Origin of the sequence: Streptomyces sp. NPDC089915 (genome assembly GCF_040684675.1) — a bacterium.
In the GTDB taxonomy this organism is placed as follows: domain Bacteria; phylum Actinomycetota; class Actinomycetes; order Streptomycetales; family Streptomycetaceae; genus Streptomyces.
Genome location: NZ_JBFBGN010000015.1, coordinates 1 through 85,305, shown reverse-complemented (window position 1 = coordinate 85,305; position 85,305 = coordinate 1). Strand labels below are relative to the sequence as shown.

At 73.3% G+C, this 85,305-nt stretch carries 72 protein-coding genes, 3 tRNA genes and 2 pseudogenes; 39 read left to right on the top strand and 38 right to left on the bottom strand.

What is annotated here, in order from left to right; translation table 11 throughout:
- Positions 1-138: 138 nt before the first annotated feature.
- The 3 genes from AB0O29_RS07600 to rbsK all read right to left on the bottom strand — a co-directional run bounded on the left by AB0O29_RS07600 (position 139) and on the right by rbsK (position 3,199).
- Positions 139-948, bottom strand: coding sequence for a CoA ester lyase (locus AB0O29_RS07600; RefSeq protein WP_365147596.1), 810 nt, complete (start codon positions 946-948; stop codon positions 139-141).
- Positions 945-2,111, bottom strand: coding sequence for a CoA transferase (locus AB0O29_RS07595; protein WP_365147620.1), 1,167 nt, complete (start codon positions 2,109-2,111; stop codon positions 945-947). Before AB0O29_RS07595 ends, AB0O29_RS07600 begins: the two co-directional genes overlap by 4 nt.
- A 119-nt stretch (positions 2,112-2,230) precedes the next feature.
- Positions 2,231-3,199, bottom strand: a complete 969-nt coding sequence (gene rbsK / locus AB0O29_RS07590; RefSeq protein ID WP_365147593.1) for a ribokinase — start codon at positions 3,197-3,199, stop codon at positions 2,231-2,233.
- 152 nt (positions 3,200-3,351) lie between these two features.
- Between rbsK and AB0O29_RS07585 the strand changes: the two genes are divergently transcribed.
- Complete coding sequence (locus tag AB0O29_RS07585; protein ID WP_365147590.1) at positions 3,352-4,551, top strand: RNA-guided endonuclease TnpB family protein; 1,200 nt, start codon at positions 3,352-3,354, stop codon at positions 4,549-4,551.
- A 30-nt stretch (positions 4,552-4,581) separates the two neighbouring features.
- Here the strand turns inward: AB0O29_RS07585 and AB0O29_RS07580 are convergent, their stop codons facing one another.
- The 4 genes from AB0O29_RS07580 to AB0O29_RS07565 all read right to left on the bottom strand — a co-directional run bounded on the left by AB0O29_RS07580 (position 4,582) and on the right by AB0O29_RS07565 (position 10,022).
- Positions 4,582-5,982, bottom strand: coding sequence for an ADP-ribosylglycohydrolase family protein (locus AB0O29_RS07580; RefSeq protein ID WP_365147587.1), 1,401 nt, complete (start codon positions 5,980-5,982; stop codon positions 4,582-4,584).
- Positions 5,979-7,124 (bottom strand): ADP-ribosylglycohydrolase family protein, encoded by a 1,146-nt coding sequence (locus AB0O29_RS07575; protein ID WP_365147584.1) that lies wholly within the window; start codon positions 7,122-7,124, stop codon positions 5,979-5,981. Before AB0O29_RS07575 ends, AB0O29_RS07580 begins: the two co-directional genes overlap by 4 nt.
- A 7-nt stretch (positions 7,125-7,131) precedes the next feature.
- Positions 7,132-8,415 (bottom strand): ADP-ribosylglycohydrolase family protein, encoded by a 1,284-nt coding sequence (locus AB0O29_RS07570; RefSeq protein WP_365147617.1) that lies wholly within the window; start codon positions 8,413-8,415, stop codon positions 7,132-7,134.
- Positions 8,416-9,041: 626 nt separating this feature from the next.
- Positions 9,042-10,022, bottom strand: a complete 981-nt coding sequence (locus tag AB0O29_RS07565; RefSeq protein WP_365147581.1) for an ADP-ribosylglycohydrolase family protein — start codon at positions 10,020-10,022, stop codon at positions 9,042-9,044.
- 269 nt (positions 10,023-10,291) lie between these two features.
- Here AB0O29_RS07565 and AB0O29_RS07560 point away from each other — a divergent pair, with 269 nt between their 5' ends.
- The 5 genes from AB0O29_RS07560 (at position 10,292) to AB0O29_RS07540 (ending at position 18,657) form a co-directional block, all read left to right on the top strand.
- A complete protein-coding gene (locus AB0O29_RS07560; RefSeq protein ID WP_365147578.1) occupies positions 10,292-11,023 on the top strand; it encodes a VIT1/CCC1 transporter family protein in 732 nt (243 codons plus the stop codon).
- A 399-nt stretch (positions 11,024-11,422) separates the two neighbouring features.
- Complete coding sequence (gene gltB / locus AB0O29_RS07555; RefSeq protein WP_365147614.1) at positions 11,423-15,970, top strand: glutamate synthase large subunit; 4,548 nt, start codon at positions 11,423-11,425, stop codon at positions 15,968-15,970.
- Positions 15,963-17,423 carry a glutamate synthase subunit beta gene (locus AB0O29_RS07550; RefSeq protein WP_365147575.1) on the top strand — a complete coding sequence of 487 codons (1,461 nt, stop codon included), beginning with the start codon at positions 15,963-15,965 and terminating at the stop codon, positions 17,421-17,423. The genes gltB and AB0O29_RS07550 overlap by 8 nt, the downstream gene beginning before the upstream one ends.
- A 209-nt stretch (positions 17,424-17,632) precedes the next feature.
- Positions 17,633-18,469: a helix-turn-helix transcriptional regulator gene (locus AB0O29_RS07545; RefSeq protein WP_365147572.1), complete on the top strand. Its 837-nt coding sequence runs from the start codon at positions 17,633-17,635 to the stop codon at positions 18,467-18,469.
- A complete protein-coding gene (locus AB0O29_RS07540) occupies positions 18,454-18,657 on the top strand; it encodes a DUF397 domain-containing protein (protein WP_365147569.1) in 204 nt (67 codons plus the stop codon). The genes AB0O29_RS07545 and AB0O29_RS07540 overlap by 16 nt, the downstream gene beginning before the upstream one ends.
- Before the next feature lie 30 nt (positions 18,658-18,687).
- Here the strand turns inward: AB0O29_RS07540 and AB0O29_RS07535 are convergent, their stop codons facing one another.
- Both AB0O29_RS07535 and AB0O29_RS07530 read right to left on the bottom strand, forming a co-directional pair.
- On the bottom strand, positions 18,688-19,098 hold the full coding sequence (locus AB0O29_RS07535) for a hypothetical protein (RefSeq protein WP_365147566.1): 411 nt from the start codon (positions 19,096-19,098) through the stop codon (positions 18,688-18,690).
- Positions 19,099-19,168: 70 nt separating this feature from the next.
- Positions 19,169-22,267, bottom strand: a complete 3,099-nt coding sequence (locus AB0O29_RS07530) for an AAA family ATPase (protein ID WP_365147563.1) — start codon at positions 22,265-22,267, stop codon at positions 19,169-19,171.
- Positions 22,268-22,406: 139 nt separating this feature from the next.
- On the opposite strand from AB0O29_RS07530, the gene AB0O29_RS07525 reads away from it, so the two are divergent.
- Together AB0O29_RS07525 and AB0O29_RS07520 are read left to right on the top strand one after the other, a co-directional pair.
- Positions 22,407-23,126, top strand: a complete 720-nt coding sequence (locus AB0O29_RS07525) for a hypothetical protein (RefSeq protein ID WP_365147560.1) — start codon at positions 22,407-22,409, stop codon at positions 23,124-23,126.
- Between the two features lie 278 nt (positions 23,127-23,404).
- On the top strand, positions 23,405-24,955 hold the full coding sequence (locus tag AB0O29_RS07520; protein ID WP_365147557.1) for a DUF1906 domain-containing protein: 1,551 nt from the start codon (positions 23,405-23,407) through the stop codon (positions 24,953-24,955).
- Here the strand turns inward: AB0O29_RS07520 and AB0O29_RS07515 are convergent.
- From AB0O29_RS07515 to AB0O29_RS07505, 3 genes are read right to left on the bottom strand one after another with little or no spacing between them, the layout of a single operon-like run.
- Positions 24,948-25,457 (bottom strand): pyridoxamine 5'-phosphate oxidase family protein, encoded by a 510-nt coding sequence (locus tag AB0O29_RS07515; protein ID WP_365147554.1) that lies wholly within the window; start codon positions 25,455-25,457, stop codon positions 24,948-24,950. The two genes, AB0O29_RS07520 and AB0O29_RS07515, sit on opposite strands and share 8 nt — an antisense overlap.
- A 36-nt stretch (positions 25,458-25,493) precedes the next feature.
- Entirely contained in the window at positions 25,494-26,249 is a 756-nt protein-coding gene (locus AB0O29_RS07510; protein ID WP_365147551.1) for a VWA domain-containing protein, read from the bottom strand.
- Positions 26,246-26,866, bottom strand: coding sequence for a PadR family transcriptional regulator (locus tag AB0O29_RS07505; protein ID WP_365147548.1), 621 nt, complete (start codon positions 26,864-26,866; stop codon positions 26,246-26,248). The genes AB0O29_RS07510 and AB0O29_RS07505 overlap by 4 nt, the downstream gene beginning before the upstream one ends.
- Before the next feature lie 128 nt (positions 26,867-26,994).
- Between AB0O29_RS07505 and AB0O29_RS07500 the strand changes: the two genes are divergently transcribed.
- Together AB0O29_RS07500 and AB0O29_RS07495 are read left to right on the top strand one after the other, a co-directional pair.
- Positions 26,995-27,723, top strand: a complete 729-nt coding sequence (locus AB0O29_RS07500; RefSeq protein WP_365147545.1) for a glucose 1-dehydrogenase — start codon at positions 26,995-26,997, stop codon at positions 27,721-27,723.
- Positions 27,720-28,772, top strand: coding sequence for an alpha/beta hydrolase (locus AB0O29_RS07495; protein ID WP_365147611.1), 1,053 nt, complete (start codon positions 27,720-27,722; stop codon positions 28,770-28,772). Before AB0O29_RS07500 ends, AB0O29_RS07495 begins: the two co-directional genes overlap by 4 nt.
- Here AB0O29_RS07495 and AB0O29_RS07490 read toward each other — a convergent pair.
- Both AB0O29_RS07490 and AB0O29_RS07485 read right to left on the bottom strand, forming a co-directional pair.
- Positions 28,735-28,808: transfer RNA gene (locus AB0O29_RS07490), tRNA-Ser, on the bottom strand. The two genes, AB0O29_RS07495 and AB0O29_RS07490, sit on opposite strands and share 38 nt — an antisense overlap.
- A 30-nt stretch (positions 28,809-28,838) precedes the next feature.
- Positions 28,839-28,913 (bottom strand) — tRNA-Ala (locus AB0O29_RS07485).
- Positions 28,914-28,980: 67 nt separating this feature from the next.
- On the opposite strand from AB0O29_RS07485, the gene AB0O29_RS07480 reads away from it, so the two are divergent.
- Both AB0O29_RS07480 and AB0O29_RS07475 read left to right on the top strand, forming a co-directional pair.
- Positions 28,981-29,310 (top strand): hypothetical protein, encoded by a 330-nt coding sequence (locus tag AB0O29_RS07480; RefSeq protein WP_365147542.1) that lies wholly within the window; start codon positions 28,981-28,983, stop codon positions 29,308-29,310.
- Positions 29,311-29,558: 248 nt separating this feature from the next.
- Positions 29,559-30,284, top strand: coding sequence for a class I SAM-dependent methyltransferase (locus tag AB0O29_RS07475; protein WP_365147539.1), 726 nt, complete (start codon positions 29,559-29,561; stop codon positions 30,282-30,284).
- Here the strand turns inward: AB0O29_RS07475 and AB0O29_RS07470 are convergent.
- Both AB0O29_RS07470 and AB0O29_RS07465 read right to left on the bottom strand, forming a co-directional pair.
- A complete protein-coding gene (locus tag AB0O29_RS07470) occupies positions 30,251-31,369 on the bottom strand; it encodes an acyl-CoA dehydrogenase family protein (protein WP_365147536.1) in 1,119 nt (372 codons plus the stop codon). The two genes, AB0O29_RS07475 and AB0O29_RS07470, sit on opposite strands and share 34 nt — an antisense overlap.
- Positions 31,369-32,514: an acyl-CoA dehydrogenase family protein gene (locus AB0O29_RS07465; protein ID WP_365147533.1), complete on the bottom strand. Its 1,146-nt coding sequence runs from the start codon at positions 32,512-32,514 to the stop codon at positions 31,369-31,371. The genes AB0O29_RS07470 and AB0O29_RS07465 overlap by 1 nt, the downstream gene beginning before the upstream one ends.
- A 61-nt stretch (positions 32,515-32,575) precedes the next feature.
- Here AB0O29_RS07465 and AB0O29_RS07460 point away from each other — a divergent pair, with 61 nt between their 5' ends.
- From AB0O29_RS07460 to AB0O29_RS07440, 5 genes are all read left to right on the top strand, one after another.
- Positions 32,576-33,382, top strand: a complete 807-nt coding sequence (locus AB0O29_RS07460; protein ID WP_365147530.1) for an SDR family oxidoreductase — start codon at positions 32,576-32,578, stop codon at positions 33,380-33,382.
- A 78-nt stretch (positions 33,383-33,460) separates the two neighbouring features.
- Entirely contained in the window at positions 33,461-34,048 is a 588-nt protein-coding gene (locus AB0O29_RS07455) for a TetR/AcrR family transcriptional regulator (RefSeq protein WP_358896994.1), read from the top strand.
- 29 nt (positions 34,049-34,077) lie between these two features.
- On the top strand, positions 34,078-35,235 hold the full coding sequence (locus tag AB0O29_RS07450) for an acetyl-CoA C-acetyltransferase (protein WP_365147527.1): 1,158 nt from the start codon (positions 34,078-34,080) through the stop codon (positions 35,233-35,235).
- 270 nt (positions 35,236-35,505) lie between these two features.
- Positions 35,506-35,709 carry a cold-shock protein gene (locus tag AB0O29_RS07445; protein ID WP_365147524.1) on the top strand — a complete coding sequence of 68 codons (204 nt, stop codon included), beginning with the start codon at positions 35,506-35,508 and terminating at the stop codon, positions 35,707-35,709.
- A gap of 119 nt (positions 35,710-35,828) precedes the next feature.
- Positions 35,829-37,505, top strand: a complete 1,677-nt coding sequence (locus AB0O29_RS07440) for a DEAD/DEAH box helicase (protein WP_365147521.1) — start codon at positions 35,829-35,831, stop codon at positions 37,503-37,505.
- Between the two features lie 75 nt (positions 37,506-37,580).
- Here AB0O29_RS07440 and AB0O29_RS07435 read toward each other — a convergent pair whose 3' ends face one another.
- The 5 genes from AB0O29_RS07435 to AB0O29_RS07415 are packed head-to-tail and all read right to left on the bottom strand — an operon-like array spanning position 37,581 to position 41,972.
- Positions 37,581-38,516, bottom strand: coding sequence for a tyrosine-protein phosphatase (locus AB0O29_RS07435; protein WP_365147518.1), 936 nt, complete (start codon positions 38,514-38,516; stop codon positions 37,581-37,583).
- A gap of 28 nt (positions 38,517-38,544) precedes the next feature.
- Positions 38,545-39,627: a nitronate monooxygenase gene (locus AB0O29_RS07430; protein WP_365147608.1), complete on the bottom strand. Its 1,083-nt coding sequence runs from the start codon at positions 39,625-39,627 to the stop codon at positions 38,545-38,547.
- A gap of 16 nt (positions 39,628-39,643) precedes the next feature.
- Positions 39,644-40,372, bottom strand: coding sequence for a CoA-transferase (locus tag AB0O29_RS07425; RefSeq protein ID WP_365147515.1), 729 nt, complete (start codon positions 40,370-40,372; stop codon positions 39,644-39,646).
- The gene (locus AB0O29_RS07420; protein WP_365147512.1) at positions 40,369-41,220 is read right to left on the bottom strand and encodes a CoA-transferase; all 852 of its coding nucleotides are present in this window, start codon (positions 41,218-41,220) and stop codon (positions 40,369-40,371) included. Before AB0O29_RS07420 ends, AB0O29_RS07425 begins: the two co-directional genes overlap by 4 nt.
- Positions 41,217-41,972: an enoyl-CoA hydratase family protein gene (locus AB0O29_RS07415; RefSeq protein WP_365147509.1), complete on the bottom strand. Its 756-nt coding sequence runs from the start codon at positions 41,970-41,972 to the stop codon at positions 41,217-41,219. Before AB0O29_RS07415 ends, AB0O29_RS07420 begins: the two co-directional genes overlap by 4 nt.
- 56 nt (positions 41,973-42,028) lie before the next feature.
- Between AB0O29_RS07415 and AB0O29_RS07410 the strand changes: the two genes are divergently transcribed.
- From AB0O29_RS07410 to AB0O29_RS07395, 4 genes are all read left to right on the top strand, one after another.
- Positions 42,029-42,829 carry an SDR family oxidoreductase gene (locus AB0O29_RS07410; RefSeq protein ID WP_365147506.1) on the top strand — a complete coding sequence of 267 codons (801 nt, stop codon included), beginning with the start codon at positions 42,029-42,031 and terminating at the stop codon, positions 42,827-42,829.
- Positions 42,830-42,840: 11 nt separating this feature from the next.
- Positions 42,841-43,749, top strand: a complete 909-nt coding sequence (locus AB0O29_RS07405; RefSeq protein ID WP_365147503.1) for an SDR family oxidoreductase — start codon at positions 42,841-42,843, stop codon at positions 43,747-43,749.
- Positions 43,750-44,219: 470 nt separating this feature from the next.
- Positions 44,220-44,885, top strand: coding sequence for a DUF4360 domain-containing protein (locus AB0O29_RS07400; RefSeq protein WP_365147500.1), 666 nt, complete (start codon positions 44,220-44,222; stop codon positions 44,883-44,885).
- Positions 44,886-44,972: 87 nt separating this feature from the next.
- Positions 44,973-45,650 carry a DUF4360 domain-containing protein gene (locus AB0O29_RS07395; RefSeq protein ID WP_365147605.1) on the top strand — a complete coding sequence of 226 codons (678 nt, stop codon included), beginning with the start codon at positions 44,973-44,975 and terminating at the stop codon, positions 45,648-45,650.
- A 162-nt stretch (positions 45,651-45,812) separates the two neighbouring features.
- On the opposite strand, the gene AB0O29_RS07390 is transcribed toward AB0O29_RS07395, so the two are convergent.
- On the bottom strand, positions 45,813-46,490 hold the full coding sequence (locus AB0O29_RS07390; RefSeq protein ID WP_365147497.1) for an HAD family acid phosphatase: 678 nt from the start codon (positions 46,488-46,490) through the stop codon (positions 45,813-45,815).
- 221 nt (positions 46,491-46,711) lie between these two features.
- On the opposite strand from AB0O29_RS07390, the gene AB0O29_RS07385 reads away from it, so the two are divergent.
- The 5 genes from AB0O29_RS07385 to pepN all read left to right on the top strand — a co-directional run bounded on the left by AB0O29_RS07385 (position 46,712) and on the right by pepN (position 52,558).
- Entirely contained in the window at positions 46,712-47,530 is an 819-nt protein-coding gene (locus AB0O29_RS07385; protein ID WP_365147495.1) for a serine protease, read from the top strand.
- 186 nt (positions 47,531-47,716) lie between these two features.
- Complete coding sequence (locus tag AB0O29_RS07380; protein ID WP_365147492.1) at positions 47,717-48,373, top strand: response regulator transcription factor; 657 nt, start codon at positions 47,717-47,719, stop codon at positions 48,371-48,373.
- 6 nt (positions 48,374-48,379) lie between these two features.
- Entirely contained in the window at positions 48,380-49,528 is a 1,149-nt protein-coding gene (locus tag AB0O29_RS07375) for a histidine kinase (RefSeq protein ID WP_365147489.1), read from the top strand.
- A 77-nt stretch (positions 49,529-49,605) separates the two neighbouring features.
- The gene (locus AB0O29_RS07370; protein WP_365147486.1) at positions 49,606-49,944 is read left to right on the top strand and encodes a chorismate mutase; all 339 of its coding nucleotides are present in this window, start codon (positions 49,606-49,608) and stop codon (positions 49,942-49,944) included.
- A gap of 112 nt (positions 49,945-50,056) precedes the next feature.
- Positions 50,057-52,558: an aminopeptidase N gene (pepN, locus tag AB0O29_RS07365; RefSeq protein ID WP_365147483.1), complete on the top strand. Its 2,502-nt coding sequence runs from the start codon at positions 50,057-50,059 to the stop codon at positions 52,556-52,558.
- Here pepN and AB0O29_RS07360 read toward each other — a convergent pair.
- A complete protein-coding gene (locus tag AB0O29_RS07360; RefSeq protein ID WP_365147480.1) occupies positions 52,555-54,384 on the bottom strand; it encodes a hypothetical protein in 1,830 nt (609 codons plus the stop codon). The genes pepN and AB0O29_RS07360 overlap by 4 nt on opposite strands.
- 318 nt (positions 54,385-54,702) lie before the next feature.
- Here AB0O29_RS07360 and AB0O29_RS07355 point away from each other — a divergent pair, with 318 nt between their 5' ends.
- Positions 54,703-56,076: an aminotransferase class V-fold PLP-dependent enzyme gene (locus AB0O29_RS07355; RefSeq protein WP_365147602.1), complete on the top strand. Its 1,374-nt coding sequence runs from the start codon at positions 54,703-54,705 to the stop codon at positions 56,074-56,076.
- Positions 56,073-57,482, top strand: coding sequence for a SidA/IucD/PvdA family monooxygenase (locus tag AB0O29_RS07350; RefSeq protein WP_365147477.1), 1,410 nt, complete (start codon positions 56,073-56,075; stop codon positions 57,480-57,482). The genes AB0O29_RS07355 and AB0O29_RS07350 overlap by 4 nt, the downstream gene beginning before the upstream one ends.
- Positions 57,483-57,540: 58 nt before the next feature.
- Here AB0O29_RS07350 and AB0O29_RS07345 read toward each other — a convergent pair whose 3' ends face one another.
- On the bottom strand, positions 57,541-59,346 hold the full coding sequence (locus AB0O29_RS07345; protein WP_365147474.1) for a 5'-nucleotidase C-terminal domain-containing protein: 1,806 nt from the start codon (positions 59,344-59,346) through the stop codon (positions 57,541-57,543).
- Positions 59,347-59,499: 153 nt separating this feature from the next.
- On the opposite strand from AB0O29_RS07345, the gene AB0O29_RS07340 reads away from it, so the two are divergent.
- Together AB0O29_RS07340 and pyk are read left to right on the top strand one after the other, a co-directional pair.
- Positions 59,500-60,219, top strand: coding sequence for an SIMPL domain-containing protein (locus AB0O29_RS07340; protein WP_365147471.1), 720 nt, complete (start codon positions 59,500-59,502; stop codon positions 60,217-60,219).
- A gap of 156 nt (positions 60,220-60,375) precedes the next feature.
- Positions 60,376-61,803, top strand: a complete 1,428-nt coding sequence (gene pyk, locus AB0O29_RS07335; protein WP_365147469.1) for a pyruvate kinase — start codon at positions 60,376-60,378, stop codon at positions 61,801-61,803.
- 64 nt (positions 61,804-61,867) lie between these two features.
- Here the strand turns inward: pyk and AB0O29_RS07330 are convergent, their stop codons facing one another.
- The 3 genes from AB0O29_RS07330 to AB0O29_RS07320 all read right to left on the bottom strand — a co-directional run bounded on the left by AB0O29_RS07330 (position 61,868) and on the right by AB0O29_RS07320 (position 64,134).
- Complete coding sequence (locus AB0O29_RS07330) at positions 61,868-62,965, bottom strand: serine hydrolase domain-containing protein (protein WP_365147466.1); 1,098 nt, start codon at positions 62,963-62,965, stop codon at positions 61,868-61,870.
- Positions 62,966-63,118: 153 nt separating this feature from the next.
- Positions 63,119-63,370: an EF-hand domain-containing protein gene (locus AB0O29_RS07325; protein ID WP_365147463.1), complete on the bottom strand. Its 252-nt coding sequence runs from the start codon at positions 63,368-63,370 to the stop codon at positions 63,119-63,121.
- Between the two features lie 98 nt (positions 63,371-63,468).
- Complete coding sequence (locus AB0O29_RS07320; RefSeq protein ID WP_365147460.1) at positions 63,469-64,134, bottom strand: MerR family transcriptional regulator; 666 nt, start codon at positions 64,132-64,134, stop codon at positions 63,469-63,471.
- 106 nt (positions 64,135-64,240) lie between these two features.
- Here AB0O29_RS07320 and AB0O29_RS07315 point away from each other — a divergent pair, with 106 nt between their 5' ends.
- The 3 genes from AB0O29_RS07315 to AB0O29_RS07305 all read left to right on the top strand — a co-directional run bounded on the left by AB0O29_RS07315 (position 64,241) and on the right by AB0O29_RS07305 (position 66,441).
- Positions 64,241-64,678, top strand: coding sequence for an Rrf2 family transcriptional regulator (locus AB0O29_RS07315; protein ID WP_365147457.1), 438 nt, complete (start codon positions 64,241-64,243; stop codon positions 64,676-64,678).
- Positions 64,679-64,765: 87 nt separating this feature from the next.
- The gene (locus AB0O29_RS07310) at positions 64,766-65,932 is read left to right on the top strand and encodes an MFS transporter (protein ID WP_365147454.1); all 1,167 of its coding nucleotides are present in this window, start codon (positions 64,766-64,768) and stop codon (positions 65,930-65,932) included.
- Positions 65,929-66,441 carry a GNAT family N-acetyltransferase gene (locus AB0O29_RS07305; RefSeq protein WP_365147452.1) on the top strand — a complete coding sequence of 171 codons (513 nt, stop codon included), beginning with the start codon at positions 65,929-65,931 and terminating at the stop codon, positions 66,439-66,441. Before AB0O29_RS07310 ends, AB0O29_RS07305 begins: the two co-directional genes overlap by 4 nt.
- Here the strand turns inward: AB0O29_RS07305 and AB0O29_RS07300 are convergent.
- Entirely contained in the window at positions 66,410-67,174 is a 765-nt protein-coding gene (locus tag AB0O29_RS07300) for a helix-turn-helix domain-containing protein (protein ID WP_365147449.1), read from the bottom strand. The two genes, AB0O29_RS07305 and AB0O29_RS07300, sit on opposite strands and share 32 nt — an antisense overlap.
- A gap of 109 nt (positions 67,175-67,283) precedes the next feature.
- Positions 67,284-67,356 (bottom strand) — tRNA-Leu (locus AB0O29_RS07295).
- A 99-nt stretch (positions 67,357-67,455) separates the two neighbouring features.
- On the opposite strand from AB0O29_RS07295, the gene AB0O29_RS07290 reads away from it, so the two are divergent.
- The gene (locus AB0O29_RS07290) at positions 67,456-68,112 is read left to right on the top strand and encodes a response regulator (protein WP_079425828.1); all 657 of its coding nucleotides are present in this window, start codon (positions 67,456-67,458) and stop codon (positions 68,110-68,112) included.
- Positions 68,113-68,181: 69 nt separating this feature from the next.
- Here the strand turns inward: AB0O29_RS07290 and AB0O29_RS07285 are convergent, their stop codons facing one another.
- The 7 genes from AB0O29_RS07285 to AB0O29_RS07255 form a co-directional block, all read right to left on the bottom strand.
- Entirely contained in the window at positions 68,182-68,898 is a 717-nt protein-coding gene (locus tag AB0O29_RS07285) for an ABC transporter ATP-binding protein (protein WP_365147446.1), read from the bottom strand.
- Entirely contained in the window at positions 68,895-69,839 is a 945-nt protein-coding gene (locus AB0O29_RS07280) for an ABC transporter ATP-binding protein (protein WP_365147443.1), read from the bottom strand. Before AB0O29_RS07280 ends, AB0O29_RS07285 begins: the two co-directional genes overlap by 4 nt.
- Positions 69,840-69,842: 3 nt before the next feature.
- Positions 69,843-71,666: a branched-chain amino acid ABC transporter permease gene (locus AB0O29_RS07275; RefSeq protein WP_365147440.1), complete on the bottom strand. Its 1,824-nt coding sequence runs from the start codon at positions 71,664-71,666 to the stop codon at positions 69,843-69,845.
- A 5-nt stretch (positions 71,667-71,671) separates the two neighbouring features.
- The gene (locus AB0O29_RS07270; protein ID WP_365147437.1) at positions 71,672-72,601 is read right to left on the bottom strand and encodes a branched-chain amino acid ABC transporter permease; all 930 of its coding nucleotides are present in this window, start codon (positions 72,599-72,601) and stop codon (positions 71,672-71,674) included.
- A 101-nt stretch (positions 72,602-72,702) separates the two neighbouring features.
- Positions 72,703-73,929, bottom strand: a complete 1,227-nt coding sequence (locus AB0O29_RS07265; protein ID WP_365147434.1) for a branched-chain amino acid ABC transporter substrate-binding protein — start codon at positions 73,927-73,929, stop codon at positions 72,703-72,705.
- 1,136 nt (positions 73,930-75,065) lie between these two features.
- Positions 75,066-75,530, bottom strand: a complete 465-nt coding sequence (locus AB0O29_RS07260; RefSeq protein WP_365147431.1) for a hotdog fold thioesterase — start codon at positions 75,528-75,530, stop codon at positions 75,066-75,068.
- 48 nt (positions 75,531-75,578) lie between these two features.
- Positions 75,579-77,849: an FdhF/YdeP family oxidoreductase gene (locus tag AB0O29_RS07255; RefSeq protein ID WP_365147599.1), complete on the bottom strand. Its 2,271-nt coding sequence runs from the start codon at positions 77,847-77,849 to the stop codon at positions 75,579-75,581.
- A gap of 253 nt (positions 77,850-78,102) precedes the next feature.
- On the opposite strand from AB0O29_RS07255, the gene polA reads away from it, so the two are divergent.
- A complete protein-coding gene (polA, locus tag AB0O29_RS07250; RefSeq protein ID WP_365147428.1) occupies positions 78,103-80,823 on the top strand; it encodes a DNA polymerase I in 2,721 nt (906 codons plus the stop codon).
- Positions 80,824-80,855: 32 nt separating this feature from the next.
- Here the strand turns inward: polA and AB0O29_RS07245 are convergent, their stop codons facing one another.
- Positions 80,856-81,713 (bottom strand): DUF4184 family protein, encoded by an 858-nt coding sequence (locus AB0O29_RS07245; RefSeq protein ID WP_365147425.1) that lies wholly within the window; start codon positions 81,711-81,713, stop codon positions 80,856-80,858.
- Positions 81,714-81,869: 156 nt separating this feature from the next.
- Here AB0O29_RS07245 and AB0O29_RS07240 point away from each other — a divergent pair, with 156 nt between their 5' ends.
- The 3 genes from AB0O29_RS07240 to AB0O29_RS07230 all read left to right on the top strand — a co-directional run bounded on the left by AB0O29_RS07240 (position 81,870) and on the right by AB0O29_RS07230 (position 84,296).
- A complete protein-coding gene (locus AB0O29_RS07240; RefSeq protein WP_365147422.1) occupies positions 81,870-83,072 on the top strand; it encodes a lytic murein transglycosylase in 1,203 nt (400 codons plus the stop codon).
- 90 nt (positions 83,073-83,162) lie between these two features.
- On the top strand, positions 83,163-83,306 hold the full coding sequence (locus tag AB0O29_RS07235) for an SPW_0924 family protein (RefSeq protein WP_358893189.1): 144 nt from the start codon (positions 83,163-83,165) through the stop codon (positions 83,304-83,306).
- Between the two features lie 12 nt (positions 83,307-83,318).
- Entirely contained in the window at positions 83,319-84,296 is a 978-nt protein-coding gene (locus AB0O29_RS07230) for a DUF3068 domain-containing protein (protein WP_365147419.1), read from the top strand.
- Here AB0O29_RS07230 and AB0O29_RS07225 read toward each other — a convergent pair.
- Positions 84,283-85,209 (bottom strand): annotated as a pseudogene (locus AB0O29_RS07225) (ATP-dependent helicase C-terminal domain-containing protein); the annotation flags it as partial. The gene AB0O29_RS07230 and the pseudogene AB0O29_RS07225 sit on opposite strands and share 14 nt — an antisense overlap.
- Before the next feature lie 2 nt (positions 85,210-85,211).
- Between AB0O29_RS07225 and AB0O29_RS07220 the strand changes: the two are divergent.
- Positions 85,212-85,305 (top strand): annotated as a pseudogene (locus tag AB0O29_RS07220) (succinate dehydrogenase iron-sulfur subunit); the annotation flags it as partial.

The window sequence follows — 85,305 nt, the reverse complement described above, 5'->3', positions numbered from 1 at the left end:
AATCCAGCCCGCGCGGCGTTTGAGCGCACCGGGCGCGGAGCGCCCGGAACGGGTCCGGGCAGCGCCCGGGGAACGGTGGAAGGGCGGGTAGGGGAGTAGCCCCGCAGGGCCGGGTCAGGGGGCCGGGCAGGCTGGGGGTCAGCGGGGCCGCCGCGCGAGCGTGAGGGTGCGGTGGGCGGCGGCCACCACGGCGGGGTCGATGAACCGCCCGTCCGGCAGCGCCAGCGCCCCCGGCGCCGCGCGGGCCGCCGCGACGACCTCCTCCGCCGCGAGCACCTCCTCCGGCCCCGGGAGGAAGGCCCGTTCGATCACCGGCAGCTGCCGGGGATGGATCGCCGCCCGCCCCAGGAACCCCAGCGCCCGCCCCCGCGCGCAGGAGGCGGCCAGCGCCTCCAGGTTCCGGATGTCCGGGAACACCGACTGCGCGGGCGGCGCCAGCCCGGCGGCCCGGGCGGCCACCACCACCCTGGACCGCGGCCAGTCCAGCCCGCCCTCCGCGCACACCCCGAGGTCGGCGCAGAGGTCCGCCTCGCCCAGGGTCAGCCCCTGCAGGGAAGGGTGCGCGCGGGCGATCTCGTACGCCCGTTCCACCCCCAGCGCGGACTCCAGCAGCGCGTACAGCGCCACCCCGCCCGTCCGGTCCGCGACCCGGACGATCTGCTCCGGGGCGTCCACCTTCGGCAGCCGCAGGCCCGCCAGCCCGTGCAGCCGGGACAGGGCCGTGAGGTCGGCGCCCGCCCAGGGGGAGCCGAGCGCGTTCACCCGTACGTGTACGGGCACCGGAGGCCGTTCGCCGAGAAGTTCGGCGGTGGCGGCGCGGGCGTACTCCTTCCGGGAGGCCGACACCGAGTCCTCCAGGTCCACGATGACGGCGTCGGCCCCGCAGCGCAGGGCCTTCTCCACCACCGCCGGACGGTCCCCGGGTGCGTAAAGCCAGGTCAGGATCACAACGCACCCTCCGTGCGCAGAGCGGTGAGCTCGGCCCGGGTCAGGCCGAGTTCGGTGAGGACGGCTTCGGTGTCCGCGCCGTGCGGGCGGCCCGCCCAGCGGATCCCGCCGGGGGTTCCGGACAGCCGGAAGAGGACGTTCTGCATCCGCAGCGGGCCGAGTTCGGGGTCCTCGACCTCGGTGACGGTGTCGAGGGCGGCGAACTGCGGGTCGGCCATCACGTCCCGTACGTCGTAGACCAGGGCGACGGCCGCCTCGGCCTCCTCGAAGGCCGTGACCACCTCCTCCGCCTTGTGGCGGGCGATCCAGCCGCCGACCGCCTCGTCGATGACCTGCGTGTGCGCGGCCCGGCCGGTCCCCGTCCCGAACCAGGGCTCGTCGGCCAGCTCGGGGCGCCCGACGAGGCGGACCACCCGTTCCGCGATGGACCGCGCCGACGCGGACACCGCCAGCCAGCGGCCGTCCGCGCTGCGGTAGGTGTTGCGGGGGGCGTTGTTCGCGGAGCGGTTGCCGGTGCGGGGCTGGACGTAGCCGAGCTGGTCGTACCAGAGCGGGTGCGGGCCCAGCACGGTGAGGATCGGCTCGATGATCGCCAGGTCCACCACCTGCCCCTGTCCGGTCCGGTCCCGTCCGGCGAGCGCGGTCATCACGGCGTACGCGCAGGTCAGCGCGGCGATGGAGTCCGCCAGGCCGAAGGGCGGGAGGGTCGGGGGGCCGTCCGGCTCACCGGTGATCGCGGCGAAGCCGCTCATGGCCTCGGCGAGGGTGCCGAAGCCGGGGCGGCGGGCGTACGGGCCCTGCTGGCCGAAGGCCGTGACGCGGGCCAGCACCAGCCGGGGGTTGGCGGCCGACAGCTCGGGCCAGCCCAGGCCCCAGCGCTCCAGGGTGCCGGGGCGGAAGTTCTCGACGACCACGTCGGCGGTGGCGGCCAGCCGCAGCAGGGTGTCCCGGCCGCCGGGCGTGGACAGGTCGAGGGTGATCGTCCGCTTGTTCCGCCCGAGCAGCTTCCACCACAGCCCGACCCCGTCCTTGGCGGGCCCGTGCCCGCGCGAGGGGTCGGGCCGCGCGGGGTGCTCGACCTTGACCACCTCGGCCCCGAAGTCCCCGAGCAGGGTGGCGGCGAGGGGCCCGGCGAACAGCGTGGCCAGATCCAGCACCCGCAGCCCGGCGAGGGGTCCGCTCCCCTGTCCGGGGCAGGTACGGGCGCCGGTCCCGGGCGGGGCCGGGGGGTCGGGCACGGTCCCGGGCGTGGCCCCGGCCCCCGGCGTGGGTTCGGCCGGGGTCACGAGTCGGTCCGTGCGCGGGCGGTGCCGTCGGACTTCGCGCGGGCGGTGTCAGCGGTCTCCGGCCCGGAGTGCCCGGCCCGGGCGGCGGTGTCCGTTTCCGTGCGGGTCGGCATCGAGGACTGGGCCCCGGGCCGCTGCACCGAGAGGGCCGCCGCCACCGAGGCCCAGCGCAGCGCCTCCGGTACCGGCCGGCCCTCCCCGAGGGCCACCGCGAGCGCCCCCACGAAGGTGTCCCCGGCGGCGGTGGTGTCCACGGCCCGGACCCGGGGCGCGGGCACGGTCAGGGGGGCCCGCCCCCGGGCCGCGTACAGGGAGCCTTCCGCGCCCAGGGTGATCACCACCTCCGGCACCTCCCGCAGCAGCGCCTCGGCGGCCCGGTGCGGGTCGGTGAGACCGGTCAGGGCGGCGGCCTCGTGCTCGTTCGGGACCAGCAGGTCGGTGGCGGCGAGGAGTTCGGCCGGCAGGGGCTGGGCGGGCGCCGGGGTGAGGACCGTCCGCACCCCGTGGGCGCGGGCCGCGCGGGCGCCCGCGAGGACGGCCTCCAGGGGGAGTTCGAGCTGGAGGAGCAGGCAGTCGGCGGCGCCGATGCGGGAGTCGTCGCCCGGCTCCAGTCCGGTGACGCGGCCGTTGGCGCCGGGGATGACGATGATGCTGTTCGCGCCCTCGTCGTCGACGGTGATGTGGGCGGTGCCGCTGGCCCCCTCGACGGTGCGCAGGGCGGCGGTCTCCACCCCCGACGCGGCGAGGGCCGCCCGCAGCCGTACGCCGAACTCGTCCGCGCCGACCGCGCCGATCATCACCACCTCCCCGCCGAGCCGGGCGGCGGCCACCGCCTGGTTGGCGCCCTTGCCGCCGGGGACGGTGCGGAACTCCCGTCCGGTGACGGTCTCCCCGGGGTGCGGGGCCTTGGGGACGTAGGCGACGAGGTCCATGTTCGTACTGCCGAGCACGGCGATGGCCGTCATCGGGTACCTCCCGGGAGTCCCCGGCGTTCAGGCCGGGGAGGAATCGGACTCCTGCGGAGCAGGGCGGCGAGCCGGGATTCGCCCTCGGGGCGGATCCCGTCGTTCTGAGCAGCAGTGTTGGTCTTGAACAGCAGCCACGCTAGTTTGTGAGCGTGTCCGGGAAGCCTGTGAAGCGGGCGTTCAAGTACCGCTTCTATCCGACTGATGCGCAGGCGGCGGAGCTGTCGCGCACCTTCGGATGTGTGCGCAAGGTCTACAACCTCGCGCTTGCTGCCCGAGCACAGGCGTGGGCGAGACAGGAGCGGGTCAACTACAACCAGACATCGGCGTTGCTGACGGCGTGGAAGAAGACCGAGGAACTCGCGTTCCTCGGTGAGGTCTCCTCCGTGCCGTTGCAGCAGAGCCTGCGGCACCTGCAAGTCGCGTTCGCCAACTTCTTCGGCAAGCGGGCGAAGTACCCGCGTTTCAAGTCGCGGAAGAGGTCGCGGAAGTCCGCCGAGTACACCACCAGCGGATTCCGACTCCGTGACGGTCGGCTCACTCTGGCGAAGATGTCCGAACCGCTGGACATCGTGTGGTCGCGCCCGCTCCCGGAGGGAGCGCGGCCGTCCACGGTGACCGTGTCGCACGACGCCGCCGGGCGCTGGTTCGTGTCGGTGCTGTGCCAGGATCCGGCCGTGGAGCGCCTGCCGGCCGCGGATGCGGCGGTCGGTATCGACGTGGGTCTGAACCACCTGCTGACCCTGTCCACCGGGGAGAAGATCGCCAATCCCCGGCACGAGCGTCGCGACCGCGCCCGTCTCGCCCTCGCGCAGCGGCGTCTGGCGAAGAAGGTCAGGGGTGACGGAGCCAATCGGGCCAAGGCCCGCAGGAAGGTCGCCAAGATCTATGCCCGGATCGCCGACCGGCGTCGGGACCACCTGCACAAACTGACCACCCGACTCGTGCGTGAGAACCAAACGCTCGTGATCGAGGATCTGACCGTGCGCAACATGGTCAGGAACCGGAGCCTGGCCCGCGCCATCAGCGACGCGGCGTGGGCGGAGTTCCGGTCCATGCTGGAGTACAAGGCCGTCTGGTACGGGCGGGAAGTGATCGCGGTCGACCGCTTCTTTCCCTCCTCGAGACTGTGCTCCCACTGTGGCACCCTCGCCGGGAGGATGCCGCTGAGCGTCCGCCAATGGACGTGTGAGAGCTGCGGGACGACCCATGACCGGGACGTCAACGCGGCGGAGAACCTGCTGGCCGCCGGACTGGCGGTGACAGTCTGTGGAGCTGGTGTAAGACCTCAACGGAGAACTCCGGGCGGGCAGTCGGCGACGAAGCAGAAGGCCCTACGGCGCGAGCCGTAGGAGTCCCCCTCGTTCACGAGGGGGAGGATGTCAAGGTAGGGCTGCCTCCTGGGCGGTGAGACGGGCGAGGGTGTCGAAGCCGACGCCGTCGAAACCGGCGACGGTGGTGGAGAGGCGGTTGCCCAGCGGGGCGGTCCACCGCTCCGGGATCCGGTCGGGGGAACCGGCGAGCAGCCCGGCGACCGAGCCGGCGGTGGCCCCGTTGGAATCGGTGTCCCAGCCGCCGGACACCGCGCCGCACACGGAGCGGGTGAAGTCCCCGTCGGCGTGGGTGAGGGCGGCCGCGATCAGGGCGGTGTTGGGCAGCGCGTGCACCCAGTGGTAGCCGCCGTAGCGGGCGTGCAGCCGGTCCACGACCCGCTCGAAGTCCCGTTCCGCGCGGGCGGCGCGGATCCCGAAGCGGACGGCCTCGGCGAGGCGGGAGCGGGGCGGTACGACGGCCAGCCCGGCCCGGAGCGCGCCGTGCACGTCGGCCCGGCCGGAGGCGGCCTCGGCGATGGCGGCGGCGGCGAAGAGGGCGGCGTAGACGCCGTTGGCGGTGTGGCTGAGGGTGGCGTCCCGCCAGGCCTGCGCGGCGGCGGCGGCCGGGTCGCCGGGGTTGGTCCAGCCGTGGACGTCGGCGCGGATCAGGGCGCCGATCCACTCGCGGAAGGGGTTGCGGTGGGTGGCGGTGAGCGGGGGCTCCAGGCCCAGGAGCAGGTTGCGGTAGGCGATCCGCTCGGCGGTGAAGGCCCGGCCGGCCGGGAGCTCGTCGAGCCAGAGGCGGGCGAGGTCGGCGGTGGTGAAGTCCCTGCCGTGCCGCTGGAGGAGGAGCAGGCCGAGGAGGGGGTGGTTGAGGTCGTCGTCCTCGGGGGTGCCGTCGATGTTCTCGGCGAGGGAGGTGGCGGCGGAGCGGCGGTTCCAGGGGTGCGCGGCGAGCAGCTCCGGGGGGACGCCGCGGGCGGTGAACCAGTCGTCGAGCGGCCAGTTCCCGGCGGCCCGGGCCAGCGCCCGGATCCCCCGCAGCGGCAGCTTCTCGACGGGCTTCCCGAGCACGCACCCCACGGCCCGCCCCACCCAGGCTGCCTCCAGCCGGGCGCAGAGGCCGGGGTCGACCGGGGCGAGGCGACGTCCGGACCCCACCGGGGCGGGCGCGGGCCGGGTCGCGCGGACGGCGGGCCACGCCGTGGGCTCGTCGGCGGCCGACGGGAGGGGGAGGGCGGCGAGTTCGTCCAGGAGGCGGGTCGCGAGCGCGCGCAGTTCCGGCCCCGCCGGGGCGGGGGAGGCGCCGGCCCGGGCGGGGGCGGGCCGGCCGCCCGCCGCCAGCCAGGCCCGCAGCAGCGGCCCGGCGTCCCGCCCGTCCTCGGCGGCCTGCCGCAACTCGTGCCCGACGAGGTCCTCGGGCTGCGCCCAGGTCAGCCGCACGAGCTCCGCGCCGGGGGGTGCCGTCATCGGGGGAAGGCCAGGGCCGTGAAGGCCGTCTCGTGGGTCCGGCGGCGGTCGCGGTCGCGGGTGAAGACCTCGCGGGCCACCGTCGCCAGGGCGGCCGCCGGGGCGTGCAGGTCCAGCCGGCTGGCCTCGGCGACCCGTTTGGCCCAGCCCGCCGGCACCGCGCCCGCGCCGCCCAGCGCGCCCGCGAGGGCCCCCGCCATCCCGGCCGTGGAGTCGCAGTCCCGTCCGTAGTTGACGGACCCGAGCACCGCCGTCTCGTACCCGCCGTCCGCGACCAGCAGCATCCCGAGCGCGATCGGCAGCTCCTCGATGGAGTGCAGCCGCGACGGCCGCCGGGCGCCGAGCGAGGGCGCCCGGTAGTCCGGGCCGACCGAGTCGTACGGGGCCACCGCCTCCCGCAGCGGCCCGAGCGCCGACTCGAAGTCCCGGTGGCGCAGGGCCGCTTCCCGTACCGCCGCGATGGCCGCCCGGGTGCCGTCCTTGGCCAGGTCCAGCGCGGTGTCCACCACCGAGGCGGCCGTCGCCCCCGGCAGGCACGCCGCCGCCACCGCCGCCGCGAACACCCCGGCCGCCTCCCGCCCGTACGAGGACTGGTGCGCGCCCGCGACGTCCAGCGCCTCGGCGTAGGCGCCGCGCGGATTGCCCGCGTTGACCAGTCCGACCGGCGCCATGTACATCGCCGCACCGCAGTTGACGATGTTGCCGTCGCCGGCCTCGCGCGGGTCCGCGTGCGCGTAGTGCAGGCGCGCCACGATCCACTTCTCGGCGAGGAACACCCGCTGGAGCGGCAGGGCCTCGGCCTCCAGCTCGGGGATCCAGCGGGGGACGGACATCAGGTCGGGGACGAGGTGGTCGGCGACCGCGTACGCGTCCAGGTGGTCCCGTACGGTCTCGTACACCCGCACCAGGGCGTGCGTCATGAGGGTGTCGTCGGTGACGTGCCCGTCGCCCTTGTGGTACGGCGCGATGGGGCGGGCGGTGCGCCAGTCCTCGTACCAGGGGCCCACGATGCCGTGCACGCGGCCGCCGTGCCGTTCGGCGATCTGCTCGGGGGACCAGCCCTCCACCGGGCCGCCGAGGGCGTCGCCGACGGCGGCGCCGACGAGGGAGCCGGTGATCCGGTCCTCCAGGGTGAAGGTCATGTCCGAATCATCCCTTGGGTGAGGTGAGTTCCGTGCGGGTGAGCAGCGCGGCGAGTTCGACCAGGTCGGTTCCGGCCAGGCGGGGCAGCGCGCAGCCGGACAGCACGCGGCAGGCCTCGCGCCAGGAGGCGGGCAGGGAGCCGCCTCCGCCGAGGGCGCCGGTGAGGGCGCCCGCGAGGGCGGGGGCGGAGTCGGCGACGCGCGAGAGGCAGGCGGCGGCCGGGACGGCCTCGGCGGCCCGGCCGCGGGCGGCGGTGGCCAGGGCGAGGGCGACGGGGACGGTCTCGGCGGCGGCGATGCCGTAGCTGTAGACGTGGTCCACGATCTGGTGCTCCAGCAGCGGGACCAGGGCGAAGGCGCCCTCCGCCTCGGCGCGGGCGAGGGCGACGGCGTGCCGGGCGTTGCGGCCGATCTCGGTGGCGGCGGGCAGCTGTTCGAGGGCGGCCTCGACGGCGGCGTCGGTGCCGGCCCCGGCCAGGGCGGCGGCGACGGCGGCGGCCATGGCGCGGGCGCCGTGGACCCCGTCGCCGTCCTGGGTGTAGCGGGCGTCGAACTCGGCGAGCTCGGCGGCCGCGCGGGGGTCGCCGGGGTGGACGACGGCGAGCACGCAGGCGCGGACGCAGGCGGCGTCGTCGAAGTAGTGCGGGTTGTCGTGGCCGGTGGCGGGCGGGCGCAGGCCCGCGGCGAGGTTGCCGAGGCCGGCCCGTACGGAGATCCGCGCGCGCATCGGCAGTACGGCGGACTCGACCTCGGGGGCGCGTTCCGCCGCGGCGGCGACCTCGCTGGCCAGGGCGTTCCAGGCGAGGTCGATGGCGGCGCGCATGCGGCGGGACCGGGACAGGTCGCTGAGCAGGGCTCCGGCGGCGGTGAGGACGGACTCGGCGGCGAAGGCGGCCCATTCGGCGTCGTCGGAGGGGCCGAGGCGCAGGGGTTCGGGGGGCTGGTTGAGGGCGATGGGGACGGGGAGGGTGGTGGTGGCGTTCTGCTCGGCGAAGGTGTCGAGCTCGCGGGTCAGGCGGCGGGTCCACTGCGGCATCCGGCTGGCCCGGTGCCGGGCGGCGGGCCACCCGGCGGCATCGCCTGCGGCGAGCCCGAGCAGCAGCCCCTCGATCCGCCGCCCGGGCGCGGCCGCCTCCGCCGTCCCGGCCCGGTCGGCCTCCGGCTGTCCGGCGCGGGTGCGGGCGGCGCCGATGGCCCCGGGGGATCCGGGCCGCGTCTGGCTGGTGAGGGCCCGCACGGGCGATCCGGCCCCGGCCCGGTCCGTGCCGGCGGCTCGCGGGGATCCGGGCAGGGCCTCCGGCTGTCCGGCCCGGGCTCGGTCCGTGTCGGCGGCCCGCGGGGCTTCGGCCGGGGCCTGCGGCTGTCCGGCCCCGGCCCGGTCCGTGTCGGCCGCCCCAGGGGCTTCGGCCGGGGCGAGGACTTCCCCCGCCCCGCCCCTTCCCGAAACCGGGGGCAGGCCCCCGGCCCCCCGCTCCGGCGCGCCGCCCGCCGCAGCGGGGTCGGCTACGGCGCGGCCGGGTGCCGAGGGTGCGGGGGGCATGGGGCCCGGCCCCGGCGCGTCGCCCGGCAGGGCGGGGTCGCGCGGCTCGGCGGTCCCTTCCGCCGTTCTTTGTCCCGGTGCCGGGACAGCCTGGGTTCCGGCGTGCGGGCCCGGCCCGGCGGCCGGTGCCGGTTGGCCCGGGGCCGGGTCCGGTCGGGGGACGGTCGGCACGGCGGCGTGCTCGCTGCCGGCGGGATCCGGACGTGGCGGCAGGGTGATGTGCTCGGTCTCGCCGGCGGCCGGGTCCGGGCGGGGGGCCGGCGCCACGGCGACGCGTTCGGTGCCGGCGGGGGCCGGGGGTGGCGGCACGGCGACGTGCTCGCTGCCGGCGGGGGCCAGGGCGGAGTCCGCCCCCGTGGGGGCCGGGGGTGGTGGGGTCATCGGGGGGGCTCCGGGGTGAGGAGGTCCGCGATGTCCAGGACGTGGTAGCCGCGCATCGACGGGAGGCAGCTGCCGCGGACCGGGCCGATGGCCGAGGACCAGTCGGCGGGGATGGCGGCGGCGCCCGACAGGGCGCCGGCCAGGGCGCCCGCCACCGCCGCCGTGGTGTCGGCGTCCCGGCCCATGTTCACGGCCGTGAGGACAGAGGACGGGAAGTCCCCCGCACAGGCCGCGAACGCCCCGAACGCCAGGCCCACCGCCTCCGGGGCCAGGTCCGTCCAGGGGTAGCCGCCGATGACCACCGCCGACCGCACCGCCCGCTCCCCGCGCGGGGCGGCGGTGACGGCGCGCCGCAGGGAGCGGGCCGTCCAGGAGTCCGGCGGGATGACGGAGAGGGCCGCCGAGACCACGGACGCGGGCGAGCCGCCCGCCATCGCGGCGGCGACCCCGGCGGCGACGGCCTGGCCGCCGTAGATGCCCTCCCCGTCGTGGCTGACCGTGCCGTCGATCGCCACCAGCCGCGCCGCCTCCGCCGGGCGCCCCGCCGCGAACACCCCGAACGGGGCCGCCCGCATCGCCAGCCCGTCCGACCAGGCGTGCCGGTGCTGCGCCGAGATGGGCGCGGCCAGGCCCCGGCGCAGGTTCTCCAGGGTGCCCCGCTCGGAGAAGCCCGCCCCGCGGAACGGGCCCTCGTCCAGGTCGGCGATCCAGTGGTGCCAGGCCCGTTCGACGTGCGCCACGGTCAGCGCGGAGCCGTGCCGGGCCAGCAGCAGCCCGGAGAAGATCGCGTACTCCGTGTCGTCCGTCCCGGCCGGGTCCTCCGACACGAAGCCCTCGATCCGGCCCCACCGCGCACGGATCTCCGACGGCTTCATGTTCTCCGCGGGAGCGCCCAGCGCGTCACCCACGGCGAGGCCGAGCAGCGCGCCCCGGGCCCGCTCCAGGAGGACTTGCGGATTGCATGCGACCAGCTCCATGGCGCGCCTCTCCCACGTGATGGGACCCATCATGAGTCCCTGGGGGATTTGTGCCACGCCGTGAGGTTTGTCGGTCGCCGCGAAACACCCCCCGAACATCCCCGTCACCCGGTCGCCGATCCGCGAAAGCCCAGGTAAGTACGGCCTTCCTTGCTGGCGGGAGCCGTAAATCGTGCGTAGTTTCGAGGTGTTCAGGGGAGTGCCCGGGGAGGGCACGGCTGCGCGTCGCTTTCGCGTACCCACTCATGCGAAAAGGGGAGATACGCCGCATGTCCATCATCGACACCGAAGCGCCGCTGCACACCGCCCACCGCGACAACCACACCCACCGCGACGTCAACGGCGGCTGGCTGCGCCCGGCCGTCTTCGGCGCCATGGACGGACTGGTCTCCAACCTCGCCCTGATGACCGGTGTGGCGGGCGGCGCGGTGGCCCCGCAGACCATCGTGATCACCGGCCTCGCCGGACTGGCGGCCGGCGCCTTCTCGATGGCGGCCGGCGAGTACACCTCCGTCGCCTCCCAGCGCGAGCTGGTCCTTGCCGAGCTCGACGTGGAGCGCCAGCAGCTGCGCAAGCACCCGGTCGACGAGATGGAGGAGCTCGCCGAGCTCTACGTCTCGCGCGGGGTCGAGCCCGCCCTAGCCCGCGAGGTGGCCATGCAGTTGTCCCGGGACCCGGAGCAGGCGCTGGAGATCCACGCCCGCGAGGAGCTCGGCATCGACCCCGACGACCTGCCCTCGCCGCTGGTCGCCGCCGTGTCCTCCTTCGGCTCCTTCGCGCTGGGCGCGCTGCTGCCCCTGCTGCCGTACCTGCTCGGGGCGACCGCCCTGTGGCCGGCCGTGCTGCTGGCGCTCGCCGGGCTCTTCGCCTGCGGCGCGGTGGTGGCCCGGGTGACGGCCAGGTCCTGGTGGTACAGCGGTATGCGCCAGCTTGTCCTGGGTGGTGCCGCCGCCGGTGTGACGTACGTCCTGGGAACCTGGATCGGCGGCGCCATAGGCTAAGCGCCCTGGGAGTGAGACACTATGCAGTACGCAACATAAGTAGTCTCGAATCCGGTGGTTTCACTTCCGTTGCCGCCGGGCATCAGACCAGGGCGCCGGGCAAAGATGCCCGTTTCGCGCCGGGACCTTCGCCCCGAGTCGTATCCGCGGAAGCTTCCGAGCTCGCTCCACCCCCCGCAGTCCACGAAGGTCCCTTCTTTCTGCCTCGCGCAGTGTCCGCATAGTGGAATGCGATATCCGCTTCTCGGAATCACGGCCATCATGTAGCCTGCACGAACTTTCGCAGAGGGCCAACGTCGTCCCTCGGCCAGCACATTTGCCACGACGACGACGGGAGAGCCGATGCGTTCCGCATCCACGCACTCCGCGACCGGCCCCAGCACCACCGCCTGGTCGCCCATGGACGGTCGCCCCGCCCAGCAGGGCATGTACGACCCGCGCAACGAGAAGGACGCCTGCGGCGTCGGATTCGTGGCGAACCTCACCGGCGAGGCCACCCACACCCTCGTCGAGCAGGCCCTGACCGTCCTGCGGAACCTCGAGCACCGCGGAGCCACCGGCTCCGAGCCGGACTCCGGCGACGGCGCCGGCATCCTCTCCCAGGTCCCGGACGCCTTCCTGCGCGAGGTCGCCGGATTCGAGCTCCCCGAGGCCGGCGCCTACGCCGTCGGCATCGCCTTCCTCCCCGCCGACGGCACCGCACAGGCCGTCGCCGTGGAGCGCATCGAGGCCATCGCCGCCGAGGAGAACCTGACGGTCCTCGGCTGGCGCGAGGTGCCGGTCACCCCCGACCTGCTCGGCAACGGCGCCCGCACCACGATGCCCGCCTTCTCCCAGCTCTTCGTGAGCAACGGGACCACCGGCATCGAGCTGGACCGCAAGGCCTTCGTCCTGCGCAAGCGCGCCGAGCGCGAGGCCGGGGTCTACTTCCCGTCGCTCTCCGCCCGCACCATCGTCTACAAGGGCATGCTGACCACCGGCCAGCTGGAGCCCTTCTTCCCGGACCTCTCCGACCGCCGCTTCGCCTCGGCGCTCGCCCTGGTCCACTCCCGGTTCTCGACGAACACCTTCCCGTCCTGGCCGCTCGCCCACCCGTACCGCTTCGTCGCGCACAACGGCGAGATCAACACGGTCAAGGGCAACCGGAACTGGATGAAGGCCCGCGAGTCCCAGCTGGCCACCTCCGCCTTCGGCGAGGCCGCCCTGGACCGCATCTTCCCGATCTGCACCCCGGACGCCTCCGACTCCGCCTCCTTCGACGAGGTCCTGGAGCTGCTCCACCTCGGCGGCCGCTCGCTGCCGCACAGCGTGCTGATGATGATCCCGGAGGCCTGGGAGAACCACGCCTCCATGGACCCGGCCCGCCGCGCCTTCTACCAGTACCACTCCACGATGATGGAGCCCTGGGACGGCCCCGCCTGCGTCACCTTCACCGACGGCACCCAGGTCGGCGCGGTCCTCGACCGCAACGGTCTGCGCCCCGGCCGCTACTGGGTCACCGACGACGGCCTCGTCGTCCTCGGCTCCGAGGTCGGCGTCCTCGACATCGACCCGGCCAAGGTCGTCCGCAAGGGCCGCCTCCAGCCCGGCAGGATGTTCCTCGTCGACACCGCCCAGAAGCGGATCATCGAGGACGACGAGATCAAGGACGAGCTCGCCTCCGCCGCCCCGTACGCGGAGTGGCTGGAGACCGGCGAGATCGAGCTCACGGACCTGCCCGAGCGCGAGCACATCGTCCACACCCACGCCTCGGTCACCCGCCGCCAGCAGACCTTCGGCTACACCGAGGAAGAGCTGCGCGTCATCCTCGCCCCCATGGCCCGCACCGGCGGCGAGCCCCTCGGCTCCATGGGCACCGACTCCCCGATCGCGGCCCTCTCCGAGCGCCCCCGGCTGCTCTTCGACTACTTCACCCAGCTCTTCGCGCAGGTCACCAACCCGCCGCTGGACGCCATCCGCGAGGAGCTCGTCACCTCGCTGCTCTCCTCGATCGGCCCGCAGTCCAACCTGCTGGAGCCGACCGCCGCGTCCTGCCGCAGCGTCACCCTGCCCTTCCCGGTGATCGACAACGACGAGCTGGCCAAGCTCATCCACATCAACGCCGACGGCGACATGCCGGGCATGAAGGCCGCCACGCTCTCCGGCCTCTACCGGGTCTCCGGCGGCGGCGAGGCCCTCGCCGCCCGGATCGAGGAGATCCGCGCCGAGGCCGACGCCGCCATCGCGGCCGGCGCCCGCCTCATCGTCCTGTCGGACCGCCACTCGGACGCCGAGCACGCGCCGATCCCGTCGCTGCTGCTCACCTCCGCCGTGCACCACCACCTCATCGCCACCAAGCAGCGCACCCAGGTGGGCCTGCTCGTCGAGGCCGGCGACGTCCGCGAGGTCCACCACGTCGCCCTGCTCATCGGCTACGGCGCCGCGGCGGTCAACCCGTACCTGGCCATGGAGTCCGTCGAGGACCTCCTGCGCGCCGGCACCTTCATCGAGGGCATCGAGCCCGAGAAGGCCCTCAAGAACCTGATCTACGCCCTCGGCAAGGGCGTCCTGAAGGTCATGTCCAAGATGGGCATCTCCACCGTCGCCTCCTACCGCGGCGCCCAGGTCTTCGAGGCCGTCGGCCTGAACGAGGAGTTCGTCGGCACGTACTTCAGCGGCACCGCCACCAAGATCGGCGGCGCCGGCCTGGACGTCATCGCCAAGGAGGTGGCCGCCCGCCACGCCAAGGCGTACCCGGCCTCCGGCATCGCGGCCACGCACCGCGCGCTGGAGATCGGCGGCGAGTACCAGTGGCGCCGCGAGGGCGAGCCGCACCTCTTCGACCCGGAGACGGTCTTCCGCCTCCAGCACGCCACCCGCAACCGCCGGTACGACATCTTCCGCAAGTACACGGACCGGGTGAACGAGCAGTCCGAGCGCCTCATGACGCTCCGCGGCCTGTTCGGCTTCAAGACCGGCGAGGCGGGCCGCCCGGCGATCTCCATCGACGAGGTCGAGCCGGTCTCCGAGATCGTCAAGCGCTTCTCCACCGGCGCCATGTCGTACGGCTCCATCTCCAAGGAGGCGCACGAGACCCTCGCCATCGCCATGAACCAGCTGGGCGCCAAGTCCAACACCGGTGAGGGCGGCGAGGACCCGGACCGCCTGTACGACCCGGCGCGGCGTTCGGCGATCAAGCAGGTCGCCTCCGGCCGCTTCGGCGTCACCTCCGAGTACCTGGTCAACGCGGACGACATCCAGATCAAGATGGCGCAGGGCGCCAAGCCCGGCGAGGGCGGCCAGCTGCCCGGCCACAAGGTCTACCCGTGGGTCGCCAAGACGCGTCACTCGACCCCCGGCGTCGGCCTGATCTCCCCGCCGCCGCACCACGACATCTACTCGATCGAGGACCTGGCCCAGCTGATCCACGACCTCAAGAACGCCAACCCGGTCGCGCGCATCCACGTGAAGCTCGTGTCCGAGGTCGGCGTCGGTACGGTCGCGGCCGGTGTCTCCAAGGCCCACGCGGACGTCGTCCTGATCTCCGGCCACGACGGCGGAACGGGCGCCTCCCCGCTCACCTCGCTCAAGCACGCGGGCGGCCCCTGGGAGCTCGGCCTCGCCGAGACCCAGCAGACCCTGCTGCTCAACGGCCTGCGCGACCGCATCGTCGTCCAGACCGACGGCCAGCTCAAGACCGGCCGCGACGTGGTCATCGCCGCGCTGCTCGGCGCCGAGGAGTTCGGTTTCGCGACCGCGCCGCTCGTCGTCTCCGGCTGCGTCATGATGCGCGTCTGCCACCTGGACACCTGCCCGGTCGGCATCGCCACCCAGAACCCGGTCCTGCGCGACCGCTTCTCCGGCAAGCCCGAGTTCGTCGTGAACTTCTTCGAGTTCATCGCCGAGGAGGTCCGCGAGATCCTCGCGGAGCTGGGCTTCCGCACCATCGAGGAGGCCGTCGGCCACGCCGAGCTCCTCGACACCAGCAAGGCCGTCACCCACTGGAAGGCGCAGGGCCTCGACCTGGAGCCCCTCTTCCACGTGCCGTCCCTGCCCGAGGGCGCGGTCCGCCACGCCCTGGTCGAGCAGGACCACGGTCTGGAGAAGGCCCTCGACAACGAGCTGATCGAGCTCGCCGCCGACGCGCTGAACGCCGAGACCGCCGAGGCGGCCCGGCCGGTCCGCGCCCAGGTCGCGATCCGCAACATCAACCGGACCGTCGGCACCATGCTCGGCCACCACGTCACCAAGCGGTTCGGCGGTGCGGGCCTGCCCGACAACACCATCGACCTGACCTTCACCGGTTCGGCCGGCCAGTCCTTCGGCGCCTTCCTCCCCAAGGGCGTCACGCTGCGCCTGGAGGGCGACGCCAACGACTACGTCGGCAAGGGCCTCTCCGGCGGCCGCGTCGTGGTCCGCCCGGACCGCGGCGCCGACCACCTCGCCGAGTACTCGACCATCGCCGGCAACACCATCGGCTACGGAGCCACCGGCGGCGAGATGTTCCTGCGCGGCCGCACCGGCGAGCGCTTCTGCGTCCGCAACTCCGGCGCCCTGGTCGTCTCGGAGGGCGTGGGCGACCACGGCTGCGAGTACATGACCGGCGGCACCGCGGTCGTCCTCGGCGAGACCGGCCGCAACTTCGCGGCGGGCATGTCCGGCGGCGTCGCGTACGTCATCGACCTCGACCCGCGCCAGGTCAACTCCGGCAACGCGGAGGCCGTCGAGGCCCCGTCGGACGAGGACAAGCTGTGGCTGCACGATGTGGTGCGCCGCCACGAGGAGGAGACCGGCTCGACCGTGGCCGCGAAGCTCCTGGCTGACTGGGACGCCGCCGCGGCCCGCTTCAGCAAGATCATCCCGACCACGTACAAGGCAGTGCTCGCCGCCAAGGACGCCGCTGAGCTGGCCGGACTCTCCGAGTCCGAGACCACCGAGAAGATGATGGAGGCGGCGACCCATGGCTGACCCGAAGGGCTTCCTCACCACCCCGCGCGAGACCGCCTGCACCCGTCCCGTCGCCGAGCGCGTCAAGGACTGGAACGAGGTCTACGTCAAGGGCTCGCTGCTGCCGATCATCAGCAAGCAGGCCGGCCGCTGCATGGACTGCGGCATCCCGTTCTGCCACAACGGCTGCCCGCTCGGGAACCTGATCCCCGAGTGGAACGACTACGCCTACCGCGAGGACTGGGCGGCGGCGTCGGAGCGCCTCCACGCGACGAACAACTTCCCGGAGTTCACGGGCCGCCTGTGCCCCGCTCCCTGTGAGTCGGCGTGCGTGCTCGGCATCAACCAGCCGGCCGTCACGATCAAGAACGTCGAAGTCTCGATCATCGACCAGGCCTGGGACAACGGCGACGTCACCCCGCAGGCCCCGGACCGCCTCTCCGGCAAGACCGTGGCCGTCATCGGCTCCGGCCCGGCCGGTCTGGCCGCCGCCCAGCAGCTGACCCGGGCCGGCCACACCGTGGTCGTGTACGAGCGCGCCGACCGCATCGGCGGCCTGCTGCGCTACGGCATCCCCGAGTTCAAGATGGAGAAGGTGCACATCAACCGCCGCATCGAGCAGATGCGCGCGGAGGGCACCAAGTTCCGCACCGGCATCGAGGTCGGCCGCGACATCACGGCGACGGACCTGCGCAAGCGGTTCGACGCGGTCGTCGTCGCGGCGGGCGCCACCGTCTCCCGCGACCTCCCCGTCCCGGGCCGCGAGCTCAAGGGCATCCACGCCGCGATGGAGTACCTGCCGCTCGCGAACAAGGTCCAGGAGGGCGACTTCCTGGCCCCGCCGATCACCGCCGAGGGCAAGCACGTGGTCGTCATCGGCGGCGGCGACACCGGCGCGGACTGCGTCGGCACCGCCCACCGCCAGGGCGCCCTGTCGGTGACCCAGCTGGAGATCATGCCCCGCCCGTCGGAGGACCGCCCGACGGCCATGCCGTGGCCGACCTTCCCGATGTTGTACAAGGTCACCTCGGCCCACGAGGAGGGCGGCGAGCGGATCTACTCCGTCTCCACCACCCACTTCGAGGGCGACGAGGACGGCAACGTCCAGTCCCTGCACCTGGTCGAGGTCGAGTTCATCGACGGCAAGCTCACCCAGAAGCCCGGCACCGAGCGCGTCCTCCCCGCGCAGCTGGTCACCCTGGCGATGGGCTTCACCGGCACCGACCAGTCCAACGGCCTCGTCGAGCAGTTCGGCGTGGACCTGGACGAGCGGGGCAACATCGCCCGCGACGCCTCGTACGCCACCAACGCCGACGGCGTCTTCGTCGCCGGCGACGCGGGCCGCGGCCAGTCCCTGATCGTGTGGGCCATCGCGGAAGGCCGCTCGGCCGCCCGCGGCGTGGACCGCTACCTGACGGGCACGAGCACCCTCCCGTACCCGGTCAAGCCGACGGACCGCTCCCTGATGGTGTAACCCGTCACCCCTCCCCCTCCGGGGAGACCCCTCATACGGTCCGTACAACGGAGTACGGCATTCCGACACCGCGCCCGTCATGTCCCCGACCAGGGATGGCGGGCGCGGTGGCGTTCGGTAGTCGTATGAATGCGTTCGGCTGAATCGTCAGGTTGGCGGGTCTACGCTTTTTCGCAAGCGATGGGACTGCGGACGCAGGGAGTTGGCTCATGGCCAAGCCGAAGGACGACGGCGCCGCTCAGACCCCGGAGGAGTTCGCCCGCGAGGAATTGCGGCGACACCGCGAGGCGGCTGGGCTGACCCAGGAAGGTCTGGGCGAGCGGATCTTCACAAGTGGGTCGTACGTCGGGCAGATGGAGTGCGGGACGCGGAGGCTCCGGCCGGAATTGGCCGAGGTGATCGACAGGGAGCTCGGCACGGGGGACTACTTCACTCGCCTGGCCCGGGCATTCAAGTCCAAGCACGCCGAGTACTTCGCAGATGCCGCTGAGCTGGAACGTCTGGCAACGGCCATCTACGACTACGCCCCCACCCTGGTCCCCGGGCTGCTTCAGACGGCGGACTACGCCCGTGCTGTGATTCGGGCCGCTGGTCCCACGGCCCTGGCGGAGCATGTCGATGACCTGGTTGCGGCCCGAGTAGAGCGCGCACAACTCCTCGATGACCCGGCTACTCCTGAACTGTGGGTCGTTCTGCACGAGGCAGTGCTGCGGACCGTGGTCGGCGGAAGTGCCGTGATGGCTGCTCAGCTGCGGCGCGTTTCCTCGTATGTCCGCGAGCATCGGATCGTCGTTCAGGTAGTGCCGTTCTCGGCAGGCGCTCATGGGGCCCTTGGAACGTACATGCGCATCATGCAGTTCGCCGACGCGCCCGATGTGGCCTACACCGAGGGCCCCTACGCAGGGCAGTTGCTCGACTATCCGGCCCTGGTCGGCTGCCACTGGAGGTCATACGATCTTGCCAGGGCTGCCGCGCTGTCGCCGGAGGCGTCCCTGGCCTTGATCGAGTCGGTGGCGGAGGAGCACGCGAAATGCGCGCAGACGTGAACGGCCTGTCCTGGCGGAAGTCTTCGTACAGCAACGGGACCGGCGGCGAGTGCGTCGAGGTGTCCGACGACCTCCCCGGCATCGTCCCCGTCCGCGACAGCAAGCTGGCCGGCGCGGGACCGGTGCTCGTGTTCCCGCCCTCGGCCTGGACTTCCTTCATCCAGGACGTCAAGAGCCCCCGAGCCTGATCCCGCACCGCAGCCGCAGGCATCCGCCGGTTACTCCGGCTGGACGACCACCGCGCCCCAGCGTATGGACGGGGACGAGGCGGTCACCGTGGCGCCGAAGCTGCCCGACAGGCCCGTGCCCAGCGGGACCGTGACGCGGGACGGGGTGTCCGGCGGGCAGTCCAGGGTGAACGGGGCCGGGTCGCGGTCCGGCTGGTTGTGGAAGTGGAAGGACACCTCGATGCTGCCGCCGCCCTCGCACGCGAAGGTGGTGGAGGTGTCCAGGTGGGCGTTGAGGCCGGCCGAGACGAACCCGCTGGAACCGGTGACCTCCGGTACCCAGATCACGCCGTCCGGTCCCGGATAACCGATCAGTTCCTCCGCGGCCGACGCCTGGCCCGCGCCCGTACCCAGTGCGAGGACCGCCGTGACCGCCGCGAGCGTGATCGCCCTGTGCTTCATCTCTTCCCCCTCGGATGTCGGTGAGTCGACCGTTCCACGGTAGGCGCCCCCACTGACAACGCCCCTGGGGTCAGGGAGCGTTCCGGGCCGTGAGGGCGGCCAGGGCCGCTCGGGTGGTGACCCCCGTCTTGCGGAAGATGTGGGACAGGTGGGTGTCCACCGTGCGGGGGCTCAGGTAGAGGCGGGCCGCGATCGCCGGGGTGGTGAGGCCCTCCGTCACCAGCGCCGCGATCTCGCGTTCGCGCGGGGTGAGGTGGGGGAGCGGGGGGCGGGCCGGGACCGGGGGGAAGAGGTCCGCCAGGCCCGTCAGGAGGCGGGAGCCACCCGCCTCCGCCAGGCGGCGGCCCCGCTGCCACAGGGTGGTCGCCCGGCGCGAGCCCCCCGAGCGGGCGGCCAGGGGGGCCGCCATCACCAGGGCCTGGGCCTCCCACAGGGTTGCCCCGGCGCGGGCCGACACCGCCGCCGCCCGCACGTACAGGTCCGCCGCCTCCGACGTGTCCCCCCGCGCCGCCCGCAGGACGGCCTCGCTGCGCAGGGCCGAGGCCTGCTGGCTGGGGAGGTCCAGGCGGAGCGCGTCCTCGGCCGCCCGCGCCGCCCAGGACTCCGCCTCCGCGAGGTCACCCGCCGCCACCGCCGCATTGACCAGGGCCTCCAGGAACAGCGGACGCAGCGACGGCTGGAGGCCCGTCAGCTCCGGACCGCGCCCCGCCCGCAGCATCGCGGCCCGCGCCCGCTGGTGGTCCCCGCAGTACAGGGCCGCGTAGCTCAGCACGCACCACCCGAGCGAGGCCCACCAGCTGCTGCGGATCCCGGACAGCGCCACCGCCTCCTCGGCCAGCGCCAGGGGGGCGGTGTCACCGGGCGGGAGGGACGGGATCAGCACCTGGGCCCTGTTGCCCAGCACCAGGCCGAGGAGTTCGTCGCTGCCGATCCCGCGCGCGATGTTCTCGGCCTCCTCCGACAGCTCCAGCGCCGCCTCCAGCCGGCAGGTGTTCATGTAGACGACCGACTTGCACACCAGCAGGTGCGGCAGCAGATGGGGCGGCCCCACCCGCCGGGCCAGGGCCAGCCCCCGGTCCGCGTGCCGCTCCGCCTCCGGGTAGCGGTCCAGGTAGAACTCCGTCCAGGCGAGGCGGGCCAACGGCTCGCTCAGGTCCGCGAGTTCCCGGTCCGCCAGCGCGTCGACCCGTGCGGCGGCCCGGTCGGCCAGCCTCCGGGCCTTCGCCGCGGCGGTGCCCCCGTACGTCTCCCCGAGCGCGGCCGTGGTCAGCGCCCCCGCCGCCGCCGGTTCGTTGCGCAGCCGCAGGGCCAGCCCGTACGTCCGCAGCACGTCCTCCCGTACCTCCGGGTACGACAGGACGTGCGGGGCGCACGAGCCCAGCTCCAGCCCCAGCGCCAGCGCGTCCGCCGGCCGGGGGGCCGGCCGGCGGGCCAGCTCGCGGCGCAGCAGCGCCACCGCCTCCCCGTACCGGCCCAGGTGGCGTTCCATCGAGGCGCACAGGGTGACGGCGGCCGCCCGCAGCCCGTCGTCCCGGTCGGTGCCGTCCACCTGGGAGATGAGGGACATGAGGAGGTCCCGGCTCGCGTGCAGCTCGCCGCACGCGCTCAGCGCCCGGGCCCGCCGCAGCAGCAGTTCACGGCGCCGGGTGAGGTGCTCCGGGGCGTCCGGCAGGATCCCCAGGACCACCCCCAGCCAGTGCGCGCAGCTCGCCGGGGCCGCGGTCTCCGCCTGCCCGGCCGCCTCCAGCAGGGCCGCCGCGGCCTGCGGGTCCCACCCCGTCAGCGCCCGCTCCACGTGGTGGGCCCGTACGGCGGCGGCCGCGCCCGCCGCGGCCAGCGCGGTGGCCGCCCGCCGGTGCAGGCCCGTACGCCGGCGGGGCTCGGTGTTCTCGTAGACCACCGTCCGCAGCACCGGGTGCCGCAGCGACCAGCTCCCGCCCGGGCCCGGGCGCAGCAGGTCCCGGCCGGCCAGGGCGGCGAGGTGCGCGTCGAGGAGGCCGGGGCCGGCCACCTCCGCCGTCTCCGCGAGCACCGGCGCGGTCGCCTGGTCGCCGAGCACCGCCACCGCCTCGGCGGTGCGGCGCTGGGCTGCGGTCAGCGGGGTCAGCTCGTCCAGCAGCAGTGCGGTGAGCCCGCCCGCCGGGACGGCCGGTCCGGCGGCCTGGCCCTGGAGCAGGGTGAGGAAGTAGAGCGGGTTGCCCCCGCTGGCGGCGTACAGCCGGCCCGCGCGGGCGGGCGGCAGCTCCGGCGCCAGCTGCTCCACGCAGGTCCGCTCGGCGAGGGGGCCGAGGTCCAGGCGCTGGACGGTGCCGGTGTCGACGCCCCGGGTGAGGGCGGCGGCGAGGGAGGCCGAGGTCTGCCGGTCCCGGCGGGCCACGACGAGGAGCACCGGCCCGCGCGGGGGGTGGCGCACGAGGTGGTCGAGGAGTTCGAGGGAGGAGGGGTCGGCCCAGTGCAGGTCGTCGAGGGCGACGAGCAGGCCGCGGCTCCCGCCGGTGCCGGTGCCGGTGCCGGTGCCTTCGGCGAGGGCCGACAGGAGCCGCGCCGTCGCCCGGTGCACCGCGAACCGGTCCACCGGGGCCTCCGGGCCGCCGTACGGCTCCGCGTGCGCGGGCGGCCCGGGAGCGGGACCCGGGCCGGCTTCCGTGCCCGGGCGCCCTCCGGGTCCCGAGCCGGTGCCCGTGCCCGGCTCCGTGCCGGGGACGGGCGCCGTGGCCCGTGCCGGGCCGGTGGCCCCGTACGGTTCCGGGGCCGTGCCGCCGCCTTCGGCCGGGGGACGCTCCGTGGCCGTGGCCGTGGCCGTGGGCGTGGGCGTGGGCGTGGGCGGCGGGGCCGGGGCGGACGGGATGCCGTACAGGACAGGGGTCACCGCCGGGTCCGGTGCGGGGCCCGTGCCGGCCTCCGGGTCCAGGTCGGCGAAGGCGTCCGTGAACAGGTGGAAGGGGATGTGCCGTTCGTACTCCGTCGCCCGGCCGCGCAGGACGGTCAGGCCCCGGGCGCGGGCCCGCCGGCAGACCTCCGTGAGCAGCCGGCTCTTGCCCATGCCCGCCGGGCCCGTCAGGTCCACCACCCCCGGCGCGTCGCCCGCCGCGCCGACCACCGCACCGATCACCGCGTCCAGCCGGTCGAGTTCGGCCCCCCGGCCGACCAGCGGAGCCCTGTCCACCATGACGCCTCCCCGGAGGACCGGTACCCGCATTCGGCGCCCGGGATACGTACGGGCTACGTAGGCGGTTCTACGGATGCCGCTCGCGCGGCCCGGCTGCCAGCATCGGAAGTGGTCCCGGTCCTGCCAGTTTGGAGTCCCGATGCGTCGATTACGGCTGCCCGCCGCCGTGTTCCTCTCCCTTTCCGCACTCGCCCTCGCGGGCTGCTCGGGCGCAGGCTCGGGGGCGGACATCGGGGCGGGGGCGTCCCGGTCCAAGGCCCCCGCCTCGGCTTCCCCCTCCGCCTCGGCTTCCCCCTCCGCCTCCGGTTCCCCGTCCGCCCCCGCCCCGTCCGGCGTCATCGCCTCGGACGCCCCGGCCCCCTCGCCCGCCACCCCGTGCACCGCGACCAAGGGCCTGGACCCCGCCGCCCTCGCCGGCTACCTCAAGGGCCTCCGGAGCAGCGACCGCGCCGACTCCGAAGCCGTGTTCATGGTGGACACGGGGACGTACCTGCGGCTGGTGAAGACCCAGCCGCCCTGCGAGCCGGTCCCGATGCGGATCGGATTCTTCCGGGTGGACATGAAGCACTCGACGGACTCGGCCGGCTTCACGTTCACCTACGCCCCGATCCGTACGGTCACCGTCGCCGTGGGCCCGCGGGACGGCAAGATCGACGGCAGCACGCCCCCGGAACCCTCCGGCTGCGGCGGCGTCCTGTCCGTGGCCTACATCGGGCGGGACCTCGTCGAGAGCGACCTCCCGCACGACCTGCGGCTGCCGTCGAAGGACTCCACGCTGGACTGGGTGATCATCGACGTGCAGCGGGACGGGGTCCTCGACGCGGTCTTCAAGCCCCCGGCCGGCGCACGGGACTGCTGACCGCCGAACGGGCCCGGCCGGGCGGGACGGTGCACCGTGGGGGTGCGCACCGCCCCGCCCGGCCGGCCCCGGCACCGGGCGGCCACTTCCGCCCCGGACCAACCCGCGGCCTCCGGCGCTCGGCGCCCGCTCCTCCGGCGCCCGCTCCTCCGGCGGCCGGCGGCCGGCGGCCGGCGGCCGGCGTGCGGTGCCCGGCCCCGGGGCGTTGTCGCCCGGACGGGGTCATCCGCGGGGCGTCGTGGCCCCGGCGCGCGGGGCGCGGTGTAGCAGTGGGCCCCATGCCCTCCCGCACCCTGGCGCGCCTCCTCCTCGGCGCCGCCCTGCTCCTGCCCCTCGCCTCCCTCACGCCCCCGGCCCCCGCCCGCGCCGCCGACGGCGGGCGCGCCGTCGACTACCGGGGCCTGCACCTGACCCTCCCCGCCGGCTGGCGCGTCGTCGACCTCGACCGCGACCCCGGGGCCTGCCCGCGCCTGGACCTGCCCACCCTCTACCTCGGGCACGCCGGCGCCCAGGCCCGCTGTACCGGACGGCGTGCCGTGCCCACCCGGGCCGACACCCTGCACCTGGAGCCCCTTACGGACGCCCCGCCGCGCGCCGACGTCCCGACCCTGGCCGTCGGCGGCGGGGCCGCGCTGCCGGCGGCCGAGGGGGACAGCGGCGAGGTGCGGTACGCCCTGCGCGGGCCGGGGGTGATGGCCACCCTCTCGTACGGGGCCGCACCCGAGGCCGTCCGCACCCTGCTCGCGCACGCCCTCGACACGGCCGGGCAGCCGCCCGCCGGACCCGGGGAGGCGGCGGTGGCGGACGCGGCGGACACCGTGACGGCACTGACCGCGGCGGCCGCAGCCCCTCTCCCCGCCCGCGCCCAGGACGCCTTCGACGGCGACGGCTTCGACGCCTGCACCGCCCCCTCCCAGCGCGCCATGGACACCTGGCGGGCCGACTCCCCCTTCGGCGCGGTCGGCGTCTACATCGGCGGCCGGGCCCGCGCCTGCGCCCAGCCGCAGCTGACGGCCGACTGGGTGCGCCGCCAGCTCGCGGCCGGCTGGCACCTGATGCCGGTCTGGGTGGGCCCGCAGCCCTGGAACAGCAACACCACGGGCCTGTCCACGGACCCCTCCGAGGCGAACGACGAGGGCCGCGAGGCCGCCGAGGGAGCCGCCGGGGCGGCCCGCGCGCTCGGCCTGCCGCCCGGCACCCCGCTCTACGCCGACCTGGAGAACTACAGCGACCGTGCCACCTGGGACGCCCCCGTCGTCGCCTACGTCACCGCCTGGACCGGACGGCTGCACGAACTGGGCTACCACGCGGCCGCCTACGTCTCGGCGAGCTCCGGGGCCAAGGCGCTGGCCGCCCGCTACGCCCAGGCCCCGGCCGCGATGCCGGACGTCCTGTGGGTGGCCCGCTGGAACGGCGCCGACTCCGTCACCGACGCCGACATGGGCCTGACCCCCGGCGCCGCCCAGTGGCCGGGTGCGCGCAGGGCCCACCAGTACAAGGGGGACCACGACGCCTCGTACGGCGGGGTGACGATCAACATCGACCGCAGCCGGGTGGACGTGGACCCCGCCGCCCTCACCCCGCTCCCGGCCCGGGCGACCGCCCCGGGCACCGCCCGCAAGCCCGCCACCGCGAAGGCGCCCCGCCCGGGCCGCAAGCCCGCGCCGGCGAAGGCCGGCGGCCGCAAGCCAGCGACCGCCCCGGCCGCCGCCCACAAGCCCGCCGCCGCCCATGCACCCGCCGCCGCCCATAAGCCGGCACCCGCCCGCAAGCCCGCGCCCGCCAACGCCCGCAAGCCCGCGCCCGCCGCCGGGCCGCGGGTCAGCTGAGGGGGACCTCCCGGGCGGGCTCGTCGTCGTTGCCGCGGCGCAGGACGCGCGGTCCGCCCGCCGGGGTCCAGGCGCGGACGACCAGTTCCTCGCCGTCGACCCGGGTCTGGACCACCTCGGTCAGGTCGGCGTGGAAGAGGTGGAAGGGGTGCGGGGTGTCCTTCTCCTCCGCGTACCGGTGCAGTTCGGGCGGGTCCACGATCTCCACCGCCCGCCCGGAGATCCGCACGTCCCCGTCGGGCATCCGGTCGTCCGGCCCCGGGTTGGTGTGCAGGGCGAACCGCGGGTCGTGCCGGAGGTCGCGGGCCTTCATCGAGCCCGCCATCATGCCCAGCCACAGCTCGCCCCCGCGGAACTCCACGTTCAGCCCGGTCACCCGGGGGGAGCCGTCCTTGCGGAGGGTGGCCAGCACGTGGTGCGGGAACCGCTCGAAGCGGGCCCGTACCGTCGCCGCGAACTCCGGCTCCGCCTTCTCGAACGCCGCCCAGTTGTTCATCGTCATACGTCCATCAAAGCGCGCCCCCCTGGCGGCGGCGGGTCAGGCGCGCACGATGCCCGCACGGCGCGCCGCCGCCAGCCAGACCGGGAACTCGGCCACGAGGCGGTCGTACAGTTCGGCGTCCGGTACGGCGCTCGGGTCGGCGCCCGCGTGGAAGTAGCCCGCGTTGTCCACCACCCGTTTCTGCGGCACGGGCAGCTCGTCCAGGCGGCGCAGGAAGTCGAACTGGCTGCTGCGGGTGTTGCCGAAGCCGACGAACTGCCAGAACAGCGGCAGCGGGGCCGCCTTGCAGAGGTACCTCTCCGCCGCGAGCTTGTTCACCGGGCCGCCGTCCGTCTGGAAGACCACCAGGGCGGGGTCGGCGGTGCCCGAGTCCAGGTAGTGGTCGATCACCGCGTCCATGGCCAGGTGGTAGGCGGTCTTGCCCATGTGGCCGAGGCCGGCGGCGATCTCGGTGACCCGTCCCCGGTGGCCGTCGAGGGAGATCTCCTCGACCGCCTCGACGTCGGTGGAGAAGAAGACGACGGGTACCCGGCCGTCGGAGTCGAGGTGCGCCGACAGGCCGAGGACCCGGTCCGCGAAGGCCTGTACGGTGCCGTCCGCGTAGTAGGGGCGCATGGAGCCGGAGTAGTCCAGGACCAGGTAGACGGCGGCCCGGCCGCCCTCCAGGCCGTGCTTGCGGAGCGAGACGCCCGCGTTCTTGTACAGGCTCACCAGCGCCGGGGCCGCCTCCTGCACCTTGCGCAGGCTGATGGCGCTGCCGGTGCCCGCGCCCGGGCCGCCGCCGCCCGTCACGGGCCGGTCTCCGTGCGCGGCGGGCGGCCCGGCAGGGTTTCGAGGTCCTTCAGCATGGCCGCGGCCAGGTCGCGCTCGGAGGCGTAGTACCGCTCGGCCCACTTGAGGGTGAGGGTGGGGTACGCCCAGGCCTCCTCCTGCTGCGCGGCCGCCACGTCCGCCTCCGCGCCGAGCCGCATCCCCTCGGCGAACTCCTGCTGCTGGAGGAGGAGTTCGCGCATCTGCTCCGGCTCCAGCAGATGCCCCAGCCACAGCCGCAGCATCGGCCCGTGCTTGAGCACCGGCGGGTCGACGGGCGTCTCGCGCGCCCAGTGGCGTACGGCGTCCATGCCCTCGTCCGTGATCCGGTACACCCGCTTGTCGCGGGTCCCGGTCTCCTGGGCGACCATCCGGGAGGAGGCGTAACCGGCCTTCTCCAGGCGCTTGAGCTCGCTGTAGATCTGGCTGAAGGAGGGGCTCCAGTAGAAGAAGCGCAACGACCAGTCCGACCACTTCTTCAGGTCGTAGCCGGAGAGTTCCTCGCCGAAGGAGAGCAGCCCGAGGACCGCCCAGCTGGTCGCGGGGAGCGCGCGCCGGGCCGTCCCGCCGGGGGCCGCTTCTGCCGTCTCGTCTGCCATGCGGCGCAGTCTACGACCGGATCCGCCGGGACCCTTCCCCCTGATGGGTGTGCCTGCTAGAAGTATTTCGATTAGTCATATGGCGTGCGGGTGTGACGGGCAACTCCCGCCTTGCGCATGGAGGAAGCGTGATCTCGCTGGACGGGAAGGTCGTCGTCATCACCGGTGCCGGCCGCGGGCAGGGCGCCGAGGAGGCCCGGCTGTGCGCGCGGGCCGGGGCGCGGGTGGTCGTGACGGACGTCCGGGAGGAGGAGGGCCGGGCGGTCGCGGCGGAACTGGGCGGCCGGGGGCTCTTCGTACGGCACGACGTCACCGACGCGGGCAGCTGGGCCGGGGTGGTGCGGGAGGCGGTGGCCGCCTTCGGGACGGTGTCGGCACTGGTCAACAACGCCGCCCTGTGGCGCACCGCGCACATCGAGGAGCAGAGCCCGGAGGGCTTCGAGGAGCTGCTGCGGGTCAACCTGCTGGGCCCGTTCCTCGGCATCCGGGCGGTGGCCCCGGTGCTGCGGGCGGGCGGGGGAGGCTCCGTCGTCAACGTCTCCTCCACGGCGGGGCTGGTCGGGATCCCGGGCCACGCGGCGTACGGGTCGACGAAGTCGGGGCTGCGCGGGCTGACCCGTGCGGCGGCGCTGGACCTGGCCGGGGACGGGATCCGGGTCAACTCGGTGCACCCGGGCGCCATCGACACGCCGATGGTGGCCGGCGCGGTCGGGGGGCGGGACTGGTCGCACGTGCCGCTGGGGCGGATGGGGCGGCCGGAGGAGGTGGGGGAGCTGGTGCTGTTCCTGTGCTCGGAGGCCTCCTCGTACGTGACGGGGGCGGAGTTCGTGGTCGACGGGGGGATGACGGCGCGATGAGCGGGGACGCGGTGAAGGGGGACCGGCTGTCGCCGGAGGCGCGGCGGCTGTGCGACGCGATGTCCGCGTCCTTCCCGGGCCCCGGGGACGTGACGGCCCTGCGGGCGGCGGTGGCCGCGTCCGGCGCGGAGCGGCGCGGGGCGCCGGGGGCGGAGGCGCCGGGCGGGGCGGAGGTGGTGGTGGACGGGCGGCCGTCGCCCGGCGGGCGGGGGCGGGTGGAGGCGAGCGGGGCGCCGTGGCCCGGGGAGGTGTGGGAGGGGGTGGGTTCCGGGGTGCCGGTGCGGGTCTACGATCCCGCGCCGGGGGAGCGGGGGCGGGTGCTCGTCGTGTACCTCCACGGCGGGGGCTGGGTGATGTGCGGGCTCGACACGCACGACGCCCTGTGCCGCGAGCTGGCCGCGGCCTCGGGGGCGGTGGTCGTCTCGGCCGGCTACCGGCTGGCCCCCGAACACCCCTGGCCGGCGGCGGCCGACGACGCGCTGGCGGTGCTGCTGTGGGCCCGGGCCGAGGCGGACCGGCTGGGCTGCGACGCCGGGCGGGTGGTGGTGGCGGGGGACTCCAGCGGGGGCAACCTGGCGGCCGTCACCGCGCTGCGGGCGCCGGAACTGGTCGCCGGCCAGCTGCTGGTGTACCCGCCGCTGGACGCCTCGATGGGCTTCGAGTCGGTGGCGGCGTACGGCCGGGGCCACTTCCACACGGCCGCGCACATGGCCTGGTACTGGGACCAGTACGGCGGCGACCCCGCCCATCCGCACGTCTCGCCGCTCCGCGCGCCGGACCTGTCCGGGCTGCCGCGCACGCTGATCGTCCTGGCCGACTGCGACCTGCTGCGGGACGAGGGGCTGGAGTACGCGCGCCGGCTGGGGGAGGCGGGGGTGGACTGCGAGGTCCGGCTCCACCCGGGGGTCTTCCACGGCTTCCTCGGCCTGCCGCTGCCGGCCGCGGTGGCGGCCCGTGCGGGGGCGGCGGCCTGGCTGGCCGGTACGGGGCGGCGGGAGCGGGGGCAGGGGGACGGGGCGGCCGGATTCGAACCGGCGTCCTCCTCCTGAGCAGGGAGGCGCAACGACCTCTGTGCTACGGCCCCGTCCTTGCGGACGATCGTAGACGAGTAGGGGGGCGGGGTGGCCGGATTCGAACCGGCGTCCTCCTCCATGCTGTGTAGGCGCACTGCCTCTGTGCTACGACCCCGCCCTTGTGTTCGATCTTAGGCGGATCGGGGGCGGGTGCGCACGCGGGTTTCCCCGGCATGATGTGTCCATGCCTGGATTCCTCCTGCGCAACTGCCTGCTCCTCGCCGTGGAGTTCGGGGCCGCCGCACTGCTGCGGGATCCCGCGACTCCGTGGATCCCCGTACTGCTGGCGGTGTTCGTGGCCGGCTCGGCCGTACCGCACGGCACCGAGGCGGAGTTCGCGGCCCGGTTCCTCGTCGCGCTCACCGCGGTGGGGGTCGCGCGGGTCGGGGCCACGGTGTGGGAGGGGGACGGGGTGCTCGCCCCGGCGGGGCTCGCGGTGCTGCTGGTGCTCCAGACGGCCGTCCTGCTGCGGCTGTCGCTCCGGGGGCGGGTGCGACGGCGGCGGCGCCGCTGAGGGGGTGTCTCCCCGCCCCGCCCTTTCTCCGTTTCCCGGGGCGAGCCCCGGACCCCGGACGTGCGCTCCGAGCCCGTGCGCTCAAACGCCGCGCGGGCTATTCATGGCCTCGCCGGCGTTTGAGGCGCGGGGTCTGGGGCGGAGCCCCAGGGAACGGGCGAAGGGCGGGTAGGGGATCCCGCTCCGCGCAGCGGCCCCGGCGGGATAAGCGGTCGTCAGGGGTGGGTGGGGCTGCGAAGAATAGGGGGATGACGACTCGTGCCCGGTCCTTCGACGCCGCCGCAGCCCTCTACCACGCCTCCCGCCCCGGCTACCCCGACGCCCTGTTCGACGAAGTCGAGGCGCTCACCGGCACCCCGCTGCGCGGCGCCCGCGTCGCGGACGTCGGCGCCGGAACCGGCATCGCCAGCGCCCTGCTGCACGCCCGCGGCGCCCGGGTGCTCGCCGTCGAGCCCGGCGACGGCATGGCCGCCGAGTTCCGCCGCGCGCACCCCGCCCTCCCGGTCGTGCGCGGCGACGGCGACCGCCTGCCGCTCGCCACCGGCGGCTTCGACCTCCTGACGTACGCCCAGTCCTGGCACTGGACCGACCCGGCCCGCTCCGTCCCGGAGGCCCGCCGCGTGCTGCGCCCCGGCGGGGCGCTCGCGCTGTGGTGGAACGACCTGGACCCTTCCGTCCCCTGGATCGCCGAGCAGGACGAGCGGATCGCGCGGCTGTTCGGGGTGCCCGCAGGCCTCCAGCCGCGCGAGGATCCGCAGGAGCTCGGCCTCACCACCCGCGAGGTCCGCTGGTCGCGCCGGATCCCGCTGGACGCGCACCTCGCCAACCTCGCCAGCCACTCCGCCTTCCTCCTCCTCGGGGAGCCCGGCACCCGGGAGTTCACCGGGGCCGAGCGGGCGCGGCTGCTGGAGCTCTTCCCCGACGGGACCGTCGAGGAGGCCTACGTGGTCACCCTGCGCGTGGCCGTCGTCTGAGGCAGCCGGCGCACCACCTCCGCCCGGCACTCCGCCGGACCGCCCCACGCGTCGCGCAGCGGCCGGGCCTTGCGCAGCCACAGCGACAGGTCCAGCTCCTCCGTGTAGCCGACCGCGCCGTGCAGCTGGAGGGCGGTGCGGGCGGCCGCGTACGCCGCCTCGCCGGCGGTCAGCTTCGCCGCCGCGACGTCCGCGTCCGACAGGGACAGCGCCGCCGCCCACAGCAGCGGCCGGGCGAACTCCAGCTCCAGCAGGGTGTCGGCCAGCCGGTGCTTGACCGCCTGGAAGCTCCCGACGGGCACCCCGAACTGGGTGCGCTGCTTCACGTACTCCACCGTGCGGGCCAGGAGCGCCTCGCCGACGCCCAGGCACTGGGCCGCCGTCAGCAGCCGCGCCCACCGCGCGGCCGCCCCGGCGGCGGCCGCCACCGCCGGACCCGCCGCCAGCGCCTCCCCGCCCGGCTGGGGAACGTGCAGCCCGCGCACCGGATCCAGCGAGGCCAGCCGCTCCCCCCACCCCGCCGCCAGCCGCAGCTCGACGGCCCCCGATCCCGGGGCCGCGCCCAGGGTCGCACCGGGGGCCCTTGCCCCGTCCGCACCGGAGGCCCCCGCCCCGCCCGCGCCCGGGGCCGCCGCCCCAGCCCCCGTCACCGTGAAGCAGTACCCCGCCGCGTCCGTGTCCAGGGCGTACGGGGAGCCGGCCGGGAGGGTCAGGGTGGCCGGGGCGGTGCCCTCGATCAGGGCCGGGAGGAAGCGTTTCGCCGGGCCCTCCTCGCCGAGCCGGGCCAGCTCCCCCAGCAGTACCGCCGCCGCGGCCGTCTCCACCACCGGGCCCGGCACCCCCGCCCGCCCCAGCTCCACGAAGCCGAGCGCCAGCTCCACCGGCAGCGGCCCCAGCCCGTCGTACGCCTCCGGCGCGGCCAGCGCCCACAGGCCCGTACCGGCCAGCCGGGACCACAGGGCCAGCCCGGGCCCCCGGTCCCCGGCCGCCCAGGCCCGGGCGGTCGCCGGGACCTCGGCGGCGCCCAGCAGGGAGCGCAGGGTCCGGGCGAATTCGGACTGTTCCCCGGTCGGCAGGAAGCGCATCAGCGGCGGCCCTTCGGAAGGCCGAGCAGCCGCTCGGCGATGATGTCGCGCTGGATCTCGTTCGTCCCCGCGTAGATCGGCCCGGCCAGCGAGAACACCCACGGCTCGGCCCACGGCCCGTCCGCCAGCTCCGCGTCCGGACCCAGCAGGTCCAGGGCCGTCTCGTGCAGGGCGATGTCGTACTGGGACCAGAACACCTTGTTCAGGCTGGACTCGGCGCCGATCTCCCCGCCCGCCGCGAAGCGGGTGGCCCCGGCCCAGGTGAACAGCTCGTAGGCGCGCGCCCCGACCACCGCGTCCGCGACCCGGTCGCGCAGCGCGGTGTCCGCCGGATCCCCCTGCTCCCGCCACAGGGCGGCCAGCCGGCCGGCGGCCGCCAGGAACCGGCCGGGGGAGCGCAGGGTCAGCCCGCGCTCGTTGCCGGTGGTCGACATCGCGATCCGCCAGCCCTGCCCCGGCTCCCCGATCACGTCCTCGTCGGGGACGAAGACCCGGTCCAGGAAGAGCTCCGCGAAAGCCGGCTTGCCGTCGAGCCGGCCGACGGGCCGTACGGTCACGCCCGGCGCGCGCAGGTCGAACATCAGGTACGTCAGCCCCCGGTGGGGCTTCCCGGCCTCCGGGTCGCTTCGGAAGATGCCGAAGGCCCGGTCGGCGAAGGCGGCCCGCGAGGACCAGGTCTTCTGCCCCGACAGCAGCCAGCCGCCCCCGGTGCGCTCCGCCCGGGACCGCAGCGAGGCCAGGTCGGAGCCCGACTCCGGTTCCGACCAGGCCTGCGCCCAGACCACCTCGCCGCTCGCCATGGACGGCAGCACCCGCGCCCGCTGCTCCGGCGTGGCGTGGTCGAAGAGGGTCGGGGCCAGCAGGCTGATCCCGTTCTGCGAGACCCGGCCGGGCGCGCCCGCCGCCCAGTACTCCTCCTCGAAGACCAGCCACCGCTCGATGTCCGCGCCCCTGCCCCCGTACTCCTCGGGCCAGGACACCGCCGACCAGCGGTCCGCGTACAGCTCGGCCTCCCACTCCCGGTGCGCCGCGAAGCCCTCCTCCGTCTCCAGCGAGGGCAGCGGGCCGTCCGGCACGTGCGCGCGCAGCCAGGCCCGGGCCTCGGCCCGGAAGGCCGCCACCTCGGGGGAGTGGTCGAGATCCATCAGCCGTCCGCCTCCTTCGGGAGCCTTCCCTAACAAGTGTTTGGTAGGTTAACGTACGGCCATGAGCAGCGTCGAGGAGTTCCGCAACGAGGCGCCCGCGTACGTCCCCGGCCACGGCCTGCTGCGCGGCCGCACCGCCGTCGTCACGGCCGCCGCCGGCGCCGGGATCGGCGGGGCCACCGCCCGCCGCTTCCTGGAGGAGGGGGCCCGCGTGCTGATCGGCGACGCGCACGCCCGCCGCCTGAAGGAGACCGAGACCGCCCTCGCCGCCGAGTTCGGCGCGGACCGGATCGCCTCCCTGCCCTGCGACGTCACCGACGAGGACCAGGTCCGGGCCCTCTTCGCGCACGCCGAGCGGCTCCACGGAGGCCTCGACGTCCTCGTCAACAACGCCGGACTCGGCGGCACCGCCGACCTCGTCGACATGACCGACGAACAGTGGACCCGCGTCCTCGACGTCACCCTGAACGGCACCTTCCGCTGCACCCGCGCCGCCCTGCGCGCCTTCAGGGACTCCGGCCGCGCGGGCGTCATCGTCAACAACGCCTCCGTCGTCGGCTGGCGCGCCCAGACCGGGCAGGCCCACTACGCCGCCGCCAAGGCCGGGGTGATGGCCCTGACCCGCTGCGCGGCGCTGGAGGCGGCGGAGTTCGGCGTACGGGTCAACGCGGTCGCCCCGAGCCTGGCCATGCACCCGCACCTGGTGAAGGTCACCAGCGAGGAGCTGCTCGCCGAGCTCACCGCCCGCGAGGCCTTCGGCCGGTACGCCGAGCCCTGGGAGGTCGCCAACGTCATCGTCTTCCTGGCCAGCGGCTACTCGTCCTACATGACGGGCGAGACGGTCTCCGTCAGCAGCCAGCGCGCATAGGCCGAGAATGGGCCCGTGCCAACGAACGAACCGACCGCAGAGCCGACCGCAGAGCCGCGCGCGAAGAAGAAGCCTCAGGTGAGCGCCTCGCCCGAGCGGCGCCGGGAGCTCCTCGACACCGCCGCCGAGGTCTTCGCCGCCCAGGGCTACAACGCCACCACCGTCCGCAAGATCGCCGACGCCGCCGGGATGCTCGCCGGCAGCCTCTACTACCACTTCGATTCCAAGGAATCGATGCTCGACGAGATCCTCTCGGCCTTCCTGAACGAGCTGTGGGACGGGTACGACACCGTCCTCGCCGCCGGCCTCGGCCCCCGGGAGACCATCGAGGCCCTCGTCACCGAGTCCTTCCGGGAGATCGACCGGCACCGCGCCGCCGTCGCGATCTACCAGAAGGAGGCCCGCACCCTCTCCGCGCAGCCCCGCTTCCACTACCTCTCCGACTCGCAGGTGAAGTTCGAGAAGGCCTGGCTGGGGACGCTGGAGCGGGGGGTCGCCGCCCGGGTCTTCCGGGCCGACCTCGACATCCGCCTCACCTACCGCTTCGTGCGCGACACGGTGTGGGTCGCGGCGTCCTGGTACCGGCCGGGCGGACAGCACAGCCCCGAGGAGATCGCCCGCCAGTACCTGTCGATGGTGCTCGACGGGATCGCCGTACGCCCCTAGAACCCCGCAGCCAGCAGAGGAGCCCCCCGATGCCCGAGGCCTACATAGTCGGCGCCGTACGCACCCCCGTGGGGCGGCGCGGCGGCGGCCTGTCCCAGGTCCACCCCGCGGACCTGGGGGCGCACGTCCTCAAGGCGCTCGTCGAGCGCACCGGGGTGGACCCGGCCGCCGTGGAGGACGTGGTGTTCGGCTGCCTCGACACGGTGGGCCCGCAGGCCGGGGACATCGCCCGGACCGCCTGGCTGGCCGCCGGGCTGCCCGAGGAGGTCCCGGGGGTCACCGTCGACCGGCAGTGCGGCTCCTCCCAGCAGGCCGTGCACTTCGCCGCCCAGGGCGTGCTCTCCGGCACCCAGGACCTGGTCGTCGCCGGCGGCACCCAGAACATGTCGATGATCCCCATCGCCTTCGCCTCCCGGCAGGCGGCCGAACCCCTCGGCCTCACCGAGGGCCCCTACGCGGGCTCGGCGGGCTGGCGCGCCCGCTACGGCGACGCCCCCGTCAACCAGTTCCACGGCGCGCAGCTCATCGCGGAGAAGTGGGGGATCTCGCGGCGGGACATGGAGGAGTTCGCCCTCACCTCCCACCGGCGGGCGGTCCGCGCGATCGACGAGGGCCGCTTCGAGCGCGAGACCGTCCCGTACGGGGACGTACGGGTGGACGAGGGGCCGCGCCGCGACACCACCCTGGAGAAGATGGCCGGGCTGAAGCCGGTCGTCGAGGGCGGCACGATCACGGCCGCCGTCTCCTCCCAGGTCTCCGACGGCGCCGCGGCCCTGCTGATCGCCTCCGAACGGGCGGTCGCCGAGCACGGCCTCACGCCGCGCGCCCGGATCCACCACCTCTCGGTGCGCGGCGAGGACCCGATCCGGATGCTGTCGGCCCCGATCCCGGCCACCGCGCACGCCCTGAAGAAGACCGGCCTGACCCTGGACGCCATCGACCTGGTCGAGATCAACGAGGCCTTCGCCCCCGTGGTGCTGGCCTGGCTGAAGGAGACGGGCGCCGACCCCGCCCGGGTGAACGTCAACGGCGGTGCGATCGCCCTGGGCCACCCCCTGGGCGCGACCGGCGTGAAGCTGATGACCACGCTCCTGCACGAACTGGAACGCACCGGCGGCCGCTACGGGCTCCAGACCATGTGCGAGGGCGGCGGCCAGGCCAACGTGACGATCATCGAACGCCTCTGAGCCGGCCGCCCGCGCGGGGCGCGGCGGGGCGGGGCCGCGCACAGGCCCGGCCCCGCGCCGCGCCGAGCACACTGAGCCCCCAGGGCTCTTTGATCGCTGCCATCCGCAGATTGAAGCAAGACCCCGGCAAGGTGTGCTAGCTTGGTGGCGTTGCAGTTGTGGTACCCATGAACTTTATGTGCGCCTGACGGGATTGCTCCGCAGGCGCTTTTATTGTTTTTGCCGGAATCTCCCGGATGGGGCCCTTGCCGCCTACTCAGGAGATTCAACATGGCTAACGGCACCGTGAAGTGGTTCAACTCGGAAAAGGGCTTCGGCTTCATCGAGCAGGACGGCGGCGGCCCGGACGTCTTCGCCCACTACTCGAACATCGCCACCTCTGGCTTCCGTGAGCTCCAGGAGGGCCAGCGCGTGACGTTCGACGTCACCCAGGGCCAGAAGGGCCCCCAGGCGGAGAACATCCTCCCCGCCTAATTTCCTCAGCATGCCGGGGTCCGCGCCGCGAGGTGCGGGCCCCGGCTTGTCTGCTGTCTCGACCTTTGTTTGCACCTGCCGGTTCTAGGACGGTGCCGGTTTCAGGAGGGCTTTCTCGCATGACCAGCTCCAGCTCCGCACGACCCAGCCGCCGCCCCACCCGGGGACGAGGAGCGGCCCAGGGGCGTCCGAAGGCTGGTGCGGGACGGCAGAAGTCCGCCCCCGCCCCCCGGCCCCAGGAATTCACCATGCCCGAGCCGACCGTCCCGGCGCTGCCGGCGATCGCCGCGTTCGAGGACATGGACATGCCCGAGGCGCTGCTGAAGACCCTCGCCGCCCAGGGCGTGACCGAACCCTTCCCGATCCAGGCCGCGACCCTGCCGAACTCCCTCGCGGGCCGTGACCTCCTCGGCCGCGGACGCACCGGCTCCGGCAAGACCCTCGCCTTCGGCCTGGCCCTGCTCGCCCGGACCCACGGCCGCCGCGCCCAGCCCAAGGCGCCGCTCGCGCTGGTCCTCGTACCGACCCGCGAGCTCGCCCAGCAGGTCACCGACGCCCTGACCCCGTACGCCACGGCGGTCAACCTGCGCGTCGCCACCGTCGTCGGCGGCATGTCCATCAACCGGCAGGCCGGCGCCCTGCGCCGCGGCGCCGAGGTGCTCGTCGCCACCCCCGGCCGTCTCAAGGACCTCATCGACCGCGGTGACGCCGACCTCTCGCAGGTCTCGATCACCGTCCTCGACGAGGCCGACCAGATGACCGACATGGGCTTCATGCCGCAGGTCACCGCCCTGCTCAAGCAGGTCGAGGCCGGCGGGCAGACCATGCTGTTCTCGGCGACCCTCGACAAGAACGTCGACCGGCTCGTCAAGATGTTCCTGACCGACCCGGTCGCCTTCTCCGTCGACCCGTCCGCCGGCGCGGTCAGCACGATGGAGCACCACGTCCTCTACGTCATGGACGAGACCGACAAGAAGGCCGTGGCCACGCGCATAGCCGCCCGCGACGGCCGGGTCATCATGTTCGTCGACACCAAGCGCGGCGTCGACCGCATGGTCAAGAAGCTCCTCGCCGAGGGCGTGCGCGCCTCCGGCCTGCACGGCGGCCGCTCCCAGCCGCAGCGCAACCGCACCCTGGACTGGTTCAAGACCGGCGAGGTCACCGCGCTGATCGCCACCAACGTGGCCGCGCGCGGCATCCACATCGACGACCTCGACCTGGTCGTCAACATCGACCCGCCCACCGACCACAAGGACTACCTGCACCGCGGCGGCCGCACCGCCCGCGCCGGCGAGTCCGGCAGCGTGGTCACCCTGGTCCTGCCCGACCAGAAGCGCGACATGACCCGGCTGATGTCGGACGCCGGGATCTCCCCGCGCACCGCGCAGATCAAGTCCTCCGACGAGGAGCTCGCCCAGCTGACCGGCGCCCGCGAGCCCTCCGGCATCCCCGTCGTGCTGGAGGTCCCGCAGCCCGCGCAGCCCAAGGCGCGCACCGGTTCGGGCTCCGGCTCGGGCTCCTCGCGCCGCCGCTCGGGCGGCGGCCAGCGCTCCGGCGCGGCCGGCGCCCCCGCCACCGGCGGCCGCGGCCGCCGCTCCGGCGCCTCCGGCGGCACCGGCCAGGCCCCCACCGGCTCCGGCTCGGGCCAGTCCCGGCGCGGCCAGGGCGGCCAGGGCTCCGGCTCCGCCGGCCAGTCCCGGCGCGGTACGGGCGGCTCCTCCGGCGGCGGCGCGGCCGCGGCCTCGGCGCGCAGCCGGGTCGGCTCGGCCGGCCAGGGCCGGCGCCGGGCGGTCTGAGACCCCCGCACCCCCTGAAACGACGTGAAGGCGCCGGGCGGAACACCGCCCGGCGCCTTCACGTTTCCCCGGGGGTCAGCGCACCAGCTTGTCCTGCAGCTTCGACAGCGTGCGCAGGTCCAGGCCCAGACCGTCGGTCAGATAGCCGTAGAAGCTCCCGTAGTCGGCCTCCATCCGCGTCGTCGCGGCGTCCAGGTAGTCCTGGCGGACCTCCTGGAGCGGGATCAGCAGGTCCGGGTTCTGCATCCGGCCCGACTGCTTGAGACCCGCCCGGACCTGGGCGTCGTACGCGGCCCGGAAGGTGTTCGAGGCCAGGTAGTCGCTCTCGGCCGTCTCCTTCGGCACGGCCAGCGCGCGCAGCAGGACGTAGCTCATCCAGCCCGTCCGGTCCTTGCCGGACGTGCAGTGGTAGAGCAGCGGGCCCTGGTTCCCGTCCGCGATCTCCCGCAGGGTCGCCGCGAACTGCGCCCGGTTCTCGGGGCTCGTCACGAACGTGCGGTAGACGTCCCGCATGTAGGCCTCGGCCCGCCCGCCGCCGAGCATCTGCTCCTGCTTGACGGGGTCGCCGCTGGATATCGCGCCGACCAGGGTGCCGTACAGGCCCAGGTCGCTGACCGGGCGGGAGGTGGCGGTGAGCCCCGGCGGCAGCCTGTCGGCGCCGTCGTACTGGAGCTCCAGCGGAATGCGGAAGTCTACGGCCTTCGTGAGGCCGAGACCGGCGACGGTGGTGATGTCCGCCGCGGTCAGCTTGCTCAGGGCGTCGGAGCGGTAGACCAGCCCCTGGCGGACCCGGCCGCCGGTGTACGTGTAATACCCGCCGACGTCCCGGAGGTTGACGGCGCCCTGGAGGGGGATCTGCCGGATCGCCTGGGACGGCGACTGGAGCTGGTGGTGCCTGGTACGGGCCGCGGCTGCGGGAGCCGCCGCCGCGTACGCGGCGGCGGGCAGGGTACCGACGGCGAGCGCGGCGGCGGTCACCGCGGTCGCCAGGCGGATGCGGGCACGTCTCATACGGACGACTCCTGTGACGGAGAAGGGATCACCCTGGTGGTGGCAGGGTGCCGAGCGGGTGCGGACCGGACGCGTGCAGCCGGTCCAGCACGGCGTGCGCTTCGGCCATGACGCGGTCGACGAGCTCCGCGCACGACGGGAGGTCCTCGATCACCCCCGCGACCTGGCCCGATGCCATGACACCGAGGTCCGTACGGCCCTCGACCATGGACGCCTTGAGGAGCATCGGGGTGTTCGCGGCGAGCAGGACCTGGCTCCAGGACAGGTCCTTGCCGTGCTTCATGGCCAGGCCGTCGCGCACCATCCGGGACCAGGACAGCCCCGACAGCCGCCGGAACCCGGCCGCGTGCCGCACCGCCCGCGCCAGCGCCCGCGCACGGCCCGCCCGTTCCAGGGAGGCCACCAGCTCGGTGCGCAGCATCCGGTGCGGCAGCCCGTCCACGGCGGTGGTGACGGTGACGTCCTTGACGGTCGCCTTCAGGTACTCGGCCTTGACGGCGTCCGGGACGGTGGAGTCGGAGGTCAGCAGGAACCGCGTGCCCATCGCGATGCCGGAGGCCCCGTACGCCAGGGCCGCGACCAGCCCGCGCCCGTCGCGGAAACCGCCCGCCGCGACGACGGGGACGTCCACCGCGTCGACCACCTGCGGCAGCAGCACCGTCGTGGCCACCTCCCCGGTGTGGCCGCCGCCCTCCCCGCCCTGCACGATCACCGCGTCGGCGCCCCAGGCCGCGACCTTCTCGGCGTGCCGGCGGGCCCCCACCGAGGGGATCACCACCACCCCCGCGTCCTTCAGCCGGGCGATCAGCTCCCGGGACGGGGCCAGCGCGAACGAGGCCACCCGCACGCCCTCGTCGATGATCAGCCGGACCCGCTCGGCCGCGTCCCCGGCGTCCGCCCGCAGGTTGACCCCGAACGGCGCGTCCGTGCGGGAGCGCACCTCCTGGACCGCCGCCCTCAGCTGATCGGTCGTCATCGTCGCCGAGGCCAGGATGCCCAGCGCGCCCGCCTCGGCCGCCGCCGACACCAGGCGCGGGCCGGCCACCCAGCCCATGCCCGTCTGCACGATCGGGTACCGGACCCCGACCAGCTTGGTGAACGCCGTGTCCAGCTCCTTCGCCGCCATGTCAGCCCCGCACCTCCCGCTCGCGCAGGCCCTCGGGGTCGATCACCTCGCGGATCAGCCGCAGCTCCTCGGCGGAGGGCTCGCGGGTGTGCGGGACGTCGGCGGCGACCGCGAGCTCGAACCCGGTGGCCGCGCGGACCTCCTCCACCGTGACCCCGGGGTGCACGGAGGCCAGCCGCATCGAGCGGCCGGGGCCGGTGAAGTCGAAGACCCCGAGGTCGCTGACCACGCGCGGCAGCCGGTGGAACCGGGACGCCGAGGGGCCGGCCGCCTCCGCGCGGTCGTACCCCACCCCGCTGACCATGTCGACGCGCTCGACGAACACCCTGGGGGAGTGCCGGGGCACCCAGTAACTGACGGGGTTGTTGAGGGTGTTGACCGGGGCGCCGCGCACTCCGAGCAGCTGGCGGGCGGGCCGCTCCCAGTCGCCGACGCAGGAGATGTTCTGGTTGCCGTACCGGTCGATCTGGCTGGCGCCCATCATCACGTGCCGCCGCCCGCCGGTGACCATCGCCAGGTGGCGGCGGTACGGGAGCCAGCCCTCGACCGTCCCGTCCAGGCCGACCAGCATGGCCTCGCCGTCGGTCAGCAGCAGGTCGGGGGAGAAGGTCCGCTTGGCCAGCCGGGCCCCGAAGGCGGGGATCGGGCCCATCGGGCTGGCCAGGACCTCCCCGTCGCCGCGCCAGGCCTCGGCGCACGCGATCACGCAGTACTCGGCGCGGGTGGTCATCGCTGCTCCTCCTGCCAGGTCCGGACGGCGCTCTGGTAGTCGTGCTCGCCCGCCCCGGAGAGGAAGCGGGCGGCGAACTCGGGCCAGGGGGTGGTCGCGTACAGCCTCTGGAAGGCCTCGTCCCGGCCGTAGTCGGGCGCGCAGGAGGTGAAGTGCGCGCCGTTCGGGGTCTCCACCACCCCGGTGACCGAGTGCCGGCTGACCAGCAGGGACTGCGGGGGGCCGGACTTGGCCAGCTCGGCGCTCTCCACCAGCTGCTCGCAGGAGACGTACGCGGTGTCGGCGGCCTCGCAGAAGAGGTCGTCGAAGTACGGGTCGGGGCCCAGGTACTGGCCGTTGCCGAGGCGGTCGGCGCGGTTGAGGTGGACCAGGGCGGCGTCCATGCGCAGGGCGGGGACGGCGACGAACTCCTCGCCGTCGTCGTACGGGGAGGTGACGGTGCGCAGCTCCGGGTTGACCCGCATGACGTCGGAGCCGAGGCCGGCCCGGACGGGGAGGAAGGGCAGGCGGTTCGCGGCGGCGTGCAGGCCCCACATGAACATGGCCTCGTCGTACTCGGTGAGGGTGAGGGAGCCGCTCTCGCGGGCGGCCCGGAAGTGCGGCTCCAGCGGGACGGAGTCCAAGGTGGCGAAGGGGGCGATCAGGCGGCGGATCCGGCCGGCGGCGGCGAGCAGCCCGACGTCGGGGCCGCCGTACGAGACCACGGTGAGATCGGTGATCTCGGACCGGAGCAGTGCCCGCACCAGGGCCATCGGCTTGCGCCGGGAGCCCCAGCCGCCGATGCCCAGGGTCATCCCGCTGCGCAGCCGCCCGACGACCTCGTCGGGGGTCATGGTCTTGTCCGTCACGGGGTTTCCTCCTGTCCCTTCCCGAAGGTGTCGCGGACCCGGTCGGCCACCCCGCTGAGGTTGGCCTCGAAGGTGAACCCCTGCTCGAAGCGGTAGCTGCGGCGCACGTCGACGGGGTCGATGCCGTTGATGGCGGCCTTGGCCAGCCGGATGAGGGTGCCGTCCTTCTTCGCGATCTCGGCCGCCAGCTCCAGGGCGGCGGCGGACAGCTCCGCACGGGGGACCACCCGCCAGACCGAGCCGTGGGCGTGCAGTTCGGCGGCGGTGGCGGTGCGCGAGGTGTAGTAGAGGGCGCGCATCAGGTGCTGCGGGACGAGCCGGGCCAGGTGGGTGGCGGCGCCGAGGGCCCCCCGGTCCAGTTCGGGCAGCCCGAAGACGGCGTCCTCGGAGGCGACGATCGCGTCCGCGTTGCCGACGAGGCCGATGCCGCCGCCCAGGCAGAAGCCGTGCACGGCCGCGACCACCGGCACCTCGCACTCGTAGACGGCGGCGAAGGCCTCGTAGCAGCCCCGGTTGGCGCCGACGAGCGCGGCGTGGCCGGCGTCGCGCTGCATCTCCTTGATGTCGACCCCGGCGTTGAAGCCCCGGCCGCCGGCCGCCAGGACCACGCAGCGCACCTCGGGGTCGCGGCCGGCGGCGCGCACGGCGTCGGCGAGCTCGTACCAGCCGTGTACGGGGAGGGCGTTGACGGGCGGGAAGTCCACTGTGACGAGTGCGATGCCCTTGTCCGGGCTGGAGGTGGAGACACCCATGAGCGGATCAGCTACCTTTCCACCAAACATTTGTTAGGTGAGGAAGGTAGCAGCCGATGGAGCTCAAGGGGAGGGTCGTGGTCGTCACCGGCGGAACCCGGGGCGTCGGCGCCGGGATCGCCCGCTCGTTCCTCGCGGCCGGGGCCGAGGTCGCCGTCTGCGCCCGGCGCCCGCCGGACCGGCCGGTGGCGGAGGGCGGCCGGGAGGCCGCCTTCACCTCCGTGGACCTGCGCGACCCGGCCGCCGTCGGGGAGTTCCTCGACGGGGTCGCGGGGCGGTACGGGCGGCTCGACTGCCTGGTCAACAACGCGGGCGGGACCCCGTACCGGCTGCTGGGGGAGGGCGGTGCGCAGCGGCACGCGCGGGTCGTCGCCCTCAACCTGGTGGCGCCGATGACGGCCTCGCTGGCCGCCTACCCGTGGCTGCGCGAGAGCCGGGGCTCGGTGGTGATGATCGGCAGCGTCAGCGGGACCCGCCCCTCGCCGGGCACGGCTGCGTACGGAGCGGCCAAGGCGGGCCTGGAGAACCTGGCCCGCTCGATGGCCGTCGAGTGGGCCCCCGAGGTACGGGTCAACTCCCTCGTCCTCGGCATGGTCCGCACGGAGCTGTCGCACCTGCACTACGGGGACGCGGCGGGCGTCGCGGCCGTCGCCGCCACCGTCCCGCTGGGCCGTCTGGCCGAGCCCGCGGACGTGGGGGAGGCGGCGGTGTTCCTGGCCTCGGACCGGGCGGCGTACGTGAGCGGGGCCAGCCTGCTGGTGCACGGGGGCGGGGAACGCCCGGCGTTCCTGGCGGCGTCGACGGCCAACCGGGCGGACGGGGCGGGCGGGGTACGGACGGACGGGGATCGACTGTGAGGAGAGCGGGCATGGGCATCGTGGACGGACGTGTGGTCATCGTGACGGGCGCCGGCCGGGGGCTGGGCCGGGCCCACGCCCTGGCCTTCGCGGCGGAGGGGGCGCGGGTCGTCGTCAACGACCTCGGGGTCGGACTCGACGGCCTCCCCGAACCCGGCGGACCGGCCGCCCTCGTGGTGGAGGAGATCCGGGCGCTGGGCGGCGAGGCGGTGGCGCACGGCGGGGACGTGGCCACCACCGAGGGGGCCGACTCGCTGGTGGCCTGCGCCCTGGACGCCTTCGGTCGGCTGGACACCCTGGTCAACAACGCCGGGTTCCTGCGGGACCGGATGCTGGTCAACCTCGGGGAGGAGGACTGGGACGCGGTGATGCGGGTCCACCTCAAGGGCCACTTCCTGCCGCTGCGGGCGGCGGCCGCCTGGTGGCGGGCCGAGGCGAAGGCCGGCCGGCCGGTCGCGGCCCGGGTCGTCAACACCTCCTCGGGCGCGGGGCTGCTGGGCTCCGTGGGCCAGGGCAACTACAGCGCGGCCAAGGCGGGGATCCTCGGGCTGACGCTGGTGGCGGCGGCGGAGATGGGCCGGTACGGGGTCCAGGTCAACGCCGTCGCCCCGGCGGCGCGGACCCGGATGACGGAGGAGACCTTCGCGGCGACGATGGCCGCCCCGGAGGCGGGGGCCTTCGACGCCATGGCGCCGGAGAACGTGTCCCCGCTGGTGGTGTGGCTGGGCGCGGAGGCGTCCGCCGGGGTGACGGGGCGGGTGTTCGAGGCGGAGGGCGGGCGGATCACGGTGATGGAGGGCTGGCGGCCGGGCCCCACCGCCGACCGCGGGTCCCGCTGGACGCCGGGGGAGGCGGGGGAGGTCGCCGCCAAGCTCCTGGCCGCGTCGCGGCCGCCGCTCCCGGCGTACGGATCCCGCTAGCGGGCGGGTGCCGGGTGCCGCTGCGCGGAGCGTGTCCCCGCCCCGCCCTTTCTCCGTTTCCCGGGGCGGGCCCCGGACCCCGTACGTGCGCTTCGCGCCCGTGCGCTCAATCGCCGCGCGGGCTGGAATTTCGCTGCGCGAAATCCAGCCCCGCCGGCGTTTGAGGCGCGGGGTCCGGGGCGGAGCCCCGGGGAACGGGCGAAGGGTGGGTAGGGGATCTCGCCCCGCGCAGCGGTGCCCGGGCCCCGGGTTCCGGACATCCCGGGGTGCGGCGGGGGAGGCCCGCGCGGCACGCGCACTCCGCCGACCGGCCCGGGGGCCGGCGACCGGTCGCCGAATCCGGCCAGCCGGTACGGACCGAAGCCCCCGCGCCCCCCGTTGGCCGTATCGAACCCTCCCCCACCCAGCGGCAGCGTGGTGGCATGTGCATGCCCAAACCGGGCTCCCCTCCGCACGAACGGAGACCCCTCATGCCCCTCCGCAGAATCGCGCTCGGCGCCGCCGTCACGGCCCTGACGGCCCTCGCCGGCCCCGCCCCCGCCCACGCGGGGACCCCGTCCGACACCCCCACCGTCCCCCCGCCCGGCCGCGTCACCGTCGAGGTCGCCGGGGTCAACGGCTCCGGCTGCCCCCAGGGGACCGCCGGCGTCGCCGCCGCCTCCGACAACACGGCCTTCACCGTCACCTACAGCGACTACCTCGCCCAGACGGGCGCCGGCTCCGGCGGGACGGACTTCCGCAAGAACTGCCAGCTGGCCCTGCGCATCCACGTCCCGCAGGGGTTCACGTACGCCATCGCCCGCGCCGACTACCGCGGCTTCGCCCACCTCCAGCGCGGCGCCTACGGCCAGGAACGCGCGAACTACTACTTCCAGGGCAGCGCCCAGACGGCCCGCAGCACCCACCAGTTCAACGGCCCCCTCACCGACAACTGGCAGGCGAGCGACCAGACCGACTACGCCGACCTGGTCTGGGCCCCCTGCGGCGAGGAGCGCAACCTCAACGTCAACACCGAACTGCGGGTCTACGCCGGCACCTCGGGCTCGCAGAACCTCAGCTTCATGAGCATGGACTCGACGGACGGCAGCGTCAGCACGGTCTACCACTTCGAGTGGAAGGAGTGCCCCGCGGCCTGACGCGGGGTTCCCCCAGTCGCAGGAGGCCCCGGCCCCAGGCCGGGACCCAGGAGCCAGGAGTCAGGAGTGACACCGATGTCCCCTCGCCTGTCCCGCACCCTGCTCACCGCCGGTGCGGCCGCCGCCCTCATCGCGACGTCCGCCCCCGCGGGGGCCGCGGCCCCGGACGGCGCCGGCCGTCCGCGGATCACCGTCCCGCCCGACAAGATCGTGATCGAGCTCGCCACCGTGAACGGCTCCGGCTGCCGCGAGGGCACCGCCGAAGTGGCCGTGGCCCCCGACAACACGGCCTTCACCGTCACCTACAGCGACTACCTCGCCCAGGTCGGCCCGGGCGCCCCGCCCACGGCCTTCCGCAAGAACTGCCAGCTCAACCTGCGCGTCCACGTGCCGTCCGGGTTCACCTACGCGATCGTCCAGGCGGACTACCGGGGGTTCGCGTTCCTCCAGCCCGGAGCCTCGGGCCAGGAGAGGGCGAACTACTACTTCCAGGGGATGCCGCAGACCACCCAGCGCACCCACACCTTCAACGGACCGCTGAACGACAACTGGCAGACCAGCGACAAGACCGACTACGCGGACCTGGTCTGGGCCCCCTGCGGAGAGAAGCGCAACTTCAACATCAACACCGAGCTGCGGGTGAACGCCGGCACCTCGAACCCGCAGACGACCACCAGTTTCATGGCCATGGACTCCACCGACACCAGCGTCAGCACGCTCTACCACCTGGCCTGGCAGACCTGCCCGGCGCCGAAGACGCCGTGACGGCGTGAGGGTGTGACCGGCTGAGAAACGGGCGACGGGCCCGGCCCCCTGGCGAGGGGCCGGGCCCGGCACTCGTGCGATGGGGTATGACTACCCGCCGCGGCGGCGTCGCGAAACCGGTGTCCCGAACCGTTTCGGCGAACGGATCCGCGGGCGCCGGGGTCAGGACAGCTTGCCGCCGTAGTCCGGGAGCTTGACGGTGCGCTCGGCGTGGCCGCCGACCAGGTCGCTCTCGTTGTTCCCGATGTTGGCGATGATCGTGTAGCCGCGCGCCTCGATCTCGGCGCGCTTGGCCGTCTTGTAGGCGCTGACCTGGCCGAACAGGGCCGGCAGGTCGCGGACGTACAGCCCGGTCACCGGGTAGCCGACCGCCTTCAGGTTCCGCTCGGTCAGGGAGTAGACGATCCCCGGGCGGGCGGTGACGAAGAAGATCGCGACCCCGCGCTCGTTGGCGTACTGCGTCAGCGCGCGGACCTTCTCGATCGCCGGGGTCGGGAACGTCCAGAACCAGTGGAAGTCCGTCTCCAGGGAGGAGTTGTCGATGTCCAGCACGATGGCGGGCTTCTCGCCGGCCGGGGAGGCCGCGATCCGCTGCTCGATGGCGGGGCGGGCGGCGTCGACCACGGCGGCCACGTCGCGCTGCCAGGTGGCGTAGTCGATGCCGAGGATCGCCGCGTTGCCGCCCGGAGCCGAGGCCGTGACCGCCGCGGGAGCGGACGCGGGCGCGGCGGCGGGGGCCGCGGCGGCGGCGCCGGCCGGCAGCAGGGTCATCACGGCGGCCGCCGCGGCCACGGTGGCGGCGGCGGTACGGGACGTGCGGGTGCGGCGGGTGCTGCGCATGTGGGGGCGCTCCTCGGAACAGCTCGGCAGGCATGCGGGCTTGGCATGTACGTGCCCAGGGTTGGCCAGAATCCCACCCGTGTCTACTGGCCGGTAGGAAACTTTTCGTGGCCGTGGGGTGAATCCCCGTCACGGCGCCGCGCGGCGGCGGGGGATTGTCCGAAAAGGCGTCCTTGTTGCCGTCGCGGCCACCGATGTGTCATGGACTCGTCATTCATCGGATGGCACGCACAGCCCAACCCCCCACGAAAGGCAGTGTGTTGACCGTGTCCACCCTTGCCAAAATCCTCAAGCGCGGCCTCGCCGTCGGCGCCGTCGCCCTCGCCGCCGTCAGCCTCCAGCCCACCGGCGCCAGCGCCTCCCCGACCCCCGTCGTCGGCGGCACCCGCGCCGCCCAGGGCGAGTTCCCCTTCATGGTCCGCCTCTCCATGGGCTGCGGCGGCGCCCTCTACACCCAGCAGATCGTCCTCACCGCCGCCCACTGCGTGAACGGATCCGGCAACAACACCTCCATCACCGCCACCGCCGGCGTCGTCGACCTCCAGAGCAGCAGCGCGATCAAGGTCAAGTCCACCAAGGTGCTCCAGGCCCCCGGCTACAACGGCCAGGGCAAGGACTGGGCCCTCATCAAGCTCGCCCAGCCGATCAACCTCCCCACCCTGAAGATCGCCGACACCAAGGCCTACGACAACGGCACCTTCACCGTCGCCGGCTGGGGCGCCGCCCGCGAAGGCGGGGCCCAGCAGCGCTACCTCCTCAAGGCCACCGTCCCCTTCGTCTCCGACGCCGCCTGCCAGGCCGCCTACGGCAGCTCCCTCGTCCCCTCCGACGAGATCTGCGCCGGCTACGACCAGGGCGGCACCGACACCTGCCAGGGCGACTCCGGCGGCCCCATGTTCCGCCGCGACAACAACAACGCCTGGATCCAGGTCGGCATCGTCAGCTGGGGCGAGGGCTGCGCCCGCGCCGGGTACCCCGGGGTCTACTCCGAGGTCTCCACCTTCGCCGCCGACATCCGCAGCGCCGCCGCCGGCCTGTAACCACCGCACAGCGGCCCCACCCACCCACCTCGCCCTTCCGGCCGGACCCGACCCGGCCGGAAGGGCGAGCCCCCGGCCGTCCGGTTGCGCCCCGCCCCACCCCCGGGTCCCATGGGACGGGGACACCCCGGCGCCCGCCGGGGCGGACCCACCGGCGGCAGCGGGCGACAGTGGGGCAGGCGGCGCATGACGATCAGAGTGGTCATCGCGGACGACCAGGACATGGTCAGGACCGGCTTCCGGATGATCCTCGAGAGCCAGCCCGACATCGAGGTCGTCGCCGACGCCCCCGACGGACAGGCCGCCCTCGACGCCGTCGCAGCCCACCGCCCCGACGTCCTCCTCCTCGACATCCGCATGCCCCGCCTCGACGGCCTGGAGGTCACCCGCCGCCTCTCCGGCCGGGACACCCCCCGCATCGTCATCGTCACCACCTTCGACCTCGACGAGTACGTCCACGCGGCCCTCCACGGCGGCGCCTCCGGCTTCCTCCTCAAGGACGCCAGCCCCGCCATGCTGGTCGAGGCCGTACGCGCCGCCGCCGCCGGAGACGCCCTCGTCTCACCCGCCATCACCGTCCGCCTGCTGCGCGAGATGGCCCCCCGCATGGCCGGAGCCCAGGCCGCCCGCCGCCCCTCCGAACCCCTCACCGAACGCGAACAGGACGTCGTGCGCTGCCTCGCCCGCGGGCTGACCAACGCCGAGATCGCCGCCGAGCTGTACGTCTCCCTGTCCACCGTCAAGAGCCACCTGGCCAACGTCCAAGCCAAGATCACCGCCCGCAACCGCGTCGAGATCGCCGCCTGGGCCTGGGAGACCGGCCTCGCCGCCACCACCCCCTGAACCCCCGTGAGCCCCCTCGCCTCCTGGGCCCGCCGCCACCCGCGCGCCGCCGGCGGCATCCGGCTGCTGTTCTCCGTGCTCCTGCTGGCCCTCGTCTCCTTCGAAGGCGTCGTCCTGGCCCGCCAGCCCAGCGCCCCGCACGCCGCCGTCTGGGCCTCCGGCGTCCTCGTCTGCCTCAGCGCCGCCCCCTGGCCCGGCCTGCCCCTCCTCGCCCGCGCCTGGTTCGCCGCCGCCACCACCTGGACCGTCACCCTCCTGCTCGTCCTCGGCGACCGGCCCACCGTCGTCTGGGGCGCCGGCGAGGCCGTCGCCCTCCTCGTCCTCCTCTCCCAGGTCCTGCTGCGGGCCCGCGCCCGCACCGCCGCCGTCCTCGGCCCCCTCCTCGGCCTCGGCTGCATGGCCGTACCCGTGCGCGACAGCGACCCCGGCCGCTTCACCCTCCTCTTCTCCGTCCTCACCGTCGTCGTCACCGCCTACTCGCTCCTGCTGCGCCTCCAGTCCGTCCAGCGGCTGCGCGAACTGCAGGCCGTACGCACCGCCGAACGCCTCGAACTCGCCCGCGAACTCCACGACCTCGTCGCCCACCACGTCACCGGCATCGTCGTCGAGGCCCGCGCCGCCCGCTTCACCCGCGTCACCGCCGAACGCGCCGCCGAGGTCCTCGGCCGCATCGAGACCGCCGGCGACGAGGCCCTCGGCTCCATGCGCCGCCTCGTCCGGATCCTCCGCGAGGACGACGGCACCCCCACGGCCCCCGCCACCGCCCCCGTCGCCGGCCTCGCCGACATCCGCGACCTCGCCCGCCGCTTCGCCGGACCGCCCGTCGTCCTCTACATCGAGCAGGGCCTCGACGACCGCGTCCCCGGCGACGTCGCCGCCACCGCCCACCGCATCGTCCTCGAAGCCCTCACCAACATCGGCAAACACGCCGCCACCGCCACCGCCGTCCGCATCGGCCTGCGCACCGTCCCCGCAGGCCTCGAAGTCCGCGTCGCCGACGACGGCGGACACCCCGCCCGGCTCTCCGAGAAGGCCCGGGGCGGCGGCTACGGACTCGCCGGGATGACCGAACGCGCCGAAGCCCTCGGCGGCCGCCTCACCGCCGGCCCCGCCCCCGAAGGCGGCTGGCTCGTCACCGCCACCCTGCCCCTGTGAACCACCGCCGCGCCGCCCGTCTCACCCAGCGACATACCAGCGGTGACACGCCCGACCGCCACGTAAGCTCGTCGACCATGAACACCAGCGACCGCGACAGCGGCACCGACCCCGACGCGATCGACGAGAACGTCACCGCCGAACTGGCCCGCCTGCGCGACAGCATCGACAACATCGACGCGGCCGTGGTCCACATGCTCGCCGAACGCTTCAAGTGCACCCAGCAGGTCGGCCACCTCAAGGCCCGCCACCAGCTGCCGCCCGCCGACCCGAACCGCGAGGCCAGCCAGATCGCCCGGCTGCGCCAGCTCGCCGAGAACGCCAAGCTCGACCCGGCCTTCGCCGAGAAGCTCCTCAACTTCATCATCGCCGAGGTCATCCGCCACCACGAGACCATCGCCGCCGGCGAGGAGTGACCGGCCCGGGGGCGGGCGACCCCGCCCGCCCCCCGCCCTTCCCCGCCCTTCCCCGCCCTTCCCCGCCCGAATCGGCCTAGGACGGCGGCGGCCCATCCGGCAGCATGGCCCCATGTCCGCACTGACGCGCAACGAAGCGCAGCTCCGAGCCCAGCTCCTCGACGTCCACCACTACGCCGTCACCCTCGACCTCACCACCGGCGACGAGACCTTCGAGTCCACCACCGTCATCCGCTTCAGCGCCCGCACCCCCGCGGACACCTTCGTGGAACTGAAGCCGGAGGAACTGCGCTCCGCCACGCTCGACGGCCGGCCCCTCGACCCCGCCGGCCTCACCGGCAACCGCCTCCCGCTCACCGGCCTGGCCGAAGGCCCCCACGAGCTGCGCGTCGACGCCCGCATGCGCTACTCCCGCACCGGCGAGGGCCTCCACCGCTTCACCGACCCCGCCGACGGCGAGACGTACGTCTACACCCAGATGTTCATGGACGACGTCCAGCGCGTCTTCCCCGCCTTCGACCAGCCCGACCTCAAGGCCGTCTTCGAGTTCACCGTCACCGCCCCCGCCCACTGGACCGTCCTCGCCAACGGCACCACCACCCGCACCGGCGACCGCGAAGGCGACGGCGCCGGCGTCTGGACCTCCGCCCCCACCCCCGTCATCTCCACCTACCTCGCCGCCGTCGCCGCCGGCCCCTGGCACAGCGTCACCACCGAACACGCCGGACTCCCCTTCGGCATCCACTGCCGCAAGTCCCTCGCCCCCCACCTCGACGCCGACGCCGACGAGATCCTCTCCGTCACCACCGCCTGCTACGACCGCTACCACGAGAAGTTCACCGAGCCCTACCCCTTCGACTCCTACGACCAGGCCTTCGTCCCCGAGTTCAACGCCGGCGCCATGGAGAACCCCGGCCTGGTCACCTTCCGCGACGAGTTCGTCTTCCGCTCAGCCGTCACCGACACCGAACGCCAGCGCCGCGCCATGGTCATCGCCCACGAGATGGCCCACATGTGGTTCGGCGACCTCGTCACCCTCGCCTGGTTCGACGACATCTGGCTCAACGAGTCCTTCGCCGAGTACATGGGCTACCAGACCCTCACCGAAGCCACCCGCTTCACCGGCACCTGGACCGAGTTCGGCATGGAACGCAAGCCCTGGGGCTACGCCGCCGACCAGCGCCCCTCCACCCACCCCGTCGCCCCCGGCCCCGACGACGTCCCCGACACCGCCTCGGCCCTCCTCAACTTCGACGGCATCTCCTACGCCAAGGGCGCCTCCGCCCTGCGCCAGCTCGTCGCCTGGCTCGGCGAGAAGGACTTCCTCGCCGGCATCAACACCCACTTCGCCCGGCACAAGTTCGCCAACGCCACCCTCGCCGACTTCGTGGACTCCCTCGCCGCCCACACCGACCGCGACGTCCACGCCTGGGCCGACATCTGGCTGCGCACCACCGGGATCGACACCCTCACCCCCCGCATCCAGGAGAGCACCGGCGGCTGGACCCTCACCGTCGACCGCCACGGCAGCCGCCCCCACCGGATCACCGCCGGCACCTACACCCGCGCCGCCGACGGCCTCCTGGACCGCACCGACCTCCTCGACCTCGACGTCCCCAGCGACGAGGTCCTCTCCGGCTCCGGCCCCCGCCCCGACCTCCTCGTCCTCAACGACGGCGACCTCAGCTACGCCAAGGTCCGCCTCGATACGACCTCCCTCGAAACCGCCCTGCGCGGCCTCTCCCGCATCCCCGACCCGCTCACCCGCGCCGTCGTCTGGGGCTCCCTGCGCGACATGGTCCGCGACGGCGAACTCGAACCCGCCGCCTACCTCGCCACCGCCGAGGCCCACCTCCCCGACGAGAGCGACCTCGCCGTCGTCCAGGGCGTCCTCGCCTTCGCCCGCCACCAGGTGGCCGACCTCTACACCGCCCCGAGCGCACGCACCGCAGCCCTCGCCACCCTCACCACCATCGCCCGCGACCTCCTGCGCCGCACCGAGGACGGCACCGAACCCGGCCTGCGCCTCGCCGCCGTCCGCGCCTTCATCGACAGCGCCACCCAGCCCGACACCATCGCCGCCTGGCTCGCCGACGGCACCGTCACCGGCGGCCCCGAACTCGACCCCGAGCTCAGCTGGCGCATCCTCGCCCGCCTCGCCGTCCTCGGCGCCGTCGACGAGGACGCCATCGACGCCGCCCTCGCCGCCGACCCCAGCGCCACCGGCCAGCAGGGCGCCGCCCGCTGCCGCGCCGCCCTGCCCACCCCCGAGGCCAAGGCCGCCGCCTGGCAGCGCCTCTTCCAGGACGACACCCTGTCCAACTACCTGTTCAGCGCCACCGCCCAGGGCTTCTGGCAGCCCGAACAGACCGAACTCGTACGGGACTACGTCGCCCGCTACTACCCCGAGGCGATCGCCGTCGGAGCCCGCCGCGGCCCCGCCATCGGCGAGGCCGCCGGCCGCTGGGCCTTCCCCGTCCACCACGCCGACGAGGCCAACCTCCGGGCCGGCCACGCCGCCCTGGAGGACCCGGAGGTCATCCCGATGCTGCGCCGCGTCCTCGTCGACCAGCTCGACGACCTGGCCCGCACCCTGCGCGTGCGCGGGGCCTAACGGATACAGCCGACGATCCGCACCGACACCTGGGCACTGGCCGTCAGCCCGCTGTCCGGGTCGGTCGCGGTGAACACCAGCGGATACGTCCCGTCGGGCAGCAGCGGCACCAGGAAGCCGCCCGACGGGCCCGCCCCCACCGCCACCGGGCCGTTCGGGCCCTTCAGCCGCCAGGACGTGTACTGCGGATCGGTGAGGGCCCGGTCACCCGGCCGGGTCCGCGCCGAGGCGGAGAACTCCTCCTCGCAGCCCCGCCGCAACTGCCCGCCGCTGCCCGGCTGCCGGATCTCCACCGCCGGGGGCTGCGGCTGCCGCGGGGCGCTCGCCGACGGCTGCGGGTTCCCGCCGTTCGTGGGGCGGCCGGGGGAGGGGGAGTTCGGGGAGCCGGAGGAGGGCGGGGCGCCGTGCCCCGCGGACTGCGACGGTGACGGCGACGGCGAGGGGGACGGGGACGCGGAGGGCGACCCCGAAGCCTGAACGGAAGGGTCCGTCACCCCCGGCACCGACGGGACGTCCGGCCGCCCCACCGACGTCGGCTCCGGCCCCTTCGAGGGCGAGGTGGCCTTCGCGTCGACCGTCGCGCACAGGGCGCTGGCGATCATCGGCTGGGCGTCCGGTACCGAGGACGGCCGGAGCACCTGGTCGTCCCCGCCGTGCGCCTGCGCGTCCAGGTAGACGTTGCCGGTCGAGGTCTCGGCGTCACTGTGCTCGACCCACGCCGAATCGTGGTACAGCCCGCCCTTCTTCTGCTGGTTCACCCCCGTCACGTGCCACTCCCGCACCCGGCCCCCCGACGGCGTACCCGCCACCGCGGGCCCGTTCGTCCCCGCGAACAGCCAGCCGTCGCCGAGATACCGCTGCGGGGCCTCCGGCGCACCGGTCTCGTTGGCCGCCGGGAAGTTGAAACCGCCCCCGAGCAGCAGCCGGCTCTTGGGACAGCTCACCGTCGCCTGCGCGCTGCCGCCCGCCGCGACCGCCACCTGGGCCGTCACCACCGACATGCTCTTCAGCTTCACGCAGACCGGCCGCACCCCGACCGAGAAGTTCGCCTGAGGCGGCGGCGGATCCTTCAGCTGCGTCATGCGCAGCACGTCCGTGGAGTCCCTCAGCGGGAACGGACGGGAACTCAGCTCCGTCCCCGGATTCAGCCTCAGCACGAAATCACTGCCGCCACCGGCGGCACCGCCCGGACCGGGCGCACCCGCCTGGGGCGTCAGCCGGTCCAGCGGAACCGGCGCCACCGGCCGCCCCGGCCGGACCCGGTCGGCCTTGAACTCGGCGCCCACCATCGTGAACCCGTCCGCGCAGTGCGGTGTGGCCTGGGTCGTGGCCGGCACCCCCTTGAACGGGCCCTCGGTCGTCGCGTCGTGAATGCCCTCCGGACCCGCCAGCTTGTTGGACTTGTCCAGGAACGCGTACGTGCTCCACTGGAAATCGAGGTTCCCCTCCACCTCGGGCTTCGCGTTCACGCACAGCGCGTACGAGGTCAGCGTCGACGCCGCGTCACCCGGGTTGAACGCCGAAGCCAGCCACGCACCCCCGATGAAACGGCTGCTCGTCGCGAACCCCGACCCGGCGATCGCGTACCCGCCGCCCAGCGCCGTCTCGTGCGGCAGGCAGCCCGCCACCGTCAGCTGCTCGGCGCCCGCCGGCACCGACACCGACGTGCCGCGCTGGACCACCACCACCGGCCCGGGCCCCTGCGAGGTCCACCACACCCCCGCGCCGGCCGCACCCGCGACCACCACGGCCCCCGCCGCGACCACCGCCGCCGTCTTCCCGCCCACCGCGCCGGCCACCTTCGCCAACACCCCGGATCCAGCCATCGGGCCCCCTCCCGCACCGCACGCGCGCCCCGTGCCGACGGCACTGTAGTACCGCCACGACCTGCCTCCCAGAGCCCGGAAACCCAAGACTTCCCCATCCCGATCCGGCCACCGCCCGCCCCGCCGGCCCACCCTCCACACCCCGCGCCCATACCGTTCGGACGGCCGAAAACCGACCCCCGCCCCCTCCCGACGGTTACCCCATTCGGGTCTGATCGTTGTACCGGCCGGGTGTCCCGCCCGGCCTCGGCCACCGAGCAGCCCCCAGGCCCGCGCACCCCACCCGCCCAGCCCCGGAGGCAAGCCATGACCGCGCCCCTGCCCACGCACCCGCTCGCCGGCGGACCGGGCGGCGCCGACGCCCTGCGGCCCCTCCTCGACACCGTCCTGACCGCCCTGCGCACCGGCGCAGCCGACCGCGGCGGCCCCCTCCCCGCCGGCGGCCCGGACGCCACCGCCGCCCGCGTCCGCACCGCGCTCGGCGACCTGCTCCCCGACCACGGCACCGGCGACCACGAAGCCCTCGCCACCCTCGTCCACACCCTCGCCGCGGGCGCCGCCGACCCCGCCGACCCCCTCTGCGCCGCCCACCTCCACTGCCCGCCGCTCGCCGTCGCCGCAGCCGCCGACCTCGCCGTCAGCGCCCTCAACCCCAGCCTCGACTCCTGGGACCAGGCCCCCGCCGCCTCCGCCGTCGAGGAACTCCTCACCGCCACCCTCGCCGCCGAGCTCTACCCCACCCCCCGGCCCGACGCCCTCCTCACCACCGGCGGCACCGAGTCCAACCAGCTCGCCCTCCTGCTCGCCCGCGAACGCCACGGCCCCCGCCTCACCGTCCTCCACGGCGCCAACGCCCACCACTCCGTCCCCCGCGCCGCCTGGCTCCTCGGCCTGCCCCCCGCCCGCGCCCTCCCCACCCCCGCCGGCACCCTCGACCCCGCCGCCCTCGACGCCGCCCTCGCCACCACCCCCGGGCCCGTCCTCGTCACCGCCACCGCGGGCACCACCGACGCCGGCCTCATCGACCCCCTCCCCGCCCTCGCCGACGTCTGCGACCACCACGGCGCCGAACTCCACGTCGACGCCGCCTACGGCGGAACCCTCGCCCTCAGCCCCCGCCACCGCTCCCGGCTCACCGGCCTCGAACGCGCCCGCTCCATCACCCTCGACCTGCACAAACTCGGCTGGCAGCCGGTCGCCGCAGGCCTCCTCGCCGTCCCCGACACCCGCCTGCTGGCCCCCCTCGCCCACCAGGCCGACTACCTCAACGCCACCGACGACACCGAAGCCGGCCTCCCCGACCTCCTCGGCCGCTCCCTGCGCACCACCCGCCGCCCCGACGCCGTCAAGATCGCCGCCACCCTGCGCTCACTCGGCCGCGACGGCCTGGCCCTCCTCATCGACCGCACCTGCGCCACGGCCGAACGATTCGCCGACCTCCTCGACGCACACCCCCGCTTCGAACTCCACGCCCGCCCCACCCTCACCACCGTCCTCTTCCGACCCACCCCCACGGACGACGACCGGCTCGCCACCCTGCGCCGCACCCTCCTGACCGACGGCACCGCCGTCCTCGGCCGCGCCACCGCCGACGGCCGCCTCTGGCTCAAAGCCACCCTCCTCAACCCCCACACCACGGCCGGGGACCTGGACACCCTCATCGCCCACCTGGAAGGCAGGACCCACCGATGACCGCCCAGCACGATGCACCCCACGACCTCGTCGGAATCGGCATCGGCCCCTTCAACCTCTCCCTCGCCGCCCTCAGCCACGGCCTCCCCGGCCAGGGCGCCGACCGCCTCGCCACCGCCTTCTACGACCAGCGCCGCGACTTCCGCTGGCACCCCGGACTCCTCATCGACGGAGCCACCCTCCAGGTCCCGTTCCTCGCCGACCTCGTCACCCTCGCCGACCCCGCGAGCCCCTGGAGCTTCCTGAACTACCTCAAGCACAAGGAACGGCTCTTCCCCTTCTACTTCGCCGAGCAGTTCCACATCCAGCGCGCCGAGTACGACGCCTACTGCCGCTGGGTCGCCGGCCGCCTGCCCGGACTCCACTTCGGCCACCAGGTCGACGCCGTCCGCTGGAACCCCGAACGCGACCTCTTCGAGGTGGACTACACCCAGCTCGACGCCGACGGCGAGGCCGAGGCCCTCGGCCGCACCTACACCCGCAACCTCGCCCTCGGCATCGGCACCGCCCCCTTCGTCCCCGACCCCCTGCGCCCCCTCGTCGACGCCCCCACCGTCCCCGTCATCCACTCCGCCGACTACCTCGACAACCGCGCCCGCGTCCTCGGCGCCGAACACGTCACCGTCATCGGCTCGGGCCAGTCCGGAGCCGAGGTCTTCCTCGACCTGCTGCGCGCCCGCCCCGTCGGCCGCGAACGCCTCACCTGGCTCGCCCGCACCCCCTCCTTCGCCCCCATGGAGTACTCGAAGCTCGGCCTCGAACACTTCACCCCCGACTACACCCGCTACTTCCACTCCCTGCCCGAACCCGTCCGCGACCGCCTCGTCCCCGCCCAGTGGCAGCTCCACAAGGGCATCGACGCCGCCACCATCGCCGCCATCCACGACGAGCTCTACCGCCGCAGCCTCCACGGCGGCTGGCCCGACACCGTCCTCACCCCCGGGGTCACCGTCCGCACCGCCGGCCGCGTCGCCACCACCAAGGTCGAGCTCCACCTCGAACACCTCCAGCAGGGCAGCCGCTCCCGCCTGACCACCGACGCCGTCGTCCTCGCCACCGGCTACCGGGAACGCCCCCTGACCAGCCTCTTCGCCGGCCTCGACCCCTACATGCGCAAGGACTCCTCCGGCCGCCCCCGCATCGACGACCGCCACCGCATGGTCCTCGACCCCTCCGTCGGCGGCACCGTCTTCGTCCAGAACGGCGAACGCCACACCCACGGCGTCGGCGCCCCCGACCTCGGCCTCGCCGCCTGGCGCAGCGCCGCCATCCTCAACACCCTCACCGGCAAGGAGCCCTACCCCCAGCCCGACCGCACCGCCTTCACCACCTTCGGCCTCGAACAGCGCGAGCACACCCGCCCCCGCCCCGCCGTCGAACTCCTCCCGCTCGTCGACCACCCCTGAACGCGAACGGGGCCGGGACCCGCCACCGCGGATCCCGGCCCCGGACGGAGCGGACGGACTAGAAGACCGGCACCCCGGCCCGCGTCAGCCGCCAGTCCACCGAGGCGAACTGCGCCGGGTCGATCGTCCCCTTCGCCTTCACCCACTGGATGATCGTGGTGCGGATCTCCTCCGAGTTCGACCACAGCTGCTTCGCCTGCGGCACGTGCGGGAAGTTGCCGCCGCCCGACGCCCGGTAGTTGTTCACCGCCAGCACGAACCGTGCCGCCGGATCCACCGGCTTGCCCTGGAAGGACAGCCCCGAGATCCGCGAACCCGTCGGCTGCGCGACGTCGATGTCGTACGACAGCCCGTACAGCGCGTCGTAGTTGTAGTCCGGGGTCGACTCCGCGTTCGTCAGCTTCGCCGGGTCCACCACGTCACCGGGCGCCGTCCGGACGTAGTACTTCGCCGAGTACTCCAGGTAGTCCTTGAGCTGCGCGCCCGTCAGCAGACGCGCCTCCAGGGTGTTCTCGAACGGGTACAGGCCCGCCGCGTCCTTGATGGTCACCTGCCCGGCCGGGATGGACGCCGTCCGCGAGAAGCACGAGGCCTGCGACAGCACCGGCAGCGCCGCCCACTCCGTGCCCGCCAGGGCGCCCTTGACCGTCTCCGCCTGCACGTGGCTGATCAGGTCGATGATCGGGACGTCCTTCACCGGGCCGTCCGCCGAGCTCATCGCCAGCTTCGAGGTGCCGATCACCTGGTTGACGTACGCCACCACCTTGCGGTGCTCGTCCGCCAGCAGGTTCGTGATCTTCGGGTCCTCCGCGGCCGTGTTCGAGTTCAGCACCTTCGCCGACACCTTCGACACCGACCAGCGGCCCCGGTCCCACGCCAGCTCGAAGTCGAACAGGGTCAGCCGCTGACCCCACTTCAGCGGCTCCGACAGCACCACGTCCTTGCCGGTCGCCTTGTTCTTCACCCGGTACTCCGGGATCTCCGTGTGCGCGTGGCCCACCAGGATCGCGTCGATCCCCGGCACCTGCTCGGCCACCAGACCGGCCGCGTTCTCGATGTAGGGCAGCTGGTCACCGTACGAGGACGTACCGCTCGACCCCGAGTGCGCCGAGACGATCACCACGTCCGCGCCCATGGACCGCAGCCGCGGCACGTACTTGGCCGCCTGCTCCTCCAGCCCCGGGAAGGTCATCTTCCCCTGCACGTTCGCCTTGTCCCAGATCGCGATGCCCGGGTTGGTCAGCCCCAGCACCGCCACCTTCACGTCCCGCCCGTGCGGGGTCCGCAGCCGGTGCATGCTGTACGGGGCGAACGCCGGCTTCAGGGTCTTCGCGTCCAGCGCGTTCGCGCCCAGCAGCGGGAAGTGGCACTGCTCCTCGAACTTGCGCAGCACGGGGATGCCGTAGTTGAACTCGTGGTTGCCGATGGCCGCCGCGTCGTAGCCGATCGCGTTCATGGCCTGGGCCATCGGGTGCACCGGACCCCGGCGCGCGGTGATCGGGTCCACCTTGGCGTAGTAGTACGCAAGCTGCGTGCCCTGGATGGTGTCACCGGCGTCGATCAGGAGGGTGTTGCACCGCCCCTTCTCCGTCCGCACCTGGTTCACCAGGGTCGAGATCTTCGCCAGGCCGATGTCGTTGTGCGCCTTGTCGTCGAACTCCTTGTCCGTGAAGTAGTCCCAGTTGAAGACGTTCCCGTGCAGGTCGGTCGTCCCCATCACGGTGAACGAGTACGTCCGCTTCCCCGCCGACGGCGCGGCGGCGGCCGGCGCGGCGGTGGCCGGCGCTGCCGAGGCCCCCGCCAGCGCCACGGCGGCACCCGTCGCGGCCGAAGCCCCCATGAACGTCCTACGGTCGAACCCCATGCCATCTCCCCTAGTCAGGCGTGTGTCAGTACAGCGTCAAAACGCGTGGACAACGCGCGTAGATTCTGACCGATGGGTAACAAGCCGCAACACCCCACCCAGGTTTCGATCCGATGACCAGACCCGAACGGGCGACGGTGCGACAGTGAAACCATGACCCAGGACGCACCGCACGACCCGGCCGCCCACCAGCCCTACGGCACCCCCGAAGTCCCCCGCGTCGCCGTCCGCGGCGAGGCCCGCCTCGAAGTCGACCCCGAGATCGCCCGCATCGGCATCACCGTCACCGCCCGCGGCACCGACCGCCGCAGCGCCCTCGACGACCTCACCCGGCGCAACAACACCGTCCTCGACCTCGTCAAGAGCTACGGCGAACCCGTCGAGAAGCTGGAGACCGGCGCCTTCTCCATCACCCCCGAACTCACCCGCCACGGCCGCGCCGAACGCGTCCGCGCCTACCACGGCACCGTCCACATCACCGCCGAGCTGAACGACTTCACCACCCTCGGCGAACTCACCACCCGCCTCGCCGACCTCGAACTCACCCGCGTCGACGGCCCCTGGTGGGCCCTGCGCCCCACCTCGCCCGCCCACGGCGAAGCCCGCCGCCAGGCCGTCCTCGAAGCCGTCCAGCGCGCCCGCGAATACGCCCGCGCCCTCGGCGCCGAACTCGCCGCCCTCGTCGAACTCGCCGACCTCGGCGCCGAGAACGCCGCCCCCCTCGCCATGGCCGCCCCCGCCGGCGCCTACCGCTCCATGAGCTTCGCCGGAGCCGAGGAGGACACCGCCCCGCCGCTCGATCTCGAACCCCAGCGGCAGACCGTCTACGCCCAGGTGAACGCCCGCTTCACGATGACCCCGCCCCGGCTCTGAAACCCGTACGAAACGCCGAGACGGTGACCCCGTGGGGGTGCTCATCAGAGCACCCCCACGCACATTCAACAAATGTCAACAACCCTTTGCCCAAAGGTTGTTGAGCGGACACGCCCACCTCATTTCCTACCCCTCGGTAGGGCATACGCTCCCCCCATGCGCCGAGCGAAAATCGTATGTACCCTGGGCCCCGCCACCGACTCCTACGACCAGATCAAAGCCCTGGTCGAAGCCGGAATGGACATCGCCCGCTTCAACCTCAGCCACGGCACCTACGCCGAACACGAGGAGCGCTACCAGCGCGTACGCAAGGCCTCCGACGAACTCGGCCGCAGCGTCGGCATCCTCGCCGACCTTCAAGGCCCGAAGATCCGCCTCGGCCGCTTCCACGAAGGACCCGTACTCCTTGAACGCGGAGACGAGTTCACCATCACCGTCGAAGACCACGACGGCGACCGCCACACCTGCGGCACCACCTACAAGGGCCTCGCCGCCGACGTCACCGCCGGCGAACGCATCCTCGTCGACGACGGCCGCGTCACCCTCGAGGTCACCGCCATCGACGGCCCCCGCGTCCACACCCGCGTCATCGAAGGCGGCATGGTCTCCGACCACAAGGGACTCAACCTCCCCGGCGTCGCCGTCTCCGTCCCCGCCCTCTCCGACAAGGACATCGAAGACCTCCGCTGGGCCCTGCGCACCGGCGCCGACGTCATCGCCCTCTCCTTCGTCCGCAGCGGCCGCGACATCGAGGACGTCCACCGCGTCATGGACGAGGAAGGCCGCCGCCTCCCCGTCATCGCGAAGATCGAAAAGCCCCAGGCCGTCGAGAACATCGACGACATCGTCGCCGCCTTCGACGGCATCATGGTCGCCCGCGGCGACCTCGGCGTGGAAATGCCCCTGGAACAGGTCCCCATCGTCCAGAAGCGCGCCGTCAAACTCGCCAAGCGCAACGCCAAGCCCGTCATCGTCGCCACCCAGATGCTCGACTCGATGATCGACAACTCCCGGCCCACCCGCGCCGAGGCCTCCGACGTCGCCAACGCCGTCATCGACGGCACCGACGCCGTCATGCTCTCCGGCGAGACCAGCGTCGGAAAGCACCCCGTCGAAACCGTCCGCACCATGGCCCGCATCGTCGAAGCCGCCGAAGAGGACATCCTCGCCAAGGGCCTCCCGCCGCTGACCGACCGCAACAAGCCCCGCACCCAGGGCGGAGCCGTCGCCCGCGCCGCCGCCGAGATGGGCGACTTCCTCGACGCCAAATACCTCGTCGCCTTCACCCAGAGCGGAGACACCGTCCGCCGGCTCTCCCGCTACCGCTCACCCATCCCCCTCCTCGCCTTCACCCCCGACGCCGCCACCCGCTCCCAGCTCAACCTCACCTGGGGCGTCGAAACCTTCCTCGGCCCCCACGTCGACTCCACCGACGCCATGGTCGCCCAGGTCGAGGAACAGCTCCTGCGCATCGGCCGCTGCCGGCCCGGCGACATCGTCGTCATCACCGCCGGCTCACCCCCCGGCGTCAGCGGCAAGACCAACCTCGTCCGCATCCACCACATCGGCGACCCCGTCCACTGACGCCCGTACACGCGGACACCGCCGCAGCCCCTCACCGGGCCCGGCGGTGACCGCGCACGTCAGCTCAACGGCACAGGGCCTCGTCCACCAGCCCCTCCAGCCGCCGCGTCACCTTGTAATCCGCCGGATCCGTCGTCACCGCGATGTTCACCGCACGCCCGTCCGGCCCCACCCCACCCCGGGTCTCGAACCCCGCGATGTCCCCGCCGTGCCCCCAGTACACCCCACCGCACGACAACGGCCGACTGATCAGACCCAGCCCGTACCCCACGTCCGAACCCTCGACCGGCACCGTCGTCCGCATCGCCCGCTGCTCCTGCGGCCGCAGCAGACGCCCCTCCAACAGCGCGCCGAAGAACCGGTTCATGTCCGAGTTCGTCGACACCATCTGACCCGCCGCCCACGCCGCCGACGGATCGATGGCCGTAACGTCCCGCAACGGCCCGCCCACCGCGTCCTGGTGATAGCCGTGCGGATGCGCCTCCCGGATGCCCCGGTCACGCGGCGCCGGGAAATACGTGTGCCCCAACCCCAACGGCTTCACCACCCGCCGGTCGATCTCGGACGCCAACGACCGCCGCGTCAGCTTCTCCGCGATCAGACCGGCCAGCACGTAGTTCGTATTGCTGTAGTGGAACGTCTTCCCGTCCGTGGACGTCGCCGGATGCCGGAACGCGATCTCCAGCACCTCGCGCGGCTCCACGTACCGCCCCCGCTCGATCGCCTCACCGACCTCCGCCTCGTAGTCCGGGATCCCGCTCGTGTGCTGGAGCAGCTGCCGCACGGTGATCGTCCGCCCGTCGAAACCCTCCCCGCGCACCACCCCCGGCAGATGGTCCTCCACCCTGTCGTCGAGCCGGAGCCTCCCCTCACCGACCAGCTGGAGCACCACCACGGCCGTGAACACCTTGGTGTTGCTCCCGATCCGCACCTGCCCGTCCCGCGGCACCCCCGCGCCCGTGGCCACGTCACCCACCCCGGCGGTGTAAGTCCGCGAGCGCCCCGACCCCTCCGTCACGGTCGCCAGCGCACCCGGCACCCCGGCCTCCCGCACCAGCCCGTCCAGACCCCGCTGAACGGAATCCGGCCGACCGGCCGCGAACGCCACCGGCTGCGCCGCCACCCCCAGCGCCAGCGCCCCCACCGCCACCGCGGCCGCCACACGCCGGTGCCCCCGCCTCAACCGCCCACCCATGGACCCTCCCCGAAAATCGCCGAAACAGCACCAAAACGTGTGCTGCCCCAACGATCACCGGGGACCGGCCCCCAACGGCATCCCGCTACCCACCCGACACCAGGTGGGGCAAACCCCCCCTTACCAGCCGAACCGCCGGTCCACCTCGGCCTCGAACTCCTCGAACGTCAACACCTGGTCACCGTTCTTGTCCGCCGCGTCGAACAACGCCGACGACGCGTCCGCGTCCCCCACACCCCAGAACGGCAGATCCCCCCGAGCCGCCAGCGTCGGCCCCTTCGACCGCAGCGCCGAGATCACCTCCAGCCGCGTCAGCTCACCGTCCTGATTCAGATCCAACGCGTCGAACAACTTCCGAGCCTTCTCGCTCACAGCGGCACCCCTTCATCCCGTATACGCTCGCCCCAACCTAGGGGGTGTCCGCAACGTACCGCCTGCCCCCCGAGCGGACGACGCCACGTCGCGGACACCTAGGCCACCCACCCCGGCACGACCTCCCACCCGTTCACCGCCCACACCAGCCTCCAGTACCGCTCCACCCGCGGATCCACCGGACCCTCCACCCCCGGAGCCCGCCGGAACACCTCACCGAACCCCGCGTCACCCATCAGCTCCACCAACTCCACCCACGCCGCCACCTGCTCCGCCGACGGATCCTCCGGCAGATCCGGCGCGGCCACCCGCACCATCGCCGCCACCGACTCCTCGGCCCCCTCCACCAACACGTCCACCAACCGCCGCCGCTCCTGCGCCGACAACCGCGTCACCCTGTGCATCAACCTGACCTCCTCAGGACCGGACCCACGCTCGGCCACCAACCGCAACACCGCCCGACGCAACCGCAACGCCCGGATCCGCACCTCCACCGCATCGGCGTGCACGGCCGCCACCTCGGCCACCGACAACTCCCGATCCAGCACCCGCCGCACGGCGGGCAGATCCACACCCAGCTCACGCAGCGTCCGCACCAGCTCCAGACGCGCCAGCGCCCCGGCGTCGTACAGCCGGTACCCCGCACGACTACGAGCGGCCGGCGCGACGATCCCCTCGTCGGAGTAGAAGCGGATGGTCCGCACCGCCAGCCCCGACCTCCGGGCCAGCTCCCCGATCGAAAACAACTCCGCCGCGCCGTCCATGCCCCCACCCTGAGGTCTCCACCCACTGGAGACTCAAGGCTAGACTTGCGGCCGAAGTCGTAACAGAATCAGTTGCAACACGCGCCGGGGACGACAGGAGAGGCCGATGAGCGCGAACAGCCGCATGACCGTGGCCACCCACACCCTCACCTGGATGGCCCTCGTCTGCCCCCAACGCCCCGACGGCATCGTCACCTCCGACCAGATCGCCGACAGCGTCAACACCAACCCCGTCGTCATCCGCCGCACCCTCGGCCACCTCCGCGACGCCGGCCTCGTCGCATCCCGCCGCGGCGTCGGCGCCGGCTGGCTACTGACCCGCCCCCCGCAGGACATCACCCTCAGAGACGTCTACCTCGCCGTCGAACCCGACCCCCTCCTCGCCCTCCACGCCGCCACCCCCAACCAGAAATGCCCCATCGGCATCGGCATCCCACCCGTCCTCCGCGAGACCTACGCCCGCGCGGAAGAAGCGATGAAACGCGAACTCGCCGCCGTCACCATCGCCGACGTCCTACGCGACACCGTCGCCACCCCCAGCTGACGCAGGCCGACCCCCTCAGGGTCGGCCCCTTTTCAGCCCACCATCGTAACCAAACTAGTTACATCAATGATCCGGAGCCGCACACCCGTGCACCACCGCCCACTCCTCACCCTCGCCACCGGCATGTTCGCCATCGGCACCGACAGCTTCGTCATCGCCGGCATCCTCCCCGACGCCGCCCACGGCCTCGGCACCACCACCGCCACCGCCGGCTGGCTCCTCACCGCCTACGCCCTCACCTACGCCCTGCTCGGCCCCGTCATGGCCACCCTCACCACCCGCTGGCCCCGCCGCACCCTCTTCCTCACCGGATACGCCGCCTTCACCACCGGCAACCTCCTCACCGCCTACGCCCCCCACTTCGGCACAGCACTCGCCGCCCGAGCCCTCGCCGGACTCGGCGGCGCCATGATCACCCCCGCCGCCGTCGCCGCGGCCGCCACCCTCGCCCCACCCGAACGCCGAGGCCGCGCCATCGCCACCGTCATGACCGGCCTCAGCGCCGCCACCGCCCTCGGCGCACCCCTCGGCACCGCCCTCGCCAGCCTCACCGACGACTGGCGCACCACCCTCCTCTTCGTCACCACCCTCGGCCTCCTCGCCGCCCTGGGCACCGCCCTCTTCCTCCCCACCCTCCCCACCCCACCCACCGTCCCCCTCCGCACCCGCCTCACCCCCCTCACCGACCACCGCATCGGCCTCACCCTCCTCACCACCCTCCTCGCCTACACCGGCCTCTACACCGTCTACTCCTTCATCGACCCCGCACTCGACCGCGCCACCGGAGGCAACGGCACCACCCTCGCCACCCTCCTCTTCGTCTGGGGCCTCGCCGCCACCGCCGGAACCCTCACCTCCGGCCGCCTCGTCGACCGCTACGGCGGCCGCCGCGTCATCAACACCGCCCTCACCCTCGCCGCCCTCGACTTCGCCCTCCTCCCCTGGACCACCGCCCACCTCCCCACCACCATCGCCGCCCTCCTCGTCTGGGGCGCCTGCGGCTGGGGCCTCCTCGCCCCCCAGACCCACCGCCTCATCACCACCCTCCCGACCGCCGCCCCCCTCCTCACCGGCCTCGCCTCCGCGACCGTCTACGTAGGCGTCGCCATCGCACCCCTCACCGGACAGGCCGGCCTGGCCCGACTCGGGCCGTACTGGCTCGGCCCCGTAGGCGCCGCCCTCATCGCGCTCGCCCTCGTCACGGCGGAAGCCGCCCACACCGCCATCCACCGCAAGGAAACGGAAACCCCGTGATCACCACCGAACGCCTCCGGCTCCGCCCCCTCACCGAGAACGACACCGACTGGTGGGTCCGCCTCCACGCCGACGAAGAGGTCGCCCGCTTCGTAGGCGCCTACACCCGGGACCAGGCGACGGCCCGCCTGCGCGACATCGAGCGGCAGTGGACCGACCGCGGCCACGGCCTCTGCGCGGTCGAACTCCGCGACACCGGGGAGGCCATCGGCCGCTGCGGCCTGAACTGGTGGGAGGAGTTCGGCGAAACCGAAATAGGCTGGACCTTCGCCCGCCCCCACTGGGGCCACGGCTACGCGACGGAGGCGGCCCGCGCCGTCCTCGCCTGGGGCTTCGGCCCCCTGGGCCTGGACCGGATCACCGCCATGATCCACCACGGCAACACGGCCTCGACCGCCGTAGCCCAGCGCCTGGGCTTCACCCCGCTCCGCGAGGACACGGTCCTGAACCGCCCGTGCACCGTCCACGCCCTGGACGTCAGTACTTCGGCCCGACGTGGGCGTCCATGAGGGCGACGGATTCCTTGCGGGCGATGGAGACGTTCAGGGGGTCACTTCCTCGCGCGAGGATCGTCCACCGAACACCGACCTTGGCGAGGGTGTCGGTACACAGCTTCCGGATGTCGTCGGACTTGTTGGTGAAGAAGTACCGGGGGTACTCGTACCGCTTCCCGTTCCGGACGGTCCAGTTGGTGATGCGGCAGCCGTCGGAATGGATCAGGCCCCGGATGAACTCCCATGGGTGGGCGTCCACGATCGCCTGCTGCCAGCCCTCGAGGGTGATCCGCCGCTCGTGTTTCTTTCCCGGCCCGTGTTGAGGGAACAAGCACACCCAGTGCTGGGTGAAGGACTTGACCTCGACGCAGCCTGCCCGGGTGCGGCGCCTGACGTGAGGCAGCGGCATGACGAGCCGCATCGCTCGTTCGGCGGCGTCGACCAGCCCGGAGTGGGCGGCGTCGCAGAACACCGAGAGGTGGTGCCGCTTGGGTTTGGAGATGATGTGGCCGTCGCCGAGGTAGAAACCGAGGAGATAGGCGTACGCCTCGTGGTTGATCGGGCAGCCTGTGCATTTTGGGCAATCGCTCGGCTGGACGTAGGACTCGCCCCGGCGCTTTCGGTCCTCGTGCCGCCACCATCCGATGGTTCCGCGGGGTATGCCGAAATGTTCCGCCACGTCTCGGTTGGTCATGCCCCGGCGTAGGAGAAGTACCGCTTCTTCGCGAATCGAAGGATTGTGCTCCATGTTCGGAGCTTCATCGCTATTCGTCCGGTTGGCCGCAAATCGAAGTTTCGTTCACCGTGACGAGTGAAGATCGCCGTATCGCTTGGCGACCTTGGAAATGAAGGAGAAGTGCCCCGGGTCGGATTCGAACCGACGCTGAATGGGTTTTGAATCCATGGCCTCTACCGCTGGGCTACCGGGGCCCCTTCGAAACGAAGGATACAGAAGACCCTCCGTGCCACAAACATACAGGAGCTAGGTAGGCTCAGGGGAGCTGAATCACCTTGCAACAGGGAGCCTCCGTGACCGCCGAGCACGAGTCGACGCCCACGCCCGACGCCGACCAGTCGCACGTTCCGCCGCTGACGACCCGCGTCGTCATCGCCGAGGACGAGGCGCTCATCCGTCTCGACCTCAAAGAGATGCTCGAAGAGGAGGGCTACTCCGTCGTCGGTGAGGCCGGTGACGGGCAGACCGCCATCGAGCTCGCGCGGGAGCACCGCCCCGACCTGGTCATCCTCGACGTGAAGATGCCCGTCCTCGACGGCATCTCCGCCGCCGAGAAGATCGCCGGGGAGTCCATCGCCCCCGTCCTGATGCTCACCGCCTTCTCGCAGCGCGAGCTCGTCGAGCGGGCGCGGGACGCCGGGGCCATGGCGTACCTGGTGAAGCCGTTCAGCAAGAGCGACGTGGTGCCGGCCATCGAGATGGCCGTGTCCCGGTTCGCGGAGCTGAAGGCGCTGGAGAAGGAGGTCGCTGACCTCTCCGCGCGGCTGGAGACCCGCAAGCTCGTCGACCGGGCCAAGAGCATCCTGCAGACCCAGTACGGGCTGACCGAGCCGGCCGCGTTCCGGTGGATCCAGAAGACCTCCATGGACCGCCGCATGTCCATGCAGCAGGTAGCCGAGGCGGTCATCGAGGACGCCGAGGAGAAGAAGCAGAACGCCGCCGGGAAGTAACCGGCGGCATGCGTGAGGCCCGCCTCCCCCCGAGGGGAGGCGGGCCTCACGCGTGGTTCAGCCGGTGGCTCAGTCCTCGCCGAGGTACGCCTTGCGGACGTCCTCGTTGACGAGGAGCTCGCGGCCGGGGCCCGACAGGACGACCTTGCCGATCTCCATGACGTGGCCCTGGTCGGCCAGGGACAGCGCGGCCTGGGCGTTCTGCTCGACGAGCAGGATCGTGGTGCCCGACGACTTGAGCTCGGCGATGGTCGCCATGATCTTCTGCATCATCAGCGGGGAGAGGCCCATGGAGGGCTCGTCCAGCATGAGCAGCTTGGGCCGGGACATGAGCGCGCGGCCCATGGCGAGCATCTGCTGCTCACCGCCCGAGAGGGTGCCGGCGGCCTGCTTGCGGCGCTCTCCCAGGATGGGGAAGAGGTCGTAGGCGCGCTGGACGTCCTTCTGGATGCCTTCCTTGTCGTTGCGGAGGAAGGCGCCGAGGAGGAGGTTGTCCTCGATGCTCATGCGCGGGAAGATGTGCCGGCCCTCGGGGGAGTGGGCGAGGCCGAGCGAGACGATGTCGTGCGCGGGGACCTTCTTGAGGGACTTGCCCTGGAACTTGATCTGGCCGCCCTTGGGCTTGATCAGTCCGGAGAGGGTGCGCAGGGTGGTCGTCTTGCCGGCGCCGTTCGTCCCGATGAGGGTGACGATCTGGCCTTCGTCGACGCTGAAGGAGATGCCCTTGACGGCTTCGATCTTGCCGTAGGCGACGCGGAGGTCCTCGACCTCCAGGAGTGCGGTCACTTGGCTTCTCCGTCCGTGCTGGTGGTGCTGTGCGCGTCGGCTTCGGCGTCGGCCGGGGCCGGGGCCGGGGCCTCGGCGTCGGTCTCGGCGGCGGCTTCCGTTTCGGCGGCGTGTTCGGCCTCGGCGGCTTCGACCTCGGCGACTTCCTCGGCGCCGGGGGCGCCTTCGAAGGGCTCGCCCAGGTAGGCGGCGATGACGCGCTCGTCGCTCTGGACCTCGCCGGCGGTGCCCTCGATGAGCTTCTCGCCCTGGACGAGGCAGGCGACGCGGTCGCAGAGGTTGAAGATGAAGCGCATGTCGTGCTCGATGACGAGGACGGCGATGCCCTTGTCCCGGATGGCGAAGATGAGTTCTTCGGTGGCCCGGGTCTCCTGGGGGTTCATGCCGGCGGTGGGCTCGTCGAGGAGGATGAGGCCGGGGTCGCTGGCGAGGGCGCGGGCGATCTCCAGCTTGCGCTGTTCGCCGTAGGGGAGGTTGCGGGCGAGGTGTTCGGCCTTGTGGTCGAGGCCGATGAACGCGAGCAGCTCCATGGCCTTCTCGCGGCTGGCGGCTTCTTCCTTGTGGAAGCCGGGGAGCCGCAGGAGGGCCGACCAGAGGCCTTCTTTGGTGCGGGTGTGGCGTCCGACGAGGACGTTTTCCAGGACCGTCATGTTGTTGAAGAGACGGATGTTCTGGAAGGTGCGGGCGATGCCGGCCGCGGTGACCTTGAAGGACTTGGGCGGCAGGACGGTGCCCTTGTAGCGGACCTCTCCCTCGGTGGGGATGTAGAGGCCGGTGAGGCAGTTGAAGAAGGTGGTCTTGCCGGCGCCGTTGGGGCCGATGAGGCCGACGATCTCGCCGCTGCGCACGGTCAGGTCGACGTTCTTGACGGCGGTGAGGCCGCCGAAGCGCATCGTGACGCCGCGTGCGTCGAGGACCGTCTCGGTGGTGGTGGTCGTCATGGGTCAGGCCCCTGCCTTGCCGAGGACCGTGGGCGCGTCGAGGTCCGCGTGGAGTTCGAGCTGGTTGCGCCGGTTGGGGATGAGGCCTTCGGGGCGCAGGCGCATCAGGATGATGAGCGCGATGCCGAAGGTGAGGAGCTGGTAGTCGCCGAGGAAGCCGAGCTTGTTGGGGATCAGGAAGAGCAGGGATCCGCCGACGAGGGGGCCGGAGATGGTGCCCATGCCGCCGAGGACGACCGCGGCGAGGAGGAAGGCGGAGTTCGGGGGGACGGCGTTGGCGAAGACGTACTGGTCCGGGGTGACGGTGTAGTTCACGTGGGCCTGTACGGCGCCGGCGAGGCCGGCGAGGGTGGCGCCGAGGGCGAAGGCGACGAGCTTGACGCGGAAGCCGTTGATGCCCATGGCTTCGGCGGCGGTCTCGTCCTCGCGGATGGCGACCCAGGCGCGGCCGATGCGGGATTCGGCGCTGCGGCGGAAGACCATGACCACGATGAGCGTGATCAGGAGCATCAGGAAGAAGTAGTTGGCGAAGCGGCCGATGACGAGTCCGCCGATGCTGTGCGTGGCTCCGAAGTCGAATCCGAAGAGGTCGACGTTGGGGACACCGGCGATGCCGTTGGGGCCGTTGGTGAGGTCGGGGCCGGAGACGCCGTCGAGGTTGTTCATCGAGATGCGGAAGATCTCTCCGAAGCCGAGGGTGACGATGGCGAGGTAGTCGCCGCGCAGGCGCAGGGTCGGGGCGCCGATGAGGACGCCGAAGACCATGGAGGCGAGGGCGCCGACGATGAGTGCGGCCCAGAAGGGGAGGTGGACTCCGAAGGGGGAGTTGGGGGAGCCGGAGACCAGGGCCGCGGTGTAGGCGCCGACGCCGAGGAAGGCGACGTAGCCGAGGTCGAGGAGGCCGGTGAGGCCGACGACGATGTTGAGGCCGAGGGCGACGGTGGCGAAGATGAGGATGTTGACGCCGAGGGTCGCGTACTGGTCGTCGGTCTGGGTGAGGGGGAAGACCGCGGCGGCGGCGAAGGCGCCGATGAGGGCGATGTTGCGGTGCTTGCCGGTGAGGGCGGTGAAGCGGGCGACGAGGCCGGCCTTGTGGATGGCGCCGAAGCCGAATCCCGCGGTGATCAGGAAGCCCATGAAGAGTTCCTGGTACGGGGTGGTGATGCCGTAGGTGAAGACGCCGAGGACGAGGCCGAGGACGGCCGCGATGATGAGGATCTCGGTCCAGGCGGGGAGGGCGCGGGCCGGGGCCGGGGTCTTGGCGGCGAAGGCCGACTTGACGGTGGTCCAGGTGTTGCCCGCGTTGTGCTTGAAGGTGTCCCAGGCGCCGTCGTCGGGGTCGGGGCCTTCGAGTTCGGGGCGGGTGAAGGGGAGGGCGAGGGCTCCGGTCAGGGCGGCGAGGCTGGTGACGCCGAGGACGTAGCCGCCGGGTTCCAGGTTGACGATGCCGCCGAGTTCGGAGGTGATGGCGATCAGGGTGTACCAGGCGGTGGCGAAGGTGCCGAGGGCGGTGAGTTTGATCGCCGCGTCGGAGCCGCCGGGGGTGAGCCAGCCGAGGCCCTTGACGCCGTAGGAGGCGAGGCCGAAGAGGGTGGTGAGGAGGCCGCCGACGAGGACGAGCCACTGCATGCCGCCGGGGTATCCGTAGACCGTGAGGTCGCCGGGGAAGGCGGAGGTCCAGGTCCAGGAGAGGAAGCAGGAGACGGCGGTGAGGGCGCCGCCGGCGGTGGCGAGGGCGCGGCCGGTCTTCTCGGGGAGGGCGATGAAGCCTCGGGCGGTGTCGGTGTTCTGCACGGTGTCCGTGGTTTCTGCGGTGTTGGTCGTCATGGTTCTCACGCCCTGTCCGCCACGCGCTCACCCATCAGGCCCTGGGGCCGGAAGAGGAGTACGAGGATGAGGAGTACGAACGCCCAGGTGTTGCCCCAGGACTGGCCGCCGAGCTGCTGCATGCCGGGTACGTCGGCGACGTAGGCGGTGGTCAGGGTTTCGGCGAGGCCGAGGACGAGACCGCCGATCATGGCGCCGTAGATGTTGCCGATGCCGCCGAGGACGGCTGCGGTGAAGGCCTTGAGGCCGAGGAGGAAGCCCATCTTGAAGTTGACTTCGCCGTACTTGAGGCCGTAGGCGACGGCTCCGACGGCGGCGAAGGCCGCGCCGAGGGCGAAGGCGACCGTGATGATGCGGTCGGTGTTGATGCCCATGAGCTTGGCGGTGTCGGGGTCCTGGGCGGTGGCCTGCATGCCGCGGCCGGTGCGGGTCTTCTTGACGAAGTAGCCGAGGAACGCCATGGAGACGGGGGCGGCGATCAGCAGGAAGAGGTCACCGGTCTGGATGGTGATGCTGCCGATGTGGAAGGGGCCGCCGGGGATCTGGGGAAAGACGATGGAGGACTTCGCGTCGGGGTACCAGGCCCATACGGCCTGCTGGAGCGCGAGGGAGAGGCCGATCGCGGTGATCAGCGGCGCGAGGCGCGGGGCGCTGCGCAGGGGCCGGTAGGCGAAGCGTTCGGCGCCGACGGCGATGAGGGTGGCGACGAGGATCGCGCCTATGAGCATGAGCGGCAGGGCGATCCACATGGTGGTGCCGCCGGGGAGCATGAGCCAGACCGTGAGGGCGCCGAAGCCGCCGGTCATGAAGATCTCGCCGTGGGCGAAGTTGATGAGCTGGACGATGCCGTAGACCATTGTGTAGCCAATGGCGACGAGCCCGTACATGGATCCCAGTAGCAGGCCGTTGACCAGCTGTTGCGGCAGTTCGTGCACCGCAGGTCCTCCGAGTCTTTCGACGGATGTGACACCGCGCGGGGCGCTTGGTTCGCGCCCCGCGCGGCAAGTGAGGGGTGTGGCAGGGGACTTGCGGAGGGTCAGCCGGCGAGGGTGCCGGACTCGACGGTCTTGAAGTCGTCGCCGTCGACCTTGTAGACGGTGAGCTGCTTGTTGGTGGCGTCGCCGAACTCGTCGAAGGAGACCTTGCCGGTCACGCCGTCGAAGGAGACGCCCTGGACGGCTTCGAGGACCTTGGCGCGGGCGTCGGAGGGGAGCTTGCCGTTGTTGGCCTCGACGGCCTTCTTGACGCCCTCGATGATGGCCCAGGCGGAGTCGTAGGCGTAGCCGCCGTAGGCGGAGTAGTCGTCCTTGTAGCCGGCCTTCTTGTAGTTCTCGATGAACTCCTTGGCGGACGGCAGGGTTTCGACGGGGGCGCCGACGGAGGTGCAGAGGTCGCCCTGGCCGGTGGCGCCGGCGAGCTCGACGTACTTCTTGTCCTTGATGCCGTCGCCGCCGATGAGCGGGATGTTGGCGCCGGCGGCCTTGATCTGCTTGCTGAGGGGGCCGGCCGCGGGGTATTCGCCGCCGTAGTAGACGACGTCGGCGCCGCTGCTCTTGACCTGGGTCACGATGGCGGAGAAGTCCTTGCTCTCCGGGTCGATGTGGCCCTCGCCGGCGACCTGGCCGCCGAGCTTGGTGAACTCGCCCTTGAAGGTTCCGGCGAGGCCGGCGCCGTAGGTCTTCTTGTCGTCGATGACGAAGACCTTCTTCTTGCCGGCCTTGTTGAAGAGGTACTGCGCGGCGAAGGGGCCCTGGATGGCGTCCGTGGTCGCGGTGCGGAAGTAGCTCTTGTAGGTGCGGACCTTCTGGCCTTCGGCCCACTTGGGGCCCTGGGTCAGGGAGGGGCTGGTGTTGGCCGGGGAGATCTGGGTGAGCTTGGCGTCGTCGAAGACCTTCTGCATGGACTCCGAGACGGAGGAGTTCAGGGGGCCGACGACGCCGAGGACGTCCTTGTTGGCGACGAGCTTGGTGGCGTTCTGCTGGCCGGAGGAGGCCTGGGCCTGGTCGTCGAGGGCCTCGAACTTGAAGGTGATGCCCTTGACGTACTTCTTCTCGTTGGCCTGCTTGACGGCGAGTTCGGCGGAGTTCTTGATGCCGAGGCCGAGGGCGGAGAGGTCGCCGGTGAGCGGGGCGTCGACGCCGATGACGACCGTGGTGCCGCCGTCGGCGGAGCCGCCGGTGTCGTTGCGCGAGCCGCAGGCGGTGAGAGTGAGAGCGCCCGCGGCGAGGGCGGCGGTCACGGCGATGAGCTGACGAGAACGCAACGTTCAGTCCTTTCCTGGCGCCGCGTCCCCCGTGGGACGCGTCGAGTCGAACGCGGGGAACCGAACTGAGGAAATCCGGCGGTCGCGGTAACTGGCCGTGACTCTAGGCGGCTCTTCGGGGGATATGGAGGGCTGAGGCCAATGATGTGACTCTCTTGTTATGCCACGGCGTAATACATAGCGGATGTGTGCGGGTGGAACGGGGGAATTCCGGCTGGTTCGTCTTGTCCGGATACTGAGACGCCGCAGGACCATGGGGCGGTTTGGGTCCTGACGCGCCATGACTCTAAGGGTTTTTGGTCATGACGGGGTCGGAGTGGCCGCGTCTCGATCTTCGGGACACGCCCTGGTCAGCGCGACGGAAAGATCCCTGGCATATCGGTCACCGGGGATGTAACTGTGATCCTCTTTCTGGAATCCATTACTCAGGGTTACTTCGAGGAATGGCAGTCCGGAATTCCGTGCTACATGCACGCAATCTTTTGTCCGAATGAGGACGAGGAGCTCGCGCACTTCCCCCGCCGCGACCGTGGAGGGCAGGAGTGGCCGGATCGTCACGCTCAGCGCCGGTGACGGCTGTCCGACGCGCTCCAGCGTCACCGGAGGCCCGGACGAGGTCCGCACACGGACAGTGAACGCGAACGCGGCGCCGTCGGGGGCCGGCTCCACCGGTTCCCCGTAGGTGAGGGAGAACGTCTGGGAGGGCGCGGCGGGCGCCGCCGGCGCCGGGGGCGCGTGCCGGGTGGCCTGGATCCGTACGGCCGCGGCCGCCAGGACGGCCACGGAGGCGACGGTGAGGACGGCGCGGCGGTGGCGGGCGTAGAAGGCGCGCGGCCGCGCGGTCCGGCGGGGAGGGGAGGGCGTACGGGGCCCGGTGCGCGCCTCCTCCCGGTCCCAGGTGCCCTCGCCGGGCTCCAGGGGGCCTATCCCGCCGCCGGTCACGAGGCGCCGCCGGGGCGGGGCGGGGCCTGCGGGGCGGTGTGCGGTGCCGTTGCCGCTGGCGTGGGGGCGGCGGCGGTGATGTGCCGCGGCGCCGGTCCGGTTCCCATGCGGGAACGCTAGACCGGCGCCGTGGGCTGCACAACGGGCCGTCTCGGCCCGGTTGTTAAGGCTGCGTGTCGCTTCGGATGCGGAGGTCAGGACTCCGTGTCGCGCAGGAGGCAGGTGAGGCGGGCGGTGCAGACGCGCCGGTCCTGGTCGTCGGTGATGACGATCTCGTAGGTGGCCGTGGAGCGGCCGCGGTGGACGGGGGTGGCGGTGCCGGTGACGATGCCGTCGCGCGCGCCCCGGTGGTGGGTGCAGTTCAGGTCGACGCCGACGGCGATCTTCCCGCTGCCGCCGTGCAGCATGGCGCCGACCGAGCCCAGGGTCTCGGCGAGGACGGCCGAGGCGCCGCCGTGCAGCAGCCCGTAGGGCTGGGTGTTGCCCTTGACGGGCATCGTGGCGACGACCCGGTCGGCGGAAGCCTCCAGGATCCTGATCTCCATGCGCTCGCCGAGGGCGCCCGCGGAGAACAGGGCGGGCAGGTCTATGCCCAGGGCCGCGTACTCGTCCAGGACCTCCTGGGGGAACTTCACGGCGTGCTGCTGCTCGTCGGCCATGGGCCTGCTCCGTTCGTCAACGATCGTTAACCATCTGGGCCCGTTCTATCAGGCCGGTTCGAAGCGCACGACGACGGACTTGCTGGCGGGGGTGTTGCTGGTGTCGGCGGTGGAGTCCAGGGGGACCAGGACGTTGGTCTCGGGGTAGTAGGCGGCGGCGCAGCCGCGCGCGGTGGGGTAGTGGACCACGCGGAAGCCGGGGGCGCGGCGCTCGACGCCGTCCTTCCACTCGCTGACCAGGTCGGTGTAGGAGCCGTCGGCGAGGCCGAGCTCGGCGGCGTCGTCGGGGTGGACCATCACGACGCGGCGTCCGCCGGTGATGCCGCGGTAGCGGTCGTCGAGGCCGTAGATGGTGGTGTTGTACTGGTCGTGGCTGCGCAGGGTCTGCAGGAGCAGCCGGCCGGCCGGGACCTCGGGGTACTCGACGGGGGCGGCGGTGAAGTTGGCCTTGCCGTTCTTCGTGGGGAAGCGGCGCTCGTCGCGGGGGCCGTGGGGGAGCTGGAAGCCGCCGGGGCGGGCGACGCGGGCGTTGAAGTCCTCGAAGCCGGGGACGACGCGGGCGATGCGGTCGCGGACGGCGGCGTAGTCGGCCTCGAAGTCCTCCCAGGGGGTCTTCGAGGCGGTGCCGAGGACGGCGCGGGCCATGCGGGCGACGATGGCGGGCTCGGAGAGCAGGTGGGGGGAGGCGGGGGCGAGGTTGCCGCGGGAGGCGTGGACCATGCCCATGGAGTCCTCGACGGTGACGAACTGCCTGCCGCCCGCCTGGACGTCCTTGTCGGTGCGGCCGAGGGTGGGCAGGATCAGGGCGCGCCGGCCGGTCACCGCGTGGGAGCGGTTGAGCTTGGTGGAGACGTGGACGGTCAGGGAGGCGTTGCGCATGGCGGCCTCGGTGACGTCGGTGTCGGGGGTGGCGCCGACGAAGTTGCCGCCCATGGCGAAGAACACCTTGGCCCTGCCGTCGCGCAGCGCCTCGATGGCGCGGACCACGTCGAAGCCGTGGGCGCGGGGCGAGGTGATGGAGAACTCGCGGTCGAGGGCGTCGAGGAAGGCGGGCGCGGGGCGTTCGAAGATGCCCATCGTGCGGTCGCCCTGGACGTTGGAGTGGCCGCGGACGGGGCAGACGCCGGCGCCGGGGCGGCCGATGTCGCCGCGCAGCAGGAGGAGGTTGACGACCTCGCGGATGGTGGCGACGGCGTGCTTGTGCTGGGTCAGGCCCATGGCCCAGCAGACGATGGTGCGCTTCGAGGCGAGGATCATCGCGAGGGCGCGTTCGATCTCGGGGCGGTTGAGCCCGGTGGCCTTGAGGGTCTCGTCCCAGTCGGCCTCCTTCGCGGCCGCGGCGAGCTCCTCGTAGCCGTGGGTGTGCTCCCGGATGAAGGTCTCGTCGAGGGCGCCGTCCGTCTCGATGACCAGCTTGTTGAGGAGGCGGAAGAGGGCCTGGTCGCCGCCGATGCGGATCTGGAGGAACAGGTCGGTGAGGGCGGTGCCCTTGACCATGCCGAGGGGGGTCTGGGGGTTCTTGAACCGCTCCGTGCCGGCCTCGGGCAGCGGGTTCACCGAGATGATCTTCGCGCCGGCCTTCTTGGCCTGCTCCAGGGCGGAGAGCATGCGGGGGTGGTTGGTGCCCGGGTTCTGCCCGGCCACGATGATCAGTTCGGCCTGGTGGAGGTCCTCCAGGGAGACGCTGCCCTTGCCGATGCCGATGGTCTCGCTGAGCGCCGAGCCGGAGGACTCGTGGCACATGTTGGAGCAGTCGGGGAGGTTGTTGGTGCCGAACTCGCGGGCGAAGAGCTGGAAGAGGAACGCGGCCTCGTTGCTCGTGCGCCCGGAGGTGTAGAAGACGGCCTCGTCGGGGGAGGCGAGGGCCTTCAGCTCCTCGGCGATGATCTCGAAGGCGCGCTGCCAGCTGACGGCCTCGTAGCGGTCGCCGCCCTCGGGCAGGTACACCGGCCGGGTGATGCGGCCCTGCTGGCCGAGCCAGTAGCCGGAGCGGCCGGCGAGGTCGGAGAGGGGGTGCTCGGCGAAGAAGGCGGGGGTCACGCGGCGCAGGGTGGCCTCTTCGGCGACGGCCTTTGCGCCGTTCTCGCAGAACTCGGCCGCGTGCCGCTTGTCGCCTTCGGGCCAGGCGCAGCCGGGGCAGTCGAAGCCGTCCTTCTGGTTGACCTTGAGGAGGGTCCGTGCGGTGCGGACCAGGCCCATCTGCTCCTGCGCGATCTTCAGGGTGTGGCCGATCGCCGGGAGGCCGGCTGCCGCGTGCTTGGGCGGCGTGACCTGCGGTGCGTCCTGCACCGGGTCACCTATGGGCGGCTTGGTCGCCATCGCGCTCCCCTTCGAGCGTACGTACGGGTGCAGCACGTGATGCCGCATCCTTCGATCCTTGCACGGTCTCCGGAAACGGGGGAGGGCGGTCCGGTGCTGCGGGGCCCGGCGACGGGTGCGCCGGGGGCGTCCGGTGGGGCGGGCGCGCCGGGCGGGGCGCGGGTGCGCCCGGGGCGGGCCCGAGGGCGGGGCGGCGGGGGCGGACGGGCGGCCGTCGCCGGAATTGTCGGTGGGGAGCCCTAGGATCGGGGGCGTGGCAGAGACAGCATCGAAGAAGACCGAGCAGACGACCGCAGCGGACCGCCCCCGCCTGATGCTCATGGACGGGCACTCCCTGGCGTACCGGGCGTTCTTCGCGCTGCCCGCGGAGAACTTCACGACGGCGACGGGCCAGCCGACCAATGCCATCTACGGCTTCGCGTCGATGCTGGCGAACACCCTGCGTGACGAGGCGCCCACGCACTTCGCGGTGGCGTTCGACGTGTCCCGCAAGACCTGGCGCTCGACGGAGTTCCCCGAGTACAAGGCGAACCGCTCCAAGACCCCCGACGAGTTCAAGGGGCAGGTCGAGCTGATCGGCGAGCTCCTGGACGCGATGAAGGTGCCGCGGTTCGCGGTCGACGGCTTCGAGGCCGACGACGTGATCGCGACGCTGGCGACGCAGGCCGAGGCCCTCGGGTTCGACGTCCTGATCGTCACCGGCGACCGGGACTCCTTCCAGCTGGTCTCCGAGCACACCACCGTGCTCTACCCGACCAAGGGCGTCTCCGAGCTCACCCGGTTCACGCCGGAGAAGGTCGTCGAGAAGTACGGGCTCACCCCCCGCCAGTACCCGGACTTCGCGGCCCTGCGCGGCGACCCGTCCGACAACCTGCCGGGCATCCCGGGCGTCGGCGAGAAGACCGCGGCGAAGTGGATCAACCAGTTCGGTTCGTTCGCGGAGCTGGTCGAGCGGGCCGAGGAGGTCAAGGGCAAGGCCGGGCAGAACTTCCGCGACCACCTGGAGGCCGTGAAGCTCAACCGGGTCCTGACCGAGATGGTCAAGGACGTGGAGCTGCCGAAGACCCCCGCCGACCTGGCCCGCGCCCCCTACGACCGCGGCGCGCTCACGGGCGTGCTGGACGTGCTGGAGATCCGCAACGCCTCGCTGCGCGAGCGGCTGCTGGCCGTGGACCCGGGCGCGGACCAGGAGGAGGCCCCGGCCCCGGCGGCCGGCGTCGAGCTGGACGGGACGGTGCTGGGCGCGGGCGAGCTGGCCCCCTGGCTCGCGGCGCACGCGGGCGGACCGCTCGGCGTCTCGACCGTGGACAGCTGGGTGCTGGGCCAGGGCAACGTCTCCGAGGTGGCGCTGGCCGCCGCCGGCGGAGCGGCCGCCTGGTTCGACCCGTCCGCCCTGGACGAGGCGGACGACAAGGCCTTCGCCGCCTGGGCGGCCGACGCCTCCGCGCCGAAGACGGTGCACAACGCCAAGGGCCTGATGCGGGTCTTCCCGGAGCACGGCTGGACCCTGGCGGGCGTCGTCATGGACACCGCGCTGGCCGCCTACCTGGTCAAGCCGGGCCGGCGCTCCTTCGCCCTGGACGTGCTGTCGGTGGAGTACCTGGGCCGCGAGCTCCAGCCGCCGGCCGCCGACGGGCAGCTGGCCTTCGGCGCCGACGACACCGCCGAGGCGGACGCCCTGATGGCGCAGGCCCGCGCGGTCCTCGACCTGGGCGGGGCCTTCACCGCGAAGCTCCCCGAGGTCGGCGCCGTCGAGCTGCTGCACGAGATGGAGCTGCCCACCTCCGAGCTGCTGGCGCGACTGGAGCGGGCCGGCATCGCCGCCGACCGCGACCACCTGGAGGGCATGGAGCAGCAGTTCGCGGGCGCCGTGCAGCAGGCGGTCAAGGAGGCGCACGCCGCCGTCGGGCACGAGTTCAACCTCGGCTCGCCCAAGCAGCTCCAGGAGGTGTTCTTCGGCGAGCTGGACCTGCCGAAGACGAAGAAGACAAAGACCGGCTACACGACGGACGCGGACGCGCTGGCCTGGCTGGCCACGCAGACCGACCACGAACTGCCGGTGATCATGCTGCGCCACCGGGAGCAGGCCAAGCTCCGCGTGACCGTCGAGGGCCTGGTCAAGTCGATCGCCGCCGACGGCCGGGTGCACACCAGCTTCAGCCAGACCACCGCCGCCACGGGCCGGCTGTCCTCCACGGACCCCAACCTGCAGAACGTCCCGGTGCGGACGGACGAGGGCCGGGCCATCCGCCGCGGCTTCGTCGTCGGCGAGGGCTACGAGTCGCTGATGACGGCCGACTACAGCCAGATCGAACTGCGCGTCATGGCCCACCTCTCCGAGGACGAGGGCCTGATCGAGGCCTTCAACTCCGGCGAGGACCTGCACACCACGGTCGCCTCCCAGGTGTTCGGGGTGGAGCGCTCCCAGGTCGACGCCGAGATGCGCCGCAAGATCAAGGCCATGTCCTACGGCCTGGCGTACGGGCTCTCCGCCTTCGGTCTCGCCCAGCAGCTGAACATCGAGCCCGCCGAGGCGCGGGGCCTGATGGAGACCTTCTTCGAGCGGTTCGGCGGGGTCCGCGACTACCTCCAGCGCGTGGTCGACGAGGCCCGGGCCACCGGCTACACGGCGACGGTCTTCGGGCGCCGCCGCTACCTGCCCGACCTCAACAGCGACAACCGCCAGCGCCGCGAGGCCGCCGAGCGGATGGCGCTGAACGCCCCGATCCAGGGCACCGCCGCCGACATCGTCAAGGTCGCGATGCTCCGCGTGGACCAGGCCCTGGCCGCGGCCGGGCTGACCTCGCGGATGCTGCTCCAGGTCCATGACGAAATCGTCCTGGAGATCGCCCCCGGCGAGCGGGAGCGGGTCGAGGAGCTGGTGCGCCGCGAGATGGGCGCGGCCGTCGAGCTGCGGGCCCCGCTGGACGTGTCCGTGGGCGTCGGCGGCGACTGGGAGTCCGCCGCGCACTGACCCCGGAGGTCCGCCCGGACGCCCGTCCCCGCCTACGCGGTGGGGACGGGCGTCCGCGCTTCCCGGTCCGGGCGGGGCCGGTCGCGGTCGCGGCGGTGGCGCAGCCGCACCAGGGCCCCGTACAGCAGCAGGCCCACCGTGAGGCCGCCGCCGGCTCCGAAGCAGACGGTGGGGATGATGTCGAGCGGGCTGTGGATCCGGTCGTGGAAGGTGAGGAAGCGCATCACCCGCAGGGTGATCCCGGCCGCCGCGCAGGCGCCGATCAGGAGCAGGGCGCCCCACCGCTCCCCGCGGCCGAGCACCGGCACCGCGGGCGGCACGGGCCGCTTCGGCAGCCGGCGCAGGGCGCTCGCGGTGAACCAGAGCAGGGCGCAGGCGGCGATCGCGGAGGTGCCGTACTGGAGGAAGGTGTACGCCGGCAGGCCGAGGGCGAGGGGCCGGTTCAGCCACGGCAGCGCCTCCGTCCCCCAGCGGCCCCCGTGCGTGAAGGCGTCCCACACCACGTGGGTGAGCGAGCCGGCGACCGCCGAGAGGTAGAACCGCAGCGCGAGCGCGGGCGGCCGGAGCCCCCTCCAGCGCTCCCCGCGCACCAGCGCGTGGACGCGGCCCCGCGCGGCGGCCGGCAGCAGCGCGACCAGCGGCTCGCGCAGCAGGATCCAGCAGGCGGCGAGGACGGCCGTCAGCAGGGCGTCGACGGTGGCCACGCCCAGCAGCGAGTGCGCGAAGTCCCCGTAGCCCATCAGGCCGCCGACGACCGCGTCCGCGAAGAAGAAGGAGTCCGGCGCGAACGACCCCAGCACCAGGGCCGAGGCGATCAGCGGCCCCCGCGCCCGGCCCGTGCGGCGGATGGCCGGAAGCACGGCGGCCGCGTGGCTGAGAGTGAACGGCACGGAGCCTCCCGGGGGTAGCCGATGTCGGGACATTATGCGTGACCCGCACAGGCACGTGGGGATGTGGTGAATGTCAGGCCCGTAGTGCGTGCCGTGTGCAGGGAGTTGACGTAGGGTCACGCGGACGTTCGGACGTCCAGTGGAGGGGACCCGTTCATGTCGGCACGAATATTCGGCCGCGGTCTGCGCCGTGGCGCGGCCGCGGCACTGGTATCGGCACTGGTGGCCGCCGCGATGACGGCCTCCCAGGGCCCCGCGCTCGCGGGCCCGGAGCGGATCGCGGCGGCCGGGGAGGAGGCCGCGGGGCCGCCCGCCGCCGCGCCGGGCTCCGGCGGGGACTCGTCCTACCTGACCGAACTGCCGCCGCTGGCCAGCCCCGAGCCGCCGTCCGCCCTCCTGCCGGACGGGGAGGCGGCCCCCGGCGGGCAGCCCGCTCCGGCGCCTTCCGTCGCCGAGGCGGTGCTCCGCCCGGCGGGCGAGGGCGCGCAGGGCATTCCGGCGAGCGTGCTCGCCGCGTACCGGGGGGCCGAGCAGCGGGTGGGGGCGGACGACCCCGGGTGCGGGCTGCGCTGGCAGCTGCTCGCGGCGATCGGCAAGGTCGAGTCCGGGCAGGCCGCCGGCGGCCGGGTCGACGCGAACGGGACCACCCTGCGGCCGATCCTGGGGCCCGTCCTCGACGGCAACGGCTTCGCGAACATCTCCGACACCGACCGCGGGGCCTACGACGGCGACGCCCGCTACGACCGGGCCGTCGGCCCGATGCAGTTCATCCCGTCCACCTGGGCCGCCTGGGGGCAGGACGGCAACGGCGACGGCCGGCGCGACCCCAACAACGTCCACGACGCGGCCCTGGCGGCCGGACGCTACCTGTGCGCGGGGAACCGCGACCTGAGGACGGGCGCGGGCCTGGACCGGGCGGTGCTCTCGTACAACCAGTCGGCGGAGTACCTGCGGACGGTGCGCACCTGGTACGCGTACTACCTCCAGGGCGCGCACGAGATCCCGGACGGCACCGGCCCGGGCCCGCTCCCCGCGCCGGGCACCCCGTCCCCGAAGCCGAGCCCGACGCCCACGCCCACCCCGAAGCCGAGCCCGACGCCGACCCCCACGCCGACGCCGACCCCGACGCCGACGCCGACGCCGACGCCGACGCCCACGCCGACGCCCACCCCCACGCAGCCCCCCAAGCCCACGCCCACGCCGACCCCGAAGCCGAGCCCCACCCCCACCCCGAAGCCGAGCGCGACCCCGAGCCCCTCGGCCTCCCCGAAGCCGACGGGAGCCGCCACGCCCACGGCCACCCCCACGGCCGCGCCCTCGCCGTCCGTCTCCCCGAAGCCCACCCCCGCCGCTCCTTAGCGAGCGGGGCCGCCCGACGGTTCTCATCTGACCCCCGCGTTGCTACGGTACGCCTCCCTGACGACCCATCAGATCCAGGGAGGTCCCGCCGTGCGCGCACTCGTCGCCGCCGCCGTCGGGCTGGCCGCCGCGCTGGCCCTCGTCCTCGCCGTCACGGCGTTCGGGGCGCCCGAGGGCCGGACCTCGCCCAAGCCCCTGCTCACCACCGCGCCCCCCGCGCCCGGACAGGAGTAAGGAGGTCCGGCCGTGCGACGCAGAGCGAGCCTCGTCCTGCTTGCCTTCGCCGTGTTCTGCGCAGCCCTCGCACCGCTGCTGCGCTGGTACGCGTACCCCCGCCTGGCCAAGATCCCGGCGAACCAGTACCAGGCCGTGGTCCTGGAGGCCAAGGACGCCACCCTCCTCGACTACACCGGCGGGATGCAGCCCAAGAAGGTCGACAAGGTCACCATCGTCCAGACCCTCAAGGGCAACGTCGAGGCGTCCCGGCAGATCGAGGCCGACGCGGGCAAGGACGTCGTCGTCTGGGACACCCTCACCTACATCATGGGACCGGACGGCAAGATGGTCTCCCGGATCCCCGAGCGCTACGTCTTCGACGCCCACACCCAGGACCCGGTGCACGCCACCGGCGAGATGGTCGACGGCGACCCCGTGAAGCGCGAGGGCATCGAGTTCAAGTGGCCCTTCTTCACCGAGCCGCGCGACTACCTCTACTTCGACGCCCAGACCCGCACCTCCTCGCCGATCCACTACGTCGGCCCCCGCACATACCGGGGCATGGACGTCTACTACTTCGAGCAGACCGTCCCCTGGACCAAGGTCCCCATGCCGAAGAAGATGCCGATCGAGGGCATCGACCCGGCGACCATCGAGCAGACCACCGGAACCACCCTCTGGTACACCGTCAAGGCCCGCTTCTGGGTCGACCCGGTGACCGGCGCCCCCGTCAACGCCGAGCAGGACATCCAGCAGGAGATGCGCGGCGGCATCGCGGCGAGCGCCCCCGACGGCCGGCTCACCGCCTTCGCCGGGCACGTCACGATGCGCGAGGACTACGCGAAGTACACCCGCGACCTCGTCGCCGCCAACCGTACGAAGGTCCTCGCCCTGCACACCTACGCCCCGGCCGGCCTCGCCCTCGCCGGCCTCGCCCTCCTCGCGGCCGCCCTCTGGCTGGAGGCCCGGGGCCGCCGGGCCCCGGGCGCCCCGGTCAGCGGCCCCTGAGCCGGGCGTTCGTGTGCCGGGTGGGCTCGGCGGTCGCCGGGTCCTCCGGCCACGGGTGCTTCGGGTACCGCCCGCGCAGCTCGGCCCGCACGGCCCGGTAGCCGCCCTGCCAGAAGGACGCCAGGTCCGCCGTGACGGCGGCGGGCCGCCCGGCCGGCGACAGCAGGTGCACGAGGACGGGAACCCCCGCCACCCTCGGGGTCTCGGCCAGCCCGAACAGCTCCTGGAGCTTCACCGCCAGCACCGGCTGCTCGGCGGAGTAGTCCACCCGGATCCGGGAGCCGCTGGGCACCTCGATCCGCTCGGGCGCCAGCTCGTCCAGCCGGACCGCCTCACCGGTCGCCCAGGGCAGCAGCCGGTTCAGGGCCTGGCCGGCGTCGATCCGGCCCAGGTCCGCGCGGCGGCGGGCCCGCGACAGCTCGGGCTCCAGCCACTCCCCGGCCCGCTCCAGCAGCGCCGCGTCCCGCGCCACGTCGGGCCAGGCGCCGCCGAGCGTACGGTGCAGGAACCCGAGGCGGGCGCGGAGCGCCACCGCGTCGGGGGACCAGCGCAGCAGGCCGAGGCCCTCGGTGCGCAGCCCGTCCAGCAGGGCATCCCGCACCAGCGCCGCGTCCGGGTCCCGCAGCGGGCGCTCCACCAGAGCGACCGCCCCGAGCCGCTCGACGGCCCGGGCCACCACGTCCCCGCCCTCCCAGCGCACCTCCTCGCCGGAGACCAGCAGGTGCGCGGCGGCCGCCCGGGCGGTGTCCCCGTCGATGACGGCGGCCAGCCGTACGCGGGCGGACGCGGAGTGCGGGGCCCGGTCGGCGACGGCGACGGCGATCCACGCGGCGTGCCGCAGCGAGGACCCCTCCGGGACCTCGGCCCCGGTCCCGGAGACCATGAGGAAGCCCCCCGACCCCTTGGCCTTCGCCCTGGAACGACGGCCAGTACTTAGGCCCGGCGGCGATCGTCAACGCCCACCGCTTCATCTTCGACTCGCGTGACGAGGCCGGCGAGCAGCGGCTGG

Coding starts and splice junctions, on each gene's coding strand:
- rbsK (WP_365147593.1), bottom strand. CDS start 3,199: ATGACGGCCATCGCCGTGCTCGGCAGTACGAACATGGACCTCGTCGCC.
- AB0O29_RS07580 (WP_365147587.1), bottom strand. CDS start 5,982: ATGACGGCACCCCCCGGCGCGGAGCTCGTGCGGCTGACCTGGGCGCAG.
- AB0O29_RS07575 (WP_365147584.1), bottom strand. CDS start 7,124: ATGACCTTCACCCTGGAGGACCGGATCACCGGCTCCCTCGTCGGCGCC.
- AB0O29_RS07565 (WP_365147581.1), bottom strand. CDS start 10,022: ATGGAGCTGGTCGCATGCAATCCGCAAGTCCTCCTGGAGCGGGCCCGG.
- AB0O29_RS07560 (WP_365147578.1), top strand. CDS start 10,292: ATGTCCATCATCGACACCGAAGCGCCGCTGCACACCGCCCACCGCGAC.
- gltB (WP_365147614.1), top strand. CDS start 11,423: ATGGACGGTCGCCCCGCCCAGCAGGGCATGTACGACCCGCGCAACGAG.
- AB0O29_RS07550 (WP_365147575.1), top strand. CDS start 15,963: ATGGCTGACCCGAAGGGCTTCCTCACCACCCCGCGCGAGACCGCCTGC.
- AB0O29_RS07545 (WP_365147572.1), top strand. CDS start 17,633: ATGGCCAAGCCGAAGGACGACGGCGCCGCTCAGACCCCGGAGGAGTTC.
- AB0O29_RS07540 (WP_365147569.1), top strand. CDS start 18,454: ATGCGCGCAGACGTGAACGGCCTGTCCTGGCGGAAGTCTTCGTACAGC.
- AB0O29_RS07535 (WP_365147566.1), bottom strand. CDS start 19,098: ATGAAGCACAGGGCGATCACGCTCGCGGCGGTCACGGCGGTCCTCGCA.
- AB0O29_RS07530 (WP_365147563.1), bottom strand. CDS start 22,267: ATGGTGGACAGGGCTCCGCTGGTCGGCCGGGGGGCCGAACTCGACCGG.
- AB0O29_RS07525 (WP_365147560.1), top strand. CDS start 22,407: ATGCGTCGATTACGGCTGCCCGCCGCCGTGTTCCTCTCCCTTTCCGCA.
- AB0O29_RS07520 (WP_365147557.1), top strand. CDS start 23,405: ATGCCCTCCCGCACCCTGGCGCGCCTCCTCCTCGGCGCCGCCCTGCTC.
- AB0O29_RS07515 (WP_365147554.1), bottom strand. CDS start 25,457: ATGACGATGAACAACTGGGCGGCGTTCGAGAAGGCGGAGCCGGAGTTC.
- AB0O29_RS07505 (WP_365147548.1), bottom strand. CDS start 26,866: ATGGCAGACGAGACGGCAGAAGCGGCCCCCGGCGGGACGGCCCGGCGC.
- AB0O29_RS07495 (WP_365147611.1), top strand. CDS start 27,720: ATGAGCGGGGACGCGGTGAAGGGGGACCGGCTGTCGCCGGAGGCGCGG.
- AB0O29_RS07480 (WP_365147542.1), top strand. CDS start 28,981: ATGCCTGGATTCCTCCTGCGCAACTGCCTGCTCCTCGCCGTGGAGTTC.
- AB0O29_RS07475 (WP_365147539.1), top strand. CDS start 29,559: ATGACGACTCGTGCCCGGTCCTTCGACGCCGCCGCAGCCCTCTACCAC.
- AB0O29_RS07470 (WP_365147536.1), bottom strand. CDS start 31,369: ATGCGCTTCCTGCCGACCGGGGAACAGTCCGAATTCGCCCGGACCCTG.
- AB0O29_RS07465 (WP_365147533.1), bottom strand. CDS start 32,514: ATGGATCTCGACCACTCCCCCGAGGTGGCGGCCTTCCGGGCCGAGGCC.
- AB0O29_RS07460 (WP_365147530.1), top strand. CDS start 32,576: ATGAGCAGCGTCGAGGAGTTCCGCAACGAGGCGCCCGCGTACGTCCCC.
- AB0O29_RS07450 (WP_365147527.1), top strand. CDS start 34,078: ATGCCCGAGGCCTACATAGTCGGCGCCGTACGCACCCCCGTGGGGCGG.
- AB0O29_RS07445 (WP_365147524.1), top strand. CDS start 35,506: ATGGCTAACGGCACCGTGAAGTGGTTCAACTCGGAAAAGGGCTTCGGC.
- AB0O29_RS07440 (WP_365147521.1), top strand. CDS start 35,829: ATGACCAGCTCCAGCTCCGCACGACCCAGCCGCCGCCCCACCCGGGGA.
- AB0O29_RS07435 (WP_365147518.1), bottom strand. CDS start 38,516: ATGAGACGTGCCCGCATCCGCCTGGCGACCGCGGTGACCGCCGCCGCG.
- AB0O29_RS07425 (WP_365147515.1), bottom strand. CDS start 40,372: ATGACCACCCGCGCCGAGTACTGCGTGATCGCGTGCGCCGAGGCCTGG.
- AB0O29_RS07415 (WP_365147509.1), bottom strand. CDS start 41,972: ATGGGTGTCTCCACCTCCAGCCCGGACAAGGGCATCGCACTCGTCACA.
- AB0O29_RS07410 (WP_365147506.1), top strand. CDS start 42,029: ATGGAGCTCAAGGGGAGGGTCGTGGTCGTCACCGGCGGAACCCGGGGC.
- AB0O29_RS07405 (WP_365147503.1), top strand. CDS start 42,841: ATGGGCATCGTGGACGGACGTGTGGTCATCGTGACGGGCGCCGGCCGG.
- AB0O29_RS07400 (WP_365147500.1), top strand. CDS start 44,220: ATGCCCCTCCGCAGAATCGCGCTCGGCGCCGCCGTCACGGCCCTGACG.
- AB0O29_RS07390 (WP_365147497.1), bottom strand. CDS start 46,490: ATGCGCAGCACCCGCCGCACCCGCACGTCCCGTACCGCCGCCGCCACC.
- AB0O29_RS07385 (WP_365147495.1), top strand. CDS start 46,712: ATGGCACGCACAGCCCAACCCCCCACGAAAGGCAGTGTGTTGACCGTG.
- AB0O29_RS07380 (WP_365147492.1), top strand. CDS start 47,717: ATGACGATCAGAGTGGTCATCGCGGACGACCAGGACATGGTCAGGACC.
- AB0O29_RS07370 (WP_365147486.1), top strand. CDS start 49,606: ATGAACACCAGCGACCGCGACAGCGGCACCGACCCCGACGCGATCGAC.
- pepN (WP_365147483.1), top strand. CDS start 50,057: ATGTCCGCACTGACGCGCAACGAAGCGCAGCTCCGAGCCCAGCTCCTC.
- AB0O29_RS07360 (WP_365147480.1), bottom strand. CDS start 54,384: ATGGCTGGATCCGGGGTGTTGGCGAAGGTGGCCGGCGCGGTGGGCGGG.
- AB0O29_RS07350 (WP_365147477.1), top strand. CDS start 56,073: ATGACCGCCCAGCACGATGCACCCCACGACCTCGTCGGAATCGGCATC.
- AB0O29_RS07345 (WP_365147474.1), bottom strand. CDS start 59,346: ATGGGGTTCGACCGTAGGACGTTCATGGGGGCTTCGGCCGCGACGGGT.
- AB0O29_RS07340 (WP_365147471.1), top strand. CDS start 59,500: ATGACCCAGGACGCACCGCACGACCCGGCCGCCCACCAGCCCTACGGC.
- pyk (WP_365147469.1), top strand. CDS start 60,376: ATGCGCCGAGCGAAAATCGTATGTACCCTGGGCCCCGCCACCGACTCC.
- AB0O29_RS07320 (WP_365147460.1), bottom strand. CDS start 64,134: ATGGACGGCGCGGCGGAGTTGTTTTCGATCGGGGAGCTGGCCCGGAGG.
- AB0O29_RS07315 (WP_365147457.1), top strand. CDS start 64,241: ATGAGCGCGAACAGCCGCATGACCGTGGCCACCCACACCCTCACCTGG.
- AB0O29_RS07300 (WP_365147449.1), bottom strand. CDS start 67,174: ATGGAGCACAATCCTTCGATTCGCGAAGAAGCGGTACTTCTCCTACGC.
- AB0O29_RS07280 (WP_365147443.1), bottom strand. CDS start 69,839: ATGACGACCACCACCACCGAGACGGTCCTCGACGCACGCGGCGTCACG.
- AB0O29_RS07275 (WP_365147440.1), bottom strand. CDS start 71,666: ATGACGACCAACACCGCAGAAACCACGGACACCGTGCAGAACACCGAC.
- AB0O29_RS07260 (WP_365147431.1), bottom strand. CDS start 75,530: ATGGCCGACGAGCAGCAGCACGCCGTGAAGTTCCCCCAGGAGGTCCTG.
- AB0O29_RS07255 (WP_365147599.1), bottom strand. CDS start 77,849: ATGGCGACCAAGCCGCCCATAGGTGACCCGGTGCAGGACGCACCGCAG.
- AB0O29_RS07240 (WP_365147422.1), top strand. CDS start 81,870: ATGTCGGCACGAATATTCGGCCGCGGTCTGCGCCGTGGCGCGGCCGCG.